This is a genomic window from Rivibacter subsaxonicus (assembly GCF_004217215.1).
Classification (GTDB): Bacteria; Pseudomonadota; Gammaproteobacteria; order Burkholderiales; family Burkholderiaceae_C; genus Rivibacter; species Rivibacter subsaxonicus.
In genome coordinates this window covers 167103-278835 of sequence record NZ_SHKP01000008.1, presented here as the reverse complement: position 1 = coordinate 278835, position 111733 = coordinate 167103, and the positions used below count along the sequence as shown (strand labels likewise).

Genomic DNA, 111733 nt, shown 5'->3' with positions numbered 1-111733 from the left:
CTGCGCCGGCGGCGACATCCGCTTCTTCCACCAGGCTGCACTCGCCGGCGATCCGCGCATCGAGGACTTCTTCAGCGAGGAGTACGCGCTGAACCACCTGATCCATTGCTATCCCAAGCCCTGCATCGCGCTGATGGACGGCATCTGCATGGGCGGTGGCATGGGGATCAGCCAGGGCGCTGCGCTGCGCGTGGTCACCGAGCACAGCAAGCTGGCGATGCCGGAGACGCACATTGGCCTGTTCCCCGACGTCGGCGGCGGCTGGTTCCTCTCGCGCCTGGCCGGATCGATGGGCGAGTACCTCGCGCTGACCGGCGCGGTGCTGAACGCGGCCGAGGCGATCGCGGTCGGCCTGGCCGACGTGCAGATTGCGTCGGCGCAACTGCCGATGTTGGTCGAGGTCCTGGCCGACCAGCCGATCGAATCGGCCGCTGCCGCGCTCGCGGCCGTCAAGGCGCATGCTGTGGCGTCGACCGCGCCGAAGCTGATGGCGCATGTCGCCGCGATCGATCGCCACTTCGCCGCGCCGACGCTGGCGGCGATCATCGAGTCGCTGCGCGCCGACACATCCGATTTCGCGCAGCAGACGCTGGTCACGCTGCAGCAGCGCTCGCCGCTGATGATGGCGGTCACGCTCGAACTGGTGCGGCGCGCCCGCGACCTGACCCTGGCCGAGGACCTGCGGCTCGAACGCGACCTGGTCCGCCATTGCTTTGCGCTGCGACCGGTGGCACGGAGCGAGACGATCGAAGGCATCCGCGCGCTCGCAGTCGACAAGGACCATGCTCCGCGCTGGAATCCGGCCCGGGTCGAGGACATCGATGCCGCTGAACTGGCTGCCTTCTTCGCCAGCCCGTGGCCGGCGCACGCACACCCGCTGCGCGAGCTGAACTAGGGACGGGATCGGGCGCGTTGACGCGCCCCGCTGCCGCTGCTAGAACCATTCCGTCTTCGATGGACGGAGGTTCTCAGTGGCAGAGACATCGCCCGAGATGCGGAAGAAGGAAGAGTTGCGCAGCTTCCTGTTCCTGACCGTCGTGATGGCGCCGGTGCTCAGCGTCATCATCGTTGCCGGCTACGGCTTCGCGGTCTGGATGATCCAGCTCTTCGCCGGGCCACCGATCCGCTGAAGGCCGCGATGCGCTCCACCTCGCACGCGCCGATCGAAGACTTCGGCGAACTCCACATCACGAGCCTGGTGCTGCACGCCTTGCCGCGCCATCTGCAGCGCGTGAGTCGCGCGATCGCCGCGGTGCCGGGCGCCGAACTGCACGCGACGGGACCGACCGGCAAGCTCGTCGTCACGCTCGAGGCGCCGAGCGCCAAGCAGATCATGGCCCGCGTCGCGGAGCTGCAAGGCATCGACGGCGTGATCTCGGCGGTGCTGGTCTACCAGCACGCCGAATCTCTGGCTCGAATGAACGAGGAGATACCCGATGGCGACGACGGCACGACGGATCTTCATTAAGCAATCCGCTGCCGCCACCGCGGCGGCGGTGGCCGGCATCCCGCTGCCGGGCGTGGCGCAGAACATCACCACCGATGCCGGCGCCACCCAGCTCAAGTGGTCGAAGGCGCCATGCCGCTTCTGCGGGACGGGCTGCGGGGTGATGGTGGCGGTCAAGGACGACCGCGTGGTTGCCACCCACGGCGACATGGAGGCCCCGGTCAACAAGGGCCTGAACTGCGTCAAGGGCTACTTCCTCTCCAAGATCATGTACGGCGGCGATCGGCTCACCACGCCGCTGCTGCGCATGAAGAACGGCCAGTACGCCAAGGACGGCGAGTTCGAGCGCGTCAGCTGGGACAAGGCCTTCGACGTGATGGCCGAGCAGTTCAAGCGCGTGCTCAAGGCCAAGGGGCCGACCGCGGTCGGCATGTTCGGCTCCGGCCAGTGGACGATCTGGGAAGGCTATGCCGCGCTCAAGCTGATGAAGGGCGGCTTTCGCACCAACAACCTCGACCCGAACGCGCGCCACTGCATGGCCTCGGCGGTGGCCGGCTTCATGCGCACCTTCGGCGCCGACGAGCCGATGGGCTGCTACGACGACATCGAGGCCGCCGACGCCTTCGTGCTGTGGGGCGCCAACATGGCCGAGATGCACCCGATTCTCTGGACCCGCGTCACCGACCGGCGCCTGGGCACTCCCGGCGTCAAGGTCGCGGTGCTGTCGACCTTCGAGCATCGCTCCTACGACCTGGCCGATCTCAAGCTGACCTTCGAGCCGCAGACCGACCTCGCGATCCTCAACTACATCGCGCACCACATCATCAAGACCGGGCGCGTCAACAAGGCCTTCGTCGACAAGCACACCCAGTTCCAGCGCGGCAACGACGACATCGGCTACGGCCTGCGTCCCGAACACCCGCTGCAGAAGGCGGCCAAGAACGCGGCCAATCCGGGCGGCGCGACGCCGATGAGCTATGCCGAGTTCGCGGCCTTCGTCTCCAAGTACGACCTCGACAGCACGGCCAAGCTCAGCGGCGTGCCCAAGAAGCAGCTCGAGGCGCTGGCCGAGCTCTACGCGAACCCGAAGACCAAGGTGATGTCCTTCTGGACCATGGGTTTCAACCAGCACACGCGCGGCGTCTGGTGCAACAACATGGTCTACAACATCCATCTGCTGACCGGCAAGATCGCCCAGGCCGGCAGCACGCCGTTCTCGCTGACCGGGCAGCCTTCGGCCTGCGGCACGGCGCGCGAGGTCGGTACCTTCTCGCATCGGCTGCCGGCCGACATGGTGGTCGCCAACCCCAAGCACCGGGCCCACACCGAAGAGATCTGGAAGCTGCCCGAGGGCACGATTCCCGCCACGCCCGGCTTCCATGCGGTGCTGCAGAACCGCATGCTCAAGGATGGCAAGCTCAACGCCTACTGGGTCCAGGTCAACAACAACATGCAGGCGGCGGCCAACCTCAACGAGGAAGGCCTGCCCGGCTACCGCAATCCGGAGAACTTCGTCGTCGTCTCCGAGGTCTATCCCACCGTCACCGCGATCTCGGCCGACCTGATCCTGCCTTCGGCGATGTGGGTCGAGAAGGAGGGCGCCTACGGCAACGCCGAGCGGCGCACCCAGTTCTGGCACCAACTGGTGCCGGCGCCGGGCGAGGCGAAATCCGACCTGTGGCAGCTGATGGAGTTCAGCAAGCGCTTCACGACCGACGAGGTCTGGCCGGCCGAGTTGCTGGCCAAGCGGCCCGACCTGAAGGGCAAGACCCTGTTCGAAGTGCTATACCGCAACGGCAAGGTCGACAGCTTCCCGGTCTCGCAGATCCAGGCCGGCTACGCCAACGACGAGTCCAAGGCCTTCGGCTTCTACGTGCAGAAGGGCCTGTTCGAGGAGTACGCCGCCTTCGGTCGCGGCCATGGCCACGACCTGGCGCCCTTCGAGATGTACCACCAGACGCGCGGCCTGCGCTGGCCGGTGGTCAACGGCAAGGAGACCCGGCGTCGCTACATGGAGGGCGAGGACCCGTATGTGAAGACCGGCACCGGCGTGCAGTTCTACGGCCATTCGGATGGCAAGGCGATCATCTTCGCGCTGCCCTACGAGCCGGCGGCCGAGTCGCCCGACAAGGAGTACCCGTACTGGCTCTCCACCGGGCGCGTGCTCGAGCACTGGCACTCCGGATCGATGACGCGGCGCGTGCCCGAACTGCACAAGTCCTTCCCCAACGCGGTCTGCTTCATGCACCCGGACGACGCCAAGGCGCTGGGCGTGCGGCGCGGCGACGCGGTCGACGTGGTCTCGCGGCGCGGCAGCATGCGCACCCGGGTCGAGACCCGTGGCCGCGACAAGCCGCCGCGCGGCCTGGTCTTCGTGCCCTGGTTCGACGCCAGCCAGCTGATCAACAAGGTCACGCTCGACGCCACCGATCCAATCTCGCTGCAGACCGACTTCAAGAAGTGCGCGGTCAAGATCGTGCCGGCGCGCAAGACCGCGTAGGAGGCCGCCATGAGACTCCGCTTTGCATGGATGGTGCTGGCCGCCTGTCTGCTGGGTACGCTGCTGCCGGCGCATGCGGCGCCGCTGGTCGACGCGATGCGCGGGGCCACACCGGTCGGCGAGCCGACCTCGCCGCCGCCGATGCCTCCGGTCGAGAACCGCGACCAGCGGCGCGGTCGCGCCTTCGCGATGCAACCGCCGACGATCCCGCACAAGATCGACGGCTACCAGCTCGACAAGAACTTCAACCGCTGCCTGTTCTGCCACGCCCGCGAGCGCACCGCCGAGACGCAGGCGGTGCCGCTCAGCGTCACCCACTACATGGATCGCTCGGGCAACGTGCTGGCCGAGATCTCGCCGCGCCGCTACTTCTGCCTGCAATGCCACGTCACGCAGGTCGAAGGCAAGGCGCTGGTGGTCAACGACTTCAAGGACGCCACCGCCGTGATGCGTGCCCGTGACGCCGCGCCGGCGCCCAAGAAGAAGTAGCGGGGCGCCACCATGTGGTTGCTGATCAAACGCTACTGGAAGACGATCAATCGTCCGAGCCTGCACTACAGCCTGGGCTTTCTCACGATCGGCGGCTTCGTCGCCGGCATCGTGTTCTGGGGCGCCTTCAACACGGCGATGGAGGCGACCAACACCGAGGCCTTCTGCACCGGCTGCCACGAGATGCGCGACAACGTCTACGCCGACCTCAAGAGCACGATCCACTACAGCAACCGCACCGGCGTGCGCGCGCTGTGCTCCGACTGCCACGTGCCGCATCGCTGGACCAGCAAGATGGCGCGCAAGATGCAGGCCTCCAAGGAGGTCTGGGCCAAGATCTTCGGCACGGTGAACACGCCCGAGAAGTTCGAGGCCCATCGACTCACGCTGGCCCAGCACGAGTGGGCTCGCTTCAGGGCCAACGATTCGCTCGAGTGCCGCAACTGCCACAACTACGAGCACATGGACTTCACGCGCCAGAGCCCGCGCGCGCAGGCCATGCACTCGACCTACCTGGCCGACCGCAGCAAGACCTGCATCGACTGCCACAAGGGCATCGCGCATCGCCTGCCGAATCCGCAGTCGCCGACGGCCGAAGCCGGTGGCGGTCCGGTGGCGGCGGCAGGGAATGCTGCGCCCGGCGCCATGCCGCCTAGTCGCTAGCGCAAACCCCGGCCCGCCGCGTGCGGGCGCCGGCTAGCATGACTCCGCCACTGGAGGCGGGAGACAGCATGGCGAACTTGCCGGTACCACTGAGCGGCCTCGACGCGGCCTTTCTCTACCTCGAGACGCCGCAGATGCCCATGCACGTGGGCGCACTCCATACCTTCGCACTGCCGCCGGGCTACCGCGGCGACTTCGTGGCCGATGTGCGCAAGCACATGATGGCGCGCGCGCACCTGGCGGCGCCGCTCGGGCGCAAGCTGCTGGCGCTGCCGCTGAACCTGGCCACGCCCTCGTGGGTTTCGGCCCGCGTCGATTTCGACAAGCACGTGACCGCGGTCAAGTTGCCGCGGCTGGCACGAGGCAGCAATGGCATGGCCGAGGCCGAGGCACTGGTCTCCAAGCTTCACTCCGTCCTGCTCGAGCGCGACCGGCCACTTTGGCGCTTCTACGTGCTGAGCGGCTTCAAGCCGCTGGCCGATGGCTCGTCGGTGTTCGGCCTGTACACCAAGCTGCACCACGCGGCCGTCGACGGCCAGGCCGCGGTGGCGCTGGCGCAGGCCACCCTCGACCTGCAGGCCACGGGGCGCCAGCTCGATGCACCGATCGTGCTGCCCAGGAGCGCGCGGCAGGGCCTGGCCCAGCAGCTCGGTGGCGCGCTCGCCTACCAGATGCGCCAGGTCGTCGATCTGGCCAAGGCACTGCCCGGCACCGCCAAGGCGGTCGGTGGCGCGCTCGGTCAGAAGGCGGCCAGCAGTGCACTCGACGGCGCCGCCAGCGCGCGCGACGCGATGCTCGAGGCCGCCACCCGCGCGGCGCACAAGTGGATCGAAGGGATCGAGGTCCGCGACGCCAAGGGACGGGCGCTCGCCGGCAGCACGCGCAACCTCACCATCGCGCCGCGCACGCCGTTCAACGCGACCGTCGGCCGCAAGCGCGCCTTCGCGACGGTCAGCCTGCCGCTGGCCGAACTCAAGCTGCTGCGCCAGGCCTTCGACGCCACGCTCAACGACGTGGTGCTCGCGATCTGCAGCGGCGCGCTGCGCAGCTATCTGCAGGCCCATGACGCGCTGCCCAAGGCGCCGCTGATCGCCGCGGTGCCGGTCTCGCTGCGGGCTAAGGGCGACACCAGCGCCAGCAACCAGGCCTCGATGTCGGTGGTCAGTCTCGGTACCCATCTGAGTACGCCGGCCCGTCGCGTGGCTCACATCAAGGAGGCGACCGCGGCCATGAAGACCGCGCTGCTCAACCTCAAGAGCGTGATGCCGACCGATTTCCCGACCCTCGGCGTGCCCTGGCTGCTGACCGGGCTGACCGCACTCTACGGTCGAGGCAGGCTGGCCGACCGCATTCCCCCGCTGGCCAACGTCGTGATCTCCAACGTGCCGGGCCCCTTGGTCCCGCTCTACATGGCCGGCGGCCGCATGCTGACCAATCACCCGAGCTCGATCGTCGTCCACGGCGTGGCGCTCAACATCACGGTCCAGACCTACGCCGGCGCGCTCGACTTCGGGCTGATGGCCTGCGCCAAGGCGATGCCCGACGTCGCCACCTTTGCCGAGGCGATCCACACCAGCCATGCCGAGTTGTTGAAGCTGGCTCAGCGGCAGCTGGCCAAGGGGCAGCCAGCGCCGGTGGCGAGGAAGAGGGCGCAGAAGTCGACGGCGAAATCAGTTGCCGAAGAAGCGCGAACGAAGTCGCGCCGCAAGCCGCGCTCACCATTGGTTGCAGGCGTGGGCCGCTAGCATCCGCTCATGCCACAAACCCTGTCGTCGATGAGCCTGTTCAACCGCTCCGCCCGCACCGTTCCGGCCGAGGTCAAGGCGCCGTCGCCATTGCTGCTGATGATGGAGGCGCGCGCGCCCTGGGAGCTGGCGGCACTGTGGTTGTCGGCACCGTGGCTGCGCCAGTTGGGGCGCGGCGATGGCCACCCGGTGCTGGTCTTCCCCGGCCTCGGCGCCAACGATGTCTCGACGCTGCCGCTGCGCAACCTGCTGCGCCAGCTCGGCTATGCGCCGCAGCCCTGGAACTTCGGCTTCAACTTCGGGCCACGTCAGGGTGTGCTGCGCGGCTGCGTCGAGCATGTGCGCGAACTGCACGAGCGCCATGGCCGCCCGGTCAGCCTGATCGGCTGGAGCCTGGGTGGCGTCTACGCCCGCGAGGTCGCCAAGCTGCTGCCGGCCGAGGTGCGCTGCGTGGTCACGCTTGGCACGCCCTTCGCGGGGCCGCCGCGCGCCAACAACGCCTGGCGCTTCTACGAGCTGGTGAGCCGGCAGAAGCTCGACGACGAGCACGAACTGCGCGCGCAGTTGCACGTGGCGCCGACGGTGCCGACGACCTCGATCTACTCGCGCAGCGACGGCATCGTGTCCTGGCCCTGCAGCCTCAACGAGGCGGCGCCGCACACCGAGAACATCGAGGTCGTCGCGAGCCACACCGGGCTTGGCGTCAATCCGCTCGCGCTCTACGCGATGCTGGACCGGCTGGCGCAGGACCCCAGGCGCTGGCGCCGTTTCGACCGCCCGGCGGCGCTGCGCTGGCTGATGGATCACGGGCCGGCGCGGCCCGAGACCGCCCAGGCAAGCAACGCGGCCTGATCCTCCGATGCAGGTTCAGGCCGGCGGCACCCGCCTCGAGGTGCAGATCGACGGGCCAGCCGACGGCGAGCCCTTGCTGCTGATCATGGGCCTGGGCATGCAGCTCGTCGCCTGGCGCGAGGGCCTGGTCGAGCAGCTGGCGGCGCGCGGCTTCCGGGTGATCCGTTTCGACAACCGCGACATCGGGCTGTCGCAGCGCTTCGATGAACTCGGCACGCCCAACGTGGTGTGGCAGGGCCTGCGCTACGCACTGCGCCTTCCGGTGAGCGCGCCCTACACCTTGCGCGACATGGCCGCCGACGGCGCGGCCCTGCTGACGGCACTCGGCATTTCGAGTGCGCATGTCTGGGGCGCCTCGATGGGCGGCATGGTGGCCCAGCGCCTCGCGGCCGAGCATCCGCAGAAGGTTCGCAGCCTGACGCTGATGATGACCAGTTCCGGCGCGCGCCACTTGCCGCAGGCCAGCGCCAGGGTGCGCGGTGCGTTGCTGTCGCGTCCGGCCTCGGGCAGCGCAGAAGACATCGTCGAGCACTACGTGAAGCTGTTCCGCCTGATCGGCAGCCCGCAATATCCGGCGCCGGAGCCGGAGCTGCGCGCCTTCCTGCATGGCGTGGTGCAACGTGCCGGCCCGCGCTCGGCGGCCGGTGTCGCGCGCCAGCTCACCGCCATTGCCGGCGATGGCGATCGCACGCCGCTGCTGGCACGCATCAAGGTGCCGACCAGCGTGATCCACGGTGCGGCCGACCCGCTGGTGCCACCGGCCAACGGCTCGCAGCTGGCACAGGCGATCGGCGGTGCTCAACTGGACATGATCCCCGGCATGGGCCATGACCTGCCGGCACCGCTGTGGCCGCGTTTCGTCGACCGAATCCACGAGACGGCGCTGCGCGCGGGAGCCTTCGGCGCCGGATAGAGTCGAGGCTCACGACAACGGAGCAGCGTCGATGAAGAAGGTGATCTGTGGCCTGGGCATGTTGCTCGGGCTGGCCGTCCAGGGTGTTGCCGGTGCCGCGACCGACGACCTGAAGCCATTCCCGGCCGCGAAGGCCGGACAGCAGCGCTTCGTCATCCGCCTGCCCGAGGTCGACAAGCCCGACGAGCACCGGCTCGAGCTGATCGTCGGCAAGACCCTGCAGGTCGACTGCAACCGCCACATGATGGGCGGCACCGTCACTACCAAGACGGCGCAGGGCTGGGGCTTCGACTACTTCGTGGTCGGCCCGGTCGGTGGTGGAGCCTCGACGATGATGGCCTGCCCGCCGGACATGCCCAAGCGCGAGGAGTTCGTGCGCGCGAACCTGCGCACCCCGCACGGCAGGGCCGAGGCCGGGCTGCTGCGCTACAACCCGAAGATCCCGGTGGTGGTGTTCGTGCCGGACGGGGTCGAGCTGCGTTACCGGGTCTGGCGCGCCGACAGCGCGATGGCGACGGCCGGGCGCGAGTAGGGTTCGCCGCGCCTTCATTGGCGCGGGCGTGCCGCAACGGCTCGCTCAACGAGGGTCTTCAGCGCTCAGCGTGGCCATGGCAGACGGTGTTTGCGGCCACGGCAGCCGCAGCGCCGCCAGCTTGCCGATGTGACGGCCCGGTTCGGCGCCGGTTGCGTTGACCGTGTGGTTGCGGATGCCGCCGGTGGTGGCCGGCCTCCGACGCTGACGCGAGGGTCACGCCCACGGCGCAGCCCTCGCGCAGCAGCCGGTCCGGGCGACCGAATTACTCGGAGCAGGCGGTCAGCGCGGACGGAGCCGAGCTGAGTTGCCGGATCCAGTCGCTCACCATCGACGTGGCTTCCTTGTGAACCGTCTGGCGCCCGACCACCGGCATGGTTTGGCCGGCCTCTGTATGGGCCATGCGGTACAGCAGGATGGACGATTCGGGGCTGCCCGGGTTGATGTCATAGGTGTAGCCCGGCAGGCCGGTTCCGGCATAGGCCAGCGGCTTCTTGCAGACGCCCCAGAGGTTCGTGGCCGAGGAGCCGATGTCCTCATGGGTCAGCCTAAGTCCCGACTGGGATGCGTTGCCCTTGCCGTTGTGGCAATGCGCGCAGTTCACATCCAGATAGGCCTTGGCACGGTCGCCCAGCGACTTGGCGGTATCGGCCCAGTCGACGTTGACCGGTGCACCCGACAGGCCCGGGAAGCTGGCCAGCAGTTGCAGTTCGTCCAGGTGGACGAGCTGGTTCTGAACGACGCCCTTGGCGTATTCATAGTCCTTGTTCAGATTGCGCACCTTCGGTCCGATCGGCAGCGTCGGACCCGAACCACCCGATTCGGTGGCATGGCACTTCTGACAGGTCTGCGCGTTGGGCACCACATAGGTGAACTTCTCAGGGGCGCCGACCGGCGCGACCAACTCCATCTCCACGTACTTGCCGCTGGTGTTCAGCGACGCGTCCTTCTGGTCAGCGTCCCAGACGTAGGTTGTTCCGGTCCATTGGCCGCTGGCCTCCAGCACCAGGATGCGGGTCTCGATCAGGCGATGCGTGGTCAGGTCGATGGTGCTGCCCTGCGGACTGATGCTCGCCTTGCCGACCGGCAGGTAGTTGGCTGGATCGGTCCCCTGGGCCCTGGGAAAGTAGAAGGTCTTGTAGATCGCGGTGCCTACCGGGAAGTCGAGCGTGCCCGTGGTCGTGTAGTTGATCTTCTTGCCGGCCGGCACGTACAGCCCGCGCATCTTCAGCGCGTAGTCACTGAACAGGGCGGAGGACAGGTCATAGGGGACTACGGCGGTGTGGTGCGACAGCTTGCTGCCGTCGCTGCGCACTGCATTCCATTGCGACAGTTTGGGCGGCGCCTCGGCCGCGCGGAACACGACCGGCAGGGTCGCCGCGGGCGGTGCGGGGGGCGCGCCTGGCGTGTCGCTGTCACCGCCGCCGCAGGCGGCCAGGATCAGGGCACTCAGGGCAGAGCTGAGGCCCCACTGCAGGCTTCGAATCAGCGACTTGGCTGGCATGGGATGACTTTCGGTTCGGCGCAGGGGCCCACCACCGATGGGCCCTGCGCTCGGCTCGGACGTGATGGATCAGGACGGATAGCCGGTCACGGGGGGCAGCGTGATCGTGCAATCCATGCGGGTCGGGTTCGGGAAGTCGAAGCTTGCCGTGCCGGTCAGCATGCCGAACAGGTTCAGGGCGAGGTTCTCGTAGCTCACGCCGACACTGGCGGCAGGCGGTGTCACGCCGTTGCTCTTTGAGCAGATCTTCTGGTTGCCGGTGTAGTCGCCACCGATCGGGTAGCCGGTGGACAGATCGACGCCGGTGCCGGTTGCCGGATCGACGATGCCATCCCACATGACTGCCGGGAAGCTCTTGTAGCCTGCCATGAAGGGGTCGGCGAAGTCCTGCAGCCCGCCTGCGCTCGATGGCTGGGCAAACGCACCGCCTGGGTTGTAGCCGAAGTCCGAGATCGTGTTGTGGTGGACGTAGGCGCCGCGGCCGAAGTTGTCGTACGGCTTGCCCTGGCTGTCCAATGTGCCGCTGGTGTCCTGCTCGCCGGCCGCGTAGGCCGTGATCAGCAGGACGCCCGTGGTCTGGTGGCGGCTGATGATGTTGCCGGTGATCTCGACGTTCTGCGATGCCAGCACCATCACGCCGGTGCCCGGCGGAATGGTCAGCACCAGCCCCGTTGCATTGGCGAACGGCGGCGTGTTGTTGTCGACGATGGTGTTGTTGCGCACCAGGATGTTCTTGGTGTCCTTGAACCGGGGAGGCGCCTTCAACGCAAAGATCAGGATGCCACCGGTGTTGTCGTGCACCAGGTTGTTCTCGACGATCGCGTTGTGCGAGTTCTCGATCTCCACGCCGGCCACGTTGTTGGCCACTTCGTTGCCGGCCACCAGGATGTTGGTCGACTGGCCGACATAGACGCCGGCATCGCGCGTGCCGACCACCTTGCTGTTGACGATCTTGATGTTGTCGCTACTGACCGGATACAGGCCATAGGCCATCCTGGACGTGCCGAAGGGGTTGATCGTCCACTCGGCGCGCAGGGTGTCCATGACGATGTCACGCGACTGGTTGACGAAGATGCCGTTGCCCGATGCGTCCTCGATGGCGAACTTGCGGAACACCGCCGTCTCCAGGCCCGAGGTGTCCATGCCGTTCTGCGTCAACGCCTTGGCGAAGGACAGGATGGTGTTGGACGTCGGGTCCGTGCCGTTGCCGGCACCCAGGATCGTGATGCGCTTCTTGTTGGTGATCTGCAGAGGACCCTTGAAGCTGTACTTGCCGGCCGGCAAGGTGATGGTGTCGCCTTCCTTGGCTGCCTGGAAGATCGCGTTCAGGTCGATGTCGTTCATCTGGGCCGCGGTCACGACCGTTCCCTGAACAACGGGGGCAACCGGCGCTGCGGGCGCTGCCGGCGTGTCGCTGTCACTGCCGCCACAGGCCACCAGAGTCATGGCCACCAGCAAGGCCGAGGGCAGGGTCCGAGCGAAACGCATGCTTGATCTCCGGAGAACGTCGATGAGTGGATGTCGAATGGCCAGCTTGCACAGACCGTCCGCCGGGAACATGGCTCGCCGGCGCCAGTGCGGCATCTGAACAAGGGCAATGGTGCGACACTCGTCACTTGAGCCCTTGACTTCAAAGGACATTTGCTTGACTCTTAAGGACATAAGGGTAAAAGACATCAGGGTAAGAACTCAGCGCGCCTGACACCGGATGACATCGCTCGTTCGCACCACGGTTCTGCATGGCTATGAGAAGTTGGCGCGATCGATCGGCGCCGACCCGGCGCATGAGTTGAAGCGCGTCGGCCTGTCGCTGGAGGCGCTGAAGAACCCGGACAGTTTCATCTCGTTCATTGCGTGCATCCGGGTCCTGGAGCACACGGCGAGCACCGCGAATTGCCCGGACCTGGGCCTCAGGCTCATCCAGGCGCAGCAGTCAGGCGTCCTCGGCCCGCTGACCGCGCTGATGCGCCACGCGCCGACGCTCGAGCAGGCGCTGCTCGCTGGCTCGCGCCATCTTTTCGTCCTGAGCCCCGAGATTCACTTCGCGGTCGCGCCCGTCGCATCGGACCGACATCTGGTCGACCTGACATTCGAGATCGCGGTGCGGCAATTGACGGCCCGCGCGCAGATCGTCGAGCAGTCACTCGGGTTCATCGTCCAGGTGCTGCGCTTGGTGACGCAGGGCCGGGTCCGGCCGTTGCTGGCGTTAGTGCCACACAGCCGCCTCGGTTCGCTGCGGCGCTACGCCGAGGTGCTGGGCTGCGAATGCCAGTTCGACACGCCGGTCGCCGGTATCCGGATCGCGGCCAGCGACCTTGCCATCCCGCTGCCCGAACACAACCCGCTGCTGCAGCAGATGGCACAGACCTACATCGAGGAATGCTTTGGCTCGCCGCAGCAACTGTTCTCCGATCGGGTCCGGCTGCTGATCCGCCGATTCCTGGACAGCCAGTCCGCGACCCTGCCGGTCATTGCCGACGACCTGGCAATTCACCCAAAGACGCTGCAACGCCGCCTGCTGGCCGAAGGCCATCAATTCAAGGATCTCCTGGACGAGGTCCGGCGCGACCGCTTCCTTGAACTGGTGGCGCAATCGGGCGCCTTCAGCCTGACCCAACTGGCCTTGCTGCTGGGCTATTCGGAGCAGGCGGCGCTCACCCGCAGTTGTCGGCGCTGGTTCGGTTGCTCGCCCACCGTCCTACGCCGCCGCTCGCTACCGAACCCCTCAGAGTCGCCACCGGCCATCGCCCGGGCATCGAGTCCGCCTGCTTGAGGCTTGACCCAGTTCCCTGCGTCGACCTGAGCACGCTGGCGTGCCTTGTGGCGGTTCGCGGCAGCTATGCCGAAGCGTCGTCGCGGGCGGCCTCGAAGAATGCAAGGGCGGCACGGGGAGAATGCGAGTTCGCGCTGCCCGCAGTCGAGGGCGCGCTGGCCTCACAGCGCCCCGTTCCCGCCCGACGATCGATCGCGATGACCGACACCACACAGAAGAAGTTTCCCGGCTGGCGCCTCTCGGTCGCGCCGATGATGGAGTGGACTGACCGCAACTGCCGCGTCTTCCATCGCCTGCTGACGCAGCGCACGCTGCTCTACACCGAGATGGTGACGACCGGCGCACTGATCCACGGCGACGTGGCGCGCCATCTCGACTTCCACGATGTGGAGCATCCGGTGGCTCTGCAACTCGGCGGCAGCGAGCCGGCCGACCTGGCACATGCGGCGCGGCTGGGCGCGCAATGGGGCTATGACGAGATCAACCTCAACTGCGGCTGCCCGAGCGAGCGCGTGCAGCGCGGTGCCTTCGGCGCCTGCCTGATGGCCGAGCCGGCGCTGGTGCGCGACTGCGTCAAGGCGATGGTCGATGCGGTGGCGCTGCCGGTGACCGTGAAGCACCGCATCGGCATCGACCAGGGCGAGAGCTACGAGTTCGTGCGCGACTTCGTCGGCACCGTGGCCGAGGGTGGCTGCCGCGTCTTCATCGTCCACGCCCGCAACGCCTGGCTCAAGGGCCTGAGCCCGAAGGAGAACCGCGAGATCCCGCCGCTGCGCTACGAGATGGTCTACCGGCTCAAGCGCGACTTCCCGGACTTCGCGATCGTGCTCAACGGCGGCGTCACGACCGATGTGCAGATTGCCGAGCACCTGCAGCATGTGGACGGCGTGATGCTCGGCCGCCATGCCTATCACGAGCCGTGGGCGCTGGCCGTATGGGATGCGGGCTTCCTCGGCGCCGGGCACGCGCCGGCGACCGCCGCTTCGCGATCGGCTGTCGAGGAGGCCTGGGTTGCACACCTCGACTCGCTGCATCGCGCCGGACAGCCCTGGATGAGCGCGATGCGCCACGCGATGGGTCTGTGGAACGGGGTGCCGGGTGCGCGCCGGTGGCGTCAGGTCTGGTCCGACCACCGGCTGCGTGGGGAGTCGCCGCGCGCCGTGCAGCAGCGCGCGGCCGAGGCGATGCGGCAGGCACTGGCCGAGACCTCGACCGGTTGATCTTCCCGGTGCGCGGGCTAAGTTGAACTGACATGGCCCCGGCCCGGGTGCCGCCCTCGTCCGCACGGCCATGGCACGAGGGGACGATCATGCTTGGTGAACGCATCGGTGAAAGCAAGGGCCAGGTCATTTCGCAGCGGGTGCTGCCCAGCGACGGCGGCCCGAAGATGGAGACCAGCTTCCGCACCCAGGGCACGCTGCTCGGCGTGGGGACCAGCGAGACCGGCACCTACTGGTCCCGGCTGCGCCCCGATGGCACGCTGTACGGCGAGGGCCAGGGCATCGTGATGAGCGCCGAGGGCGACGCCGCCACCTGGGTCGGGCAGGGCGTCGGAACACTGAAGAAGGACGGCTCGGCGAGCTACCGGGGCGCGGTGTACGTGCAGACGGCCTCGCCCAAGTGGGCCGGACTCAACAGCATCGCCTGCGTCTACGAGTACGAACTCGACGCGCAGGGTGCGACGCGTTCGCAGCTCTACGAGTGGAAGTAGCGCCAAGGGCGCGGGCCGGTGCTCAGGGGTGAACCGACGCGGCCGCGCCTGACCGCGTCGCCAGCACCACGCCGGCCAGCGCCAGCGCGAAGGCCGCGCCGTGCAGCCAGCCGGCCGGCTCGCCCAGCACCAGAACGCCGACCGCCGCCGCGCCGACCGGCAGCATCACGGTGAACACCCCGGCCGAGGCCGCCGGCACATGGCGCAGCCCGGTCATCCAGAGCCAGACCGTGACCATGCTGGCGGCAATCGAATAGAACAGCAGCAGCGTCCACAGCGGCGGCGTCACGCCGGCGAAGTCGAAGCTCAGCGCCTGCCACAGGCCGAAGGGCGTGACCAGCGCCAGGCCCCAGAGATTGACGATCGCGCTGATGCGCTTGGGCGAGACGCTGCCGGTCAGCCGCTTGCCGATCACCACGTAGCTGGCCTCGCAGAACACCGCGGCCAGCAGCAGGGCCTGTCCGAGCAGCGAGCCGCCGCCACCGGCAGCGTCGCCGTGACCGGCAAGGGCCAGCAGCGCGATGCCGGCCACCGCGCAGCCGATGCCGGCCAGCTGCGCGCGGCCGATGCGCTCGCGCAGGAAGGCCCAGGACAGCAGCGCGACCGCGGCCGGGATCGCCGCCATCGTGATGCTCGCCGCCAGCGCCGAGGTGAGCTTGACGCCGTAGAGCATGCAGATCGAGAACAGGAAATTGCCGAGGAAACTCTCCCAGAACAGCAGCACGCGGTCATGGCGCGACAGCGGCGCCTCGCCCGGCGCGCGCGGCAGCCAGTGCAGCATCGCCACGGCCGCGATGCCGAAGCGCAGCCAGGCCAGCAGCAGCACCGGGAACACCGCCACCAGCGTGCGCGACAGGCCGACGTAGCTGCCGACCAGCGCCATGCTGGCGGCGAGCGCCGCGTAGGCCCACCAGGGCGGCGGTGCGGCCCGGCCTAGCCGCGACATGCCGGCATGTCAGAACAGCGCGCCATAGCGCGCATGTTCCCAGTCGCTGACGTGGCGGGCGTACTCGATCCACTCGGCGCGCTTGAGGCGCACGAACTCGGCGTGCAACGTGTCGCCGAGCGCGCCGTGCATCACTTCGCTGGCCTCGAGCGCATCGACCGCCTCGCCCAGCGACTGCGGCAGCAGGCCGATGCCCCGGCTGCGGATAGCCGCCAGCGGCAGTGCGAACAGATCGTCTTCGCAGGCCGGCGGCAGCGGCAGTTCGCGGTCGATGCCGTCGAGGCCGGCGGCGATCAGGCCGGCCGTGGCCAGATAGGGGTTGGCCGCGGCGTCGGGCGTGCGCCACTCGAAGCGATCGCCCAGCGTGCGGATCATCGCGGTGCGGTTGTTCGGGCCATGCGCCACGTAGGCCGGCGCCCAGGTCGTGCCCGACAGCGACTCGCCGACCACCAGCCGCTTGTAGCTGTTGACGGTGGGCGCGGCCAGCGCCGACAGCGCCGCGCTGTGTGCCAGCACGCCTGCGATGAAGTGCTCGGCCAGCTTGGAGAGTCGGCCACCCTCGCCGGCAAACAGACCCTGGCCGCCGCGCCACAGCGAGACGTGGAAATGCAGCCCGCTGCCCGGCTGGTTGGCAAAGGGCTTGGGCATCATCGAGAACACCGCGCCCTGCTGCTCGGCCAGCGCATGGGCGGCGAGCTTGAACAGCATCAGGTTGTCGGCGCTGCGCAGCGCCTCGTCGAAGCGGAAGTTCAGCTCGAACTGGCCATGCGCGTCTTCATGGTCGATCTGCTCGACCTCGAGCCCGGCCGCCTCGAGCGCAGCGCGCAGCGCGTGCAGGAAGGGCAGTTGGCGCGGCAGGCTCTTCAGGTCGTAGCTTGGCTTGTCGAGGCGGTCGGCACCGTCGAAGGGCTCGTAGCGGCCGCCTTCGCCCCGCCTGAGCAGGAAGAACTCGGGCTCGATGCCGGTGGAGAGCATCCAGCCACGCTCGGCCAGCCGCGCGGTGGCGCGCCGCAGCACCTGGCGCGGGCAGGCGTCGAAGGGCGCTCGGTCGACGAAGCCGTTGCCGACGATCAGCGCCACGCCCGGCATCCACGGCAGCGCGCGCAGCGTGCGGGTGTCGCCGCGCGCGTAGTACTCGGAGCGCGGCCCGGTGCGCGGCAGCGCGGTGCCCCAGATCGACGGGCCGGCAAAGCCGGCACCGGTCCTGAGCACGGTGCCGATCTGGGCCAGCGGCACGAACTTGCCCTTGGCCGTGCCATGGACGTCGGTGAACTGCACCAGCAGCGTGTGCACGCCCTGCGAGGCGAGCGACTCGCGGGTGGCTTCGAGGTAGCCGGCGTCGATGCGGTGGTGCGGGCCGGCGTCTTGAGGGTCGAGCATCGGTTCAGGTCCGTGCTGCCACCAGGGCAGCCTGCAGGATGGCGAGGGCCTCGTCGAAGATCTCAAGCTCGATCGTCAGCGGGAACAGGAAGCGCAGCACGTTGCCGTTGACGCCGCAGCTGAGCAGGATCAGGCCGCGCGCCAGCGCCTCGGCCTGGACGCGCTTGGTGAAGTCGGCGTCGGGTTCATCGGAGCCGGCGCGGTTGAACTCGACCGCGACCATCGCGCCGAGCCCGCGCACATCGACGATCTGCGGCACCTGCGGGCGCATCGCCTCGAGCGTGGCCTTGAGGCGCAGGCCGAGCTGGGCGCCGCGCTGCGGCAGCTGTTCCTCCTGCATCACCTCGATCACCGCATGCGCGGCGGCAATCGCCAGCGGGTTGCCGGCGTAGGTGCCGCCGAGGCCGCCGGGCGCCGGGGCATCCATGATCTCGGCCTTGCCGGTCACGGCCGACAGCGGCGTGCCGGCCGCCATCGACTTGGCGATCGTCATCAGGTCGGGCACCACGCCGGTCGAGTCGAAGAAGTGCTGCATCGCGAACAGCTTGCCGGTGCGACCGAAGCCGGTCTGCACCTCGTCGGCGATCAGCACGATGCCGTGCTCGTCGCACAACTCGCGCAGCCACTGAACCGCCGCGGTGGTGATCGCGTTGAAGCCGCCTTCGCCCTGCACCGGCTCGAAGATGATCGCGGCGACCCGGGCCGGCTCGATCTCGGTCTTGAAGATGTGCTCGATCGCCTTCTGCACCATCGCCAGGTCGGTACCCTCGGCCGGGAAGGGCGCGTGGTAGATCTCGGGCGGGAAGGGTCCGAAGCCGAGCTTGTAGGGCACGACCTTGCCGGTCAAAGCGACCGCGAACATCGAGCGGCCGTGGAAGGCGCCGCCAAAGGCGATCACGCCCGAGCGCTTGGTGTGGGCACGCGCGATCTTGATCGCGTTCTCGATGGCCTCGGCACCGGTCGAGAAGAAGCAGGTCTTCTTGGCATGCGTGCCCGGCGTGAGCTGGTTGAGCTTCTCGGCCAGCGCGATGTAGCTCTCGTACGGAACGACCTGGTAGCAGGTGTGGCTGAAGCGTTCGAGCTGGGCCTGCACCGCGGCCACCACCTTCGGGTGCCCGTGGCCGACGTTCATCACCGCGATGCCGCCGGCAAAGTCGATGAAGCGGCGGCCTTCGACATCCCACAGCTCGCTGCCCTGCGCACGATCGGCGAAGAAGCTCGCCATCACGCCGATGCCGCGCGGGGTGGCGGCGGCCTTGCGGGCCATCAGTTGTTCGTTCTTCGAGTGGTTCATGGCGTACTCCTCAAGCGCGGCAACAGGCTCAGCCGTTGATGCGCAGCCAGGTGGTCTTCAGCTCGGTGTATTTCTCGAAGGCGTGCAGCGACTTGTCGCGGCCGTTGCCGCTCTGCTTGACGCCGCCGAAGGGCACGGTGATGTCGTCTTCGTCGTACTGGTTCACGTGCACGGTGCCGGCGTGCAGCGCGCGCGCCACGCGGTGGGCGCGGTCGATATGGCTGCTCCAGACGCTGGCCTGCAGGCCGTAGGCCGAGTCGTTGGCCATGCGCACGGCGTCCGCCTCGTCCTTGAAGCGGATCATCGACAGCACCGGGCCGAAGATCTCCTCGCGCGCGATCTTCATGTCGTTGCGCACGCCGTCGAAGATGGTTGGCTCGACGTAGTAGCCACCGGTCTCGCTGCGCGCCTGGCGGCCGCCGGCCAGCACCGACGCGCCCTCGGCGCTGCCGGACTCGATGTAGCCCATCACGGTGCGCAGCTGCGTCTCGTCGACCAGCGCGCCCATCACGGTCTTGGCGTCGAGCGGGTCGGCCGGCTGGTACTTGGGTGCCTCGGCCGCCAGCTTCTTCGCGAAGTCGTCGGCAATGCTCTCGTGCACGAACAGGCGCGAGGGCGCGTTGCAGCTCTCGCCCTGGTTGAAGAAGATTGAGCCGGCCAGCGTCTGCGCGCAGCGGTCGAGATCGTCGAAGTCAGGGAAGACGACGAAGGCGCTCTTGCCACCGAGTTCGTTGAAGACGCGCTTCAAGTTGCTGCGGCTGCTGTACTCGAGCATCTTGCGGCCGACCCGCGTGCTGCCGGTGAAGCCGATCGCGTCGACGCCCGGGTGCAGCGCCAGCGCCTCGCCGGCCTCGTGCCCGAAGCCCGGCACGACGTTGAACACGCCCTCGGGCAGGCCGGCCTCGAGCGCGATCTCGGCCAGCCGCAGCGCGGTCAGCGGGCTCTTCTCGCTCGGCTTGAGCACCACGCTGTTGCCGGTGGCCAGCGCCGGCCCGAGCTTCCACGAGGCCATGATCATCGGGTAGTTCCAGGGCACGATCGCCCCGATGACGCCCATCGGCTCGCGCGTGATCAGCGCCAGCGCATTGCGGCCGGTCGGTGCGATCTCGTCGTAGACCTTGTCGATCGCCTCGGCGTACCACTGGATGCAGCTGGCGGTGGAGGCGACGTCGACGCTCAGCGCGTACCTGATCGGCTTGCCCATGTCGAGGGTCTCGAGCAGCGCGAGTTCTTCCCTGTGGACAAGGATCAGTTCGGCAAAGCGCTGCAGCACGCGCTTGCGCGCGGCTGGCGGCTTGTGGGCCCAGCGGCCATCGCTGAAGGCGACACGCGCGCTGGCCACGGCGGCGTCGATCTCGACGTTGCCGCCGCGCGCGATCGCGCCCAGCACGCGGCCGTCGATCGGCGAGCGCTTCTCGAACTGTTCGGCGGCGTCGACGCGCTTGCCGCCGATCAGGCAGCGGCCATCGATGCGTGCCTCGGTGGCGCGGGCGCGCCAGTCGATGGCGGCCTTGGCGGGGGTGGATGTGCTCATGGACGAGGCTCCTTCAGGCACATGATCGCGCAGCGCCGGTGCGTCGCGCTGCACATGACCCTGGTGCCCATGCAGCGACCGGGGCTCATGATTCGAAAACGCGGCGGGGGCCTCGTGGCCCCCGCTCGCCGTGCGGGCTCCGGACCCTGAGGCCCGGCGCGCGGGTTCGGTCAGAAGAACACGACGACCGAGGCGCCGAGCAGGTTGTTCGAGCGCTTGTAGCTGCCGCTCTTGACATCGAGGAAGACCGCCTCGCTGGCCTGGTCGAAGCGGTACTCGGCCTTGAAGGTGGTGTTCAGGTTGAACAGATAGCTCAGCCCCAGCGTGACCGCGGTGCGGTTGACGCCGCGCTCGGGGTCGGCCTGGAACCAGGTGCCCAGTGTCTCGTCGTAGCTCCAGCCGGGGCCGATGCCGTTGCGGTCGTCGCTGGCGGTGAAGCCGAGCAGGCCGCCGCCGTTCTTGCGGTTGTGCAGGTAGTCGCCGCGCACGATGCCCTCGAGGCGCGGCGTGAACTTGTAGGCCGCCAGCGCCGAGGCGCCGTACCACTCGGCGTCGCGCAACGCGCCGGTCACCGGGTCGGCGGTGATCGATGCGCGGCGCTGGCGACCGAGGCTGAGCTGGCCCTGCACCGTCCAGTCGCCACGGATGAAGTAGGCGTCGAACTCGAACAGGTCCAGGTGCGAGTTGCGCTGCGACACGACCTCGCCGCCCGGATCGAGCACGTCACCGGTGATCGGGTCGATGATCTCCGGGGTCAGCACGTTCTCGCTGAAGTTGGCCGCCTTGCCGTGCACGCCGGCGAAACCGAAGCCCTGGAACTCGCCGCGCGAGTAGTCGACGCGGTAGGCGAACACCGGCGAGCTTTCGCCCTGCGGGTTCTTGCTGGAGTTCATGTTGGCCAGCATGCCCTTGACGAGCCACTTGCCGCGCGTGACCTCGAGGCCGGCGCCGGTGTAGGCGGTCGGCAGCGTGAAGTCGAACAGCAGGTTGTGGGTGATCAGCTTGTTCTGCGTCGCCGGCAGGTACTCGTAGCCCGACCAGTCGGGGATCTGGCCGGCGATCATGCGGGTCTGCAGGTCGGTCAGCGGGATCGAGACGCTGGCCTCGTGCACGATCGAGCTGCCGTCGAACACCGCGCCGGCGCCGCGGTTGGGCGCCAGCGTCAGGCGCCACTTGGTGCCGCTCTCGGTTTCCTTCTGGAAATCGATCATCGCGGTACCGAAATAGGAGTTGTCGTAGTTGTAGCCGTCGTCGCCGACGCTGTTGAGGAACTGGAAGCCGGAGCGGCTCTGGCGCTGGTTGTAGATGTAGGCCGGATCCATGTAGCCGCTGATGGTCAGGCCCTTCAGGCCCCAAGCCTCGAGGTTGTCCTCGGTGGCCTCGGTCTTGACGGCGATGCGGTTGAACTCCTGCACCTGCTCCGGCGTCATGCCCCACTGGGCCGAACCGGCGGCGCCGGCAGCGGCAGCTGCAGCGGCCGCAGCCGCAGGGGCGGTCGCCGCCTTGGTCTCGGCCTCCTTGAGCTTCTGCTCGAGCTGGCCGACCCGCGCCTTGAGCTCGCGCAGTTCCTTCAACAACTCGTCGTTGGTGGTCTGCGCCAGCGCCAGGCCCGGGAACGCGGCCCCCAGTGCCAGCGCCAGTGCGCTCAGTTTCCAGTGCTTCATTCGGCTCGCTCCTCTCTTTGCGGTTGCTTGTATGGATTCAGGATCGGATTCGTGGCCTCAGCCGCCGGCGCGCTGGGCCTGCGCGATCTGGCGCTGGCGTTCGCGCTCGGCGCGGGCGATCAGGTAGCTGGTGGTCAGCACGCCGATGGCGACCACGACGATGATCACGGTGGCCATCGCGTTGACGCTCGGGTTCACGCCGAGGCGGGCACGCGAGAAGATCACCAGCGGCAACGTGGTCGAGCCGGGGCCGGAAAGGAAGGCCGAGAGCACGACGTCGTCGAGCGAGAGCGTGAAGGTCAGCAGCCAGGCCGAGGCCAGCGACTGCGAGATCATCGGCAGCGTGACGAGGTAGAACACCTGCCAGGGACGCGCCCCGAGGTCCTGCGCCGCTTCTTCGAGCGAGGGGTTCAGGTCCTGCAGCCGGGCCTGCACCACCACCGCGGCGTAGGCCATGCCGAGCAGCATATGGCCGAGCCAGATGGTCAGCATGCCGCGTTCGGGGAAGCCGAGCGCGCGCTGCACCGACACCAGGAACAGCAGCAGCGACAGCCCGACGATCACCTCCGGCATCACCAGCGGCGCATTGACCATGCCCGAGAACAGCGTGCGGCCGCGAAAGCGCCGGTACTTGACCAGCGCGAAGGCCGCCAGCGTGCCGAGCACCACCGAGCCGCAGGCGGTGAAGAAAGCGATCTTCAGGCTGAGCCAGAGGCCGGTCAGCATCTCGGTGTCGGTGCGCAGCGCCGCGTACCACTTGAGCGTGAAGCCGTTCCAGACGCTCGGCAACGCCGAGTCGTTGAACGAGAAGATCACCAGCGAGACGATCGGCAGGTACAGGAACAGGAAGCCGGCGCCGAGCCAGAAGCGGCTGAAGCCATGCGCGAAGCGCGCGTCGAACAGCGTCTTGTGGGCGCTCATCGCGGCGCCCTCCGGACGGCCGTGCAAGCGCGTGCGACCGGTGTGTCGGGCACCAACGCCGATCGCGCTGTGTCGATCCCCGCTGGGCGGGGCCCCTCGCCAAGTGCGCTCATCGGCGTGCCTCCTGCGCTTCGGCCTGGTAGCGATTGAAGATCGCCAGCGGCACCAGGATCAGCAGGATCATCACGACCGCCACCGCCGAGGCCATCGGCCAGTCGTTGTTGCTGAAGAACTCGTCCCACAGCACGCGGCCGATCATCAACGTGCGCGGGCCGCCGAGCAGTTCGGGAATGACGAACTCGCCGATGCAGGGAATGAACACCAGCATCGAGCCGGCGATGATGCCGGCCTTGGACAGCGGCACCGTGACCTTCCAGAACGCCGTCGCCGGCGTCGCGCCGAGGTCGGCCGCGGCCTCGAGCAGGCGCAGGTCGAGCTTGGCGAGGTTGGCGTAGAGCGGCAGGATCATGAAGGGCAGGTAGGTGTAGACCATGCCCACCACCAACGAGAACGGCGAGTTCATGAACTTGCCGAGCGAGGGGATCAGGCTGGCGGCAAGCAGCAGGTGATCGATGCGCAGCAGCTCCAGCGCGTTGGCGACCCAGCCGTTCTCGCCGAGCAGGCCCTTCCAGGCGTAGACGCGCAGCAGGAAGGAGGTCCAGAACGGCAGCATCACCGCCATCAGCAGCGCCGGCTGCAGGCTGGGTCGGGCGCGCGCCATGAAGTAGGCGAAGGGATAGCCGATCAGCAGACACAGCAGCGTGGTCACCGCGGCGTACTTCAGGCTCGACAGGTAGGTCGCGAAGTAGAGCTCGTCCTGCAGCAGGAACAGGTAGTTGCTGAACTTGAGCGACAGCGTCACCACGCCGTCCTGGATCGCGATCAGGTTCTTGAAGCTCACGTTCTCCATCTCGGAGACGCTGATCTTCAGCACGATCAGGAACGGCGCCAGGAAGAAGACCAGCAGCCAGAGGTACGGAATGCCGATCACCGCGCTGCGACCGCGCCACCAGGCCGGCGCGCGGCGCGTGCTGGCGGAGCTGGCGGGCAACGGCACCGGGGTCGAGGAGGGCAGGGCGGCCATTGGGGCGTCGGCGTCGGCGTCGCGGAGTGTCTCGGTCCGGCTACTGCGTCAGCACGACCTGCGACTGAGGCGTCCAACTCGCCCAGGCGGTGTCATCCCAGCTGAGCTGGTCCTGCGGATGGCGCTCGACGTTGCTCTGGCTGACCTTGAGGCGACGGCCGCTGGCGGTCTCGAGCTGGTAGACGGTGAAGCTGCCGAAGTAGCTCAGCTCGCGCACCTTGGCCTGCAGGCGGTTGTGCGGCGCGTGGCCGTCGGCCGGCTCGTGGCGCGAGATGCGGATCTTCTCGGGCCGCAGCGCCACCGACACCGGCATGCCCTCGGTGCCGGTGATGCCGTGGCCGACGTAGTGGGTGCAGTCGGCGCACTGAATGACGACACGGTCGGGGTGGTCCTCGACCAGCGTGCCGTCCATCAGGTTGACGTTGCCGATGAAGTCGGCCACGAAGCGGGTGGCCGGCGTCTCGTAGATGTCGCCCGGGGCGCCGACCTGCAGGATGCGGCCCTCGCTCATCACCGCGATGCGCGAGGCCATCGTCATCGCCTCTTCCTGGTCGTGGGTCACCATCACGCAGGTGACGCCGACGTCCTCGATGATGTTGACCAGCTCGATCTGGGTTTCCTCGCGCAGCTTCTTGTCGAGCGCGCCGAGCGGCTCGTCGAGCAGCAGCAGCTGCGGGCTCTTGGCCAGGCTGCGCGCCAGCGCGACCCGTTGCTGCTGGCCGCCGGAGAGCTGGTGCGGCTTGCGCTTGGCGAACTTGCCGAGCTGCACCAGCTTGAGCATCGCCTCGACGCGGGCACCGACCTGGTCGCCGGCCATGCCGTCGCGCCTGAGCCCGAACGCGATGTTGTCCCACACCGAGAGGTGCGGGAACAGCGCGTAGGACTGGAACATCATGTTGATCGGCCGCTCGTAGGGCGGCAGGCCGGCGAGGTCCTGGCCGTTGAGGACGATGCGGCCCGAGCTCGGCGTCTCGAATCCGGCCAGCATGCGCAGCAGCGTGGTCTTGCCGCAGCCGCTGGAGCCGAGCAGCGCGAAGATCTCGCCCTTGGCGATGTCGATGCTGACGTGGTTGACCGCGACGGCACCGCCGCCGAAGTCCTTGACCACGTCGCGAATCTGCAAGTACGCCGGCTGCGTGCTGCTCATGAGGCTTCCCAGGGTTGGCGCCGTGACCCGGTGGTCCCGGCCGTGGAACGCGTTCCGCTCAGAGGCCGGTCTTGAACTGCGTGTAGATGCGCGTCATCGTGCGGCGGATGTCGTTGTTGATCGCATCCGGCGCCTTCATCGTCGCCATCACCGCCGGCGGCGGGAACACCGTCGGGTTGTTGGCGACCTCGGGCTTGATGTGCTTCTTGGAGTCGGCCACCGGGTTGGCATAGAAGACCTTGTTGGTCAGGCCGGCCGCGACCTCGGGACGCATCATGTAGTTGATGAACTTGTGCGCGTTGTCCGGGTGCGGCGCGTCGACCGGCACCACCATCACGTCGAAGAACAGGATGCCGCCGGTCTTGGGGATCAGCGCCTCGATCTTCTGGCCGGTCTTGCCGTCGATCGCGCGCTGGCGCGCGATGTTGATGTCGCCCGACCAGCCCAGTGCCAGGCAGATCGAGCCGTTGGCCATGTCGTTGATGTAGCCCGAGGAGCTGAACAGCGTCACGTAGGGGCGGATGCTCTTGAGCAGCGGCGCGACGCCGGCGTAGTCGGCCGGGTTGCGCGAGTAGGGCGGCTTGCCGAGGTAGTGCAGCGCGGCCGGCACCACTTCGGTGGCCGAGTCGAGGAAGCTCACACCGCAGCCCTGCAGCTTGCTGATGTACTCGGGCTTGAAGACCAGGTCCCAGACGTTGTCGGGCATCGGCATGCTGCCGAGCGCGGCCTTGACCTTGTCGACGTTGATGCCGACCGTGGTGAAACCCCACAGCCAGTTGGACTGGAACTGGTTGCCCGGATCGAGCTTGGCCAGTTGTTCCTGCAGCGCCGGGTCGAGGTTCTTCATGTTGGGCAGCTTCGACTTGTCGAGCTTCTGCAGCAGCCCGCCGTCGGCCTGCAGCTTGGCCCAGTAGGAAGAGGGCACGACGACGTCGTAGCCGGTCTTGCCCGCCACCAGCTTGGCGTGGACGATCTCGTTGTTGTCGAAGTTGTCGTAGCGAACCTTGATGCCGGTTTCCTTCTCGAAGTTCTTCAGCGTGTCCTCGGCGATGTAGTCCGACCAGTTGTAGACGTTGAGAACCTTCTCTTCCTCGGCACGAGCGGGCGCGGTGGCCAGCAGGCCGGCCGCGGCGACCAGGCCCAGGATGCCGGCGGCGCGGCGCAACGACATGTGCTTCATCGAGTCTTCTCCGTGTTTGAAGTTTGCAGGGAACGTCTTCAATTCAATCGTCGCGCCGACGGGCCGGCGATCAGAGCCAACCCTTGGCGCGGACATCTGTCAGCGTCAGGTCGAGCGCACGCCGGATCAGCGCCATCATCTCGTCGACCTGGGCCCGCGTGATCACCAGCGGCGGCGCGATGATCATGCGGTCACCGACCGCACGCATGATCAGCCCGTTGCCGAAGCAGTGGCCGCGGCAGACCATGCCGACCTCGAGCTCTGAAGCAAAGGGCGTGCCCTGGGCCTTGTCCTTGACCAGCAGCAGCGCGCCCATCAGGCCCTTGGTCTGCTGCTCGCCGACCAGCGGGTGGTCCTCGAGCGCCTTGAACTGCGCGGCCAGGTAGGGGCCGGTGTTCTCGCGAACCTGCTCGACCAGCTTGAGTTCGCGAATGAGTTTGATGTTGGCCAGCGCCACCGCGCAGGCCACCGGGTGGCCGCTGTAGGTGTAGCCGTGGTTGAAGTCGCCGCCTTGCTCGATGAGCACCTTGGCGACGCGGTCGCCGACCATCACGCCCCCGAGCGGGATGTAGCCCGAGGTCACGCCCTTGGCGAAGGTCATCAGGTCGGGCCTGAAGCCCATGGTCTCGCAGCCCCACCAGTTGCCGGTGCGGCCGAAGCCGCAGATCACCTCGTCGCTGACGAGCAGGATCCCGTACTTGTCGCAGATGCGCTGGATCTCGGGCCAGTAGGTCTCGGGCGGCACGATCACGCCGCCGGCGCCCTGGATCGGCTCGCCGATGAAGGCGGCCACCTTCTCCGGCCCTACCTCGAGGATCTTCTGCTCGAGCCAGCCGGCGGCCACCTTGCCGAAGTCCTCGCGGCTCAAGCCCTGCGGCCGGCCGTTCTCGTACCAGTAGGGCTGGTCGATGTGCGTGATGTTCGGAATCGGCAGCCCGCCCTGCGCGTGCATGTAGCTCATGCCGCCGAGCGAGGCGCCGGCCATCGTCGAGCCGTGGTAACCGTTCTTGCGGCTGATGATCACCTGGCGCTCGGGCTGGCCGAGGATGTCCCAGTAGCGGCGGACCATGCGCACGATGGTGTCGTTGCCCTCCGAGCCGGAGCCGGCGAAGAACACATGCTGGAACTGCGGCGGCGTGACCTCGGCCAGCAGCTCGGCCAGCTCGATCGCCGGCGGCGTCGCGGTCTGGAAGAAGGCGTTGTAGAACGGCAATTCCTTCAACTGCCGGGTCGCGGCATCGATCAGCGCCTGCTGGCCGTAGCCGACATTGACGCACCACAGGCCGCTCATCGCGTCGAGGATGCGCTGGCCCTCGCTGTCGGTGAGATAGATGTTCTCGGCCTTGGTGATGATGCGCGAGCCCTTCCTGGCAAGCGCGCCGAAGTCGGTGAAGGGGTGCAGGAAATGGCTGGCGTCGGCGGCCTGCCATTGGGCGGTGGTTCTCATTGGATCTCTCTGATGAATGATGAAGGCGGCGCTACACGCCTGCCAATGAACCATGAATGGCGGCTCGGTTCATCGTTCATGCGACGGCGAAGCCGAGCGTCATCGCTCATACGTGCAGCAGCAGGTGCTCGCGCTCCCACGGCGAGATCACCGTCATGAACTCCGAGTACTCGATCTCCTTGACCTCGGTGTAGACGGTGACGAACTCCTCGCCGAGCACCGAGGCGAGTTCCTTGTCGGCGCGCAGCAGGTCGAGTGCCTCGCCCAGGCTGCGCGGCAGCTGGTATTCGCCGAGGTAGGCGTCGCCCTTGCACTCCGCGCTCGGTTCGATCCGGTTCTTGATGCCGAGGTAGCCACAGGCCAGCGTCGCCGCCAGCGCCACGTAGGGGTTGGCATCGGCGCCGATCACGCGGTTCTCGATGCGCCGTGCCTCGGGCCCGGCCACCGGCGAGCGGATGCCGACGGTGCGGTTGTCGGTGCCCCACTGGATGTTGATCGGCGCGGCCGTGTTGCGCGCCAGGCGGCGGTAGCTGTTGACGTAGGGCGCGAAGATCGCCATCGCCGATGGGATGTGCTTCTGCAGCCCGCCGATGTACCAGAAGAACTCCTTGCTCGGCGTGCCGTCCGGGTTGCTGAAGATGTTCTTGCCGGTCAGCTTGCTGACCACGCTCTGGTGCACGTGCATCGCGCTGCCCGGCTCGCCGGCGATCGGCTTGGCCATGAAGGTGGCGAACATGCCGTGGCGCATCGCCGCCTCGCGCAGCGTGCGCTTGAAGAAGAAGACCTCGTCGGCCAGGCCGAGCGGCGCGGCGTGGAAGAAGTTGATCTCCATCTGGCCGGCACCGATCTCGTGGATCAGCGTGTCGACGTTGAGGCCCATCTTCTCGCAGTACTCGTAGACGTCTTCGAACAGCGGGTCGAACTCGTTGACGGCGTCGATCGAGTAAGCCTGGCGCGAGGTCTCGGCGCGGCCGCTGCGGCCGATCGGCGGTTGCAGCGGCTGGTTCGGATCGGTGTTGCGTGCGACCAGGTAGAACTCGAGTTCGGGCGCGACCACCGGGTCCCAGCCCTCGGCATCGAACAGGCCGCAGATGCGGCGCAGCACCGAGCGCGGCGCGAAGGGCACCAGCTTGCCGTTGCGGTCGTAGCAGTCGTGCAGCACCTGCGCGGTCGGGTCGGTCGCCCAGGGCACGATGCGCACCGTCGACGGATCGGCCTGCAGGTGCATGTCCATGTCGTTGGGGCTGATCACGTCGTAGTACGGCCCCTCCTCGGGAAACTCGCCGGTCACGCCCATCGCCACGGTCGCCTCGGGCAGGCGCATGCCGCGGTCCTCCGTGAACTTGACGCGCGGCAGGATCTTGCCGCGCGCCACGCCGGTGAGGTCGGGCACCAGGCACTCGATCTCGGTCACCCGGTTCTCGTTGAGCCAGTTCTCGAGTTCGCTGAATGTGAAGTTGTCGCGGACCACCATAAGTCACCTCTAGTGTTGTCGCCAGCGGCGTCCGAATGCGGACGCGCGCGCTCTGGGATGAGGACGTCGACGACCTAGGGTACGCGCGGTCGTTCACGGACCGACTCGCGGTTGCGCTCGCGAAAGGTGCGGCAGGCGTCGCCGAAGGCTCGCAGAAGCTTGACCGAGATGGGGTTGCTCTGGGCCTGCCATTCGGGGTGCCACTGCACCGCAAGGTTGAAGCCGTTGGCGGCCGGCTGGCTGAAGGCCTCGACCAGGCCGTCGGGTGCGCGTGCCTCGACGCGCAGACCCGGCGCAAGGCGCTTGATGCCCTGTCCGTGCAGGCTGTTGACCGGAAATTCCATGTGCCCGAGCAGCGTCTCGAGCACGCCGCCCGGCTCGACCATGACCGGGTGGACCGGGCCGTACTGCAGGTCGACCGGGTCGCCGTCCCTCGAGCGATGGTCCATCAGCCCGGGCTGTTCCTGCACCGCCTGGTGCAGGGCGCCGCCGAGCGCGACGTTGGCTTCCTGGAAGCCGCGGCAGATCGCGAACAGCGGGATGCCGCGCTCGAGCGCGCGCGGGATCAGCGGCAGGGTCCAGTCGTCGCGCCTTGGATCGAGCGGCAGCGCCGGGTCGTGCACCACCTCGTCGAAGTGGCGCGGATGGACGTTGCTCGGCGAGCCGGTCAGGAACACGCCGTCGGCCAGGTCGAGCAACTCGTCGACCTCGTGTGGCTGTGCTGCCGGCACCACCAGCGGCAGGCAGCCGGCCAGGCGCACCGCGTCGATGTATTTCTGGCCGGCGATGTGGAAGGGATGGGCCCCGACCAAGCGGTTGCAGGCCGGCACCAGCACCAGCGGACGCCGGGTGGTGGAGGGGGAGGGTACTGCTGGGGTCATGATGCTTGCGACGCGAAGCGAGCGGGGGCGCCGTTCGCGCGGGGCAGGTCGAACAGCGTGGCAGCAAGCGGCATGCCACGCGGTCCGAGGTTTGCAGGGGAGAAGCCGGACCTCACAGCGCGTCCTTGAGCCGGTAGTACGCCATGCCGAGCACCAGCGCCGGGGTGCGCAACAACCGGCCGCCGGGAAAGGGGCGATGGCGCAGGCGCGCGAAGGTGTCGAAGCGACTCGCGTCGCCGGCCATCGCCTCGGCCACCAGCTTGCCGGCCAGGCCGGTCAGCGCCAGCCCGTGGCCCGAGAAGCCCTGCAGGTAGTAGACGCTGGAGGCGGCCGATCCCTTCGATGCACCGGCCGCGGGCAGGCGCCCGAAATCGGGCGCGCGGTTCATCGAGATGTCGACGAAGCCGCCCCAGGCATGCTCGATCTTCACGTCCTCGAGCTGCGGGAAGGAGCCGACCATGCGCCGGCGCATGCTGTCGGCGAGGTTCATCGGCGTCACCGACGAGTAGCTGACGCGGCCGCCGTAGAGCAGGCGGTGGTCGCGCGTCGGCCTGAAGTAGTCGAGCACGAAGTTGGTATCGCAGACCGCCGAGCGCGACGGGATCAGCGCATCGCAACGCTCGCGGCCGAGCGGCTCGCTGCAGACGATGTAGGTGCCGACCGGCATGATGCGGGCGCTCAGGCCCGGCGCCAGGGCAGGGCCGAACTCCGGCAGGTAGACGTTGCCGGCCAGCAGCACCTGCTGGGCGCGTACGCTGCCGCCGGCGGTGCGCACCGTGCAGGGCTGGCCGGCGCGGCCCTGCTCGAGCGCGGTGACCGCCGAGCCCTCGTGGATGCGCACGCCGAGCGAGGCCGCGGCGCGGGCCAGGCCGAAGCTGTACTTCAGCGGGTGCAGGTGGCCGGAGCGCGGGTCGTGCACGCCACCCACGTAGCGCGGGCTCGCGATCCAGCGCGGCAGTTCGCCCTGGTCAATCCAGCTCAGCGGATAGCCGTAGATCTGCTGCATGCGATCGCGCCATGCGCGCAACTCGCCGGCCTTGCGCGCATTGACGGCCAGCCCGAGATAGCCGTCCTGCCAGTCGCAGTCGATGCCGAAGCGCGCGATGCGCTGTCGGATCAGGTCGAGTGCCTCGATCGACATGGCCCACACGCGCCTGGCCTCGTCGAGGCCGAGCTGCTGCTCGATCGTGTCCTGGTCGCAGGCCAGGCCGTGGATCGCCTGGCCGCCGTTGCGGCCCGAGGCACCCCAACCGATCTCGCGCGCCTCGAGCAGCGTCACCGAGAAGCCGCGGTCGGCCAGTTCGATCGCCGCCGACAGCCCAGCCAGGCCGCCGCCGACGATCGCCACATCGGTCTCGGTCGCTCCTTCCAGCCTTGCAAAGCTCATCTCGCGCGGCGCGCTGGCAGCGTAATAAGAGGCTCGCGTGAGATCCTGGTCGGCGCGAAGGAGACTCATGAGGTAGGCGCTAGGCGGTCCTTGTGTCGTTGCAGCGCTTGGGGTGGGTCGTCGGTCAGGCCGCGCGCTTGAGCGCCGTCGCGATCGTGCCGACGATCTCGTCGATCTGCGCCTTGCTGACGATCAGCGGCGGCGACAGCGCGATCGTGTCGCCGGTGGTGCGGATCAGCAGGCCCTGTTCCCAGCAGTCGAGGAAGACCGAGAAGGCGCGCTTGGCCGGCTCGCCGGGCAGTGGCGCCAGCTCGATGCCGCCGACCAGGCCGATGTTGCGTACGTCGATCACGTTGGGCAAGCCACGCAGCGCATGCAGCGCGTCGGCGAAGTAGCCCTCGAGCTCGGCGGCGCGTGTCAGCAGCCCTTCGTCGGCGTAGGTGTCGAGGGTGCCGAGCGCGGCCGCGCAGGCCAGCGGGTGGGCCGAGTAGGTGTAGCCGTGGAAGAACTCGATCAGGTGCTCCGGGCCGTTCATGAAGGTGTCGTAGATCGAACCCTTGGCGAACACGGCACCCATCGGCACGCAGCCGTTGCTGATGCCCTTGGCCACCGTCATCAGGTCGGGCGTGACGTTGAAGCGCTGCGCCGCGAAGGGCGTGCCGGTGCGGCCGAAGCCGGTGATGACCTCGTCGAAGATCAGCAGGATGCCGTGCTTGTCGCAGATCTCGCGCAGCCGCTGCAGGTAGCCCTGGGGCGGGATCAGCACGCCGGTCGAGCCGGCCACCGGCTCGACGATCACCGCGGCGATCGTGCTCGGGTCGTGCAGCGCGCACAGGCGCTCGAGGTCGTCGGCGAGTTCGGCGCCATGCGCCGGCTGGCCGACGCTGAAGGCGTTGCGGGCCGGGTCGTGGGTGTGGCGGATATGGTCGACGCCGGCCAGCAGCGATCCGAACATCTTGCGGTTGGCGACCATGCCGCCGACCGAGATGCCGCCGAAGTTGACGCCGTGGTAGCCGCGCTCGCGGCCGATCAGGCGGGTGCGCTGGCCCTCGCCGCGCACGCGGTGGTAGGCCAGCGCCATCTTGAGCGCGGTCTCGACCGACTCGGAACCGGAGTTCGTGTAGAAGACCTTGTCGAGCCCGGCCGGCGTCAGCTGCACGAGCCGCTCGGCCAGCTCGAAGGCCTTGGGATGGCCCATCTGGAACGGCGGCGCGAAGTCCATCTCGGCGGCCTGTTCCTGGATCGCCTGCACGATCTTCGGCCGCGCATGGCCGGCGTTGACGCACCACAGCCCGGCCACGCCGTCGAGGATCTGCCGGCCTTCGGGGGTCCAGTAATGCATGCCCTCGGCTCGGGCCAGCAGGCGCGGCGCTTTCTTGAACTGGCGGTTTGCCGTGAACGGCATCCAGTAGGCGTCAACCGGGTTTTCGTGCGGCTTGTCCATCGCTGGCTTTCCGGCGCGTGTCGTGGTTCACGCCCCGCGTGTGATCAAGGTGACGTCAGTCTAGTCGTCCCGGCGCGCAATGGGATTGCGCAATGCCTCGGGACAGACCCCTGTTTGTCGAATTGGATTCTTTCTATGATCGGAATCATCGAATATTCAACCAATCAACGGGGCTTGTCTGCAATTGAATGCCAATCTGGATCCTACCGACCGCGCCATCCTGCGCGAGCTCCAGCGCGACGGCCGGGTCGCCAACAACGAGCTCGCGGCGCGCGTGCACCTGTCGCCCTCGGCCTGCCTGCGGCGCGTCAAGGCGCTCGAGGAGCGCGGCGTGATCGACCGCTACGTCGCCCTGGTCAACCCCAAGGCCATCGGCCAGCCAGGCACGAGCTACACGATCGTCAATCTCGAGCGCCTGACCGCGGCGGCGATCGAGGCCTTCGAGCGCGCGGTGCGCGATCTGCCGGCGATCCTCGACTGCTTCTACGTCGCCGGCAGCAACGACTACCTGATCCGCTTCACCTACAACGACGCGGAAGACCTGGAGCGCTGGCACAGCGAGGTGCTGATGCGGCTGCCGGGCGTGGTGCGCTCGAACTCGATGCTGGTGCTGCGCACGGTCAAGCGGACGACGGCGCTGGAGGTGTAGGCCGGCGCGGCCTTGGCACGATCGCGGGACCGGCTGTCAACGGCCGCTGCCTGTTCTAGGGCTGCGGTTTTCACGTGTTGTCGCGTGCGCGCTCGCCGTCAATGCTCGACCCCATGCTCAAGGATTGCAGTGGACGCGGGTGCCGATGTCGCGCCATGCGTTGTCGTCCTTGATGTTCAGGTGGCGGCAGAAGATGAATCGCAGCAGCTATCGTGATTCCACTCCCGTGCAGACGTTTGGTCGAGCGCTGGTGGCTGGAGCCGCCATCGCGGCGGCAACGCCCGCGGTCGCCACCGTGCCCGACCCGCGCTACGGCGCCACCGTCGAGATGTTCAACCCCGGGCATCGCGTCTTCGAGGGGCAGGTCGCGGCCAGTGGCCGCATCGGCAGCGGTGTCGGCGGCTCCGCATTGACCGAAGGCGCGGCCATCTTCAATGGCGTGCCGTCGATCCACGTCAACGTTGTAAGCCCCCCAGGCATCGGTGCGACGGCTCATGCCTATCTGTTCGACACCTTCACCTTCTCGGTCGTCGGCGGAGGCTCGACCCTGGTGCCGATCCGCATGACAGGGGACTGGGGCGGACTGGGCGGCAGCGTCCGGGCCACGCTCGGACTCGGGCTCGGCGGCGACCTGCCGATGGCATTTCACGCCGGGGTCGGTTCCGCCGACGAGTCGCCGGGCGAAGCCGATTTCGCTCGCAGCGGCGACGCCGTGAATGGCTATTTCGGCAACTACGCGGTCGACGCGCTGTGGCACGTGGCCGACGGCGAGAGCTACAGCTTCTTTGCCGGCGTCTACGCCCAGAGCGTGGATGGCGGCCGTGTCCGCATCGGCAATCCGATCACGATCAGCTTGCCGCACGCCGTGAGCTTCACGACGGCTTCGGGCAATCGCTATGCCAGCCCGGTGCCTGAGACCCCCGGCTGGCTGATGCTCTGCGTCGGGCTGGCTGCGTTGGCGGGTCGGCACGCGACGCGACGCGCTCCATCCGGTGCCTGAGGCGGCGAGCGAATCCCGTCGATTGCCAATGGCTCCGGTTTGCGGCGATGCTCGGGGCTGCCACACCCGCGCCCCGAGCGCCTTCAACCTGGTCGATGCCGCATGGACCGCGCCCCTGATGCCCTGCTGGCCGATTGGCGAACGCGTGCCCTGGCGCTCGAGCACGCGGTGGCCGGCGCGATCGTCGGCCAGGCGCCGGCGATCCGGCTCATCACGATCGCCGTCTTCGCGCGCGGCCATGCGCTGCTGCAGGGCGATGTAGGCGTCGGCAAGACCACGCTGTTGCGCGCCTTTGCACGCGCGATGGGTGGCTGTTTCGGCCGCATCGAGGGCACGGTCGACCTGATGCCGGGCGACCTGCTGTATCACACCTACATCACGGCCGAGGGCCGACCGGCGGTCGAGCCGGGGCCACTGACCTGCGAGGGCGAGCGGCTGGCGATCTTTTTCTTCAACGAGATCAACCGGGCCCGGCCGCAGGTGCACGCGCTGATGCTGCGGGTGATGGCCGAGAAGAGCGTGATGGCCTTCAACCGCGAATGGCGGCTGCCGCACTTGCAGGTCTTTGCCGATCGCAACCGCCTCGAGCGCGAGGAGACCTTCGAGATCGCCCAGGCCGCGCTCGACCGCTTCATGATGGAGGTCACGATCGAGCCGCCGGCCGACGACGCCGCGCGGCGCGCGCTGGTGTTCGACCCGCGCTTCCACGACACCGACGAGCTGATCGCCGCGCTGCCGACCGATCTCGCGCCGCCCGAGTTGCTGGGCGACGTGGCGGTGGCGATCCAGCGCGGCGTCAGCGCCAGTCCGGCGCTGCAGGACTACGTGCTGAGGCTGTGGCGCGCCACGGCTGAGCCGCAGGCCGCGGGCGTGCAGTTGGCCGAGGCCGACAGCGCCGGCCTGGTGCTCGCGGGCGCGAGTCCGCGCGGCATGAGCCAGCTGCTGCGCGCGGCGCGCGTGGCGGCCTGGATCGACGGCCGCGACCATGTCCGGCCCGAGGACGTGCGTGCGGTGTTTGCCGAGTGCATCGGCCACCGGCTGTGCCTGCAGCCGGTGCACGAGCTGCGCCGCGGCGCGATCGTGCCGGCGCTGGTGACGGCGATCCTGCGGCAGGTCGCAGCACCGTGAGCACACCGGCCGGCACCGCGCCGGGCGAGTTTCACTACCGCGTCGACCGCGCCGCGGCCGGGCTGTTCCCGGGCGCGCACCGCAGCCGCCAGGGCGAGTCGGGCTTCGAGTTCCGCGGCCATGTGCCGTTGCCGCAGGCGCGCGATGCGCGCCGGGTCGACCTGCTGGCCAGCCTGCGCGATCCTTTCGGCCAGTGGCAGGTGCGCGTGCACGCCCAGCGCGGCACTGTGCCGGTCTGGCTGCTGGCCGACCTGTCGGCGTCGATGGGCTTCGAGGGCGTTCGGTCCAAGCTCGAAACGCTGGCCGATCTGGCAGCGGCGGTCGCGCGCTCGGCGCACCGGCATGGCGATGGCTTTGGCTTCATCGGCGCCGATGCCAGCCTGCGCACCGACCTGCTGCGACCCTGCACGCGCCAGCGCGGCATCGGCTACGAGCTGGCGGCAACCTTGCGCGGGCTGAGCTTCGGCACCGGGTCGGCGCGCGACGCCGGCGGCTTGCTCGAGGCGCACCGCTGGCTTGGCCGGCGGCGGGCGCTGGTGTTCGTGGCCTCCGACTTCCACCTGCCGGACCGGCTGGTCCGCGCGTTGTTCGACTCGCTGTCCGGCCACCAGGTGGTGCCGGTCGTGCTGTGGGATGCCGCCGAGTTCAGCCTGCCCGCACCGGCTGCAGCTTGGCTCGGGCAACTGCTGTGGCCCCTGGTCGATCCGGAGACCGGCCGCACGCGCCTGGTCTGGGGCCGCCGTGCCACTCGCGAGCACTGGGCATCGCTGGCACAGCGGCGGCGCGAGGCGCTGCGCGACCTGTGCGCACCGCACCGCCTGCGCCCGGTGTTCCTCGAGCATGGCTTCGATGCCGATGCGCTGAACGCGCACTTCCTCGGCGGCTGAGGCGGGGCCCGCAGATGCGCCCGCTGCACCGCATGGCGATCCGGAGCGCGCTGGCCGCCGGCTTGCTGGCGCTGGCGGCGCTGGCGCGTGCGCAACCGACGCTGGCGGTCGAGGATCCGCGTGCCTTCGGCTGGCAGATCGGCGACAAGCTCGAGCGCCGGCTGGTGCTGCTGGTGCCGCCCGGGTATCGGCTCGATCTCGAGTCGCTGCCGACGCCGGCGCAGGGCAGCGCCATCGAGCTGCGCCGCGTCGAGCGCGATGGCGCGGCCGACGACGCCCGGCAGACGCTGCACCTGCACTACCAGGTGCTGAGGTCGGCGCCGCAACCCGCGTTGTACGAGCTGCCCGCGGTGCGCCTGCGGGTCTTGGCACCCGGCGCCGAGGCACGGGTTATCGACCTGCGCGTCGATGCGATGCCGCTGCTGGTGGAGCCAATGACGCCGATCGAGGCGCCGCAGCGCAGCGGCCTGGGCGAATTGCGGCCCGACGCCGAACCGCAACTGCTGCCGGTGGCGCGCGAGCGCGCATTGCTGCTCGGCTGCGCGGTGGTCGCGGCCTTGCTGCTCGGCTGGCTGTTGCTGTGGCCGCGCATGCAGGCGTGGCTGATGCGTCGGCGCCGGCCTTTCGCTCGCGCCGAACGTGCCGTGCGGCTTGCGCTGCGCGGTGGTCAGGAGCCGGCCCGGATCGAGGCGGCCATGCACGCACTGCACGCCGCCTTCGACGCCCATGCCGGGCGCGTGTTGCTGGCGACCGACGCGGCGGCGCAGGCGCGTGCCAGCGCCTGGCCTGTGCCGCTGGCCGATGACGTGACGCGCTTCTTCGAGGCTTCGAGTCGCCACTTCTTCGGCTCGGTCGGCGATTCGCTCGCGGGCCGCGAGCCCGGCCTCGGTGCGACCGAACTGCGCGATCTGGCACGTCGCCTGAGTGCCGCCGAACGCCAGGCTGCGGGGCGGGCCGGGAGCCTGCCATGACGTCCGCGCCGATCGTCTTCGAGCACCCGTGGCTGCTGGTACTGCTGCCCTTGGCGGTGCTGCCCTGGTGGCGCGGGCTGGCGCCGGCGCGCCGTTTCTCCAGCCTCCTGCTGCTGCCGCCCGATCGCGCGGCCCGCCTGCTGCAACTGGGCCTCGATGCACTCGGCTCGCTCGCGATCGCCGCCCTGGTGCTCGGCCTGGCCGGGCTGCAACGGACCGAGCAGATCGTCGAGCGCCAGGGCAAGGGCGCCGAGATCGTGTTGCTGCTGGATCGCAGCCGCAGCATGGACCAGGGCTTCGTCAGTCGCGACGCGCTCGGCAGCGCCAGTCCGAACTACTACAAGAGCATCGGCGACGAACGCGGGCTCAGCGATGGCCGCGAAACCAAGGCTCAAACGGCGCGCCGGGTGCTGGCCGAGTTTGCCTCGCGCCGCGATGCCGACCGCTTTGGCATGCTGCTGTTCAGCGCACAACCGGTGCGGGTGCTCGACTTCACGCCCAAGCCCGCGGCCGTGCAGGCGGCGATCCTCGCCGGTGACATCGGCCGCGGACTTGCCGATACCGACATCGGCTCGGCGCTGTTCGAAGGGCTGTCGTTCTTCGAGGGTCGCGCCTACACCGGTTCGCGCATCCTGTTGCTGGTGTCGGACGGTGGCGATCACATCGACCCCGACGCGCGCGAGCGCCTGGAGCGCCAGATGCGGCTGCAGCGGGTCTCGCTCTACTGGATCTACATCCGCTCGCTGCGCAGTCCGGCACTGACAGCCGAAGCCGGTGCCACGGCGGCCGAGGCCGACACGGTGCCCGAGGTCTTCCTGCACCGGTTCTTCCGCTCGCTCGGCATTCCCTACCGCGCCTACGAGGCCGAGAACCCGCAGGCGCTGCAGCGCGCGATCGACGACGTGGATCGCCTGGAGAACCTGCCGATCACCTCGATCGACACCGTGCCGCGCCAGTCGCTGGTGCCGCACTGCCTGGCGCTGGCGCTGGTCGCGCTGCTGCTGCTGCTGCTGGCGCGCGCGCTCGAACCGGCGCTGGAGCCGAGTCGATGAGCCGGCAGATTGCAATCGGCCGCCACCGCGCTTGGGTCGCGCTGCTGTTGGTGCTGCTGCTGGCGCTCGGCGGATGGCGCGCGCTGCACCAGAAGCAGGCCTGGAACGACGCGATCCAGGCCACGGCCGCCGCCAGCCCGGCGAGCGCGGCATCGCACCCGCTGCCGGAGGGCGATGCGCCGGCGCACTGGCATTTCGCGCAGGCCGTCGCGCTCGCCGCCGACGGCCAGGAGGAGGCCGCGCTGGCGCGCTATCGCGGCCTGTTCGACGATCCGGCGCTGGCCGCGGCGGCACGCTTCAACAGCGCCAACCTGCTGCTGCGCCAGGGCCTGCGGCTGCGGGAGTCGAGCCAGCCGGGGCAGGCGCTGGCCCTGCTCGAACTCGCGAAGGAGGGCTACCGCGCGCTGCTGCGGGCCGATCCGCAGCACTGGGACGCTCGCTACAACCTCGAGCGCGCGCTGCGCCTGCAGCCCGATGCCGAACCCGACGAGACGGCGCCGCCCAGCCCGCCGCTGGACGCGGAGCGCGCCGCCACCACGGCGCGCGGCTCGGCGCAGGGATTGCCATGAAGCGACTGCTGCGCTGGGCCGGGGCGCGCCGGCACCTGCTGGCACTGGCGCTCGTGGCGCTGCTGACCGCGCTGGCACTCCGGAATCCGGGCGTTGGCGGCACGGCGCCGCGCCACGAGTGGCTGGTGATCGTCGACATCACGCAGAGCATGAACGTGCCGGACCAGCACCTGCCGAAGGCGGCCGGCGCCTCCGTCGAAGCGCTCAGCCGCCTCGCGCTGAGCCGGGCGCTGTTGCGCTCGGCACTGAACGAACTGCCATGCGAAAGCCGGCTCGGCATCGGCATCTTCAGCGAATACCGCAGCCTGCTGCTGATCACGCCGGTCGAGGTCTGTGCCCATCGCAGCGAACTGGCGGGCCTGATCGGGCGCCTGGACAGCCGCATGGCCTGGGCCGGCAACAGTGAGGTGGCCAAGGGTCTCTACAGCGGCATCGGCATCGCCGCCGCGTTGCCCAGCCACCCGGCACTCGTGTTCCTGACTGACGGCCACGAGGCGCCGCCGCTGAGCCCGCGCTTTCGGCCCGTCTTCAACGGCGAGCGCGGCGCAGTGGCCGGCGCGCTGATCGGCGTCGGCGGGTCGGTGCCGCTGCCGATCCCGCGCACCGATCCGCTCGGGCGCCCGATCGGGGTCTGGGGTGCCGACGACGTGCTGCAGACCGACCCGCGCAGCTTCGGCCGCGGCGGCAGCGTCGCCGGCGAGGCGATGGTCGATGGAGGCGAAGATGCAGCTTCGAGCCAGACCGTCCCGCTGCCGGGCGCAACGCCGGGCCGTGAGCACCTGTCGGCGCTGCGCGAGGACTACCTGCGCCTGCTCGCCGGCGAAACCGGCCTGCGCTACGCGCGGCTCGAGACCGTGCCGGGCCTGGTGACTGCGCTGACCGATCCGGGGCTCGCGCGGACGGTGCCGGTGCGCCTGCCGCTGGCGCCATGGTTCGCTGCGGCTGCCCTGGTCGGCCTGCTGCTGCTCTATCTGCGGGAGGATCTGGTCCGTGCGCAGGCGTGGCTGGGCAGGCAGGCTCAGCGGCTGCTTCAGCGCGGACCGCGGGTATCGGCGGCGACCCGGCCGCAGAGATAGGTCCAGACGAAGCTGGCCGCCGCGTAGCTGGTCAGTTCGGCGTGGTCGTAGGGTGGCGCCACTTCCACGCAATCCATGCCGACGAAGGGCAGGTCGGCCAACTCCTCGAGAATCGTCAGGACCTGGTTGGTCGTCATGCCGCCGGGTTCGGGCGTGCCGGTGCCGGGTGCAAAGGCGGGATCGAGGCAGTCGATGTCGAGGCTCAGGTAGAGCGGCGGGTTGCCGTGTGCTGCGAGGCGTTCGCGCACGCGCTGGAGCAGGGGTTGCAACTGGGCTGGCCCATCGAGGCCGCGCAACTGGCGCGCGCTGAAGATCTGGCCGCCCTGGTCGGCGACGTACTCGCGTGCCTCGCGCAGGCCGGCCGAGCGGATGCCGAACTGGGTGAAGCACTCCCGGACGACGAGGCCTTCCTGGATTGCCTCGTAGACCCAGGTGCCGTGGCCGCTCGGCTCGCCGAAGTGATCCTCCCAGGTGTCGCAGTGCGCATCGAAGTGGATCACCGCCAGTGGCCGGCCCAGCCAGGCCTTGTAGGCCCGCAGCAGCGGCAGCGTGATGCTGTGGTCGCCACCGAGCCAGGCCATGTGGTGGGCGCGGACCATGCGGTCGACCAGCGCCCCCATCGCGGCGCGCATGCCTTCGAGGCTGGTGTTGGGCAACACCAGGTCGCCGAGGTCGGTGAGTCGGCCCTCGGGCGTGGCGTCGAAATGCGGATGCACGCCATCGCACAGCATGTGGCTGGCCTCGCGGATCGCGCGCGGGCCGAAGCGCGCCCCGGGACGGTTGGTGACGCAGCCGTCCCAGGCGACGCCGGCCACGGCGTAGGGCATCGCCGCGTCGGCCGGCGCGACCTTCATGAAGGCGTTGTTGGAGAGGAAGGCGAAACTGCTCATGGAGGGTGGGCTCGGCGGCTGTCGGGCTCAGCGGACGACCGAAGGCGAATGAGCGGAGCTCAGCAGGCGACGCGGCGCGCTGCTGCCGCCGATGTTCATCGCCCACAGGTTGGTGGACACGCCGGGTTGCGCGCCGTCGGAGGGAAGGGCGTAGGCGATCTCGTCGTTGCCGAGCCACTCGACCTGGTCGTCGACGCTGTGCGGCTCCGACTTGAGCAAGCGGATCGCGCCGGTGTCGAGTTCGAGCACGCCAATGTGCCATCCGGGGTAGCCGGCCTCGCCCTGTGCCGCGCGGCGCTTGAAGGCCACGTGTCGGTTGTCAGGCGACAGCGAGGGGCATTCGACATCGCGCTGCACCACGCGCATGCGGCGTGTTTGCAGATCGCCCTCGACAAGGAAGGGTGTCCCGCCGCTGGCCAGCGTCGCGTAGAAGCGGTGCCCGTCGCGGGTGAAGCTGATGCCCCAGAAGTTGAAGTCGGTGGCGTGGAACCGCTTGTCGTCGCGCAGCACCTCGAAGCTCTCGAGGTCCTCGACGACCCAGCGGCCGGTGTGCGTGTCGAGGATCGAGGTTCGGGTGGAAAAGCCCGGGCTGGAGTAGGCATGCCCGCTGACGAACACGGTCATCGCGGCGAGACGGCCATCGGGCGACATCCGTGCCCGGCTTGGCGAGCCGGCAAGTTGCTGGCTGTGCAGTACCTTCAGCTCGCGATCAAAGACGTGTGCGCTGTAGCTCGTCAGCACGCCACGCCGTGCCTCGAGGCAGATGCCGCGGTCGACGGCGAAATGGACCCGTTCGCAACGCAGCGTTACCGCCACTTGAGGCGGCTCGTCGAGTGCGTCGAGACGGACCAGGCCGACCAGGCCGTGTCGCTCGTCCAGCGCCGTGCTGCGGAACAACAGATACGGGCGTGCGGCTGTGGCATCGAGCGCTGCCGGCAACGCCGCCAGCCGGGTCGCCGCCGCCGGTTGGACCGGCGTCACCGATGTCTGGCTGCCGCGCCCGGCGGCCCTGAGCGCGTAGCCGACGACACCTGCGATGCACAGCGCGAGCACCAGCGCGAACACCCCCCAGCGCCAGGCGGCCGCGGGCTGGGCAGTGCTGCGCGGGGTGACGGTCGTGGTCATCGCGCGGGGTCGCTTTCCAGGCTCAGCCAGAACATCGAACTTGCCAGCATCACCGCGGTCAGCCCGAGCATGAAAACGCCAATTGCCACCTCGATGCCCCAGCGAGTCCATAGCAGCCCGAAGCATAGCGACGCCGCCACGCGCGCCAGCGCCGTCGCTGTCGTCATCACGGCCAGGCCGGTGGCACGCAACGGCGCCGGTACGAGAGCACTGGCAGCCGCCATCAAGACCCCGTCGGTGCAGGCGTAGTAAGCCCCCAGAAGAAGCAGTGCCGTCGCCGCGGCCGCTGTGCCCGATTGCAGGCCGAACAGCGCTAAGCAAGCTGCCAGCAGGAAGCCGTGGCCGAGGAGGTACACGCGTCCGCGGCCGATCCGGTCGCCGAGCCGTCCGGCCGGCACCGCGAGCAGCAGGTAGCCCAGCGCGGTGGCGGTGTAGAGCAGGGGGAAGAAGTGCAGATCGAGGTCGGTTCGACGCTGGAGTACCAGGTAGAAGAACGCGTCGGGAACCGTGACCAGGCCCAGCGCGAAACCACCCAGCAGACAATTTCGGAAGCGCCCCGGCCTCAGCAGCGAGGCCGCCGCCGACAGCGAAGCGCGCCGCGACGTCGAGGGCGCGTCGCGGTCCGCCACGTTTCGCACGAACAGCACAATGATCGCGAGCCCGATGACGGCGACAAAGAAGCTGGTGGCGAACACCACGTCGAAGGCCTGCGGCAGCAGGGCCAGAATCGCGAAGGCAACCAGCGGGCCGATCAGTGCTCCTGCGGTATCTAGCGCCCGGTGGATGCCGAAGGCAAGGCCGACGTGTCGCGGCTCGCAGCTCAGCGAAACCAGGGCATCGCGAGGACTGGTCCGCACCGCCTTGCCGACGCGGTCGAGCGCCAGCACGGCAGCCAGCGCTATCCACGCCTGGCCTGCAGCGAGCAGGCCGAGCTTGCACACGGCGGAGAGCGCGTAGCCGAACGCGGCCAGTTCGCGATGCCGGCGCCAGCGGTCGGCCAACCAGCCTCCGCCGAGGCGCACCGCCGCGGCCGCGGCGTGAGTCAGGCCGTCGATCAGACCGAGTTGAAGCGGCGTGAGCCCGAGCGCAAAGGCGAGGTAGATCGGCAGCACGGCAGTGACCATCTCCGATGAGATGTCGGTCACCATGCTCGTCATGCCAAGCAGGAAGACGTTGGGGCCGATGCCCGACCAGCGGTGGCGTGCGCGCAGACTCGGCAGGTGCTTCGCTTCGATGGGATACATGAGGGACAGTGACGCCACGGCATGAAGCGACTCCGCGGTCGCCGGCGCGGGGCCGAATGAATCCGCGTCCAGCGGATTAAAGCAGGGGCCTCTCGAAGCAGCCGTCGCGGGAACGCTGCACCGACGCGCGTAGGCAACTGCGAGCCCGTGACTCGGGGACGACCCTTGCTTGACGCGCAGTTGTGGCGAGCCTTGTCTGCGGCCAGATCAGTTTTTTCATCGTTGGAGGAAAGCGTTGCGTAATGCGAAAAGTAGGCTTGCTGCAGCGCGGAAGAATTTCCCATTGTGGTGAACGGGATTCCACAATACGGCAAGTGGCGTCTAAGCTATTGTTTTTTAAAGGATGAAAATTAAGTCTTCTATAAGACATAAGTCTTCCGATAACGCGACTACGGGTCTACGCTAGGGGCCAGCTTTCACCCTTGCCAATCGACTTTCCTACGGAGTGCATCCATGAGCCAACTGACCCGCGAACAACAAGCTGCCGCCCTCGAAAAGGACTGGGCCGAAAACCCGCGTTGGAAGGGCATCAAGCGCGGCTACAGCGCCGCCGACGTCGTGCGCCTGCGCGGCTCGCTGCCCATCGAGCACACGTTGGCCAAGCGCGGCGCCGAGAAGCTGTGGAACCTGATCAACACCGAGCCCTTCGTCAACTCGCTCGGCGCGCTGACCGGCAACCAGGCGATGCAGCAGGTCAAGGCCGGCCTGAAGGCGATCTACCTCTCCGGCTGGCAGGTCGCCGGCGACGCCAACAGCAACGGCGAGATGTACCCCGACCAGTCGCTCTACGCGGTGGACTCGGTGCCCAAGGTCGTCAAGCGCATCAACGCGACCTTCCAGCGCGCCGACCAGATCCAGTGGAGCGAAGGCAAGAACGACACCGACTTCTTCGCGCCGATCGTGGCCGATGCCGAGGCCGGCTTCGGCGGCGTGCTGAACGCCTTCGAACTGATGAAGTCGATGATCGACGCCGGCGCCGCCGGCGTGCACTTCGAGGACCAACTCGCCTCGGTCAAGAAGTGCGGCCACATGGGTGGCAAGGTGCTGGTGCCGACGCGCGAAGCCGTTGCCAAGCTGGTCGCCGCACGCCTGGCGGCCGACGTGATGGGCACGCCGACGATTCTGCTGGCCCGCACCGATGCCGAAGCCGCCGACCTCGTCACGAGCGACGTCGACGACAACGACAAGCCCTTCATGACCGGCGAGCGCACCGTCGAAGGCTTCTTCAAGACTCGCAACGGCCTCGATCAGTCGATCAGCCGCGGCCTGGCCTACGCGCCGTACGCCGACCTGATCTGGTGCGAGACCGGCAAGCCGGACCTGGCTTTCGCCAAGGCCTTTGCCGACGCGATCCACGCCAAGTTCCCGGGCAAGCTGCTGGCCTACAACTGCTCGCCGTCGTTCAACTGGAAGAAGAACCTCGACGACGCGACCATCGCCAAGTTCCAACGCGAGCTGGGCGCGATGGGCTACAAGTTCCAGTTCATCACGCTGGCCGGCTTCCACAGCCTGAACTACTCGATGTTCGACCTGGCCTACGGCTATGCGCGCAACAACATGAGCGCCTTCGTCGAACTGCAGGAGAAGGAATTTGCCGCGGCCGCGCGTGGCTTCACTGCCGTTAAGCACCAGCGCGAGGTCGGCACCGGCTACTTCGACGCGGTGACGACGACGATCGAGGCGCTGTCCTCGACCGCCGCGCTGAAGGGCTCCACCGAAGACGAACAGTTCTTCGACGCCAAGCACGCCTGATCGATGGTGGCGCCGCAAGGCGCCACAGAAAAGCACAAGGCCCGTGCGTCGACAGACGCACGGGCCTTGTTCCTTGGGGCGGGCCTACTGGCTGCGCATCGGAGCGACCAGTTCGCCGACCCGCTGCCGGCTCTTGCAGTCCGCAAGGTCAGTCAGCGGCGCGTCGGTGACGCACAGTTGCATCGAATCGGGCACATCGTAGAGATAGCGCTTCTGGCCGACGGGAATCGCAAACTTCTCGACCACCGCGCCGTTGTCCGCAATCAGGGCGTTGTGGCAGACGCCGGTCGCGCTCTGCGCGCAACTGAAGGTCAGGCGCAGCTTGGCGCTGAGAGGGATGTCGGTCGCGCCGTCGGCGACCCGGTAGCCACCGGCGGCCGCTGCGGCGTTCGCAATGCATGCCGTCGCGGCACATGCAGCGAGCGAGGCGAGCGGGCGTCTGTTCATGCGGAAGTCTCCGTCGGCGTTGATGTCGGACGGTACTCCGACGGCAGGGCAAGCACCAGCGCAGCGGCGTGCCGGAGGTCGCGCTGGTACCATTCGGCTGTAGAAGTGACTGGTTTTCAGCAAGAAACGGGAAAGGCGCGACGGGTTATGACACCGCGAACTACGAGCCCATTCATCGAGGTCTTCCAGACCGCGGTCTGAGCACGTCTGCACGGTTTCGGCCGTCAATCACTCAAAGCGCGGCGAGTCCCGCGCTTTTTTCGTTTCAGCGTTCCCCGAGGTTTTCATGGTTGCGATCACTCTTCCGGATGGTTCACGTCGCGAGTTTCCCGGCCCAGTCACGGTGGCCGAGGTGGCGGCATCCATTGGCACCGGCCTGGCCAAGGCGGCGCTCGGTGGACGCATCGGCAGCGGCGCCGATGCACGCCTGGTCGACACCAGCTACCGGATCGAGGCCGACGAGCGGCTGGCGATCGTCACCGACAAGGACGCTGACGGGCTCGAACTGATCCGCCACTCGACGGCGCACCTGCTGGCCTACGCGGTGAAGGAACTGTTTCCGGAGGCGCAGGTCACGATCGGTCCGGTCATCGACAACGGCTTCTTCTACGACTTCTCGTACAAGCGCCCGTTCACGCCCGAGGACCTGGCGGCGATCGAGGCCAGGATGACCGAGCTTGCCCGCAAGGATGAGAAGGTCGGGCGGCGCGTGTTGCCGCGCGACGAGGCCGCGGCCTACTTCAAGAGCCTGGGCGAGCACTACAAGGCCGAGATCATCGCCAGCATCCCGGCCGGCGAGGACGTGTCGCTGTACCGCGAGGGCGGCTTCGAGGACTTGTGCCGCGGCCCCCACGTGCCGAGTACCGGCAAGCTCAAGCATTTCAAGCTGATGAAGCTGGCCGGCGCCTACTGGCGCGGCGACCACCGCAACGAGATGCTGCAACGCATCTACGGCACCGCCTGGGCCAGCAAGGATGATCTCCAGCAGTACCTGACGCGGCTCGAGGAAGCCGAGAAGCGCGACCACCGCAAGCTCGGGCGCGAACTCGATCTGTTCCACCTCGACGAACACGCCCCCGGGCTGGTGTTCTGGCACCCGAAGGGCTGGACGGTGTGGCAGCAGGTCGAGCAGTACATGCGCGCGATCTACCGCGACAACGGCTACCACGAGGTCAAGGGTCCGCAGATCCTCGACCAGGGCCTGTGGGAGAAGACCGGCCACTGGGACAAGTACCGCGAGAACATGTTCGTCACCGAGAGCGAGAAGCGCGACTACGCGCTCAAGCCGATGAACTGCCCCGGCCACATCCTGATCTACAAGCAGGGCATCAAGAGCTACCGCGACCTGCCGCTACGCTACGGCGAGTTCGGCCAGTGCCACCGCAACGAGCCCACCGGCGGCCTGCACGGCATCATGCGGGTGCGCGGTTTCACGCAGGACGACGGCCACATCTTCTGCACCGAGGACCAGATCCTGCCGGAGTGCGACGCCTACACGGCGCTGCTGAAGCGCGTCTACGCCGACTTCGGCTTCAGCGAGATCCTCTACAAGGTCGCGACGCGCCCCGAGAAGCGCATCGGCGCGGACGAACTCTGGGACAAGGCCGAGGATGCACTGATGCAGAGCCTGCGCAACTCGGGCTGCGAGTTCCAGGTTTCGCCCGGCGATGGCGCCTTCTACGGTCCGAAGATCGAGTACACGCTCAAGGACGCGCTCGGCCGCGAATGGCAGTGCGGCACGATGCAGGTCGACTTCTCGCTGCCCGAGCGCCTGGGCGCCGAGTACGTGGCCGAGGATGGCGCGCGCCATGCGCCGGTGATGCTGCACCGGGCGATCCTCGGCAGCCTCGAGCGTTTCATCGGCATCTTGATCGAGCAGCACGCCGGCGCGCTGCCCACCTGGCTCGCTCCGGTGCAGGCGGTGGTGCTCAACATCACCGATGCGCAGGCTGATTACGCTGCGGAGATTGCGAAAACTCTTTCAAAACAAGGAGTTAGAGCAGTGACCGATTTGCGTAACGAGAAAATCACGTATAAAATCCGCGAGCATTCAATGCAAAAGGCTCCGTTCATCCTGGTCGTCGGCGACAAGGAGCGAGCGTCTGGGGCCGTTGCGGTGCGCGCACGGGGCAATCAGGATCTCGGCGCGATGCCCCTGGAAGCCTTCATTCAGAAGATCACCGGTGACATCGCCAGCAAGGCGTGACATGAGCCATTTGGCTTGCGTCGCGCTCCTTGTCCTTGTGACGCGCGGAAGATGAACATGGAGCCTCGCGGCTCGACGAAAGGACCCTGACCATCGCTAATTTCTTTGAGCGTCGGATGCGCAACGACGAGCGCAAGCACCGTCTGAACCGGGAAATCATGGCCCCGGAGGTGCGCGTGAGCGGACCGGACAACGAGCCCCTGGGCATCATGCCGATCATGGAAGCGCTGCGACTCGCCGGTGAGGCCGATGTCGATCTGGTCGAGATCTCTGCTGCGGCGAACCCGCCAGTCTGTCGTTTGATGGACTACGGCAAGTTCAAGTACCAGGAGCAGAAGAAGGCGGCCGAGCAGAAAGCCAAGCAGCACGTCATCGACATCAAGGAAGTCAAGTTCCGTCCCGGTACCGACGAAGGCGACTACCAGATCAAGATGCGCAATCTGCGCAAGTTCCTGGAAGACGGCGACAAGGGCAAGGTCACGCTGCGCTATCGCGGCCGCGAGATCACCCACCAGGACATCGGCATGCGGTTGCTCGAGCGCATTCGCGACGAGTTGAGCGATGTGTCGGTGGTGGAGAACATGCCCAAGCTCGAAGGGCGCCAGATGATCATGGTGCTCGGGCCGAAGCGAAAGAAGTAAGTGGTTTGAACGCGGGAGCCAAGGCTCCCGCGGCAAGGATGCCCTCGAGGTGGTTGGTCCCGCCCCGAGGTGCGCAGTGCCCGGCAGGCCCCCTAAGTTCACAGCGACCGCTGTGACGCCTGCGGGAACGAAGCAGAAGGAGCAGTCATGCCCAAGATGAAGACCAAGAGCAGCGCGAAGAAGCGATTCCGCGTGCGCCCGGGTGGCACCGTCAAGCGCGGTCAGGCGTTCAAGCGCCACATCCTCACGAAGAAGACCACCAAGAACAAGCGCCAGCTGCGTGGTGCTGTCCAGGTCCACGAGACCAATATGGGCGGCATGAAGCAGATGCTGCCGTTCGCCGGCCTCTGAGCCGCGGTCTGTCAACGTAGAAGGAGTCATCCATGCCTCGCGTCAAACGTGGTGTAACAGCCCGCGCTCGTCACAAGAAGATCCTCGCCCTTGCCAAGGGCTTCCGCGGTCGCCGCAAGAACGTCTATCGCATCGCCAAGCAGGCGGTGATGAAGGCCGGTCAGTACGCGTACCGTGACCGCCGCAACAAGAAGCGCGTGTTCCGTCGTCTGTGGATTGCCCGCATCAACGCGGCCTCCCGCAGCCACGGCGTGACCTACAGCCGCTTCATGGCGGGCCTGAAGAAGGCCGAGATCGCCCTCGACCGCAAGGTCCTGGCCGACATGGCCGTCAACGACCCGGCTGCCTTTGGCAGCATCGTCGACAAGGTGAAGGCCCAGCTCGCTTGAGTGTTGCCTTGCGTGCGATGAAGGCCTGAGCCGGCATTGCTTGCAGCAAGCGTGAAAGGCCTGCACCTTGGTGCAGGCCTTTTTTTTAGCGTCACAGAACAAGACATGAACGACAGCGCCACGTCCCCGAGTCCGGACAACCTCGACGCCCTGGTGCAGGAGGCCAGCCGCGATTTCGCCGCCGCCGCCGCGCCCGCCGAGCTGGAGAACGCGAAGGCGCGCTACCTTGGCAAGGCCGGTCGCATCACCGAGCTGCTCAAGGGTCTGGCGCAGGCCGCGCCGGACCAGAAGAAGGTCATGGGCGCACTGATCAACGAGGCCAAGCAGCGTATCGAGGCCGCGCTCAATGCCCGCCGCCAGGCGCTGGCCGACGCCGAGCTCGAGCAGCAGTTGCGCGCCGAGGCGCTCGACGTGACGCTGCCGGGCCGCGGCCGCGGCGTTGGCGGCCTGCATCCGGTGACGCGGGCGATGGAGCGCATCGAGGCGATCTTCGGCTCGATGGGTTTCGACGTCGCCGACGGTCCCGAGATCGAGAGCGACTGGTTCAACTTCACCGCGCTCAACACGCCGGCCGATCACCCGGCGCGGTCGATGCACGACACCTTCTACGTGGAGGGCGGCCATGTGCTGCGAACGCATACCAGCCCGATGCAGATCCGCTACGCGGTGCAGCACGTCAAGCGCCACCGGCAGCTGATCGACGCCGGGCTGCCGATGCCCGAGATCCGCGTCATCGCGCCCGGCCGCACCTACCGCGTCGACAGCGACGCGACGCACTCGCCGATGTTCCATCAGGTCGAGGGTCTGTGGGTCGGCGAGAACATCAGCTTCAAGGACCTGAAGTCGGTCTACATCGACTTCATCAGCGCCTTCTTCGAGACCACCGACCTGCAGGTGCGCTTCAGGCCGAGCTACTTTCCGTTCACCGAGCCGAGCGCCGAGATCGACATGATGTTCGGCAGCGGCCCGCTGAAGGGGCGCTGGCTCGAGGTCTCGGGCTCGGGCCAGGTCCATCCGCAGGTGATCCGCAACATGGGGCTCGATCCCGAGCGCTACATCGGCTTCGCCTTCGGCTCGGGCATCGACCGGCTGGCGATGCTGCGCTACGGCGTTGGCGACCTGCGCCTGTTCTTCGACGGCGACCTGCGTTTCCTGTCGCAGTTCAAGTGAGCTGAAGCCCGCCGAAGCACCGATCAAGACATTCGAACAAGACCATGCAATTCCCCGAGTCCTGGTTGCGCGAGTTCTGCAACCCGCCGATCGCCACTGCCGAGTTGGCCGAACTGCTCACCATGTCCGGCCTCGAGGTCGAGGAACTGCGGCCGGTCGCGCCGCCGTTCACCGGCATCGTCGTCGCGCAGGTGCTCTCGGTCGAGAAGCATCCCGGTGCGGACCGCCTCAACGTCTGCCGCGTCGATGCCGGCACCGGCGAGATCCTGCAGATCGTCTGCGGCGCCCCCAACGTGCAGGCCGGCATCAAGGTGCCGTGCGCGCTGGTCGGTGCCGAACTGCCGCCGACCGAGGAGGGCGGGGAGCCCTTCCGCATCAAGCTCGGCAAGCTGCGCGGCGTCGAGAGCCAGGGCATGCTGTGCTCGGCGCGCGAGCTCAAGCTTTCCGAAGACCACGGTGGTCTTCTGGTGCTGGCCGCAGACACGCCGATCGGCGTCGACATCCGTGCCCACCTGCAGCTCGACGACACGTTGTTCACGCTCAAGCTGACGCCGAACCTGGCACATGCGCTGAGTGTCTACGGCATCGCGCGCGAGGTGTCGGCGCTGACCGGGGCGCCACTGAAGACGCCGTCCTTCCCGCCCGTCGCTGCGACGATCGACGACCGGCTGCCGGTGCGCGTCGAGGCGCCAGATCTGTGCGGTCGCTTCTCGGGCCGCATCGTGCGCGGCGTGAACCCGCAGGCAGTCACGCCGGCCTGGATGGTCGAGCGCCTGGCGCGCTGCGGCCAGCGCCCGGTGAGCGCGCTGGTCGACATCTCGAACTACGTGATGTTCGAGTTCGGCCGGCCCTCGCACATCTTCGACCTCGACAAGATCCACGGCGGCCTGCAGGTGCGCTGGGGCCGCGCCGGCGAACAGCTCGAACTGCTCAACGGCAACACCATCACGGTCGACGAGCAGGTCGGCGTGATCGCCGACGCGCAGCAGGTCGAATCGTTGGCCGGCATCATGGGCGGCCAGGCCACGGCAGTCGGCGACGAAACCCGCAACGTCTACGTCGAGGCCGCGTTCTGGTGGCCGAAGGCGGTGGCCGGTCGCGCCCGGCGCTACAACTTCAGCACCGACGCGGCGCATCGCTTCGAGCGCGGCGTCGATCCGGCGCAGACGGTCGAGCACATCGAGCGCATCACCGCCCTGGTGCTCGAGATCTGTGGTGGCGCGGCCAGCACGGTCGGTCCGATGGACGATCAGGTGCTGGCGCTGCCGCAGCCCAGGCCGGTGACGCTGCGCGTGGCGCGGGCCACCAAGGTGATTGGCATGCCGGTCACGCAGGCGCAGTGCGCGCAAGTGTTCCAGCGCCTCGGCCTGGCGTTCAGCGAGGGCGAGGGCAGCCTCACCGTCACGCCGCCGAGCTGGCGCTTCGACCTGAACCTCGAAGAAGACCTGATCGAGGAAGTGATCCGCGTGCTCGGCTACCCGACGCTGCCGAACACGCCGCCGCTGGCGCCGGTGACGGCGCGGATGCGCTCCGAGTCGCGCCGTGGCCCGCACCAGTTGCGTCACGCGCTGGCTGCGCTCGACTACCAGGAAACGTTGAACTACAGCTTCGTCGACGCGCGCTGGGAACGCGAGCTGGCCGGCTGCGGCAACCCGATCAAGCTGCTCAACCCGATCACCAGCCACCTCGACGTGATGCGCACCAGCCTGCTCGGCAGCCTGGTGCAGGTGCTGCGCTACAACCTGGCGCGCAAGGCTTCCCGGGTTCGGGTATTCGAGTTGGGACGAGTCTTCCTGCGCGACGCGGGCGTCGTCGAGAGCGATGCGACGGTGGCTGGCATCGCCCAGCCGCTGCGCGTGGCAGGGCTGGCCTACGGCGGTACCCAGCCGTTGCAATGGGGGCAGGCCGAACGGCCGGTCGACTTCTTCGACCTCAAGGGCGACATCGAGGCGCTCCTGGCGCCGCGCCGGCCGCGCTTCGTGGCGGCCGAGCACCCGGCGATGCATCCGGGGCGTTGCGCCCGCATCGAGATCGATGGTGCCGTCATTGGCCACCTGGGCGAGTTGCATCCGCGCTGGCGCCAGGGCTACGAGCTGCCGCTGGCGCCGGTGCTGTTCGAACTGGATGCCGGGCTGGTGATGGACGGCATGCTGCCGACCGTCCAGGCGCTGCCGCGCCAACTGCCGGCGACCCGCGACCTGGCGCTGGTCGCCGGCGACGAGGTGCGGCACGATGCGTTGATCGCCGCCGTCCTGGCTGCGCCGCACGGCGGCCTGGTGCGCGCTGCGCAGCTCTTCGACGTCTACCGGCCCAAGGCCGCCACGGCCGAGATCGCAACCGGCGAGCGTAGCCTGGCGGTACGCATCGAACTGCTCGATGACGACGAGCCACTGACCGACGAGCGCATTGATGGAGCGGTTCGTGCGGTGCTCGGTCATCTGCAGTCGACGCTGGCGGTGCGGCTGCGCGGATAAGGCTCAACTGCAAGCACAAGGGGAGATAACAACATGGACCGTGCAATCCTGCCCAGCCTCGAGACGCCGACGCTGACCAAGGCCGAGTTGGCCGAACTGCTGTTCGACCGCCTCGGCCTCAACAAGCGCGAGTCCAAGGACATGGTCGAGGCCTTCTTCGAGCTGATTCACGGCACGCTGGTCGATGGCGCCGATGTCAAGCTCTCCGGCTACGGCAACTTCCAGATCCGGCGCAAGGCGCCGCGGCCCGGGCGCAACCCGCGCACCGGCGAGGCAATCCCGATCAAGGCACGCAACGTGGTTACGTTTCATGCCAGCCACAAGCTCAAGGGCTTGGTGCAAGGCGAGACACCGGTTGAAGGAGACTTCGAGTAAAGTCTGAGATAAACCCTCCGATCGTGTTGATTCTCAAGGCTTATTTGCAATGGATAGAGCGCTGCCGCTGCCGCCGATCCCTGCCAAGCGCTACTTCACGATTGGCGAGGTGAGCGAACTGTGCGGCGTCAAGCCGTACGTGCTGCGCTACTGGGAGCAGGAGTTCACCCAGCTCAAGCCCATGAAGCGGCGCGGCAACCGGCGCTATTACCAGCACCACGAGGTGCTGCTGATCCGTCGCATTCGCGATCTGCTCTACGACCAGGGCTTCACGATCAGCGGCGCGCGCAACCGACTGGCCGACGCCGGTATTGCCGCGCGCGTGATCGACCCGGCGCTGCTGGCTGACGACGAGGAGTTCGACGTCGAGGCCGACGAGCAGATGTCGGTTGCCTTGCTGAAGAAGGACGCTCCGGTGGCCGTGGCACGTGCAATGCCGCTGTCCGGCAACGATGCCTATGCGCCGATTCGCGAGGAACTGCTGTCGATTCGAAGCCTGTTGTCCCTCTGAGCGGGAGCGATGCGTGATTCGCTGTCTATAATGCGAGGCTCAGTCGGGGCGTAGCGCAGCCTGGTAGCGCACTTGCATGGGGTGCAAGGGGTCGCGAGTTCGAATCCCGCCGTCCCGACCAAAAGAAGATCAGAAGCCCGGTATCGCAAGGTACCGGGCTTCTTGCTTTCGGTAACTGCGCGCCCGACCGGCGCGCAGCGCCGGGTGACGGATACTGGCATGGGCACGCAACGAGCGACGCAGGCGGTGGGCTTGCGCCTCTGCACCTGAAGGAACCGATGCAATGAAACCCCGCCACAAACGCTTGAGTCTCGCCGTCGGCGCGGTGCTGGTAATCGGCGCGGTCGTTGCCTTGGTGCTCAATGCCTTTCGCAGCAACCTCGTCTTCTTCTACTCGCCGTCGCAGATCGCGGCCCATGAGGCGCCGCAGGCCAGGACCTTCCGCCTCGGCGGCATCGTGCAGCCGGGGACAGTCAAGCGCGACGGCCTGCAGGTGAACTTCGTCGTCACCGACACCGCGCAATCGACGCCAGTGCGCTATGAAGGCATCCTGCCGGACCTGTTCCGTGAGGGCAAAGGCGTCGTGGCGCAGGGGCAGTTGCGCGATGGTGTCTTCGTCGCACGCGAGGTGCTGGCCAAGCACGACGAAAACTACATGCCGCCCGAGGCTGCCGAGGCCCTGAAGCAAGCCCAGCAGGGCCGCTCGAAGCTTGGGGAGTCCGTGGTGCAGAAGTCCCAGCCGGAGAAGCAGCCCTGATCGCCGAACTCGGTCATTTCGCACTCTGGCTGGCGCTTGGCGCCGCCTTGGTGCTCGGCACCGTCCCGCTGATGGGCGCCCACCGCGGTCGCAGCGACTGGATGTCGCTGGCGCGGCCGGCGGCAGGGTGGCTATCCGCGCTCGTGCTGCTCGCCTTCGCCTGCCTGGTGGCTTGCTTCGTCACCAACGACTTTTCGGTGCTCAACGTGGCAACCCACTCGAACACGGCGCTGCCGCTGCGGTTCCGCGTTGCCGCCAGTTGGGGCAGCCACGAGGGTTCGATGCTGCTCTGGCTGCTCATGCTTGCGGGCTGGACGCTTGCGGTGGCGCTGTTCAGCCGCCAGTTGCCGCTGCCGGTCCTGGCGCGAATCCTGTCGGTGATGGGCCTGCTCAGCATCGGTTTCCTGCTGTTTGTGCTGCTCACGTCCAACCCCTTCGAGCGCCTGTTTCCGGCGCCCATGGACGGCCGGGACCTGAACCCGCAGTTGCAGGACCCGGGCATGATCTTCCACCCGCCGATGCTCTACATGGGCTACGTCGGCTTCTCGGTCGCGTTTGCCTTTGCCGTGGCGGCGCTGATCGGCGGCGACCTCGACGCACGCTGGGCACGCTGGACCCGGCCATGGACCACCGTGGCCTGGATGTTCCTGACCTTCGGCATCGGGCTCGGCAGTGGCTGGGCCTACTACGAGCTCGGCTGGGGCGGCTGGTGGTTCTGGGATCCGGTCGAGAACGCGTCGTTCATGCCGTGGCTGGTTGGCACGGCGCTGATTCATTCGCTGGCCGTCACCGAGAAGCGCGGCAGCTTCAAGTCGTGGACGGTGCTGTTGGCGATTCTTGCGTTCTCGCTGTCGCTGCTCGGCACCTTCCTGGTCCGCTCCGGCGTGCTGAACTCGGTGCACTCCTTCGCCTCCGACCCGACGCGCGGCCTGTTCATTCTGTGCTTCCTGGCGCTCGCGGTCGGCTCGGCGCTCTCGCTCTACGCCTGGCGCGCGCCGACCATCGGGCTCGGTGCCCGCTTCGCCCTGGTCTCGCGGGAGTCCATGCTGCTGGGCAACAACGTGCTGCTGCTGGTGGCGACGGCTGCGGTGCTGCTGGGCACGCTGTACCCGTTGATCCTCGACGCGCTCGGCCTCGGCAAGATCTCGGTCGGACCGCCGTACTTCGATACGGTGTTCGTACCGCTGATGACGCCATTGGTGTTCCTGATGGGGGTGGGGCCGCTGACGCGCTGGAAGCAGGCCGAACTGCCCGAACTGGGCCGGCGGCTGCGATGGGCGGCGGCGGTGGCCGTGGTCTCGGCCCTGCTCGCTGCCTGGACGGCGGGCACGCTGGCGCCGATGTCGGTGCTCGGGCTGCTGATGACGTTCTGGATCGTCGCCTCGCTGGCGGTCGATGTCTGGGAGCGCGTTCGGCCCGTAGGCGGTGTGCGCACGAACGTGTTTCGCCGCATGCGCCAGTTGCCGCGGGCGATGGTCGGCATGATGGTGGCGCACCTCGGCGTGGCGGCGTTCGTCTTCGGCGTCACCATGGTGCGCAGCTTCGAGGTCGAGCGCGATGTGAAGATGCGCGCCGGTGACAGCACCACCGTCAATGGCTACACCTTCACCTTCAAGGGAACGCAGGCGGGGCAGGGGCCGAACTTCGAGGTAGCGCGCGGCCATGTCGAGGTCACGCGCGGCGAGCGCAAGGTCGCCGACATGTACCCCGAGAAGCGCCTCTACCTCGTCCAGCGCATGCCGATGACCGAGGCGGCGATCCATACGCGCCTCGATCGCGATCTCTACGTGTCGCTCGGCGAGGTGGTCGACGGCGACGCCTGGGTCGTGCGCGTGTACGTGAAGCCCTTCATCGCGTGGATCTGGCTGGGCTGCCTGATCATGGGCCTCGGCGGCTTGCTCGCGATCAGCGACCGGCGCTATCGGGAGCGTTCGCGCAGCAGGGCCGCGATTGGCGCTGACGGCGCCGCCGCAAGCGGGGCCGGCGCCTGACGATGAAGAGCCTGCGCTTCCTGCTGCCGCTGGGGATTCTCGCCGTGCTGCTGGCTTTCCTGGGCGTCGGGCTCGGCTTGAACCCCAGGGAAGTGCCGTCGCCGCTGATCGGCAAGCCGGCGCCAGATTTCAAGCTGCCCCAGCTCGACGACACGTCGCAGGCCATGCGCCGCGACGATCTGCTCGGCAAGCCGTGGGTGCTCAATGTCTGGGCCTCATGGTGCGGTCCCTGCCGCACCGAGCATCCACTCGTTGTAGATCTCGCCCGGCGCAAGCTGGCCCCGGTGATCGGCCTGAACTACAAGGACGACCGCGTCGCCGCGAACAAGTGGCTGGCCAACCTGGGCAACCCCTACCACGCCGTCCTGTTCGATGCCGACGGTCGCACCGGCATCGACTTCGGCGTCTACGGAGTACCCGAGACCTTCGTCATCGACAAGCAAGGCATCGTTCGCATGAAGCACGTGGGGCCGCTCACGCCCGAGGTGATCCATGACCGCATTGAGCCGCTGCTCAGGCAACTCGATGCCCGGGGCTGAGGGGATGTCGATGCGCACCTTGGCTCACGCTCGGGCAGTAGCCTTGCGGATTGTTCTCGGGCTGGTGTTGGCTGCATCGGCCAGCCTGGGTGCCAAGGAGGCGGCGCCGGTGAGCGCGGACCCGGTGCTCGAAGCCAGGGTGGCGCGCATCGCCGCCGAGTTGCGATGCCTCGTTTGCCAGAACCAGACCATCGCGGACTCGAACGCCGAACTCGCCGTCGACCTGCGCCAGCAGGTTCGCGAAATGCTGCAGCGTGGCGACAGTGAAGCGCAGATCCTTGCCTACATGACGCAGCGCTACGGGGACTTCGTGCTCTATCGGCCACCGCTCAAGTCCACCACCGCCTTGCTCTGGTTCGGCCCCGGCGTGCTGCTGGTCGGCGGCGTGGCCGTGTTGCTCATCGTCCTGCGCCGTCGCAACCGGATGGACGCCGATCGATTCGAGGCCGATCCTGACGAGGACGGACCGACGGCGGGCGCGGAGCGCGAGCCGGGGCCGACTGCATGACCCCGACCATCGAGAGCCGGCGCCGAAAGTTGCAGCAGCTCCAGGCCCTGCGCGACGGTGGGGGCATCGACGCCGAGGCCTACGCTCGAGAGCGCAGCCGCCTGGAGGCCGAGTTGGTGGAAGCGGTGATGCGCGGCGATGGGCACGCCGAGAGATCCGAACGCGTGGCCAAGCCAGCCAGCACCGGCGAGCAGTCGACTTCCAGCGCGTCACGCCGCCTGCGGCTTGGCCTGAGCCTGGGCGTATTGGCGCTGGCCGTCGTTGGCTATGCGCTGACCGGCTCGCCTGGCGGGGTGTTCCGCCAGCCGACCGGCGGCAACGCCGAGGCCGCGGCGACGGCCGGCGCGGATGGTGGTTCGGCAGCGAGCGCCGAGGAGATGTCCGTGCTCGTCGACCGTGTCGCCCAGCGCCTCAAGGAGCAGCCAGAGGATTCCACCGGATGGGCGCTGCTGGCGCGAGGCTATGCGGCGCTGGGCCGCTACGCCGAAGCCGAGCCGGCCTTCCGCAAGGCGCTGGCGCTGGCCGGCGAGGACGCCAGCTTGCTGGCCGACTTCGCGGACGTGCTGGCGGCACAGAACAACGGCAAGCTCGATGGCGAGGCCGGTCGGCTGATCGCGCGGGCACTCGAGCTCGAACCCGACAACGTCAAGGCGCTGGCCCTGTCGGGCAGCGCCGCCTTTGATCGGCGCGACTATGCGGGCGCCGTACGCCAATGGGAGCGGGTCGAGCGGATATTGCCGCCGGCGAGTCCGTTCCTCGGTGAGGTGCGAGCGAGCATCGCGCAGGCGCGATCGCTCGGTGGGCTGCCTGCTACCCCGGTTACCGGACCGGCGCCGGCCAAGGCCGAGCCAGGTTCCACCACGGCGGCTGCGGCGAAGCTGGGCGCGGTCAGTGGCACGGTGAGTCTCGATGCCGGTCTGGCTTCGAAGGCGAGCCCGAACGACACCGTCTTCGTGCTGGCGCGCGCTGCCTCAGGACCTCGCATGCCGCTGGCGGTGCTGCGCAAGCAGGTCAAGGACCTTCCTCTGCGATTCACTCTCGACGACAGCATGGCGATGGCGGCCGGCGCGAAACTGTCCGACCACGCGCAGGTCGTGCTCAGCGCCCGCATCAGCAAGAGTGGCGACGCGCTGGCGCGACCAGGCGATCTGGCAGGTCAATCAGCGGTGGTGACACCGGGAGCGAGCGGCGTCGTGATCCGGATTTCCGAGGTGGTTGGTCCGTAGTCATTGCCGACCCGCTCGGCCTGGCTGCGCCGCAGCAGTGCGCGGTGGGCTCGCATACACTCGATTGCCGCACAGGCCGCCATGGGGTGTCGCCGCAGCAGGCGCGCGGAGGACTGAAGCATGACGACGGTTGGATACGTGTGCGGCTTCATCGGTGCCGGGCTCACCTTGCTGAGCTACACGATGAAGAGCATGTTGCCGCTGCGACTGGTCGCGCTGGCAAGCAACTTCTTCTTCGTGATCTATGGCTTCATCGAGTGGGCGATCCCCTCGCTCGTGCTGTACGCGACGCTCATCCCGATCAATGCCAAGAAGGCGTGGGACATTCGCCGGCTGGTGCGAGACATCGAGCGTGCGAAGGAGGATTCGCCGATTGCCGAATGGCTGCTGCCCCATATGAAGCCGCGCCAGGCGAAGGCGGGTGAACTGCTATGGCGCCAGGGTGACCGTGCCACCGAGATGATCTACGTGGAGACCGGCAAGTTGAAGCTGGTCGAGTACGACGAGCTTCTGGGGCCGGGCTCCCTGGTCGGCGAGATCGGCCTGTTCTCGCCAGACAGCCGACGTACCCGCACCATCGTCTGCGAGACGGACTGCGAGCTCTACAGCTTGTCGGCGGACGGAATGGCCCAGCTCTACTACCTGAACCCGAAGCTGGGATTCCACGTCATGAGGCTGGTCGTTGCGCGGCTCATGCGTGATGCCAGCCGCTCTGTCGCGCCCAAGGCGCCCGTTCCGGCCTCTGGAGCGATCGCAAATACGACCGACTGACTGGGCGTCTGCCAGTCAGCCGGCGTGCGGCTCCGTCAGATGAGGGTCGGCGCTGGCCGACGCCGGCGCGCCATGAAGGCGGCCAAACCCAGCCCTGCGAGCATCAGCGCATAGCTTCCCGGCTCCGGCACGGCGGTGAAGGGGCCGCCGTAGCCGCGCTCGCGGCTGACGCCTTCGACGCCGTAGATGTCGAGCCAGACGCATTTCACGCAACCGTCGCTCAGGACACTGAACACACCGCTGCCGGTTGCGATGGTTCCGTCGGCATTGACATCGAAGTCGGCGAACGCCGGACCACTCAACGTCGTCCAGTTCAAGGTGACGTAGTCGAATCGCAGTCCACCCGTCGCTTCGATCACCGTCGAGAAGATGTAGTCACCGGCCAGCAATCCGGTCAGGAACCACCGATCGTGGAACGGCGTGAACGTGCTGACATCTTCGGCCAGAGCGAGGATCGGCCCGCCGCGCAGTGCAGACGCGCCGCTGTCGGTGCGTCCAAAGCCATTCAACTCGAACTTGCCCGGAACTCCGGTGGCGGCGACGAAGGTCGCGGTTCGTTCTGTGACCACCGGCTTTGCAGCGAAACCGCTCGACGCGCAAGCTGCGAGAACCATTGCCACCCAAAGCGACTTGACGTTCATTGCAGTTCCCGGAGTTGAGTTGTGGCGTATGCCAGATCTACATGCCACTTGAGTCTATGAGGCACGCCGCATCGCTCAACCTCCTGATTCGCGGGGGGCCGCCATAGTGCGACGGCTAGCGGGCAGGGTGCCTGCGCGTACGGGAGGCAGGCCGCACAATGAACGGATGACCGAGCACCAGCAGATCGAAGCTGGCATCGCTGCGCTCGAAGCGCAACGAGGCGTGCTCGGCGATGCGCTGGTGGATCTTGCGGTCGCACCGTTGCGCGCCCGGCTGGCAGCCCTGGGCGAGGCTGTGCAGCCACGTCCCGAACAGGCCCTCAAGCAGGTCAGCGTACTGTTCACCGATGTGGTCGGCTCCACCTCGCTGAGCCAGCACCTCGATCCGGAGGACATCCACGCCATCATGGACGGCGCGCTGCAGCGCTTCACCGTCATCGTCCAGGACCGGGGCGGGCGTGTCCTCCAGTACGCCGGCGACAGCGTGCTGGCCGTGTTCGGTGCCGACGAAGCGCAGGAAGACGACGCCGAGCGCGCCGTGCGGGCCGGGCTCGAGGTGCTGGACGAGGGCCGGCGCCAGGGCGAGCAGGTCCTGCAACAGACCGGTCACGCGGGCTTCAACGTGCGGGTCGGGATCGACACCGGACCGGTGCTGCTCGGCGGTGGCGTCGACGCCGAAAGCAGCATCCGTGGCATCACAGTGAACACCGCCGCGCGCATGGAGCAGAGCGCGCCCCCCGGCTGCCTGCGTATCAGCCACGCAACCTACAGGCTCGTGCGCGGCGTGTTCACCGTCGCCGAGCAGCCGCCGCTGCAGGTCAAGGGACGCGACGAGGCGCTCGTCACCTATCTGGTGCAGGGGGTCAAGCCACGCGCGTTTCGCGTCCAGAGCCGGGGCATTGAAGGGGTAGAGACGCGCATGGTTGGGCGCGAGAGCGAACTCGAGCAACTGCAGGAGATCTTCGACTCGCTCTACCAGCAACGCACGCTGGCGGTCGTCACCGTTGTCGGCGACGCCGGTGTCGGCAAGAGCCGTCTGCTCTATGAGTTCGAGAACTGGGCCGAGGCGCACCCCGAAAGCTTCTACTTCTTCCGCGGCCGCGCCCATCCTCAGACCCAGACCCAACCCTATGGCCTGCTGCGTGACGTGCTGGCATGGCGCTTGCAGATTGCCGACGACGATGACGCCGACGAAGCGCGCGCCAAGCTCTGCGCGGGCGTGTCCGGCATGTTCACCGAGGACGGCGAGGCTCAGGCCCATCTGCTGGGGCAACTGATCGGACTGGACTTCTCGGGCAGCCCGCATGTGCGCGGCATCCTCGACGACGCCCGGCAGATCCGTAATCGCGGCTTCCACGCGGCGGCGCAGCTGCTGCGCCTGACCGCCGCGCTCGACGGCTCGCCGGTGATGCTGCTGCTCGAAGACCTTCACTGGGCAGATGACGGTTCGCTCGACTTCATCAACTACCTGATGCAGGTCGACCGCGACGTGCCGATGCTGATGGTCTGCCTGACCCGGCCGGCGCTGTTCGAGCGGCGACCGGGCTGGGCCGAGGTCGGGGGCGCCGGCCACGCGCGCATCGACCTCGAGCCGCTCGACCAGCGCGCCAGTCGCGAGCTGGCCGGCGTATTGCTGCAGCGCCTTGACCGGGTGCCGCCTGTGCTGCGCGAACTCCTCACCGGCGGCGCCGAAGGCAACCCCTTCTACATGGAGGAACTGCTGCGGATGCTGATCGACCACGGCGCGATCCAGACCTCCGGCGAGCGCTGGCAGGTCATGCCGGAGAAGCTGCTGGCGACCCAGGTGCCGCCCTCGCTCACCGGCGTCCTCCAGGCCCGGCTGGACCGCCTGCCGGCCGCCGAACGCCAGGCGCTGCAACTGGCCTCGGTGATCGGCTTCGTGTTCTGGGACCAGGCCCTGGCGGCGCTCGATCCGCTGGCGGCAGACGCGCTCGAGGCGCCGGTTCAGCGCGGGCTGGTCGTGCCACGCGACCAGACCACATTCGACGGCTTGCGCGAGTACAGCTTCAAGCACCAACTGCTGCACCACGTGGCCTACGACAGCGTGCTCAAGCGCGACCGCCGTGAGGGCCATGCACGCGTGGCCCATTGGCTGGCCAGTCTTGGCGGCGACCGCACCGGCGAGATCCTCGGCCAGACGGCCGAGCACTACGAGCGCGCCGCCGACCCCGTCAACGCCTGCCTCTTCTACACCCGGGCCGCCGAGCACGCCGCCGCGCGCTTTGCCAACGAGGCCGTGCTCGACTACGTTGGACGCGCACTCGCGCTGGCGCCGGCCGAGGATCGCGCGATCCGCTGGCGCCTGCTGCTGGTGCGTGAAGGCGTGCTGCTGTTCAAGGGCGACCGCGTCGCGCATGACGCCGATCTGGACGCGTTGCAGTCCCTGGCGGAAGCCCTGGACGATGACGCGCGGCGCTGCGAGGTCGCCCTGCGCCGGGGCCGCGCATTCAACAGTACCAGCGACTACCCAGCGGCCGAACAGGTGGTGCGGCAGGCGCTGGCGATGGGCGGGCCCGACGGTGCCGTCGCAGTGCAGCTGCACAGCACGCTGGTGACCGCGCTGCGCGTGCAGGGTGACTACGCCGGTGCACGCCAGGTGGCCGAGGAAGGCCTGGAGCTTGCCCGCAAGCTCGGCGACCGCTCCGGCGAAAGCAGCCTGATCAACGCCATCGGTGTGATGGCGATGGAGCAGGGCGATCTGACGGTCGCCGCCCAGTCCCTGGAACGCAGCCTCGTGCTCGAGCGCGAAACCGGCAACCGGGCACGTGAAGGGCTGCGTCTCAACAATCTCGGCTCGGTCTATCCGCGCCTGGGCGACTACACCAAGGCCCGCCAACACCTGGCCGATGGCCTCAAGCTCGCGCGTGCCGTCGGCCGGCGCGAGGTCGAAGCCGGCGTGCTGCTCAACACCGCGTCGGTGGCCCACCTGCAGGGCGACGACGCCAGCGCGCTGGCTTACGCCAATGCCGCCTTCGACGCCGCGAAGGCCACCGTCCAGCCCGACCTCGAGGCCTACGCCCGGCTGGTGGCCGGCCATGCCGAGCTCGGCCTGGGCCGCTTCGACGCGGCGCGGGCCGCCTACAGCGACTCGCACGACCGGCTGGGCGCGCTGAAGATTCGCAGCCAGCAGGCGCTCGATCCGCTCTCGGGCCTGGTTCGGGTCGCACTGGCCGAGGGCAAGCCACAGGAAGCGCGCCAACTGGCCGAACCGATCGTGGCTCACCTGACGGCCGGTGGCAGCCTCGACGGCACCGAGGAGCCGCTGCTGATTCCGCTGAGCTGCTACCAGGCGCTGTCAGCGGCTGGCGACCCGCGTGCCGCCGAACTGCTCGCGGCTGCTCATGCCGAGTTGCTGCTCCAGGCCGACCGCATCACCGATCCCGTCGCCCGGCGTGGCTTCCTTCAACTGGTGCCGCATCATCGCGAGATCAGCGCGGCGTGGAGTAGCCTGCAACCGACCTCGGCGACCTGAGCGGTCGGCCGGCGGCCAACGCCGTGGTCAGCGGATTCAGCCCACGTCGAGGCAGTGCAGCTCAAATCGCTCGCGCCTTCGATCGTCGAAGAAGCAGCGCAGCGTCTCGCGCACGGTGCGAAAGGCGAGCAGGTCCCACGGGATCTCGCCTTCGCTGAAAAGGCGCGCCTCCAGCGATTCGGCCCCCGGCAGGAAGTTCGGGTCGAGCAGGCGGGCGCGATAGAAAAGGTGGACCTGGCCGACCCGCGTGACGTTGATCACCGTGTAGAGCCCCTGCAGATCGATGCGCGCGCCGGCCTCTTCGTCGGTTTCGCGCAGTGCTCCCTGCTCGGTGGTCTCGCCGAGCTCGAGAAATCCGGCCGGCAGCGTCCACAGCCCGTAGCGCGGCTCGATGGCGCGCTTGCAGAGCAGCACGCGGTCCTCCCATACCGGCAGCGTGCCGACCACGTTGATCGGGTTCTGGTAGTGGACGGTTGCGCAGGCCGGGCAGACCGCCCGCTCGCGGTTGTCGTCGGCCGGGACCCGGTACTCGACCGCAGTGCCGCAAGCCCGGCAATGCTGGATCGCGCGCGGGTTGAAAAGCATGCGTCCAGTGTAGCGGCCGGGGCCTTTCGTCCCTGCCGCGCGGCAAGCCGCGAACTCATGCTTCGACGCGTGGCATCATCGATCCGTCATCGTTCACGTGCGCGGTCCGAAACGGGCCGTTCGGTCTTCATGAGCTTCGTCCTGCCTGCACCCGTTCCTGCCAGCGTGCCCATCAGCGGCAGTGCCGAGCGCTTCGCGGTTCGCCGCATCTACTGCGTCGGGCGCAACTACGCCGCGCACCAGGTGGAGATGGGGGGTACCGGTCGCGAGGCGCCGTTCTTCTTCGGCAAACCGGCCGACGCACTGCTGCCGGCGGCCGAGGGCGAAGTCGCGCGCATGCCCTATCCGAGCCAGACCGCCGACCTGCATCACGAGGTCGAGCTGGTGGTTGCGATCGGACAGGGCGGCCGCGACATCCCCGTTGCCCGCGCGCTCGAGCATGTCTGGGGCTACGCCGTCGGCCTCGACATGACGCGCCGCGACCGCCAGGCCGAGGCCAAGAAGGAAGGCCGACCGTGGGACGTGGCCAAGGGCTTCGACCATTCGGCGCCGATCGGCGCGCTGAGTCCGGCCTCGGCGGTGCCTGCCATCCAGCGTGCAGCGATCACGCTCACGGTCGATGGCAAGCCGCGCCAGGCCAGCGGCATCGACCGCATGATCTGGAGCGTGCCCGAGATCATCGAACACCTCTCGGCCGCCTTCGCGCTCGCGCCGGGCGACCTCATCTACACCGGCACGCCCGAGGGTGTCGCGGCGGTCGTGGCCGGCAACCGGCTCGAGGCACGCATCGACGGGCTGGCGCCGCTGGTGGTCGACATCATCTGAGCGGGTCCGCGATGGAGCTCTACAGCTACTGGCGCTCGTCGGCCTCGTTCCGGGTGCGCATCGCGCTCGCGCTGAAGGGCCTGGCCTTCGACTACCGCCCGGTCCACCTGGTGAAGAACGAGCAGCTCGGCGCGGCCTTCGGGGCGCTGTCGAAGACCGGTCTGGTGCCACTGCTGATCGATGGCGAGGCCTCGATCGGCCAGTCGCTGGCGATCATCGAGTACCTTGACGAGCAGTACCCCGAACCCAGCCTGCTGCCGGGCGATGCCGCGGACCGGGCCCGGATCCGCTCGCTGGCGCTCGACATCGCCTGCGAGATCCATCCGCTCAACAACCTGCGCGTGCTGCGCTACCTGGTCAAGGAGATCGGCGCCAGCGAGGAGGCCAAGAACGCCTGGTACCGGCATTGGGCCGAGAGCGGCCTGGCTGCGGTCGAACGCCGGCTCGCCGGCGAGTCGCAGACCGGCCGCTTCTGTCACGGCGACACGCCGACGCTGGCCGACTGCACGCTGGTGCCGCAGATCTTCAACGCGCAGCGCTTCGACTGCGAACTCGGCTCGATGCCGACCGTGATGCGCGTTTTCGCCAACTGCATGGCGCTGCCCGCCTTCCAGGCGGCGCAGCCCTCGGCTTGCCCGGATGCGGAGGCCTGATTGGTTGTCCGGCGCAGCAAGATGGCGTTGCCCGGAGCGGCTCATCCGCAGTGGTTGCGCCCCGATTTCGGCATCGCCGGGGTTGGTGCGTTGATGAGCACGCGGGCCGGAGGCGTCAGCCGCGGCGCGCTGGCCGAGCTCAATCTCGGCACCGCGGTCGGCGACGACGCCGACGCGGTTGCGGAGAACCGGCGCCGCTTTGCGCGCGCGCTCGGGGGCGTACCGATCTTCCTGAGCCAGGTGCATGGCACCCGCGTCGTGCGGCTCGGCGCGGCCGAGGCAGAGGCCGCGCGCGAGGGCGCGGCAGCTATCGAGGCCGATGCATGCTTCACCACGGAAGGCGGCATTGCCTGCGTGGTCCAGATCGCCGACTGCCTGCCCGTGCTGCTGGCGGCGCCAGGGCAACGCGGCGTGGCGGCCGCGCACGCCGGCTGGCGTGGCCTGAGCGCCGGCGTGCTGGAAGCCTGCGCCACCGAACTGGCCTCGGCCAGCCGCTGCGAGTTGCGCGAGTTGCAGGCCTGGCTCGGGCCGTGCATCGGGCCGCGCCAGTTCGAGGTCGGTGCCGACGTGCTGGCGGGATTCGGCGTCGATTCGGGACAGGCGCATCCGCGCTTCGTCGCGCGGCCGCAGGAGCCTGGCAAATGGCTGGCCGACCTGGCCGGGCTGGCAGCAGATCGGCTGACGGCACTCGGCCTCACGACGGTGCAGGCCGACGGCAGTTGCACCGTCGAGGACGACTCAAGGTTCTTTTCGTTCCGGCGCGACCGGCCCGGCTTCGGCAACAGCGGCCGCCTCGCCGCCGCGATCTGGATCGACCGCCGGGCCGGTCGGTGAAGCCGCCGCCGCATCCGCCTCGCGCTCGGCGAGCTTGCGCGCCCGCCGCCGCGCAGGCGTGGCGAAGAGGTACATCAGCAGCGCCACCGGCGCCAGGCCGTAGAGCAGGAAGGTGAAGACCGCGCCGAGCAGGCTGCCCTGAACACTGGTGGCCTCGACCACCGCCATCATCAGCGCCACATAGAGCCAGGCAATCGCCACCAGGTACATCGTCGATGCGCGAAGCGCCGGTTGTGATTTCGCAAAGGGTTCGCATGCACTCGATGGTCTGATCGGGCGTTGCGCAGGAAGACGTGAAGCTCGTCACGTTCGGCGCGGATAATGCACCACAGACGCGACCACCGCCGAGTCGCCAAGCCCGAGACAAGCTTATGCCAGACGCGAAATCTCCATGGACGCCGCCCGAGTTCGGCGCCTTGCCACAGATGGCGGCGCAGAGCCTGCCGCAGATGCTGCAGGCCATGACCGGCCTGGGCTTCGCCGGCAGCGGCCTGCTGCAGTTGCAGCAGGACTACCTGCGCGACGCGGCCGCGCTCTGGAACGAGGCCACCCATGCCGCCGACCAGGAGCCGCCGAAGGCGCCCGCCGATCGCCGCTTTGCTGCCGCCGACTGGGCCGGTCATCCGAGTTCGGCCTTCCTGGCCGGCATGTACCTGCTCAACGCTCGTACCCTGCTGGCCATGACCGACGAGGTCCAGGCCGACGAGAAGACGCGCCAGCGGCTGCGCTTCGCCGTGCAGCAGTGGATCGACGCAGCCTCGCCGTCGAACTACCTGGCGCTCAATCCCGAAGCCCAGCGCAAGGCGATCGAGACCAAGGGCCAGAGCATTGCCCAGGGCATGCAGCACCTGCTGCACGACCTGCGCCAGGGCCACATGTCGCAGACCGATGAGAGCCTGTTCGAGGTCGGCCGCAACGTGGCCACGACCGAAGGCTCGGTGGTGTTCGAGAACGAGCTGTTCCAGCTCATCGAATACAAGCCACTGACGGCCAAGGTGCATGCGCGGCCGCTGCTGATCGTGCCGCCCTGCATCAACAAGTTCTACATCCTCGACCTGCAGCCGCAGAACTCGCTGGTGCGCCATGCACTGGAGCAGGGCCAGCGGGTCTTCCTGCTGAGCTGGGTCAATGCCGACGAATCGATCGAGCACAAGACCTGGAACGACTACATCGAGGACGCCGCGATCCGCGCGATCGACGAAGTGCGCGCCATCAGCAAGCAGGAGACGATCAACACGCTGGGCTTCTGCATCGGCGGCACGATCCTCGCCACCGCACTGGCGGTGCAGGCCGCGCGCGGCGAGCGGCCGGCGCAGAGCATGACGCTGCTGACGGCCTTTCTCGACTTCTCGGACACCGGCGTGCTCGACCTCTTCGTCGACGAGCAGATGGTCGCGCTGCGCGAGATGAGCCTCGGCCAGGGCGGCCTGCTCAAGGGCCAGGAACTGGCTTCGACCTTCAGCTTCCTGCGTTCCAACGACCTGGTCTGGAACTACGTGGTCGGCAACTACCTCAAGGGCGAGACGCCGCCGCCCTTCGACCTGCTGTACTGGAACTCCGACTCGACCAACCTGCCGGGGCCGATGTACTGCTGGTACCTGCGCAACACCTATCTCGAGAACAACCTGGTCGAGCCGGGCAAGGTCAAGGTCTGCGGCCAGCCGGTGGACCTTGGCGCGATCGACGTGCCGACTTTCATGTACGCCTCGCGCGAGGACCACATCGTCCCGTGGAAGAGTGCCTACCTGAACACCAAGGTGCTGAGCAACAAGCTCAGCTTCGTGCTCGGGGCCTCGGGCCACATCGCCGGTGTCATCAATCCGCCGGGCGCCAAGAAGCGCAGCCACTGGACCAACGCCAAGCTGCCGGCCACGGCCGACGACTGGTTCAAGGGCGCCACCGAGCATCCCGGCAGCTGGTGGCCGGCCTGGGACAAGTGGCTGGCCGCACAGGCCGGCCCGCTGGTCGCGGCACCCAAGACCGCCGGAGACCGCAACCACAAGCCCATCGAACCCGCCCCCGGTCGCTACGTGAAGCAGCGCGCCTGAATCCTTGAGTCCCTGATCGTTTGAAGCAGAAGGAGCACACCATGAGCACAGACATCGTCATCGTCGCCGCAGCCCGCACCGCGGTCGGCAAGTTCGGCGGCACGCTGGCCAAGACCCCGGCGCCGGAGCTGGGCGCGGCCGTCGTCAAGGCGCTGCTGGAGCGCTCGGGCCTCACCGGCGAGCAGATCGGCGAGGTGATCCTCGGCCAGGTGCTGACCGCGGGCTCGGGCCAGAACCCGGCGCGCCAGACGGTGATCAAGGCCGGCCTGCCGCAGGCGGTGCCGGCGATGACGATCAACAAGGTCTGCGGCTCCGGCCTGAAGGCCGTGATGCTGGCGGCGCAGGCGATCCGCGACGGTGACTCCGAGATCGTGATCGCCGGCGGCCAGGAGAGCATGAGCCTGGCGCCCCACGTGCTGCCGAACTCGCGCGACGGCCAGCGCATGGGCGACTGGAAGCTGGTGGATTCGATGATCGTCGACGGCCTGTGGGACGTGTACAACCAGTTCCACATGGGCATCACCGCCGAGAACGTCGCCAAGAAGTACGGCATCACGCGCGAGCAGCAGGACGCGCTGGCGCTGGCCTCGCAGCAGAAGGCCGCCGCGGCGCAGGAAGGCGGGCGCTTCAAGGACGAGATCGTGCCGTTCTCGATCGCGCAGAAGAAGGGCGATCCGATCGTCTTTGCCGCCGACGAGTTCATCAACCGCAAGACCAGCCTCGAGGCCTTGGCCGGCCTGCGCCCGGCCTTCGACAAGGCCGGCAGCGTGACCGCCGGCAACGCCTCGGGCCTCAACGACGGCGCCGCCGGCGTGGTGGTGATGAGCGCCGCCAGGGCGCAGGCGCTCGGGCTCAAGCCGCTGGCGCGCATCGCCAGCTATGCCTCGGCCGGGCTCGATCCCGCCTTCATGGGCATGGGCCCGGTGCCGGCGGCACGCAAGGCGCTCGAGCGCGCCGGCTGGAAGCCGGCCGACCTCGACCTGCTCGAGATCAACGAGGCCTTCGCCGCGCAGGCCTGCGCCGTGCATCAGGAGATGGGCTGGGACACCAGCAAGGTCAACGTCAACGGCGGCGCGATCGCGATCGGCCACCCGATCGGCGCCTCCGGCTGCCGCATCCTGGTGACGCTGCTGCACGAGATGATCAAGCGCGACGCGAAGAAGGGCATCGCCTCGCTCTGCATCGGCGGCGGCATGGGCGTCGCGCTCACCGTCGAGCGCTGAGACCGGACCAACGACCACAAAGGAGACACGAAATGAGTGCAGGCAACGGAAAGCTGGCCTACGTCACCGGCGGCATGGGCGGCATCGGCACCTCGATGTGCCAGCGGCTGGCCAAGGAGGGCTTCAAGGTCATCGCCGGCTGCGGCCCGAGCCGCGACTTCAAGAAGTGGATCGACGAGCAAAAGGTGCTCGGCTACGAATTCCACGTCTCGGTCGGCAACGTGGCCGACTGGGACTCGACGGTCGAGGCCTTTGCCAAGGTCAAGGCCGAGCATGGCGTGGTCGACGTGCTGGTCAACAACGCCGGCATCACCCGCGACGGCCAGTTCCGCAAGATGAGCAAGGCCGACTGGCAGGCCGTGATGTCGACCAACCTCGACAGCATGTTCAACGTGACCAAGCAGGTCATCGACGGCATGCTCGACAAGGGCTGGGGCCGCGTCATCAACATCAGCTCGGTCAACGGCGAGAAGGGCCAGTTCGGCCAGACCAACTACTCGGCGGCCAAGGCCGGCATGCACGGCTTCACGATGGCGCTGGCGCAGGAAGTCGCGGCCAAGGGCGTGACGGTCAACACCATCAGCCCTGGCTACATCGCCACCGACATGGTCAAGGCGGTGCGCCAGGACGTGCTCGACAAGATCATCGCCGGCATCCCGGTCAAGCGCCTCGGCGAGCCGGAAGAGATCGCGTCGATCGTGGCCTGGCTGGCGAGCACCGAGTCCGGCTTCACGACCGGCGCCGACTTCTCGTGCAACGGCGGGCTGCACATGGGGTGAGGTGCCGAAGCGTCCGGGCGAGGGACCCCGCCGCTCTGCGGCGGGGATCGACCAGCGCAGGGACCGGGCGAGCGAACGGGGCCTTTCGGCCCCGTTTGCGAGAGGTGGAGTGTCAGCGAGCCGTGTCCACCAACCGACCGACTATCGCCCCGCCTCCGCCCTCGCCATGATCTCCAGCACCGCACACACCTGCGCCGGGCTGCCGCAGATCACCGCCCGCCGCCGATCCACCGGATCGACCCGCACATAGCTGCGCCGCGGCGCAGCCGGTCGTTGCGCCAACGCCGGCACCTTGAACGGCGTCACCGCGGCCCGGGCAGTTCGCGCCACCGCCGACCCCGGTCGCACGCCCGGCTGCCATCGCACGCCAGCACCGATCGGCGCCACCGCCGGCCCTTGGCCGAGCAACGCGGTCCGCATCCAGCGCTGCATCTGATTCACCATCAAGCTCATGCCCATTTCCGAATCTCCGTTGAAGCTTCGGCAGGATTGATCGTCGTCACGACGCCGGCCGCTGCGCAGGATGCGGCGTCGAAGGCTCGACGCCGATGCCCGCCACCCGCGGCGACCGGCATGTGGATTCAGCCGCTGCCGCTCATCGGGTGCGCCCTTGGCGCTGCGCGCCGTCCCTCCGAGAGGGAGTTCGCCCCTTCGGGCGGCCGGGCGGGGCTCATGCGCGTCTCGGCATCGGGCACCTGCCCGAAGGTCTGCTTGCGTCGCGCCGTGTAGGCCCACCAGGGCCTGGCCTCGGCGCCGTTCATGAAGTCGGTGGCGGCCATGAAGGTATCGAGCACGCAGGGATCCTGGCGCTGACCGCTGGCACAGCACAGATCGCAATAGAGCCCGAAGGCATCACAGCCGCGCAGTTGCGCCGGCTCGTGCACGCCGATCAGCCGCAGGTCAGCCGCGAGCGAGGCGCCGATGTTGGGAATCTGCTCGAGCACGGAGCAGTCCTCGGCGCGGGAAGCCTTGCGCAGCGCCACAGCCACCTCACATCAGCATCGTGTTGCGGATCAGGCCGACAGCGAGTCCTTCGAGTTCGAAGGGCTCGCTGTCGGCGGTGACGTGGATGGTCTGGAAGTCGGGGTTCTCGGGGATCAGCTCGATGCCGGCCTTGGTGCGACGGAAGCGCTTGACGGTGACCTCGTCGCCGATGCGCGCCACGACGATCTGCCCGTTCTTGGCCTCGCGCGCACTCTGCACCGCGAGCAGGTCGCCGTCGAGGATGCCGGCGTCGCGCATGCTCATGCCGCGCACCTTGAGCAGGAAGTCGGGCTTGCGCGGAAACATGCTGGCCTCGACCACGTAGCTCTGGTCGATGTGCTCCTGGGCCAGGATCGGACTGCCGGCAGCGACCCGGCCGACCAGCGGCAGCGTGAGCTGCGCCAGGCTCGGCAACGGCAGCGTGAACTGACGGCCGAGGCCGCTCAGGCGCGAAGCATTGAGCGCTCGAAGCGTGTCGCCGCGCAACCGGATGCCGCGCGAGGTGCCGCCAATCAGCTCGATCACGCCCTTGCGCGCCAGCGCCTGCAGATGCTCCTCGGCCGCGTTGGGAGAGCGGAAACCCAGTTCGGCCGCGATCTCGGCGCGGGTCGGCGGGGCGCCGCTGCGCTCGATGGCACTCTGGATCAGATCGAGGATCTGCTGCTGGCGGGCGGTGAGTTTCGGGCTATCTTCCACGGGGTCTCCAGTGGCCGGTTCGGCGCGCCCAATCAGGCAACGTTGAACTGAGCTTTTATCCAGTACCTGTATTTTCATCCAGTTCCATGACTTTGCCAAGTGCTGATTCAAGTCGACCGCAACAACTGGTCGTGCTGGGAACCGGGGGCACCATTGCCGGCAATGCCGCATCCGCCACCGACGCCACCGGCTATCGCGCGGCCGAGCGCGGCATTGAGGAGCTGATCGCCGCCTTGCCGGCGCTGGAGGGCCTGCGCATCGAGACCGAGCAGGTCGCCCAGATCGACAGCAAGAACATGTCGATCGCGATCTGGCAGCGGCTGGCGCGGGTCCTGGCCATGCATCTGGCCCGCCCCGAAGTAGGCGGCATCGTCGTCACCCATGGCAGCGACACGCTGGAGGAGACCGCGTACCTGCTGCAGCGCGTGCTGGCGCCGTCGAAGCCGGTGGTGCTGACCGCGGCGATGCGCCCGGCCACCTCGCTGCAGGCCGACGGTCCGCAGAACCTGCTCGACGCGATCATCGTCGCCGCCACGGCGGGCACGAGCGGCGTGCTGGCAGTGGTGGCCGGCCGCATCTGGAGCGGACTTGAACTGCGCAAGGTGCACGTGCTGCAACTCGACGCCTTCGACGCCGGCGATGCCGGCCCGATCGGCGCGGTCGAGGACGGCCGGATCCGGCTCTGGCGGCCGATGCCGGCCGGTGCACCGCTGGGCTTGGCGCGCATCGAGCGCGAGTCTTCGGGCTGGCCGCGGGTCGAGATCATCGCCAGCCACGCCGGCAGCGACGGCGCGATCGTCGACGCCGTGCTCGCCAAGCCGCAGCCGACGCCGCTGGCCGGGCTGGTCGTGGCCGGCACCGGCAACGCTACGCTGCACGCCGAACTCGAGGCCGCGCTCTGGCGCGCCCAGGCCGCCGGCGTTCGCGTCTGGCGTTGCAGTCGCACCGGCGCCGGGCCGGTGATCGTGCATGACGAGCGCATTCCGGCCGTCTCGCTGACGCCCTGGCAGGCGCGCGTGGCGCTGCAACTCGAACTGCTGGAGGGTGAAACATGAATATCTGCCGACGCACATTCCTGACCGGCTCGCTGGCGCTGCTGGCGCCCGGCCTCAGCCGCGCCCACCATGGCTGGAGTGGCTTCGATACCGCCAAGCCGCTCTACCTGGAGGGTCGCATCGCAGTCGTGAACTGGGCCAATCCGCACGCCACGCTCGAGGTCGAACCACGTCCGGGCCTGGTGCTGCCGGCCGACCTGGCGGCGCGTCCCCTTCCGGCACAGCAGTCGGCGGTCGACGGGGCGGCGATCCTGGGCAAGGCCAGGCTGCCCGCCAAGTCGGCGCCGCGCTGGACCATCGAGCTGGCGCCGTTGTCGCGCCTGGACGCGTGGCAGGTCAAGGCGCCCAAGGTGGGCGACGCGGTGTCGCTGGTCGGCTACGCGGCGCCCGGCGAGCAAGGGGCGCCAGTCATACGAGTCGAGTTCCTGTTCCTCGACGGCAAGGCCTACGGCTTGCGCTCGTCGCCGGCCTGAAGCAGCAGTTGCTCGCGCCGCTCGCCAGCGGCCTGGCCGGGATGCGCGTGGCTGCGCTCGACGACGGCGACGCGCAGTCCGCCGCCGGCGATGCGTTCGGCGATCAGCAGCGTCGAGCAACGGGTGCCGTAGCGGCCGTCCGGCGAGCGGATGAAGGCGGCCGAGAGCCAGCGCTCCACGTCCAGCGGCACGCCGGTCGTTGGCAGCTCGGCGTCGGTGGCCAGGCTCCGATCGGCCAGGGCCTCGAACAGCTCCGCCTCGAGTCGCTCGACGCCGTCGGCGCCGGCTGCGGCCTGTGCAAGGCGCGCTTTCAGCATTTCGACCTTGGGCCACGGTGCATCGAGCGCGGCGTTCGACAGCCCGTGGATGCCGGGCGCCAGCGATCGCGGCCGAGCCAGGTCGCTCGCCATCCAGCTGAACTCGTCGCGCGGAAGATCGGCGCAGATCAGGTTGAAACCGTTGAAGCGATCCGGCTGCAGCCGCGCCCAGAACGCGTCGGCCCCAGCGTCGTTGGCGAGCCAGTGCGGCACGATCGCACCGCGTGACTCGGCATCGGTGCGCTGCGCACCGGGTCGGCGGATGTTGGTCACCAGCGCGAGCCGTCCGCTGGCGTTGAGGCCAAGCCAGGTGCCGCCGCCGAGCAGGTCGCGCCCGGCCAGCAGCGGCCCCGCCTCGGGCCGCGGCGACCACCAGGCCAGCGGTAGCGCCGGGCGTTCGAAGAACTCGTCGCGGTTGGACGCCAGCACCAGCGGAAAGCGCTCGCTGGCGCCCAGGGCCAGCGCTACGAGGCACATGCGATGAAGTGCTCGCGCTGACGCGGGCCGATCGGCACGCCTGCGAAGGCGCTGGCTGCCGCGGCCTCGATCCGCGATTCGAGCATGGCGTCGATGCCGCCGACGCGGGTGTGGATCTCCATCCAGGTGTGCTCGCCCGCGCGCGGCTCGGGCCGGCGCAGCAGGCGCGAGTCCAGTCCCGGCGCGCTGTCTCGCAGCGCCTGCCACAGCCGGCCGAAGCCGGCCTGCACCGCCGCTGCCTCGGCCACTGGCGCGCGGTAGTAGAGGTAGAGCTCGACGGCGGGTGCCGTGCTCACGCCGCCGCGCCTTCCGCCTGTGGCAACGCATAGGGCAGGGCGCGCAGTTCCAGCTGCGGGCCATCGGCGGCGCGCAGGTGCAGCGTGCCGCCTTCGAGCGCCGCCAGCTTGAGCTCGACGATCGCGCTGAAGCCGTTGCCATCGGGCCGTGGCGCGGCGCAGGCCACCAGTCCGCTCGGTTGCAGCGGATCGGCGGACCAGAAGACCTCGTCACCGGCCTTCATCTCGGCCGCGCCGTCGAGCCGCTGCGCGCGGCGCTTGAGGGTGCCGCGGTACTGGCTGCGAGCGACGATCTCCTGGCCCGGATAGCAGCCCTTCTGGAAGTTCACGCCGCCGACCAGCTCGTAGTTCAGCATCTGCGGCACGAAGGCCTCGGCAGTGGCCGCCATCACCGGCGCCACGCCGCTGGCGACTTCGAGCCAGGCCCAGTTCTGAGCTGACAGCGCGGGCAAAGCGGCGAGCAGCGCCTCGGCCTGCGTCGGCGGGCCGATCCACAGCGCGCGCGGCTGGCCGGCACCATCGGGCAGGCGCACGACGCTGGCCTCGCCCAGATCCCGCTTGCCCCAGGCCGGCAAGGCCTGGGCCTCGACCACCGCCAGCGCCGAGCCGGCCAAGCCCAGCGTGACCAGCGTGCTGCCGGCGTCCTCGAGCTTCGCCTTGGCGCGCAGCACAAACATCGACAGGCGCTTGAGCGTGCTCGCGAGCAGGTCGGCGCGCAGGCTCAGCCAGAGTTCCTCGGGCCCGCGCTTGAAGCCGACCAGGCTGGCCAGCATGCGGCCCTTGACGTTGCAGTACGCCGCGAGCCGGGCGCGTTGCAGCTCGAGCAGCGTGAAGTCGTTGCTGAGCTGGCCGTGCAGGAAGGCGGCACCGTCGGCGCCGCGCACCGTGATCACGCCAAGCGCGTCGAGTTTCAGGGCGCCCGAAAGCGTTGCGGCGAGCGTTTGGTCAAGGTCGTGCTGGCTTGGGTTCATCCGCAAATTATGATCAGCCCATGCAAGGACCAAGAACAGCAGGGCGATCCCACCGATGCGAAGACTGAACCGACCGCGTGCGGCCGGTGGTGTGCGGACGCTGCTGCTGATCCTGCTGGCGCTGGCCGCCGGGCTGGTTGCGGCCGGCGCCTGGTGGCTGCAGCGCCCGCTCGACCTGGCTGCCGACAGTGTCGAGCTCTCGATCGCCCCCGGCACCGCGCCGCGCGAGATCGCCCGCGGCTGGGTCGCTGCCGGCGTGCAGACATCGCCCGAGTTGCTGTACCAGTGGTTCCGCTGGTCGGGGCAGGCGCGCCAGATCCGCGCCGGCAGCTACGAGATCGGTCGCGGCACGACGCCGCGCCAGTTGCTGCAGAAGATGGTGCGCGGCGACGAGACCATGGCCACGGTGCGCCTGATCGAGGGCTGGAACTTTCGCCAGTTCCGTGCCGAACTGGCCAAGGCCGAGGCATTGAAGGCCAGCACCGCGGCGATGAGCGAGGCCGAGTTGATGGCCGCGATCGGCGCACCCGGCCAGTCGCCCGAGGGCCGCTTCTTTCCCGACACCTATGCCTACAGCAAGGGCACGAGCGACCTCGCGGTGCTCAAGCGCGCGCACCGCGCGATGCAGCAACGGCTCGATGCCGCCTGGGCCCAGCGCGCACCCGACACGCCGCTGAAGAGCCCGGACGAGGCGCTGATCCTGGCCTCGATCGTCGAGAAGGAAACCGGGGCCGCGGCCGACCGCGGCAAGGTGGCCGGCGTGTTCGCCAACCGGCTGCGCATCGGCATGCCGCTGCAGACCGACCCGACGGTGATCTACGGCCTCGGCGAGGGCTTCGACGGCAACCTGCGCAAGCGCGACCTGCTCGCCGATGGCCCCTACAACACCTACACCCGCGGCGGGCTGCCGCCGACGCCGATCTCGATGCCGGGCGAGGCCTCGCTGAAGGCCGCGCTGAAGCCGGATCCGACCCGGGCCCTGTACTTCGTGGCGCGCGGCGACGGCAGCAGCGAATTCAGCGAGTCGCTCGAGCAGCACAATCGCGCCGTCAACCGCTATCAGCGAGGGCAGGGCAAGTGAGTGGCAGGCAAGCAGAGGCGGGCGGCGGGCGTTTCCTGAGCTTCGAGGGTATCGACGGCGCCGGCAAGTCCAGCCACATCGAAACGGTGGCCGAACGCTGGCGCGCACAAGGCCTGGAGGTGCTGTGCACCCGCGAACCGGGCGGCACCGGACTGGCCGAGACGCTGCGCGAACTGGTGCTGCACCAGCCGATGGACGCGCTGACCGAGGCGCTGCTGGTCTTTGCCGCCCGGCGCGACCACCTGCAGCGCCAGGTCGAGCCGGCGCTGGCACGCGGCGCGGCGGTGCTGTGCGACCGCTTCACCGACGCCACCTTTGCCTATCAGGGCGCGGGGCGCGGCTTCGACCCCGCCGTGCTGGCCGTCCTCGAGCGCTGGGTCCAGCAGGACGCCCAGGGCCGGCTGCGCGAGCCGCAGCTGACGCTGTGGTTCGACATCGATCCCGCGCTGGCCGCGCAGCGGCTGGCGGCGGCGCGCGTTCCCGATCGCTTCGAGCGGCTCGACGGCGCCTTCTTCGAGCGCGTGCGCGGCGGCTATGCCGAGCGCGCTGCGGCCGCGCCGCAGCGCTTCGTGCGGATCGACGCCGCGCAGCCGCGCGACGCGGTGGCGGCCCAGGTGCAGCAGGCGCTGGCGGCGCGTGGCTGGTGAGCCCGGACCGGCGATGAGCGAGACGACCGAAAGCCCCTCCCTGCTGCCCTGGCTGGCGGCGCCCTTCGCGCGCGCGCTGGCGCTGGAACGCGCATCGGCACTGCTGGTGCATGGTCCGGCCGGCGTCGGCCAGTTCGAGCTGGCGCTGGCGCTGGCCGCTGCCTGGCTGTGCGAGACGCCGCTTGCCGAGCGTGCCGAGGCGCCGCCCGGGCTGGCCTGCGGCCATTGCGCGAGTTGCCGGCTGATCGCCTCTCGCACGCACCCGGACCTGCTGGTGCTGGTGCCCGAGGTGCTGCAGCAGGCGCTGGGCTGGACCGGCGACGAGGCAGAGACGGCGGGCGAGGGCGGCAGCGCCAAGAGCGCCAAGCCGAGCAAGGAGATCAAGGTCGAGGCGCTGCGCCGGGTGGTTGCCTTCTCGCAGCAGACACCGGCGCGCGGCGGGCTCGATCGCCGCACCAAGGTGGTCGTGATCCACCCGGCCGAACGCATGAACGGCATCACCGCCAACACGCTGCTGAAGACGCTCGAGGAGCCGCCCGGCGGGCTGCGCTTCGTGCTGTCGAGCGCGGCGCCGGCGCGCCTGTTGCCGACCGTGCGCAGCCGCTGCCATGCGCTGCCGCTGACGGTGCCGCCGGGCGATCAGGCCGCGGCCTGGCTGGGCGGGCAGGGCATCGATGCTCCGGCGGTGCTGCTGGCCGCGGCCGGCGGCCAACCGCTGGAGGCGCTCGATCGCCACGCGATTGGCGTCAGCACCGCGGCCTGGCGTGCGCTGCCGGGCGAGATCCGCGCCGGCCGGGCCGGCGCCGCGGCCGACTGGCCGCTGCCGGTGCTGATCGACGCGCTCGCCAAGCTCTGCGACGACGCGCTGCGGGTCGCGGTCGGCGCCGCCCCGCGCTTCTTCGAGGCCGAACTGCTGCCGCCCGGCGGCGATCTGGACCGGCTCAACGCCTGGGCCACGGCGCTGCGCGAGGCTGCCCGGCGCGCCGAACACCCATGGCACGCGGGCCTGGCGACCGAGGCGCTCGTGTTGCAGGCGCGACATGCGCTGTACGGTGATTCGACATCACAGGGCGGTCCGCGCAGGCGCTTGGCTACACTTGACCCATGAGCCTTCATTCGTCTGCCCGGCCATGAGCGAACTCAATGTGCGTGCCGCCGCTTCCGGCTCGGCCGCCGCTGCGCGGCCGAGCGTGATCCAGCTCGTGTTCCGCGAGAAGGGTGCGCTCTACGCCGCCTACATCCCGCTGTTCGCCGACGGCGGGCTGTTCGTGCCGACCACCCGCGAGTACCGGCTCGGCGACGACATCTACTTGCTGCTGTCGCTGCCCGAAGACCCCCAGCGTTACCCGGTGGCCGGCAAGGTCGGCTGGATCACCCCGGCCAATGCCTCCGGCGGCCGCACCCAGGGCGTCGGCGTGCGGTTCCCGAACGACGAGAAGACGCGCATCCTGAAGCTGAAGATCGAAGAGATCCTCGGTACCTCGATTTCCTCGTCGAAGCCGACCCAGACCATCTGAGTTCGGCTCCGCGGGCACCCGCAGAGACGGCGCCCGCCCGGCCCGATCCGCAGCCCGCCCCGCGATGTACGTCGACTCCCACTGCCACCTCACGTTCGCCGAACTGCAAGCCGATCTGCCTGCGGTGCTGGCCGCGATGCACGCTGCGCGCGTCGACACCGCGCTGACGATCTGCACCACGCTCGAAGAGGCCGACCAGGTCCAGGCGCTGGCCGCCGTGCACCCTCGGCTCTGGGCCACTGCCGGCGTTCATCCCGACAACGAGGGCGTGCAGGAACCCTCGCTCGACGATCTGCTGCGGCTGGCGGCGCGCCCGAAGGTGGTCGGCATCGGCGAGACCGGGCTCGACTACTACCGGCTCAACGGCCGTTCGGTGGCCGAGATGGAATGGCAGCGCGAGCGATTTCGCGTCCACATCCGCGCCGCCCGCCAGACCGGGTTGCCGCTGGTGATCCACACCCGCAGCGCCTCGGACGACACGCTGGCGATCCTGCGCGAGGAGGGCGGCGGGGCGGTGAGCGGCGTCTTCCACTGCTTCACCGAGACGCGCGAAGTGGCCCGCGCCGCGCTCGAACTCGGCTTCATGATCTCCTTCTCCGGCATCCTGACCTTCAAGAACGCGCTCGAGTTGCATGAAGTCGCCCGCGAAGTGCCGCTCGATCGCTGCCTGATCGAGACCGACAGCCCGTACCTGGCGCCGGTGCCGTATCGCGGCAAGAGCAACCAGCCGGCTTACGTGACCCATGTGGCGTCTCGGCTGGCGGCACTGAAGAACCTGAGCGTGGAAGAGGTCGCCACCGCGACGACGGACAACTTCCACCGGCTGTTTCGGGTGCCGCCGAGCGTGTAGTGATTCTCCACGGCCGCTTGGGCAGGCGACGGACTTGTAGCAATGCTCCACAACTGAAAGCGAAGCATGCGATTAGTGCTCTATCTGGTTGTCGCTCTAGCGTCTTTTTCGGCAGCGGCTGGTTCCTACGAGGATTTCTTTCGGGCCCTGATCCGCAACGACGGGCCGGCGGCGATCAAACTGATCGACCGCGGTTTCGATGCCAACGCACGCTACGAGGATGGCCAGCCGGGACTGATCGTGGCGCTGCGGGCCGAGTCCGACGATGCGGCGCTCGCGTTGGCGCGTGACGCGCGCGTCGACCCCAACGTGCGCAACCGGGCCGGCGAGACGCCGGTGCTGTGGGCAGCGCTGCGCAATCAGTTGTCCGTGCTACAGGCGCTCGTGGCACGCGGCGGCGTGTTGCAGCCGGAGGGCTGGACACCACTGCATTACGCGGCCTCCGGCAATGCGCCGGAAGCGACGCGTTGGCTCTTGAGCCAGCGCGTGGCGGTCGATCCGCGCGCGCCCAACGGCCGCACGCCGCTGATGCAGGCGACACGCTTCGCCGACGAACAGATCGTCGACGAGTTGCTGGCGGCGGGAGCGGACCTGAAACTCGTTGACCAAGCTGGCAGCAGCGCCATCGATGGCGCGCGATCGGTCGGTCGCGACAACCTGGCCGATCGACTCGAGGCAAGAGCGAAGAAGCGCTGAGGCTTCGGGTGGGAGCCTTCTTGCTGGATCATGACCCATTTAATACCGCGCTAATGTATATTATGTTAACTAAATAATGCAGAAGAGAGCGAGAACGCATTGAAGGCGTCGGGGTAGCCACCCTCCCTCTGCAGAGTGCTCCCACTGGTCGAGGGCGGGCGGCCCATCCAGAACGCTGCAGGGGCCTCAAATCAGCATTGAGATGGAACGCGGATCAGGAGAAGGCGAGAAAGTACCTTCTGAAGATCGAGTAAGTCACTGTCAGTAAACAGGTAAGTTCTCCTGGAACCACAAGAGACTGCTTCCAGGGAAGAAGGTCGATTTGACTGGCGTACTGGATATAAATACAGTACTACTCCGGTCCACCCATGGACGCGGCACCAGCGAGTCCATGTCGTCCTCCCTTGCGCTCCTCGATCATCACGGCCCGCCGACCATGGCGCCGCTGTGGCGTGCCGATCGGATGGTGATGAACGCCCCGCCCGGCCTGCCCAGCGGTCACGCCGCGCTCGATGCGCAACTGCCCGGAGGCGGCTGGCCAGCCACCGGATTGAGCGAGTTGCTGGGCGAAGCCGGCCTCGGTGAACTGCGCCTGTTGAGGCCGTTGATGCAAAAGCTGGCCGCGCAGCAGCAGCGCGAACTGCTCTGGATCGCGCCGCCCGGTTTGCTGCCCAGCGCTGCGGCCTTCGAGGCGCTCGGTCTGCCCCTGGCCTCGCTGCTGTGGGTCGAGCCGCGTTCGAGTGCCGACGCCGCCTGGGCCGTCGAACAGGCCCTGCGTGGCGGTGCGGCGGCGCTCGTGCTGTGGTGGTGCCAGGTAGCCACCACCGCCACGCTGCGACGCCTGCACCTGGCCGCCCAGGACGTACCGCTGTTCCTGCTCGGGCCACCTGCCTGGCGCGAGCGCAGCAGCCCGGCGCCGTTGCGCATCGCCTGCCGGGCCGAGGCCGACGGACGGCTCGCGCTCGACATCTTCAAGCGCCGCGGGCCGCCGCTGGGCAAGCCGCTGTCCCTCGACCTGCCTTGGCCGGTCGGTGCCAAGCGGCCGGCGGCGCTGCCGCCGCGCATCCATCCCACCGTTCTTCCGGTTGCTTCCCATGCTGTGGCTGGCCGTCGATCTGCCACTGTTGCCGCTGCAAGCCCTGCCCTGGCCGTCGCAACCGGGGCTTGAGGCGGCGGCGACCTTGCCGCTGGCGGTGGTCGAGCACAGGCGCGTGCTCGCGGCCAACCGCTGCGCGCACGGACTCGGGGTGAGTCCTGGCGCGAACCTGGCGGCCGCGCTGGCACTGGCGCCGACGCTGCAGGTGCGGGAACGCAGTCCGCAACAGGAGTCGGCCTGTGTCGAGCGCCTGGCGCTGGCCCTGGGCGCCCTGAGTCCGCGGCTTTACCTGCAGGCGAGCGGCGTGCTGGTCGAGGTGCAGGGCTCGCTGCGCCTGTTCGGCGGCATCCGGCGCCTGCTGTGGCGGGCGCAGGAACTGGTCGAAAGCTGCGGCTTGCATCCCGTGATGGCGCTGGCGCCCACCGCCGGCGCAGCTTGGCTGCTGGCTGGACAGGGCGCCGGACGTCGCCGCAGCCTCCACGCCAGCAGCATGGTGCGCCTGCTCGACGCATTGCCGGCGCAGCGACTGGCGCGTCTGCTCGAACTGACGCCGCAGCAGCAGGATCTGCTGCAGATGCTCGGCTGCGACCGTCTGGGCGAATTGCGCGCCCTGCCGCGCGCCGGCCTGCGCAAGCGGATCGGCGCGCCGCTGGTCGATGCCCTGGCCCGGGCCTATGGCGAGGCGCCCGATCCACGGACCTGGTTCGAGCCGCCCGAACGCTTTTCGCTCGAGGTCGAACTGCCGCATCGGGCCGACGATGCACACGCGCTCGAGGCGGCGCTGGCGCCGTTGCTGCAGGCTCTGGTCGGCTGGTTGCATCTGCGTTGGCAGGCGGCAAGCGTCCTGCGGCTGCGCCTGGTGCACGACGGCGGCCGCCACGCCCGGCCCGATACCGAACTGCGGCTGCAACTGGGTGCCCCGGTGCGCGATGCGGCGCACCTGGCGCTGCTGTGGCGCGAGCGGCTGCAGCGCCAGGCGCTGGCGGCGCCGGTCTACCGGCTCGGCCTGGCGCTCGACGAATCGGTGCAGCATGCGGGCGTGGCGGGCGAGTTGCTGCCTTCGGTGACGCAGGATGCGCAAGCGCGCTCGGCGCTGCTCGACCGGCTGCGTGCGCGCCTGGGTGCCGAGCGCGTGCGACGCCTGGAGCCGCTGGCCGATCACCGGCCCGAGCGGGCGCAGCGCTGGGTCGAGGCCACGCTGGCCGCAGTGCCGGCGCGGACATCGACCGGCACCACCGCCCCGCCCCGCCCGCTGTGGCTGCTCGACCCGCCGCAACCGCTGGCGCTGGACGCGCAGGAGCGGCCGCTGCTCGACGGCGGCGCCCTGCACCTGCTCTCGCGTGCCGAGCGCATCGAGGCCGGCTGGTTCGACGGTGCGCCGGTGCGGCGCGACTACCACGTGGCGTTCACCGCGCGGCATCGGCTGTGCTGGGTCTACCGCGAGAGGCGCGACGTGGTCGCGTCAGCGCGCAACGGCGGCTGGTTCCTGCACGGCTGGTTTGCCTGATTTCGCCAAAGCCGACATGCCGCAACCCGCCCATCCCAAGGAGCCGCGCCCGGTCGCGCCGGTACTGCCGCCGGTGGCCACCGTGCCGTCCGGCCTGCCGGCCTACGCCGAGTTGCATTGCCGCTCCAACTTCAGCTTTCTCACCGGCGCCTCGCATCCGGAGGAACTGGTCGCGCGTGCGGCCCAACTCGGCTATGCGGCGCTGGCGATCACCGACGAATGCTCGCTGGCCGGCGTGGTGCGTGCGCACGAGGAGGTCAAGCAGCAGCGCGCGGCGACCATCGCGGAGGGCGAAGCAGACCCCGCCCTGCAACTGATCATCGGCAGCGAATTCCGCCTCGCGGGCCATGGCGAATCACCCGGCTGTCGCCTGGTGCTGCTGGCGATGAATCGCGAGGGCTACGCCCAGCTCGGCGCGCTGATCACGCTCGGCCGTTGCCGCAGCGAGAAGGGCAGCTACCGGCTGTCGCTGGCCGACATCGACACCAGCCCCCTGCCCGACTGTCTGGCGCTGCTGATCCCGCGCCGTGAGGATGATGCGAGCACCCTGATCGCCCAGGCACGCTGGCTGGCTGCCCGCTTTGGCCTTGAGCGGGCCGCGATTGCCGTCGAGTTGCTGCTGCGGGCCGACGACGGGCCGCTGCTCGAGCGGCTGCAAGCGGCCAGCCAGGTCACTGCCCTGCCCCTGGCTGCCGCCGGCGACGTGCTGATGCACCTGCGCTCGCGAAAGGCATTGCAAGACACGCTGACGGCGATCCGCCTGAAAACGCCACTGGTCGACTGTGGTCTGGCGCTGATGCCCAACGCCGAGCAGCACCTGCGCCCGCTGCTCACGCTGGCGCGGCTCTACCGACCCGAATGGCTGCAGACCAGCGTGGACTTCGCGCGGCGCTGCAACTTCTCGCTCGCCGAGCTGCGCTACGAATACCCGCAGGAGATCGTGCCGGCCGGCGCCACGCCCACCAGCTACCTGCGTGCGCAAACACTGGCCGGCGCGCAGTGGCGCTATCCGCAGGGTCTGCCGGACAAGGTGCGGGCGCAGATCGAGCAAGAGCTGGCGCTGGTGGCCGAACTGGGCTACGAGGCCTTCTTTCTCACCGTCCACGACATCGTCAACTTCGCGCGCGGCGAGGGCATCCTGTGCCAGGGCCGCGGCTCGGCCGCCAACTCGGTGGTCTGCTACTGCCTGGGCATCACCGAGGTCGATCCCGAACAGTCCCACCCGCTGCTCGCGCGCTTCCTGAGCCGCGAGCGCCGTGAGCCGCCGGACATCGACGTCGATTTCGAGCACGAGCGGCGCGAGGAGGTCATCCAGTACATCTACCGCAAGTACGGTGCGAGCCGTACCGCGCTGGCCGCGGCACTCGCCACCTACCGGGTGCGCAGCGCGGTGCGCGACGTCGGCAAGGCGCTCGGCATGGACGAGCAGCGCATCGACCGCCTCGCACGCAGCCACCAGTGGTTCGACAGCCGCGAGCAGCTCAACGAACGCCTGGCCGAGGCCGGCTTCGACATCGATTCGCCGGTCACGCGCCTGTGGCTCGCACTCACCACGCAGTTGCTCGGCTTTCCGCGCCATCTCTCGCAGCACGTGGGCGGCTTCGTGATCGCGCGCGACGCGCTCTCGCGGATGGTGCCGATCGAGAACGCGAGCATGCCGAACCGAAAGGTCATCCAGTGGGACAAGGACGGCCTCGAATCGCTCGGCCTGCTCAAGGTCGACGTGCTGGCGCTGGGCATGCTGAGCGCGCTGCGGCGCTCGCTCGACCTGATCAACACCTGGCGCGGTCGCCGCTGGACGCTGCAGGACATCCCTCGTGACGACAAGGCCACCTACGCGATGATCTGCAAGGCCGACACCGCCGGCGTGTTCCAGATCGAGAGCCGGGCCCAGCAGAGCATGCTGCCGCGGCTGCGCCCCGAGAAGTTCTACGACCTCGTGGTCGAGGTCGCGATCGTGCGGCCGGGCCCGATCAAGGGCGGCATGGTGCATCCCTACCTGAAGCGTCGGCAGAAGCTGGAGCCCTCGAAATCACCCAAGCCTGAACTCGACCCGGCCCTCGAGCGCACGCTCGGCGTGCCGATCTTCCAGGAACAGGTGATGCAGGTCTGCATGATCGCCGCCGGCTTCAGCGGCGACGAGGCGGATGCACTGCGCCGCTCGATGGCGGCCTGGCAGCGCAAAGGCGGCGTGCACCACTTCCAGGACCGGGTGATCGGCGGCATGGTTCGCAACGGCTACGAGTTGGCCTTTGCCGAGCAGATCTTCAAGCAGATAACGGGCTTCGGCGATTACGGCTTTCCGGAAAGTCATGCCTACGGTTTTGCGCTGCTGGCCTACCTCAGCGCCTGGCTCAAGTGCCACGAGCCGGCGATCTTCTGCTGCGCGCTGCTCAACTCGCAGCCGATGGGCTTCTACTCGCCCTCGCAACTGGTGCAGGACGCCCGTCGCCATGGCATCGAGGTGCGGCCGATGGACGTGGCGGCCAGCGACTGGGATTGCACGCTCGAGGCACCCGACGACAGCGGGACTCAGCCTGCGGTCCGCCTTGGCCTGCGCCTGGTCAGCGGCCTTTCGCGGACGGTGGCCGAGCGCATCGTGCAGGCACGCGAGGCTGGATCCTTTGCCTCGCTGCCCGAACTGGCGCAGCGTGCCGGTCTCGAGCCAGCCGAGCTACAGACGCTGGCCCGCGCCGATGCGCTGAAGTCGCTGGCCGGCCATCGCCGCCAGCAGGTCTGGGGTGCGGCCGGCGAGCAGCGCTCGACGCGCCTGCTGAAGGAGGCGCCAGCGCCGGAGGCCGTGCTCGAGCTGCCGGCGGCGCCCGAGGGCAAGGAGATCACGCTCGACTACGCCGCCACGGGGCTCACGCTGCGCCGCCACCCACTGGCGCTGCTGAGGCCACGGCTGGCACGCCGTCGCTGGCGCAGCGCCGATGAACTGATCGGCCTGCACGATGGTGCCTTTGCCTGGGCCTGCGGCATCGTCGTGACGCGCCAGCAGCCCGAGACCGCCAACGGCACCATCTTCGTGACGCTCGAGGACGAGACCGGCAGCGTCAACGTGATCGTCTGGAAACGGGTGCGCGAGACGCAGCGCCAGGCGCTGCTGGCCTCGCGACTGCTGGCGGTGGCCGGGCAGTGGCAGACCACGGACGGCGTGAGCCATCTGGTCGCGCGGCGGCTGGTCGATGTGACGGCGTGGCTGGGGCCGCTGGGCACCAGCTCACGCGACTTTCACTAGACCATGCCACTCGCGGAGCTCGGGTCCTTCACCCCGTCCAGGTCCGAACTCTCGGGCTTGGAGCCGCGGGGCTCAGTACTCTCCGCCGCCGCTGCCCGGCGCCAGGTTGTCGAACTTGGTCAGCGGCTTGAGGAAGGTCAGCCGCAAGGTGCCGGTGGGGCCGTTACGCTGCTTGCCGATGATGATCTCGGCCACGCCCGGCTCCTTCGACTCCTTGTTGTAGTAGTCGTCGCGGTAGATGAACATGATGACGTCGGCGTCCTGCTCGATCGCGCCCGACTCGCGCAGGTCGCTCATCATCGGCCGCTTGTCGGGGCGCGTTTCCACCGAACGATTGAGCTGCGACAGCGCGATCACCGGGCATTGCAGTTCCTTGGCCAGCGCCTTCAGGCCGCGCGAGATCTCGCCCAGCACGGTGGCCCGGTTCTCCTCGTTGGAACTGCTGCCGCTCATCAGCTGCAGATAGTCGACCACGATCAGGCCGAGCTTGCCGCACTGGCGCGCCTGGCGCCGCGCGCGGGCGCGCAGTTCGGCCGGGTTCAGGCCCGGCGTCTCGTCGATGAACAGGCTGACGCTGCGCAGCTTCTCGACCGCATCGCTGAGCCGGCCCCACTCGTCGTCGCGCAGACGCCCGGTGCGCAGCCCGCTCTGGTCGATGCGACCGAGCGAGCCGACGACCCGCAGCGCCAGCTGCGAAGCGCCCATTTCCATCGAGAACACGACGACCGGCAGGCCTTCCTGGGCCGCCACGTGTTCGGCGATGTTGAGCGCGAACGCGGTCTTGCCCATCGACGGCCGCGCGGCCAGCACGATCAGGTCGCCCGGCTGCAGGCCGGCGGTCATGCGGTCGAGATCGTAGAAGCCGGTGCGCACGCCGGTCACGTCCTCGGCGCCGTTCTCGGCCAGCTCCTGCACGCGGTCGAGCAGCGCCACCACCAGCTGGTCCATGCTCTGGAAGCCCTGCTTGGTGCGCGAGCCCTCCTCGCCGATCTTGAAGATCTTGCCCTCGGCCTCGTCGAGGATCTGCGAGACCGCCCTGCCCTGCGGGTTGAAGGCGGCGGTGGCGATCTCGTCGCTGGCCGCGACCAGCTTGCGCAGCACCGCGCGCTCGCGAACGATCTCGGCGTAGCGGCGCAGGTTGGCCGCACTCGGCACGCTCTGCGCCAGTGCGTTGAGGTAGGCCAGGCCACCGACCTCGTCGGCCTTGCCGAGGTTGGTGAGTTGCTCGTGCACCGTGATCACGTCGGCCGGCCGGGTCTGGCTGACCAGCGCGCCGATCGCGGCGTAGATCAGCCGGTGCTCGTAGCGGTAGAAGTCGCTGTCGCTGAGCAGGTCGCCGGCGCGGTCCCAGGCCGTGTTGTCGATCAGCAGGCCACCGAGCACGCTCTGCTCGGCCTCGATCGAGTGCGGCGGGATGCGCAGGCGGGCGACTTCGTCGTCGACGCGGGGATCGGGGCGTGCGGCCTGGTCGGAGCCGGGAAGGAGTGCGGACATGATCGCCAATCTTAGGCGGCGCGGCGACTGGCGCCTGTGGACAGAGCTGTGGAAATGCTGGGGGCGCGCTGGGAATATCGCCGCCGCAATGAAAAAGACCGGCATCTGCCGGTCTTCGTGAGGGCCGGCATGAAGCCGGCCTTCGAGGTCCAGGCCCTGCGGCCTGGTCGCCGATCAGTCGGCCTCGGGCACCACTGCAACGGTGATGTCGACCACGACGTCGGTGTGCGGCGCCACGCTCACGGCGTGCTCGCCGACGACCTTCAGCGGGCCGTTGGGCATGCGCACCTGCGACTTCGCGATCTCGAAGCCCTGGGCCTTGAGCGCGTCGGCGATGTCGGCGTTGGTGACCGAACCGAACAGGCGGCCGTCGACGCCGGCCTTCTGCGCGATGCGAATCGTCTTGCCGGCCAGCTTCTCGCCGAGCGCGCTGGCGCCGGCGAGCTTGTCGGCGGCAACCTTCTCGAGTTCGGCGCGCTTGGCTTCGAACTGCTCGATGGCGGCGGCGGTCGCACGGCGCGCGGCGCCGGTCGGGATCAGGAAGTTGCGCGCGTAGCCGTCCTTGACCTTGACGACCTCACCGAGGTTGCCGAGGTTCGCGACTTTTTCCAGAAGGATGATCTGCATGTGAGGCTCCTTCTCAGACGCGGTGCTGGTCGCTGAACGGCAGCATCGCGAGGAAGCGCGCGCGCTTGATCGCGGTGGTCAGCTGGCGCTGGTAGATCGCGCGGGTGCCGGTCAGGCGCGCCGGAACGATCTTGCCGTTCTCGCCGATGAAGTCACGCAGCGTGTCCACATCCTTGTAGTCGATCTCCTCGACACCGGCGACGGTGAAGCGGCAGAAACGCTTGCGGCGGAACAGCAGCGATTGGGTATTGCGCTTGGGGCGCTTGTTGTCTTTGCCGAAACGGCCTTTACCACGGGGCGGGGGCATATTGAATCTCCTGAAACTTGAATCCGGATCAAGGCTCGCGAACAGTTGCCGCGGGCTCTGGGGCTTGGGGGTCGATGCTCTGAAGCTCGGTGATGTGCAGCACCACGCTCTTGCCGCGGGCAATGGGTCCGAGGAATCCGGCGATCCGGGCGGTGTCTCCCACCGCAATCCGGTTCAGCCGCTCGGCCATCGCTCCGATACCGACCGCGCGCATCTCGAAAGACACCTTGCGGCTGGCTCCGGCCTCCTGCACCACCGAATCGTGCGCAACGCGCAGATCGAGGGCCGGCAGTCCGGCGGGTGTGTAGCGCAATGCCTGTCGCTCGACGATCTGCGCGGTGAGTACCACGCGGTTCATGCAAGCGACCGCAGCATCAATGAACTCAGGCCGCGACCTCCTGCTGCGGTGCCGACGACTTGCGGGCCTCTTCGCGCTCGACCGACTTCATCATGATCGACGGAGTCGTCTCGGCCTTGCTCTTGGCCACGGTCAGGTGGCGCAGCACGGCGTCGTTGAACTTGAAGCCAGTCTCGAGTTCGACCAGCGTCTCCTTGCTGCACTCGATGTTGATGCAGAGGTAGTGGGCCTTCGCGAGCTTCTGGATCTGGTAGGCCAGCTGGCGGCGGCCCCAGTCTTCCAGACGGTGCACCTTGCCGCCGGAGGCGGTGATGGTGCCCTTGTAGCGCTCCAGCATGGCCGGAACCTGCTCGCTTTGATCCGGGTGGATCAGCAGAATGATTTCATAGTGACGCATTGATGCTCCTTGTGGGTTCCGCCGGTGCCTCGATTGCTCAAAGCTTCAAGCGGGTAAGCCGCCCCGCAGCGTCAGGTTGCGAGTGCAGCAAGGGGGAAAGCCGGCGATTATAGCCCGACAAAGAAAAACGGCCCCTGCCAAGGCAGAGGCCGTCTCAAGGGAGCCGCCTCGGGGCAGCGCCCCGAGGGAGCCGCTCAGGGCTCAGGTACCCAGTGAACGCACGGTGTCGCCGCGCAGGTTCGGGTAGCGCACATGCTCGATCAGCTCCTGCACCTTCTTGCTCGGTGCCGGGGTGAACAGGCTGACGATGATGATCACCGCGAAGCCCAGCGGCACGCCGAACACGCCGGCCGAGATCGGCAGGATGCCGAACCACAGGTCGACTGGCTGAGTAACGCCGAACACGCCACGCAGCCATACATGGTTCATCGCCATGTAGTAGACCGTGATGCCCAGGCCCGAGATCATGCCCAGCACCGCGCCGATGCTGGAAGCACGCTTCCAGAACACGCCGAGCACGAGAGCCGGGAAGAACGATGCCGCTGCGAACGAGAACGCCGCCGAGACCAGGAACAGGATGTCCGCCGGCTTCTGCGCCGCAACGTAGGCCGCGCACAGCGCCACCACCAGCAGCAGGATCTTCGAGATCGTCACCCGGCGCGCGGTCGACGCGTTGGGATCGATCATCTTGTAGTACAGGTCATGGCTGAGCGCGTTGGCGATCGTCAGCAGCAGGCCGTCGGCGGTCGACAGCGCCGCCGCCAGGCCGCCCGCGGCCACCATGCCCGAGATCACGTACGGCAGGCCGCCGATCTCAGGCGTGGCCAGCACGATGATGTCGCCACCGATCTTCATCTCGCCGAGCTGGAAGATGCCGTCCTTGTTGACGTCGGCCACCGACAGCAGACCCGGGTCGACCTTGGCCCAGGCGCCGATCCAGGCCGGCAACTGATCGAAGGGCGTGCCCACCAGCACGTTGAAGATCTCGTACTTCACCAGCACCGCCAGGGCCGGCGCCGTGAAGTAGAGCAGGAAGATGAAGAACAGCGACCAGCTCACCGACTCCCGCGCTTCCTTGACCGACGGCGTCGTGTAGTAGCGCATCAGGATGTGCGGCAACGCGGCCGTACCCACCATCAGGCAGAACACCAGCGCCAGGAAGTTGCGACGCGAATCGTTGAAGGTCTTCTGTGCCTTCTCGTCGCCGTTCGGGTCGCCGGCGAAGGCCGTGCCATGGGCCGGCATGCCGGCCAGCGGCTTGGCCCGGTCCGCGTTGGCGTTGCGCGCCTTGGTGTACGCGTCCTTGGCCTCGGCCTCGGTCTTGGGCAGGCTGGCCAGCGCCTTTTCGGCAGCTTGCACGTCGGCCACCGGCGCATCGGACTTGGCCCTCAGGTCGGCCACCTTCTGCTCGGCCGCGGCACGGTCGGCCGCCATCGCGGCCGGCACGTCCTTGAGCTTGGCCTCGGCCGCTTCGGCGCGCTGCTTGAAGACAGCGATGACCTCGAGCTCCTTCGGGTCGGCCCGGAGCAGCTTCTCCTTGGCCGTGACCTTGTCGAGCTGGAAGCCGTAGATCGCCTGCGGCACCGGGAAGCTGGTCTGCTTCACCGACAGCCAGACCACCGGCACCATGTACGCAATGATCAGGATGATGTACTGCGCGACCTGGGTCCAGGTCACCGCACGCATGCCACCCAGGAACGAGCAGACCAGGATGCCGCCCAGGCCGACGAAGATGCCGACGAGGAAGTCGAGCCCGGTCAGGCGGGCGGTGATCAGGCCGACGCCGTAGATCTGCGCCACCACGTAGGTGAACGAGCACAGGATGGCGGCGAAGATGCCGACGAAGCGCGCCGCGTGGCCGCCGTAGCGCTCACCGAGGAAGTCCGGAATCGTGAACTGGCCGAACTTGCGCAGGTAGGGCGCGAGGAACAGTGCCACCAGCACGTAGCCGCCCGTCCAGCCGAGGATGAAGGCATTGCCTCCGAAACCGGTCAGGTAGAGCGTACCAGCCATGCCGATGAACGAGGCGGCGCTCATCCAGTCGGCGCCGGTCGCCATGCCGTTGTAGAGCGCCGGCACGCGGCGCCCGGCCACGTAGTACTCGGAGGCGTCGGTCGTGCGGCTCATGATGCCGATGCCGGCATACAGGCCGACCGTGGCCAGCAGGAAGGTGAAGCCGATCCAGGCCTTCGGCATCCCCATTTGCTCCAGCACGGCGAGCGCGAGGATGAAGATGATGAAGCCGCCGGTGTACCAGCTGTAGGCTTTGGTGAGTTGCTGCTTGAACGCGGCGTTGGCGGCCGCGCCGGAGCTCGGGGCTGTGTTCAGGTTTGCCATTTTTATTCGTCCTCGGCGACGCCGTGTTCCTGGTCGAGGCGGTTCATGTACCGCGCGTAGAACCAGATGATGAGCACATAGACGACCAGCGCGCCCTGGGCCGCGACCCAGAAGCTGAACGGCCAGCCGAAGAACGTGAAGCTGAGCTCACGCGCAAAAAACGTGGCTACGAAGGTCACCACAAACCAGATCGCCAACAGGATCGCGGTGATCCTGAGGTTTCTCTGCCAGTAGTGACGCTGGGTCTCGGTCAGTTGCATCTTCTGTCTCCTGTCAATGTCTCATCGACCCGGTGCGGGCCCCACCAACACCTTCTTGCGCCTACAACAAAGTACCAACCACGGCACGGTTCCTCCGGGCCTCGGACTGGTCGGGCTCAAGCCTGAGCCGAAGCCGACACAAGGCCCGTCTCCCGCTCCAACTGGGCAGCGACCTTTGGCTCGAAGCCCTTGAGGTGATCGATGATCTTTTTCGCCTCTTCGGGCTGCTGGCGATCGACATGAACCCGTGCCAGCTGATACCAGCCGAACGGGCTCATCGGTTGCAATTCGGTGTTGCGCTTGAGGGCTGCCACGGCATCGTCGAATCGATGCTGGCGGATCAGACAGAGGCCAAGGCCGTACCAGGCCTTGTCGAGCCGCTCGTCGAGTGCGATGGCGCGGCGAAAGACGGTTTCCGCCTCATCGATCGCGCCCTCCTGCTCGAGCAGGAATCCGAGGTTGAACCACGCTTCCGCCCGGTCGGGAGAGGCGATCGTGACCGCGCGGAAATCGGCGATCGCGCCCGGACGGTCGCCCAGCTGCGCCTTCATGTGGCCGCGGCTGGCCAGCGTGTAGGCGTCACCCGGCGCCAGCAGCAGCAGCTCGTCGAAGAGTGCGGTGGCCTGCTGGTTGCGGCCGAACAGCAAGGCCGCACGGACGCACAGCTTGAGCCAGTGATAACGAACGCGAGTCATCGGCACCCCACCATCTCGAGCGAGACGCACAGACTCATCTTCTCGAGGGTCACGACCGCGTAGATCAACAGCAGCAGGAAGAAGGTGACGATCGGCACCTGGCGATCGGCCACCTTGGCCGGCGTGAGCTTGCGCACCACGACCGTGAACGGCTTGGACACCATCTGCAGCAGTTGGTAGAACAGGTTCTGGTCGCGCTTGGCGCCCGCGAGTACGTAAAGCGCGCCTTGCCCCAGCAACGCCAACAGGGCGATGTAGAGCACGAGCTGGGCGATGTTGAGCGCGTTGAGCATGAGACGGCAAACGAGTTGCCGTGATCATTGCCGGCCGGCTTACTCGATTCTGACAATCGATGCCCGCATGCTCGCTGTTCCCATCAGGGACTACCCGCCATTGCCGGCGGAACGTGACGGACTCAACACACCGGGGCCCGGGTTCCTACGGTTGGAGCCGCCACTCGCCCTGCGCGTCGCGGCAGAAACTGTAGACACCTTCGGCCCGCACATTGCGGTGCCAGGTCGAGATGCTGGCACTGCGGCACTTGCGGCCGTCGCGCTCGAAGCTCTGCTGGGGCGTGACCGTGCCGCCGCTGCGGGTACGTTCGTTGGCCCAGTCGACGGCCACGCCATCTGCACTTGAATCCATGGCCTGCGTGAACGCGACCTGCATCAGCGCCAGGTCCTTGCTGTTGAAGCGCGAGACCGGGCTGGTGCGCAGGAAGTTCATGTTCAGCGCGAAGGCCGCGCCAGCCTGGCCGGCCAGCGCAAGTACCAGCAGCGCAGTTCGAAGACGCCGGTGGCGCATCGGGACCCCTGAGAATGGTTGTGGTTTCATCATGCCATGGCGGCCGTGGCGCCCAATGGCCCGAATCCTGCAAAGCTCCCACCCGCCATGAACCCTCCGTCACCGATGCCGCACTCCCAGCCGTCGCCGCCCCTTCCGCGCTTCGGCGCCATGTCGACAAGGGCCTGAGCATCATGGGACTGCTCGGCATCCTTCTCGGCCTGGCCCTCCTGATCGGCCTGGCCTACCGCGGCTGGAGCGTGCTGCTGCTGGCGCCGGCCGCCGCGATGGTGGCCGCGCTGCTGTCGCGTGAGCCGCTGCTGGCGCACTGGACCCAGACCTTCATGGTCGCGGCCGGCGGCTTCGTCGCGCAGTTCTTCCCGCTGTTCCTGCTCGGCGCGCTGTTCGGCAAGCTGATGGAGGACAGCGGCTCGGTCGCTGCGATCGCGCGCTGGTTCACCGAGCGGCTCGGCGTGCGGCGTGCGGTGCTCGCGGTGGTGCTGGCCGGTGCGCTGGTGACCTACGGCGGCGTCAGCCTGTTCGTCGCGATCTTCGTCATCGTGCCGATGGGCCAGGCGCTGTTCGCCAGCGCCGGCATCCCGAATCGGCTGCTGCCGGCCGCGGTGGCGCTCGGCAGCATGACCTTCACGATGTCGGCGATGCCCGGCACGCCGGCGATCCAGAACGCGATCCCGATGCCCTTCTTCGGCACCACCGCCTTCGCAGCACCGGGGCTCGGCCTGATCGCCTCGGCCATCATGCTCGGCTTTGGCCTGTGGTGGCTGGCGCGCGCCGAGCGCGCGGCGCGCAGCGCCGGCGAGACGGCGCTCGCGGCACCGCTTCAGACCCCGGCCCTGGACCAGGGCCTGGTGCGCGAGCGCAGCGTGGCTTCGCGCGAGTTCGACCCGGCCGAGACCGGCCGCGGCCATCGCCACGATCGGCAGCCGCCGCTGGCGGTGGCCGTCGCGCCGCTGGCGGTGGTCGTGCTGGTGAACCTGACGATGTCGCTGCTGGTCCTGCCGCGCCTGGACACCGCCTTCCTGGCCGAGCCGCGCTGGGGTGGCGTCACGCTGGCCGCGGTGGCGGGCGTGTGGTCGGTGATCGTCGCGCTGCTGGCGGCGATCGTCACGCTGCTGCTGCTCAACCGCGGCCGCCTGCCCGATCTGCGCGCCACGATGGACGCCGGTGCCAACGCCTCGGTGCTGCCGATACTGAGCGTTGCCAGCCTGGTCGGCTTTGGTGCCGTGGTGGCGGCGCTGCCGGCCTTCGCGGTGGTGCGCGACGCGGTGCTCGGCGTCGGCAACAACCCGCTGGTCACGCTGGCGATCGCCACCAACACGCTGGCGGCGCTCACCGGCTCGGCCTCGGGCGGACTGACGATCGCCCTCGACGCGCTCGGCGCCGACCTGCTGAAAATGGCCGCCACCGAGGGCATCGACCCGGCGCTGATGCACCGGGTCGCGGTGATCGGCGCCGGCACCCTCGACAGCCTGCCGCACAACGGCGCGGTGGTCACGCTGCTGGCGCTGTGCGGCGCCACGCACCGCGAGAGCTATCGCGACATCGTGGTGGCCTGCATCGTCGGCCCGATCATCGCCCTGGTGGTCGTGATCGGGCTCGGCACCCGCTTCGGCTCGTTCTGAACCCTACTTGGCAAGCAGGCGCCAGGTATCGATCACCGTATCGGGGTTCAGCGAGATCGAGGCGATGCCCTCGTCGGCCAGCCACTGCGCGAAGTCCGGGTGGTCGCTGGGACCCTGGCCGCAGATGCCGATGTACTTGCCCTGCGCGCGGCAGGCGGCGATGGCCTTGCTGACCAGCGCCTTGACGGCCGGGTCGCGCTCGTCGAAGTCGGCCGCCAGCAACTCGAGGCCGGAGTCGCGATCGAGGCCCAGCGTCAACTGGGTCAGGTCGTTCGAGCCGATCGACATGCCGTCGAAATGCTCGAGGAACTGCTCGGCCAGGATCGCGTTGCTCGGCACCTCGCACATCATGATCAGGCGCAACCCGTCCTGGCCGCGCTTGAGGCCACGCGCCGCCAGCAACTCGCCCACCTTGGCCGCCTGGCCGAGCGTGCGAACGAAGGGCACCATGATCTCGATGTTGGTCAGGCCGGTTTCGTTGCGCACCCGCTTGAGCGCCTCGCATTCCATTGCGAAGGCCTCGCCGAATTCGGCGCTGATGTAGCGCGAGGCACCGCGGAAGCCCAGCATCGGGTTCTCTTCCTCGGGCTCGTAGCGGCTGCCGCCGATCAGCTTCTTGTATTCGTTGCTCTTGAAGTCCGAGAGCCGCACGATCACCGGCTTGGGCCAGAAGGCAGCGCCGATGGTCGCGATGCCCTCGGCCAGCTTGTCGACATAGAAGGCGCGCGGGCTGGCATGGCCGCGCGCCACGCTCTCGACCGCCTTCTTCAGGTCGGCATCGACGTTCGGATAGTCGAGGATCGCCTTCGGGTGGATGCCGATGTTGTTGTTGATGATGAACTCGAGCCGCGCCAGGCCGACGCCGGCGTTGGGCATCTGGCAGAAGTCGAAGGCCAGCTGCGGATTGCCGACGTTCATCATGATCTTGACGCGGCTCTCGGGCAGCACGCCGCGCTGGACCTCGGTGATCTCGGTCTCGAGCAGCCCGTCGTAGATGTAGCCGGTGTCGCCCTCGGAGCAGGCCACCGTGACCAGCGCGCCGTCCTTGAGGATCTCGGTCGCGTCGCCGCAGCCGACCACCGCCGGGATGCCGAGCTCGCGCGCGATGATCGCCGCGTGGCAGGTGCGTCCGCCGCGGTTGGTGACGATCGCGCTGGCGCGCTTCATCACCGGCTCCCAGTTCGGGTCGGTCATGTCGGTGACCAGCACGTCGCCGGGCTGCACCTTGTCCATCTCGGCGATGCTGCTGACCAGCCGCACCGGGCCGGTGCCGATCTTCTGGCCGATCGCGCGGCCCTCGGCCAGCACCGTGCTCTTGGACTTGTCGCCCTTGAGCTTGAAGCGCAGTTCGGCCTTGCCCTCGGCCTGGCTCTTCACCGTCTCGGGCCGTGCCTGAAGGATGTAGAGCTTGCCGTCGCCACCGTCGCGGCCCCACTCGATGTCCATCGCGCGGCCGTAGTGCTTCTCGATGATCAGCGCGTAGTGCGCGAGTTCGCCGACCTCGGCATCGCTCAGCGAGTAGCGGTTGCGCTGCTCGGCCGGCACGTCGACCGTCTTGACCAGCTTGCCCGAAGCCGCCTTTTCCTCGGGCGAGGCGAAGATCATCTTGATCAGCTTGCTGCCCAGGTTGCGGCGGATCACCGCCTGCTTGCCGGCGGTGAGCATCGGCTTGTGGACGTAGAACTCGTCGGGGTTCACGGCGCCCTGCACCACCGTCTCGCCGAGGCCGTAGCTGGAGGTGACGAACACCACATCCTTGAAGCCGCTCTCGGTGTCCATCGTGAACATCACGCCGGCCGCGCCGAGGTCGCTGCGCACCATGCGCTGCACCCCGGCCGACAACGCCACCTCGGAGTGGGCGAAGCCCTGGTGCACGCGGTAGCTGATCGCGCGGTCGTTGTAGAGCGAGGCAAAGACCTCCTTGACCTTGTGCAGCACGGTCTCGATGCCGACCACGTTGAGGAAGCTTTCCTGCTGGCCGGCGAAGCTGGCGTCGGGCAGGTCTTCGGCAGTGGCCGAGGAACGCACCGCGAACGAGGCGCCGGTGTTGTCACCGGCGAGCGTGGCGAAGGCGCCGCGGATCGCGGCCTCGAGGTCGGCCGGGAATGGCGCGTTCTCGACCCAGCCACGGATCTCGGCGCCGGCCGCGGCCAGCACGCGCACGTCCTCGGTGTCGAGCGCGCTCAGGCGGGCGTTGATCTTCTCGGTCAGACCACCGTGATGCAGGAACTCGCGGAAGGCGTGCGCGGTGGTCGCAAAGCCGGTCGGCACCCGCACGCCGGTGGCGGCGAGCTGGCTGATCATTTCGCCCAGGCTCGCGTTCTTGCCGCCGACCGACTCGACGTCGCTCATTCGCAATTGCTCGAAGGGCACGACCAGCGCGGTCGCATCAAAGAGGGCCATGGGAAGACTCCAGGAAGTGAAAAAACCGGCGCTCGCAGCGGGCACCCGCGGGTCGTGGTGCGTGCTCTTGTTGTTCTTGTTCACGCACCCCGGCCGCGGAACGGCGAGGAAATTGCTTTAGATTGTACGGATCGCCCCTGCCCCGCAGGGCCCTCGCCTCAGCGCCTTGCAGCACCATGCCCAACCGTTCCGTGTTCTACGTCTCCGACGGCACCGGCATCACCGCCGAGACCTTCGGCAACTCGATCCTGGCCCAGTTCGCCGCCAAGCCGCGCCACGTGCGGCGGCCCTTCATCGACACCCCCGACAAGGCCTTCCAGGTGGTGCGCGAGATCAACGAGACCGCACTGCGCGAGGGCAAGCGGCCGATCGTCTTCGTCACCCTGGTCAATACCGAGATCCGCGACATCGTGGTCAACGCGAACGCGATGGTGATGGACATGTTCCGCACCTTCGTCGAGCCGCTCGAGGCCGAGCTCGGCATCAAGAGCAACCACCGCATCGGCCGCTTCTCCGACGCCTCCAAGAGCCAGGAGTACGACGACCGCATCGAGGCGATCAACTTCTCGCTGATGCACGACGACGGCCAGTCCTCGAAGAACCTGGCCGACGCCGAGGTGATCCTGGTCGGCGTCAGCCGCTCCGGCAAGACGCCGACCTCGCTCTACCTGGCGATGCAGCACGGCATCAAGGCCGCCAACTACCCGCTGATTCCGGAAGACTTCGACCGTGGCGCCCTGCCTTCGGGGCTGGCGCCACACCGCAAGAAATGCTTCGGTCTGACCATCGCGCCCGAGCGGCTCGCCCAGATCCGCCACGAGCGGCGCCCGAACAGCAAGTACTCGGCGATCGAGAACTGCCGCTTCGAGGTGGCGGCGGCCGAGCAGATGATGCGCCGCGAGGGCATCGCCTGGTTGTCGTCGACCACCAAGTCGATCGAGGAGATCGCGACGACGATCCTGCGCGACATCCGGCCCGATCGGCTGGTCTACTGAGCGCTGGCGACCCGGGCCCGCAAGGCCGGCAGGCGCTCTCGTGCGGTGGCCTCGCCCGCGGCGCGCGACTCGATGAAGTAGCTCCTTCGCGGTCCGGCCCAGTAGGGCAGATCCGGGTGAATCAGGAAGTCGGCGCGCGCCACCTCAGGCTCGATCCGTGCTCGCCGCCGCTGATCGCGCAGGCGCATCGACGCCGGCGCATCGGCTGGCGTGCTGCCGGCGCGCGCCGACACGTCCACCGCGATGACGAAGCCGGCCCCGGCCGAGCGCGCGACCGACACCGCTACCGGCAACGACTCGTCGGCGTCTTCGTACTCGACGCCGTCGATGCCGACCGGCGAGATGATGCCGGGCATCGCGCCCGACGCGCGCACCGCCACGCCGGGGTTGCCGTTGGCAAAGAATCGGGGCTGCTTGTCGTCGCGCCGGGTCGCCACGACGATCACGCGGCGAGGCAGATCCTCCAGGCGCCGACCGCCCAGGCTGTCATTCACGTAGTCCTGCAGCTTCTGGCCGCGAATCCAGCCGCGATCGGCAAACGGGTTGGGGTCGAACAGCGTCAGAGGCCCGCCCTGCATCGACCGTTCGTCGATCTGCTCGGCATCGAGGCCGCTGGCCCAGAACACGCCGATCAGCGCTCCGACGCTGCTGCCGACCACCAGATCCGGCTCGATGCCTGCTTCCTCGAGCACCCGCAGCACCCCGATATGGGCGTAGCCGCGCGGGCCGCCGCTGCCGAGGACCAGCGCGACCTGGGGCTTCGGCTGCATGGGCTGCAGTTGCGTCAGAGCTCCGGGGGCATCGGGCTCGCGGTAGTCGAACGCTGCACATCCCGAAAGCAAGGCGGTCAGGCCGGCCAGGCTCAGCAGGCGGCGGCGCGACTCGTCGATGTCGATCGGACGCGGCATAAGCCATCCTTTTGGTTGACAGTGTCTACCTGATGTCCGAGGATGCCATTCGTCGCCACCGGCGTCAATCGCATCGCAACGAATACCACGACTGACCATGCCAGGAACCAAACAGGGGCCAAAGGAGGCGATCGATCTCAAGGAAGCCTGTGTGCGGGCCGCGCACGAAGTCATCGCCGAGCGTGGCGTCGAGCAACTCAGCCTGCGCGACGTTGCGCGCCGGCTCAAGGTCTCGCACCAGGCGCCCTACAAGCACTATCCGAGCCGGGAGCATCTGCTGGCCGAGGTGGTACGGCGCTGCTTCGAGAGCTTTGCGCATTACCTTGACGGACGCGCACATGCCGAGGACCCTCAGCTCGAGTTGCGCGCGCTGGGTGAGCGCTATCTCGAGTACGCCGCCACTCACCCGCTGGAGTACCGACTGATGTTCGGCACGCCCTGGCCGGGCCCGGCAGTCGAGACGGGCCTGGTCAGGGACGCGGTCCACGCCTTCGACATCCTGCGTGGCGTGTTGCGCCGGGTGCATGGCAGCGTTGCCGCCCAGCGCGCGAGGGTGGATCTGGACGCGATGTTCATCTGGGTCAACATGCACGGCCTGGCCAGCATCGGTCAATCCGGCGTGATGGCGCACCTCGGTCTGGCGCCGACGGTCGGCAGCAAGGCCCCCGCCCACGTCATGGCGATGATGTCCGCTGCGCTGTCGGCGACTCACCGACCACCCGGCTAGGCGCCGGTACTGCCCAGTCGTCTTGCCGGCCACGCGCCCGCGCCGACCATCGCGCCCATCGCCCAGAACAGCGCCGCCACGCCGAGCGCGCTGCCGACCAGGCCGAAGGCCAGCGGCATCACGGTGCTCGAGAAGTTGATCGTCATCGAGCGCAGCGCGATCGCCTCGCCCTGGCGCGGCTCGGGCGTGATCTGGTGCAGCGTGCTCATGATCATCGGCTGCACCGCGCCGAGCGCGATGCCGAGCATCGCCGCGCAGGCACCCATTGCCCAGGCGTTGCCCAGCAAGGGATAGAGGCCAAAGGCGAGCGCGGTCAGCACCATCGTGCCGCTGAGCACCGTGCCCTCGTGCAGACGGTGCGCCAGCCACGGGATCACCAGCCGCACGCCGGCCACGGCGGTCGCGAAGACGCCGAGGATCAGGCCGATCGCCGAGGCGCTGAAGCCGAGGCTGTGGCCGAGCACCGGTACCGCGAAGCTGTGCACGTCCCAACTGCTCGACACCAGCCAGTTGACCAGCAGCAGCCGACGCATCGCCGGCGCCGCGAGCAGGTCCCAGGCGGCGCCGCGCTTGGGACTCGCGCCGCTCGGCGCCGCGGCTTCGGCCGGTACCCGCCGTGCCCACCAGGCGGTGGCCAGCGGCAGCAGCGCCAGCACGCCGAAGGCGACGCCGAAGCCGGCCGCGTCGATCAGCAGCCCGGCCAGGACCGGGCCGAGCATGTTCGACATTGCCGGCGCCAGGCCCAGCCAGCTGAAGACCTGCTTGAGCTCGGTTGGATCGCGCGCCATCCGGCCGGCGCTGCGCTGGATCGCGATCAGGCCGAAATTGGCGCCGGCGCCGGCCAGCGTGGCACCGAGCGCGATCGGCGCGATGGCCCAGCCGACCCCACTGTCGAGCAGCGCGCCGAGCGCGGCGACGCTGCAGCCGGCGACGACCAGCACCACCGCCAGCCGCACCGGCCGGTGATAGCCATGACGGTCGGCCATGCGGCCGGCACGCAGCGCCAGCAGGATCGGCGCCGCGGCAAACAGCGCCATCAGCAGGCCGGCGACCCAGGGCGCGTGGCCGCTCTGCAGCGCCCACAGTGGGGCACCGAGACGCAGGCCGGCCATCGCCGCATGCAGGAAGAGCTGGCCGCCGACCAGCGGCACCAGCACCGCGGCGAGCGGCCCGCGCGAAGACTCGGCAGTGGCGACGGGCGTGCTCAGGCCGATGCCTCGTCGTCGAGTTCGGTCAGTTCGGCGCCCGGCAGCAGCGCCTGCGCCTGCGCCTCGGGCATCGACTCGACGCCACGCAGCGCGCGGGTCATCGCGCGGGTGCGGGTATCGGCGGCGTCGAGGGTCTTGATCACCGACTGGGTCTGGTCGCGGATCTTGCCGAGCACGGTGCCGAATTTCCCGAACTCGGTCTTGACCGCGCCCAGCACCTGCCAGACCTCGGCGCTGCGCTTCTCGAGCGCCAGCGTGCGAAAGCCCATCTGCAACGTGTTGAGCATCGCCAGCAGCGTGGTCGGGCCGGCCAGCGTGACCTTGTGTTCGCGCTGCAGCAGCTCGACCAGGCCGGGCCGGCGCAGCAGTTCGGCGTAGAGGCCCTCGGTCGGCACGAACAGCAGCGCGAAGTCGGTGGTGAACGGCGGCGAGACGTACTTGGCGGCGATGGTCTTTGCCTCGTCGCGGATGCGCTGCTCGAGCGCCTTGCCGGCGGCTTCGGCCTCGGCGCGGTCGGCGCGGTCCTGGGCGTCGAGCAGGCGCTCGTAGTCCTCGCGCGGGAACTTGGCGTCGATCGGCAGCCACAGCACCTGGGCCGGATCGTCGCTGCGGCCCGGCATGCGCAGCGCGAACTCGACCCGTTCGTTGCTGCCCGGCACGGTGGCGATGTTGGTGGCGTACTGCTCGGGCGTGAAGACCTGCTCGAGCAGCAGCGCCAGCTGCACCTCGCCGAACACGCCGCGGCTCTTGACGTTGCTCAGCACCCGCTTGAGGTCGCCGACGCCGGTGGCCAGCGTCTGCATCTCGCCCAGGCCTCGGTGCACCTGCTCGAGCCGCTCGGCGACCTGCTTGAAGCTCTCGCCCAGGCGCGTCTCGAGCGTGGTCTGCAGCTTCTCGTCGACCGTCTGGCGCATCTGCTCCAGCTTGGTCTCGTTGTCGGTGGCGAGCTTGGTGAGGCGCTCCTCGACCGTGTTGCGGACCTCGCCGAGGCGCTTCTCGTTGGCCTCGGACATCGCGCGCAGCTGCTCGGTCAGGCCGGCGCCGAAGCGCTGCAGCGCGGCGTCCTGGGCCTCGCGGGCGCCCTGCTGCGACTGGGTCAAGGTCCCGGTACTGCTGCGCAGCGTGTCGGCGATCGCCTGCTGCATCGCGGCGAGCTGGGTGCGGAAGCTGTCGATCTGCTCGTTCTGGGTGCGCGCCACGTCGCCACTCTGCGCCAGCAGCGTCTGCTGGAACAGGCTGATCGAGGCGCTGAGTTCCTGGCGCGTGCCGCGGCCACTGTCAGCGAGGTCGGCGCGCAGGGTGCGCTCGACGCGGTCGAGGCCGGCACCGAGTTCACGCGTTGCGGCGTCGTCGCGGCGTCGCAGCGCGAGCCAGAGCAGTAGAAGGAGGTTGAGCGCGGCGAGTGCCGCGAGCAGTGGAAGCAGCCAGTCTGTCATCGTGCGGGGATTGTCTCAGCCCGTTGGCCGGCCACCGCGCCGAGGCGACGCCGCAGCAGTCCGAAGCCGCCCTGCACCAGCACGGCCAGCGCCGCCGCCGGCACCGCGCCGGAGAGCAGCACCGCGGTGTCGTTCAGCGCGAGCCCGGAGACGATGCGCTCGCCGTAGCCACCGGCACCGACGAAGGCCGCCATCGTCGCGGTGCCGACGTTGATGACCGCCGCGGTCTGAACGCCGGCAAGCAGCACCGGCAGCGCCAGCGGCAGTTCCACATGGCGCAGGCGCTGCGCCGGCCTCAGGCCCAGCGCCGTGGCGGCGTCGCGGAGGCCACGGCCGACGCCGGCCAGACCGGCGTGCGTGTTGGCGACGATCGGCAGCAGCGCGTAGAGGAACAAGGCCGCCAGCGCCGGCCAGAAGCCGATGGTGCCGATCAGCGCGATCAGGAAGGCCAGCAGCGCGAGCGAGGGGATGGTCTGGATCAGGCCGACCGCCCCCAGCAGTGGCTGCGCCAGCACCGGCCGTTGCCAGGCCAGCACGCCCAGCGGCACGCCGACCGCCACCGCCAGCGCGAGCGAGCCGAACACCAGCAGCAGGTGCTGGCGGGTGAGTCGCCAGAAGTCCTCGCCGAACAGGCGGGCCATGAAGCCCGGCCGCGTGGCGGCGGCGCCTGCACTGCCGTCCAGCCCGGCGACGAACTCGCGCGCGACCTCGGCGTAGGTGCGCCCGTCGAGTTCGACCGCGGCGTTGAGCGCGATCATCCTGGCCTCGTCGAGGCGGCCTGCGAGTTGGCGCAGCGGAGCCTCGTCCAGACCGGCGCGCATCAGCAGCACCGCGTCGTAGCGCGGGAAGAAGCCGCGATCGTCGCGCAGCACGCGGATGCCGGCGCGCGCGATCTTGGCGTCGGTGGTGTAGATGTCGATCAGATCGACCTGGCCCTGCTCGAGCGCCGCGTAGGCCAGGCCATGGTCGAGGCCGAGCGGCTTGTCGAAGGGCAGCCCGTAGGCCCGCTTCAACGCCGGCCAGCCGTCGGCGCGGCCGAGGAACTCGTGCGACAGCCCCAGGCGCAGGCCGCCGGCCTTGGCCGCACCGAGCTCGGAGAGCGTGTCCAGCCCGAGCCGCTGCGCGTCGGCCTCGCGCAGCGCCAGCGCGTAGCTGTTGTTGAAGCCGAGCGGCACCGCCGCCTTGAGCCCGCGCGGCGCGAGCCAGCGGTTGAGTTCGTCGAGCGTGGGCGTGGGCTTGCCCTCGCGCTTGAGCAGCTCGCGCACGATGGTGCCGGTGTACTCGGGGTAGACGTCGATGGCGCCGCTGGCCAACGCCTGTTCCAGCACCGCGGTGTTGCCCAGGCCGGGCCGGTGTTCGGCCGCGATGCCCTGCTGCGCCAGCGTCTCGGCGACGATCTGGCCGAGCACGTAGGACTCGGTGAAGCGCTTGGAGCCCACCTGGACCGGCGCGGCCTGCGCGGCAGTCCAGGCCAGCGCACCCAGCAGCAACAGTGCCAGCGTGCGCTTCATCGTGCCTTTCAGCCCGGTACCGGCGTCGGCGGGCGGCCGGCGTTGGGACCGCAGCCAAGCGAGGCGATCAGGTTGTCGACCGCCAGGCTTGCCATCGCGCGACGGGTCGCGATCGAGGCGCTGGCGATATGCGGTGTCAGCACCACGTTGGGCACCGCCAGCAGGCCCGGATGGACCTTGGGCTCGCCCTCGAAGACATCGAGCCCGGCGGCGGCGATGCGGCCTTGCTTCAGGGCTTCGGCCAGCGCAGCATCGTCGACCACGCCGCCGCGCGCGATGTTGGTCAGCGTCGCCGTCGGCTTCATCTGCGCCAGTTCGGCGGCGCCGATCGTGTGGTGCGAGGCCGCGCTGTAGGGCACCACGAGCACCAGGTGGTCGGCCTCGCGCAGCAGCGTGGGCTTGTCGACATAGCGGGCGCCCAGCGCCTGCTCGATGGCCGGTTCGAGCCGCGAGCGGTTGTGATAGATCACCGGCATGCCAAAGCCGAGCGCGCCACGACGCGCGATGGCCTGGCCGATGCGGCCCATGCCGAGGATGCCGAGCGTGGCGCCGTGGACGTCGGGGCCGGTGAACTGGTCGAAGCTCCACTTGGTCCACTCGCCGCGGCGCAGCGAGTGCTCCGACTCGGCGATTCGCCGGGCCGCCGCCATCATCAGCGCGAAGCCGAAGTCGGCGGTGGTCTCGGTCAGCACGTCGGGCGTGTTCGTGACGACGATGCCGCGTGCGTGGCAGGCCGCCACGTCGATGTTGTTGTAGCCGACCGCCATGTTGCAGACCGCGCGCAGCTGCGGGCAGGCGGCCAGCACTTCGGCGTCGATGCGCTCGCTGCCGGTGGCGAAGATGCCGGCCTTGCCCTGCAGGCGGGCGATCAACTCGGCCTTGGACAGCACGCGGTCCTCGGGGTTGTCGTCGACCTCGAAGTGCGCGCGCAGGCGGTCGACGATGTCGGAAAAGGCGGCGCGGGCGACGAGCACGGCTTGCATGGCGAGTCTCCTAACGGAACCAGATCAGCGTCATCAGGCCGAACAGCGGCAGCAGCACCACCGTGCTCCAGGCCATGTAGCCAAAGAAGCTGGGCATGCGCACGCCGCGCTCGTCGGCGATCGACTTGACCATCAGGTTGGGCGCATTGCCGATGTAGCTGTTGGCGCCCATGAACACGCTGCCGGCGGAGATCGCGACCAGCACCGGAGCCAGCGTCGTCATCAGCACCTGGGCATCGCCACCGGCGAGGTTGAAGAACACCAGGTAGGTCGGCGCGTTGTCCAAGAAGCTCGACAGCAGGCCCGAGGCCCAGAAGTAGGCGGCCGGAATCGGCTCGCCGCCAGGACCCGTGACCAGCGCAACGACCGGCGCGAAGGCACCCTCGCTTCCGGCCTTGAGCATCGCAAGCACCGGCGCGATCGTCAGGAAGATGCCGGCGAAGAGCTTGGCGACTTCCGCCATCGGTGCCCAACTGAACTGGTTGGCGCGATGCGCCGCCGCCGGCGTGAGCCACAGCGACAGGGCGATGACGACCAGCAGCGCGCCGTCGCGCACCAGTTGCGGCAGGCCGACCTCGGTGCCGAACACGTCGAACGCCACCCCCGGTCGCCAGGTGCCGCTGAACAGAACCAGACCGACGACCACCAGCAGCAGCGCGAAGTTGGCGCGGCCCTCGATCGTGAATCCGGGGGTATCGGGAGTCGGGTCCACGCGCAGCACACCCTCCTTGCGATAGCAATGGCGGTCGACGAGCCAGAAGATGACCAGTAGCGAGCCCACCAGGAACAGGGTCTGCGGCCACAGGTGGCTCAGCGTCCAGAAGAAGTCAACGCCCTTGAGGAAGCCCAGGAACAGCGGCGGATCGCCGAGCGGCGTCAGCGAACCTCCGGCGTTGCTGACGATGAAGATGAAGAAGATCACCACGTGCGCGTTGTGGCGCCGGTTGTCGTTGGCGCGAATCAGCGGCCGGATCAGCAGCATCGAGGCTCCGGTGGTGCCCATGAAGCTGGCCAGCACCGCGCCGATCGCCATCAGCCCGCAGTTGAAAGCTGGGCTGCCGTGGAAGTTGCCGCGGATGTGGATGCCACCCGCCACCGTGAAAAGCGCTGTCAGCAGGATCACGAACGGCAGGTACTCGGCGAGCGCCGCATGTACCAGGGCAGCCCCGGCGAGCGATGGCCCGAATACCGCCGCGGCCGGCAGCAGGAAGGCCAGCGCCCATGCGGCCGTGATCTTTCCGTAGTGGTGGTGCCAGAGACGCGTGGCCAGCAGCGGCATCAGCGCGATGGACAGCAACAACCCGGCAAAGGGCAGGCCCCACCAGGCGCCCAATCCGCGACCATCGAGTTCGGCCGCATGACCGCTCAGGGGCGCGACTGCCAGCGTCAGTGCGAGTGCGAGCCGCAAGACGCGCTCAGCCCGCATCGACGATCAGCACATGGACCCGGTAAGGGCCATGCGCGCCAAGCACGATGGTCTGCTCGATGTCGCCGGTGCGCGAGGGGCCGCTGACGGTGTTGAAGCCGCGCGGGATCTGGCCCAGTTCCCGCCGCATCAGATCGAAGGCGTCTTCCTGGTGGGCGACGACGCGTTGCGCGCCGACCAGCACCACGTGGGTTTCGGGCAGCAGGTGGCTCGAGGCCGGCGTCGCGCGGCCGGAGGCAAAGACGAGCGAGCCGGTCTCGGCGATCGCGCAGAAGCAGCCGGTCACGCCGAGCAGGTCTTCGTCGCGCGGCGGGCGCGCCTCGAGCGCGATGCCGGCGCCGGCCCAGTCGAGTGGCAGCAGTTCGTCGTAGCAGACACCGCGGCGCGACAGGCCGCTGGCATCGAGGTAGCGCGCCAGCGCCGCCGGCGCCTCGGCCGCCGAGCCGATGCGCTCGACGGTGCTGCTGAGCTCCTTGGCGCGGCGGGTGAAGTGCGCGACGCGATCGGCGTCGACTGCCGGCAGCGGCCCGCGCGGATGGCTTCGCAGCCACTCCTGCGCGGCGAGTTCCTCGGCCGGCTTGAACTGCGCCGGGCGCCGCTGGCGGCTGCGGATGCGCTCGAGGATGCGGAGGCGGGCTTCGGCGGTGTCGGGCGGCGAACTCATGCGCGGCATTCTAGGGAGGCCATCGCGACATGTGCCGCCGCAAGGTCCCAGGCCGCCTGGCCGACCGTCTTGACCACCACACCGTGCGGCGAGCGCGCCACCCCGCCATCGAGCCAGTCGGCCAGTTCGCTGACACGCTGCCAGTCGACGCCGGCCTGCAGCAGGTCGCCGGCCTCGTGGCGCGCGCCGTCGAGGTCGTCGACCACGATCGTGCGCATGGCCAGCAGCCCCGGAGAGATTTCGGCCATCTGCGGCTTGAAGGCGCCGGCGCCGATGACGAGGGTCGCGGCCGGCAACTGCTCGGGCAGCACCGGGGCGGTGGCGGTGGTCAGGCAGATCACGGCCTCGCAGCCGGCCAGCGCGCCGGAAACGCTGGCGTGAACCACGCACTCGGCCGGTTGGCCCTCGTCGCGCAAGGTTTGTGCAAGCCGCTGCGCCGACCCCGGCTGGCGCGCCACGAGATGCAGGCGGCCGGCCCAGCCGAGTTCGGCCAGCATCCGCGCATGCTCCAGCGCCTGCGGACCGGCACCGATCAGCGTTACCTGGTTGCCGACACCCGGCGTGCCGAACAGCCGCAGGGCGAGCAGGCTGACGGCCGCGGTGCGGCGCGCGGTGACGGTCGGGCCGTCGAGCAGCGCCAGTGGCACGCCATTGGCGGCATCGCTGACCAGCACCTGGCCGTGAATCGTCGGCAGTCCGCGCGCCGGGTTGTCGGGGTGCACGCTGACCAGCTTGCAGATCGCCAGCCGCGCATCGGCGGCCGGCATCGCCAGATAGCTGCCCTGCCCGCCCGCCAACGGCAGCACCAGGCGTGGCGGCGCCTGCAGCGTGCCGGCGCGGCGCGCGCGCATCGCCGCCGCCACCGCATCGACCAGCGCCGCCGCCGGCAGCAGCTCGCGGGTGGCGGTGGCGTCGTGCAGCGCGAAGGCGGCCGCCACGCTCAGGCGTCGTGGAATTGCACGAAGCCAGCCACCGGCTCGCGCTCGGTGACGAGCCGGTTGGCCAGCGCATCGGGGTCGGCATGGCCGAGCGCCATGCCGCAGACCACCATCTCGTTGGCGGGCAGCCCGAGCTCGCGCTCGATCACGCGGTGGAAGGGCGTGAATGCCGCCTGGGGACAGGTGTCGAGCCCGTGACCGCGAGCGGCGACCATGATGTTCTGCAGGAACATGCCGTAGTCGAGCCAGCTGCCCTGCTCGAGGATGCGGTCGATCGTGAAGATCAGCCCGACTGGCGCGTCGAAGAACACGTAGTTGCGGCCGTGTTGCTCGTGCATGCGCTCCTTGTCGGCCTTGCCGATGCCGAGCAGGCCGTAGAGGTCCCAGCCGATCTTGCGGCGCCGGTCGATGTAGGGCGATTTCCACTCGCGCGGGTAGTAGGCGTATTCCTCGCGGTGGGTCTCGGCCTCGGCCGGGTCGTCGTAGGCGGCCATGATGGCCTCGCTCAGCCGCGCCAGCGCGGCACCGGTCAGCACATGGACCTTCCACGGCTGGGTGTTGGTGCCGGAGGGCGCGCGCGCGGCGACCTCGAGCAGTTTCTCGACCTGCTCGCGCGGCACCGGTGTCGGCAGGAAGGCGCGGATCGAGCGGCGCGAGGTGATCGCGGCATCGACGATGTCGGCGTTGCTCATGGTGGCGTTCCCCTGGTTGGCAAGTGCTTTACAGCAGCTCGGACAGTACCGCGTGCAGCGGCGCCGGCAGCGGCGCCGGCCGGCGCGAGGCGCGGTCGACATAGACGTGGATGAAATGGCCGTGGGCGGCGCTCAGCGGCGCGCCCTGCGCGAACAGCCCGATCTCGTAGCGCACGCTCGAGTTGCCCAGCCGCGCCACCCGCAGTCCGGCCTCGACGGTCTGCGGAAAGGCCAGCGGCGCGAAGTAGCGGCACTGGGTCTCGACAACGAGGCCGATCACCGGGCTGCGCTCGATGTCGAGCGCCCCGCGCTCGACCAGGTGCGCGTTGACCACGGTGTCGAACCAGGCGTAGTAGACGACGTTGTTGATGTGGCCGTAGGCATCGTTGTCGGCCCAGCGGGTCGGGATCGTGCGGAAGACGCGGAAGTCGCCGCGCGGGCGCGGTTGCGGACGGTCGGTGGCGGTGTCGCTGCTCATGGCGCCGATTATGCGAAGGCGCCGGCACCGGCCTTGTCGCCACCGCGCCAGTCGCGCCAGCAGCGGCGGGCTTCGCGCCAGGTCTGCAATTGCACCGCCACCGTGTCCTCGATCCGGTGCCCGTAGCCGCCGCCCATGGCCAGCGCGACCGGAATGCCGCGCTCGCGACAGGCGCTGAAGACCCGCCGATCGCGCTCGGCGAGACCGGCCGCCGTCAGGCGCAGTCGGCCGAGCCGGTCGCCCTCGTGTGGGTCGGCGCCGGCGAGATAGAAGACCAGGCCCGGCAACGCCGCCTCGTGCACCGCCCAGAGCCGGTGGAGCGCGCCGTCCAGCGCCGCGAGATAGGCCTCGTCGCCCGTGCCGTCGGGCAGGTCGACATCGAGGTCGCTCGCCTCCTTGCGGAACGGAAAGTTCCTGGCGCCGTGCAGCGAGAGCGTGAACACCGTCGGATCGTCGCGCAGGATCGCGGCGGTGCCGTTGCCCTGATGCACGTCGAGATCGATCACCGCCACGCGCAGCAACCGGCGCTGGCGCCGGTGCCACTCGGCCTGCATCAGCCGGGCAGCGACCGCGATGTCATTGAAGACGCAGTAGCCGGAACCCTTGTCAGCGTAGGCATGGTGGGTGCCGCCGGCCAGGTTGCCGGCCACGCCCTCGGCCAGCGCGGCGCGGGCGGCGGCGATGGTGGCGCCGACCGAGCGGCGCGCGCGCTCGGCCATCGCCGGCGACCAGGGGAAGCCGATTTCGCGTTGCTGCGCTGCGGAAAGCCGACCCTCGATCACGTCGCCGACGTAGGACGGTCCATGGGCCAGCGCGAGCTCGCCCTCGCTCGCCAGCGGCGCCTGCGTCAAGCGCACGTCATGCAGTTCGGCCAGGATCGCATCGCGCAGCAGACGGTACTTGGCCATGGGGAAACGATGGCCGGCCGGCAAGGGCAGGACGAACTGATCGCTGTAGAAGCCCTGCATGCCGGCCTTGTCTAGAGTCGCCACTCGAATCGTTTGCTGCGGCGCAACAAACGCTTGATCCCGCGCGGATCATCCGTATACTTCGTCACATGCTGCAGTGCAACAACACGGTGGCACAGACGACGAACCCGCTTCATCCCTTGCCCCAACTTTCCTCAGGAGACGCACCATGCTGACCGCCGACCAGATCATCGCCGCCCAGAAAACCAACCTCGAATCCTTCTTCGGCCTGACCAACAAGGCTTTCGAAGGCGTGGAAAAGCTCGTCGAGCTCAACCTCCAAGTCGCCAAGGCCAGCCTGACCGAAGCCACCGAGCATGCCAAGGCCACGCTGTCGGTCAAGGATGCCCAGGAACTGCTGGCCCTGCAGGCCAGCCTGCTGCAGCCGAGCGCCGAAAAGGCCGCCGCCTACAGCCGCCACGTGTACGAGATCGCCTCCGCCACCGGCGCCGAGGTGAGCCAGGTCGCCGAAGCGCAGTTCGCCGAGTCGCAGAAGAAGTTCGCGGCCTTCGTCGACACCGCCGTCAAGAACGCGCCGGCCGGCACCGAGAACGCCGCCGCCCTCGTCAAGTCGGCTGTGGCTGCCGCCAACAACGCGCTCGAGAGCGTGCACAAGGCCGCCAAGCAGGCTGCCGACGTGGCCGAAGCCAACTTCCAGGCGATCAACACCAGCGCGGTGAAGGCGACCCAGGCCGCCACCAAGGCCTCGCGCCGCGGCTGATCGCCGCACGGGTACCGAGCCGGCGCCGGCCCTTCTAGGGTCGGCCCCCTTGAACTTCTGCAGGCGGTAGCCATCTACCGTGTGTGCCGGGCGACCGGCATACCTCCTGCAAAGGTTGTCTCCTCGGTACCTCGCGCGCCGCAAGGTCCAGGTACCTTCGGCCCGAGCCTCACGGCTC

At 68.7% G+C, this 111733-nt stretch carries 110 protein-coding genes and 1 tRNA gene (1 of these 111 running past the window's edge); 60 read left to right on the top strand and 51 right to left on the bottom strand.

The window, feature by feature from the left end:
• The 10 genes from EV670_RS17000 to eco form a co-directional block, all read left to right on the top strand.
• On the top strand, positions 1-895 hold the 3' portion of the coding sequence (locus EV670_RS17000) for an enoyl-CoA hydratase/isomerase family protein (RefSeq protein WP_130434350.1). The gene continues 227 nt to the left of window position 1, outside the view; the window shows 895 of its 1122 coding nt (coding positions 228-1122); the start codon falls outside the window, past its left edge; the stop codon is at positions 893-895.
• A 76-nt stretch (positions 896-971) separates the two neighbouring features.
• A complete protein-coding gene (gene napE, locus EV670_RS16995) occupies positions 972-1130 on the top strand; it encodes a periplasmic nitrate reductase, NapE protein (protein ID WP_278044432.1) in 159 nt (52 codons plus the stop codon).
• A gap of 8 nt (positions 1131-1138) precedes the next feature.
• Positions 1139-1468: a chaperone NapD gene (locus EV670_RS16990; RefSeq protein ID WP_130434348.1), complete on the top strand. Its 330-nt coding sequence runs from the start codon at positions 1139-1141 to the stop codon at positions 1466-1468.
• Complete coding sequence (gene napA / locus EV670_RS16985; RefSeq protein WP_130434347.1) at positions 1437-3947, top strand: periplasmic nitrate reductase subunit alpha; 2511 nt, start codon at positions 1437-1439, stop codon at positions 3945-3947. Before EV670_RS16990 ends, napA begins: the two co-directional genes overlap by 32 nt.
• 9 nt (positions 3948-3956) lie before the next feature.
• Positions 3957-4436: a nitrate reductase cytochrome c-type subunit gene (locus tag EV670_RS16980; protein ID WP_130434346.1), complete on the top strand. Its 480-nt coding sequence runs from the start codon at positions 3957-3959 to the stop codon at positions 4434-4436.
• 12 nt (positions 4437-4448) lie between these two features.
• Entirely contained in the window at positions 4449-5099 is a 651-nt protein-coding gene (locus tag EV670_RS16975; protein WP_130434345.1) for a NapC/NirT family cytochrome c, read from the top strand.
• Positions 5100-5167: 68 nt separating this feature from the next.
• Positions 5168-6844, top strand: a complete 1677-nt coding sequence (locus EV670_RS16970) for a wax ester/triacylglycerol synthase family O-acyltransferase (protein WP_165393354.1) — start codon at positions 5168-5170, stop codon at positions 6842-6844.
• Between the two features lie 9 nt (positions 6845-6853).
• Positions 6854-7696 carry an alpha/beta fold hydrolase gene (locus EV670_RS16965; RefSeq protein ID WP_242617023.1) on the top strand — a complete coding sequence of 281 codons (843 nt, stop codon included), beginning with the start codon at positions 6854-6856 and terminating at the stop codon, positions 7694-7696.
• A 7-nt stretch (positions 7697-7703) separates the two neighbouring features.
• Entirely contained in the window at positions 7704-8609 is a 906-nt protein-coding gene (locus EV670_RS16960) for an alpha/beta fold hydrolase (protein WP_130434343.1), read from the top strand.
• Between the two features lie 31 nt (positions 8610-8640).
• Positions 8641-9141 carry a serine protease inhibitor ecotin gene (eco, locus tag EV670_RS16955; protein WP_165393353.1) on the top strand — a complete coding sequence of 167 codons (501 nt, stop codon included), beginning with the start codon at positions 8641-8643 and terminating at the stop codon, positions 9139-9141.
• A gap of 265 nt (positions 9142-9406) precedes the next feature.
• Here eco and EV670_RS16950 read toward each other — a convergent pair whose 3' ends face one another.
• Positions 9407-10645, bottom strand: coding sequence for an SO2930 family diheme c-type cytochrome (locus tag EV670_RS16950; RefSeq protein ID WP_130434339.1), 1239 nt, complete (start codon positions 10643-10645; stop codon positions 9407-9409).
• A 69-nt stretch (positions 10646-10714) separates the two neighbouring features.
• Complete coding sequence (locus EV670_RS16945; protein WP_165393352.1) at positions 10715-12133, bottom strand: parallel beta-helix domain-containing protein; 1419 nt, start codon at positions 12131-12133, stop codon at positions 10715-10717.
• A 220-nt stretch (positions 12134-12353) separates the two neighbouring features.
• Between EV670_RS16945 and EV670_RS16940 the strand changes: the two genes are divergently transcribed.
• The 3 genes from EV670_RS16940 (at position 12354) to EV670_RS16930 (ending at position 15129) form a co-directional block, all read left to right on the top strand.
• The gene (locus tag EV670_RS16940; RefSeq protein WP_130434335.1) at positions 12354-13418 is read left to right on the top strand and encodes an AraC family transcriptional regulator; all 1065 of its coding nucleotides are present in this window, start codon (positions 12354-12356) and stop codon (positions 13416-13418) included.
• Positions 13419-13615: 197 nt separating this feature from the next.
• Positions 13616-14638: a tRNA dihydrouridine(20/20a) synthase DusA gene (gene dusA, locus EV670_RS16935; RefSeq protein WP_130434333.1), complete on the top strand. Its 1023-nt coding sequence runs from the start codon at positions 13616-13618 to the stop codon at positions 14636-14638.
• Positions 14639-14727: 89 nt separating this feature from the next.
• Positions 14728-15129, top strand: coding sequence for a hypothetical protein (locus EV670_RS16930; RefSeq protein WP_130434331.1), 402 nt, complete (start codon positions 14728-14730; stop codon positions 15127-15129).
• 22 nt (positions 15130-15151) lie between these two features.
• Here EV670_RS16930 and EV670_RS16925 read toward each other — a convergent pair whose 3' ends face one another.
• From EV670_RS16925 to aptA, 14 genes are all read right to left on the bottom strand, one after another.
• Complete coding sequence (locus EV670_RS16925; RefSeq protein ID WP_130434329.1) at positions 15152-16075, bottom strand: DMT family transporter; 924 nt, start codon at positions 16073-16075, stop codon at positions 15152-15154.
• A gap of 9 nt (positions 16076-16084) precedes the next feature.
• A complete protein-coding gene (gene glnT, locus EV670_RS16920; protein WP_130434327.1) occupies positions 16085-17455 on the bottom strand; it encodes a type III glutamate--ammonia ligase in 1371 nt (456 codons plus the stop codon).
• 4 nt (positions 17456-17459) lie between these two features.
• Complete coding sequence (gene gabT / locus EV670_RS16915) at positions 17460-18749, bottom strand: 4-aminobutyrate--2-oxoglutarate transaminase (RefSeq protein ID WP_130434325.1); 1290 nt, start codon at positions 18747-18749, stop codon at positions 17460-17462.
• Between the two features lie 28 nt (positions 18750-18777).
• Positions 18778-20283 (bottom strand): aldehyde dehydrogenase, encoded by a 1506-nt coding sequence (locus tag EV670_RS16910; protein ID WP_130434323.1) that lies wholly within the window; start codon positions 20281-20283, stop codon positions 18778-18780.
• Between the two features lie 170 nt (positions 20284-20453).
• Complete coding sequence (locus EV670_RS16905; protein WP_130434321.1) at positions 20454-21947, bottom strand: DUF3138 family protein; 1494 nt, start codon at positions 21945-21947, stop codon at positions 20454-20456.
• Positions 21948-22004: 57 nt separating this feature from the next.
• Positions 22005-22868: an ABC transporter permease gene (locus EV670_RS16900; protein WP_130434319.1), complete on the bottom strand. Its 864-nt coding sequence runs from the start codon at positions 22866-22868 to the stop codon at positions 22005-22007.
• Between the two features lie 109 nt (positions 22869-22977).
• On the bottom strand, positions 22978-23952 hold the full coding sequence (locus EV670_RS16895) for an ABC transporter permease (RefSeq protein WP_130434317.1): 975 nt from the start codon (positions 23950-23952) through the stop codon (positions 22978-22980).
• A gap of 40 nt (positions 23953-23992) precedes the next feature.
• Complete coding sequence (locus EV670_RS16890; protein WP_130434315.1) at positions 23993-25099, bottom strand: ABC transporter ATP-binding protein; 1107 nt, start codon at positions 25097-25099, stop codon at positions 23993-23995.
• 58 nt (positions 25100-25157) lie between these two features.
• Positions 25158-26279, bottom strand: a complete 1122-nt coding sequence (locus EV670_RS16885; RefSeq protein ID WP_130434313.1) for a polyamine ABC transporter substrate-binding protein — start codon at positions 26277-26279, stop codon at positions 25158-25160.
• Between the two features lie 70 nt (positions 26280-26349).
• Positions 26350-27726: an aspartate aminotransferase family protein gene (locus EV670_RS16880; RefSeq protein WP_130434311.1), complete on the bottom strand. Its 1377-nt coding sequence runs from the start codon at positions 27724-27726 to the stop codon at positions 26350-26352.
• Between the two features lie 106 nt (positions 27727-27832).
• Positions 27833-29200, bottom strand: a complete 1368-nt coding sequence (locus EV670_RS16875; protein ID WP_130434309.1) for a glutamine synthetase family protein — start codon at positions 29198-29200, stop codon at positions 27833-27835.
• Positions 29201-29274: 74 nt separating this feature from the next.
• Positions 29275-30081, bottom strand: coding sequence for a gamma-glutamyl-gamma-aminobutyrate hydrolase family protein (locus EV670_RS16870; RefSeq protein ID WP_130434307.1), 807 nt, complete (start codon positions 30079-30081; stop codon positions 29275-29277).
• 112 nt (positions 30082-30193) lie between these two features.
• On the bottom strand, positions 30194-31537 hold the full coding sequence (locus EV670_RS16865) for an NAD(P)/FAD-dependent oxidoreductase (protein ID WP_130434305.1): 1344 nt from the start codon (positions 31535-31537) through the stop codon (positions 30194-30196).
• Positions 31538-31592: 55 nt separating this feature from the next.
• Positions 31593-32912 (bottom strand): omega-aminotransferase AptA, encoded by a 1320-nt coding sequence (gene aptA / locus EV670_RS16860; protein ID WP_130434303.1) that lies wholly within the window; start codon positions 32910-32912, stop codon positions 31593-31595.
• A 184-nt stretch (positions 32913-33096) separates the two neighbouring features.
• On the opposite strand from aptA, the gene EV670_RS16855 reads away from it, so the two are divergent.
• The 8 genes from EV670_RS16855 (at position 33097) to EV670_RS16820 (ending at position 40244) form a co-directional block, all read left to right on the top strand.
• A complete protein-coding gene (locus EV670_RS16855) occupies positions 33097-33561 on the top strand; it encodes an Lrp/AsnC family transcriptional regulator (RefSeq protein ID WP_242617022.1) in 465 nt (154 codons plus the stop codon).
• Positions 33562-33754: 193 nt separating this feature from the next.
• Positions 33755-34561 carry a hypothetical protein gene (locus EV670_RS16850; RefSeq protein ID WP_130434299.1) on the top strand — a complete coding sequence of 269 codons (807 nt, stop codon included), beginning with the start codon at positions 33755-33757 and terminating at the stop codon, positions 34559-34561.
• Positions 34562-34663: 102 nt separating this feature from the next.
• A complete protein-coding gene (locus tag EV670_RS16845) occupies positions 34664-35689 on the top strand; it encodes an AAA family ATPase (RefSeq protein ID WP_130434297.1) in 1026 nt (341 codons plus the stop codon).
• The gene (locus EV670_RS16840; protein ID WP_165393351.1) at positions 35686-36576 is read left to right on the top strand and encodes a DUF58 domain-containing protein; all 891 of its coding nucleotides are present in this window, start codon (positions 35686-35688) and stop codon (positions 36574-36576) included. The genes EV670_RS16845 and EV670_RS16840 overlap by 4 nt, the downstream gene beginning before the upstream one ends.
• A gap of 14 nt (positions 36577-36590) precedes the next feature.
• Entirely contained in the window at positions 36591-37547 is a 957-nt protein-coding gene (locus tag EV670_RS16835; RefSeq protein ID WP_130434293.1) for a hypothetical protein, read from the top strand.
• Positions 37544-38599: a vWA domain-containing protein gene (locus EV670_RS16830; RefSeq protein WP_130434291.1), complete on the top strand. Its 1056-nt coding sequence runs from the start codon at positions 37544-37546 to the stop codon at positions 38597-38599. The genes EV670_RS16835 and EV670_RS16830 overlap by 4 nt, the downstream gene beginning before the upstream one ends.
• On the top strand, positions 38596-39168 hold the full coding sequence (locus EV670_RS16825) for an MxaK protein (RefSeq protein WP_130434289.1): 573 nt from the start codon (positions 38596-38598) through the stop codon (positions 39166-39168). The genes EV670_RS16830 and EV670_RS16825 overlap by 4 nt, the downstream gene beginning before the upstream one ends.
• Positions 39165-40244, top strand: coding sequence for an MxaL protein (locus tag EV670_RS16820; protein WP_130434287.1), 1080 nt, complete (start codon positions 39165-39167; stop codon positions 40242-40244). Before EV670_RS16825 ends, EV670_RS16820 begins: the two co-directional genes overlap by 4 nt.
• Here EV670_RS16820 and speB read toward each other — a convergent pair.
• Genes speB through EV670_RS16805 form a run of 3 tightly spaced genes read right to left on the bottom strand, consistent with a single transcriptional unit; the run spans position 40199 to position 43503 of the window.
• Positions 40199-41134 (bottom strand): agmatinase, encoded by a 936-nt coding sequence (speB, locus tag EV670_RS16815; RefSeq protein ID WP_130434285.1) that lies wholly within the window; start codon positions 41132-41134, stop codon positions 40199-40201. The two genes, EV670_RS16820 and speB, sit on opposite strands and share 46 nt — an antisense overlap.
• 27 nt (positions 41135-41161) lie before the next feature.
• A complete protein-coding gene (locus tag EV670_RS16810) occupies positions 41162-42259 on the bottom strand; it encodes a TolB-like translocation protein (RefSeq protein ID WP_207225095.1) in 1098 nt (365 codons plus the stop codon).
• A complete protein-coding gene (locus tag EV670_RS16805) occupies positions 42256-43503 on the bottom strand; it encodes an MFS transporter (RefSeq protein WP_130434281.1) in 1248 nt (415 codons plus the stop codon). Before EV670_RS16805 ends, EV670_RS16810 begins: the two co-directional genes overlap by 4 nt.
• Positions 43504-43956: 453 nt before the next feature.
• Here EV670_RS16805 and aceA point away from each other — a divergent pair, with 453 nt between their 5' ends.
• Positions 43957-45255 (top strand): isocitrate lyase, encoded by a 1299-nt coding sequence (gene aceA / locus EV670_RS16800; protein ID WP_130434279.1) that lies wholly within the window; start codon positions 43957-43959, stop codon positions 45253-45255.
• Positions 45256-45339: 84 nt separating this feature from the next.
• Here aceA and EV670_RS16795 read toward each other — a convergent pair whose 3' ends face one another.
• A complete protein-coding gene (locus tag EV670_RS16795; RefSeq protein WP_130434277.1) occupies positions 45340-45702 on the bottom strand; it encodes a hypothetical protein in 363 nt (120 codons plus the stop codon).
• Positions 45703-45988: 286 nt separating this feature from the next.
• Between EV670_RS16795 and thrS the strand changes: the two genes are divergently transcribed.
• The 15 genes from thrS to EV670_RS16720 all read left to right on the top strand — a co-directional run bounded on the left by thrS (position 45989) and on the right by EV670_RS16720 (position 59611).
• Positions 45989-47908, top strand: a complete 1920-nt coding sequence (thrS, locus tag EV670_RS16790; protein WP_130434275.1) for a threonine--tRNA ligase — start codon at positions 45989-45991, stop codon at positions 47906-47908.
• Positions 47909-48024: 116 nt separating this feature from the next.
• The gene (infC, locus tag EV670_RS16785; protein WP_130434273.1) at positions 48025-48549 is read left to right on the top strand and encodes a translation initiation factor IF-3; all 525 of its coding nucleotides are present in this window, start codon (positions 48025-48027) and stop codon (positions 48547-48549) included.
• A gap of 147 nt (positions 48550-48696) precedes the next feature.
• Complete coding sequence (gene rpmI / locus EV670_RS16780; protein ID WP_130434271.1) at positions 48697-48900, top strand: 50S ribosomal protein L35; 204 nt, start codon at positions 48697-48699, stop codon at positions 48898-48900.
• A gap of 32 nt (positions 48901-48932) precedes the next feature.
• Positions 48933-49289 carry a 50S ribosomal protein L20 gene (gene rplT, locus EV670_RS16775; RefSeq protein WP_130434269.1) on the top strand — a complete coding sequence of 119 codons (357 nt, stop codon included), beginning with the start codon at positions 48933-48935 and terminating at the stop codon, positions 49287-49289.
• A gap of 105 nt (positions 49290-49394) precedes the next feature.
• Positions 49395-50459, top strand: a complete 1065-nt coding sequence (locus EV670_RS16770; RefSeq protein WP_130434267.1) for a phenylalanine--tRNA ligase subunit alpha — start codon at positions 49395-49397, stop codon at positions 50457-50459.
• A gap of 44 nt (positions 50460-50503) precedes the next feature.
• Positions 50504-52933 carry a phenylalanine--tRNA ligase subunit beta gene (gene pheT / locus EV670_RS16765; protein ID WP_130434265.1) on the top strand — a complete coding sequence of 810 codons (2430 nt, stop codon included), beginning with the start codon at positions 50504-50506 and terminating at the stop codon, positions 52931-52933.
• 33 nt (positions 52934-52966) lie between these two features.
• A complete protein-coding gene (locus EV670_RS16760; RefSeq protein ID WP_130434263.1) occupies positions 52967-53308 on the top strand; it encodes an integration host factor subunit alpha in 342 nt (113 codons plus the stop codon).
• A gap of 49 nt (positions 53309-53357) precedes the next feature.
• The gene (locus EV670_RS16755) at positions 53358-53819 is read left to right on the top strand and encodes a MerR family transcriptional regulator (RefSeq protein WP_130434261.1); all 462 of its coding nucleotides are present in this window, start codon (positions 53358-53360) and stop codon (positions 53817-53819) included.
• 44 nt (positions 53820-53863) lie between these two features.
• Positions 53864-53940 (top strand) — tRNA-Pro (locus EV670_RS16750).
• Positions 53941-54102: 162 nt separating this feature from the next.
• Complete coding sequence (ccmE, locus tag EV670_RS16745) at positions 54103-54576, top strand: cytochrome c maturation protein CcmE (RefSeq protein ID WP_130434259.1); 474 nt, start codon at positions 54103-54105, stop codon at positions 54574-54576.
• Complete coding sequence (locus EV670_RS16740; RefSeq protein WP_130434257.1) at positions 54573-56567, top strand: heme lyase CcmF/NrfE family subunit; 1995 nt, start codon at positions 54573-54575, stop codon at positions 56565-56567. The genes ccmE and EV670_RS16740 overlap by 4 nt, the downstream gene beginning before the upstream one ends.
• 2 nt (positions 56568-56569) lie before the next feature.
• Positions 56570-57106 carry a DsbE family thiol:disulfide interchange protein gene (locus EV670_RS16735; RefSeq protein WP_130434255.1) on the top strand — a complete coding sequence of 179 codons (537 nt, stop codon included), beginning with the start codon at positions 56570-56572 and terminating at the stop codon, positions 57104-57106.
• Entirely contained in the window at positions 57060-57614 is a 555-nt protein-coding gene (locus EV670_RS16730; RefSeq protein WP_423213591.1) for a cytochrome c-type biogenesis protein, read from the top strand. Before EV670_RS16735 ends, EV670_RS16730 begins: the two co-directional genes overlap by 47 nt.
• The gene (locus EV670_RS16725; RefSeq protein ID WP_130434251.1) at positions 57611-58840 is read left to right on the top strand and encodes a tetratricopeptide repeat protein; all 1230 of its coding nucleotides are present in this window, start codon (positions 57611-57613) and stop codon (positions 58838-58840) included. Before EV670_RS16730 ends, EV670_RS16725 begins: the two co-directional genes overlap by 4 nt.
• A 120-nt stretch (positions 58841-58960) precedes the next feature.
• Positions 58961-59611 carry a Crp/Fnr family transcriptional regulator gene (locus tag EV670_RS16720; RefSeq protein ID WP_130434249.1) on the top strand — a complete coding sequence of 217 codons (651 nt, stop codon included), beginning with the start codon at positions 58961-58963 and terminating at the stop codon, positions 59609-59611.
• A 35-nt stretch (positions 59612-59646) separates the two neighbouring features.
• Here the strand turns inward: EV670_RS16720 and EV670_RS18770 are convergent, their stop codons facing one another.
• Positions 59647-60252, bottom strand: coding sequence for a PEP-CTERM sorting domain-containing protein (locus EV670_RS18770; protein ID WP_207225094.1), 606 nt, complete (start codon positions 60250-60252; stop codon positions 59647-59649).
• 166 nt (positions 60253-60418) lie between these two features.
• Between EV670_RS18770 and EV670_RS16710 the strand changes: the two genes are divergently transcribed.
• On the top strand, positions 60419-63745 hold the full coding sequence (locus EV670_RS16710; protein WP_130434247.1) for an ATP-binding protein: 3327 nt from the start codon (positions 60419-60421) through the stop codon (positions 63743-63745).
• Between the two features lie 36 nt (positions 63746-63781).
• On the opposite strand, the gene EV670_RS16705 is transcribed toward EV670_RS16710, so the two are convergent.
• Entirely contained in the window at positions 63782-64330 is a 549-nt protein-coding gene (locus EV670_RS16705; RefSeq protein WP_130434245.1) for an NUDIX hydrolase, read from the bottom strand.
• A gap of 129 nt (positions 64331-64459) precedes the next feature.
• On the opposite strand from EV670_RS16705, the gene EV670_RS16700 reads away from it, so the two are divergent.
• From EV670_RS16700 to pgeF, 3 genes are all read left to right on the top strand, one after another.
• The gene (locus EV670_RS16700; protein ID WP_130434243.1) at positions 64460-65155 is read left to right on the top strand and encodes a fumarylacetoacetate hydrolase family protein; all 696 of its coding nucleotides are present in this window, start codon (positions 64460-64462) and stop codon (positions 65153-65155) included.
• An 11-nt stretch (positions 65156-65166) separates the two neighbouring features.
• Positions 65167-65808 carry a maleylacetoacetate isomerase gene (gene maiA, locus EV670_RS16695; RefSeq protein ID WP_130434241.1) on the top strand — a complete coding sequence of 214 codons (642 nt, stop codon included), beginning with the start codon at positions 65167-65169 and terminating at the stop codon, positions 65806-65808.
• A gap of 93 nt (positions 65809-65901) precedes the next feature.
• A complete protein-coding gene (gene pgeF, locus EV670_RS16690) occupies positions 65902-66642 on the top strand; it encodes a peptidoglycan editing factor PgeF (RefSeq protein ID WP_130434239.1) in 741 nt (246 codons plus the stop codon).
• On the opposite strand, the gene EV670_RS16685 is transcribed toward pgeF, so the two are convergent.
• Positions 66547-66852 (bottom strand): hypothetical protein, encoded by a 306-nt coding sequence (locus EV670_RS16685; protein ID WP_130434237.1) that lies wholly within the window; start codon positions 66850-66852, stop codon positions 66547-66549. The genes pgeF and EV670_RS16685 overlap by 96 nt on opposite strands.
• Before the next feature lie 161 nt (positions 66853-67013).
• Here EV670_RS16685 and EV670_RS16680 point away from each other — a divergent pair, with 161 nt between their 5' ends.
• From EV670_RS16680 to phbB, 3 genes are read left to right on the top strand one after another with little or no spacing between them, the layout of a single operon-like run.
• Positions 67014-68690, top strand: a complete 1677-nt coding sequence (locus EV670_RS16680; protein WP_130434235.1) for a PHA/PHB synthase family protein — start codon at positions 67014-67016, stop codon at positions 68688-68690.
• Between the two features lie 41 nt (positions 68691-68731).
• Positions 68732-69913 (top strand): acetyl-CoA C-acetyltransferase, encoded by a 1182-nt coding sequence (locus tag EV670_RS16675; RefSeq protein WP_130434233.1) that lies wholly within the window; start codon positions 68732-68734, stop codon positions 69911-69913.
• 32 nt (positions 69914-69945) lie between these two features.
• Positions 69946-70692, top strand: a complete 747-nt coding sequence (gene phbB, locus EV670_RS16670; protein ID WP_130434231.1) for an acetoacetyl-CoA reductase — start codon at positions 69946-69948, stop codon at positions 70690-70692.
• Between the two features lie 141 nt (positions 70693-70833).
• On the opposite strand, the gene EV670_RS16665 is transcribed toward phbB, so the two are convergent.
• The 3 genes from EV670_RS16665 to lexA form a co-directional block, all read right to left on the bottom strand.
• The gene (locus tag EV670_RS16665; protein ID WP_130434230.1) at positions 70834-71151 is read right to left on the bottom strand and encodes a hypothetical protein; all 318 of its coding nucleotides are present in this window, start codon (positions 71149-71151) and stop codon (positions 70834-70836) included.
• 122 nt (positions 71152-71273) lie between these two features.
• A complete protein-coding gene (locus tag EV670_RS16660; protein WP_242617021.1) occupies positions 71274-71636 on the bottom strand; it encodes a helix-hairpin-helix domain-containing protein in 363 nt (120 codons plus the stop codon).
• Between the two features lie 46 nt (positions 71637-71682).
• On the bottom strand, positions 71683-72372 hold the full coding sequence (gene lexA / locus EV670_RS16655; protein ID WP_130434229.1) for a transcriptional repressor LexA: 690 nt from the start codon (positions 72370-72372) through the stop codon (positions 71683-71685).
• 131 nt (positions 72373-72503) lie between these two features.
• Here lexA and EV670_RS16650 point away from each other — a divergent pair, with 131 nt between their 5' ends.
• On the top strand, positions 72504-73427 hold the full coding sequence (locus EV670_RS16650) for an asparaginase (RefSeq protein WP_341274612.1): 924 nt from the start codon (positions 72504-72506) through the stop codon (positions 73425-73427).
• Positions 73424-73900 (top strand): DUF6152 family protein, encoded by a 477-nt coding sequence (locus EV670_RS16645; RefSeq protein ID WP_130434225.1) that lies wholly within the window; start codon positions 73424-73426, stop codon positions 73898-73900. The genes EV670_RS16650 and EV670_RS16645 overlap by 4 nt, the downstream gene beginning before the upstream one ends.
• Here the strand turns inward: EV670_RS16645 and EV670_RS16640 are convergent.
• The 3 genes from EV670_RS16640 to ygfZ are packed head-to-tail and all read right to left on the bottom strand — an operon-like array spanning position 73873 to position 75961.
• Positions 73873-74694, bottom strand: coding sequence for an NRDE family protein (locus EV670_RS16640; protein ID WP_130434223.1), 822 nt, complete (start codon positions 74692-74694; stop codon positions 73873-73875). The genes EV670_RS16645 and EV670_RS16640 overlap by 28 nt on opposite strands.
• Positions 74682-74990, bottom strand: a complete 309-nt coding sequence (locus tag EV670_RS16635) for a DUF4936 family protein (protein ID WP_130434221.1) — start codon at positions 74988-74990, stop codon at positions 74682-74684. The genes EV670_RS16640 and EV670_RS16635 overlap by 13 nt, the downstream gene beginning before the upstream one ends.
• Entirely contained in the window at positions 74987-75961 is a 975-nt protein-coding gene (gene ygfZ / locus EV670_RS16630; RefSeq protein ID WP_130434219.1) for a CAF17-like 4Fe-4S cluster assembly/insertion protein YgfZ, read from the bottom strand. The genes EV670_RS16635 and ygfZ overlap by 4 nt, the downstream gene beginning before the upstream one ends.
• Positions 75962-76016: 55 nt before the next feature.
• Here ygfZ and mltG point away from each other — a divergent pair, with 55 nt between their 5' ends.
• The 9 genes from mltG (at position 76017) to EV670_RS16585 (ending at position 86596) form a co-directional block, all read left to right on the top strand.
• Positions 76017-77042, top strand: coding sequence for an endolytic transglycosylase MltG (mltG, locus tag EV670_RS16625; RefSeq protein WP_130434217.1), 1026 nt, complete (start codon positions 76017-76019; stop codon positions 77040-77042).
• Positions 77039-77689: a dTMP kinase gene (gene tmk, locus EV670_RS16620; RefSeq protein WP_130434215.1), complete on the top strand. Its 651-nt coding sequence runs from the start codon at positions 77039-77041 to the stop codon at positions 77687-77689. Before mltG ends, tmk begins: the two co-directional genes overlap by 4 nt.
• Before the next feature lie 13 nt (positions 77690-77702).
• The gene (locus EV670_RS16615; RefSeq protein ID WP_130434213.1) at positions 77703-78797 is read left to right on the top strand and encodes a DNA polymerase III subunit delta'; all 1095 of its coding nucleotides are present in this window, start codon (positions 77703-77705) and stop codon (positions 78795-78797) included.
• Positions 78798-78819: 22 nt separating this feature from the next.
• Entirely contained in the window at positions 78820-79206 is a 387-nt protein-coding gene (locus EV670_RS16610; protein ID WP_130434212.1) for a PilZ domain-containing protein, read from the top strand.
• Positions 79207-79270: 64 nt separating this feature from the next.
• Positions 79271-80056, top strand: a complete 786-nt coding sequence (locus tag EV670_RS16605; protein WP_130434210.1) for a TatD family hydrolase — start codon at positions 79271-79273, stop codon at positions 80054-80056.
• Positions 80057-80122: 66 nt separating this feature from the next.
• Complete coding sequence (locus EV670_RS16600; RefSeq protein WP_130434208.1) at positions 80123-80752, top strand: ankyrin repeat domain-containing protein; 630 nt, start codon at positions 80123-80125, stop codon at positions 80750-80752.
• A 391-nt stretch (positions 80753-81143) separates the two neighbouring features.
• Complete coding sequence (gene imuA, locus EV670_RS16595; protein WP_130434206.1) at positions 81144-81920, top strand: translesion DNA synthesis-associated protein ImuA; 777 nt, start codon at positions 81144-81146, stop codon at positions 81918-81920.
• Positions 81847-83355: a Y-family DNA polymerase gene (locus EV670_RS16590; protein ID WP_130434204.1), complete on the top strand. Its 1509-nt coding sequence runs from the start codon at positions 81847-81849 to the stop codon at positions 83353-83355. Before imuA ends, EV670_RS16590 begins: the two co-directional genes overlap by 74 nt.
• Before the next feature lie 16 nt (positions 83356-83371).
• On the top strand, positions 83372-86596 hold the full coding sequence (locus tag EV670_RS16585) for an error-prone DNA polymerase (protein ID WP_130434202.1): 3225 nt from the start codon (positions 83372-83374) through the stop codon (positions 86594-86596).
• A 72-nt stretch (positions 86597-86668) separates the two neighbouring features.
• On the opposite strand, the gene dnaB is transcribed toward EV670_RS16585, so the two are convergent.
• Positions 86669-88090: a replicative DNA helicase gene (gene dnaB / locus EV670_RS16580; RefSeq protein ID WP_130434200.1), complete on the bottom strand. Its 1422-nt coding sequence runs from the start codon at positions 88088-88090 to the stop codon at positions 86669-86671.
• Here dnaB and EV670_RS18945 point away from each other — a divergent pair.
• The gene (locus EV670_RS18945) at positions 88089-88211 is read left to right on the top strand and encodes a hypothetical protein (protein WP_278044431.1); all 123 of its coding nucleotides are present in this window, start codon (positions 88089-88091) and stop codon (positions 88209-88211) included. The two genes, dnaB and EV670_RS18945, sit on opposite strands and share 2 nt — an antisense overlap.
• Positions 88212-88264: 53 nt before the next feature.
• On the opposite strand, the gene rplI is transcribed toward EV670_RS18945, so the two are convergent.
• From rplI to EV670_RS16535, 9 genes are all read right to left on the bottom strand, one after another.
• A complete protein-coding gene (gene rplI, locus EV670_RS16575; RefSeq protein WP_130434198.1) occupies positions 88265-88717 on the bottom strand; it encodes a 50S ribosomal protein L9 in 453 nt (150 codons plus the stop codon).
• A gap of 13 nt (positions 88718-88730) precedes the next feature.
• A complete protein-coding gene (rpsR, locus tag EV670_RS16570) occupies positions 88731-89024 on the bottom strand; it encodes a 30S ribosomal protein S18 (RefSeq protein ID WP_130434196.1) in 294 nt (97 codons plus the stop codon).
• Between the two features lie 28 nt (positions 89025-89052).
• The gene (gene priB, locus EV670_RS16565) at positions 89053-89382 is read right to left on the bottom strand and encodes a primosomal replication protein N (protein WP_130434194.1); all 330 of its coding nucleotides are present in this window, start codon (positions 89380-89382) and stop codon (positions 89053-89055) included.
• Positions 89383-89407: 25 nt separating this feature from the next.
• Positions 89408-89779, bottom strand: a complete 372-nt coding sequence (gene rpsF, locus EV670_RS16560) for a 30S ribosomal protein S6 (protein WP_130434192.1) — start codon at positions 89777-89779, stop codon at positions 89408-89410.
• Between the two features lie 201 nt (positions 89780-89980).
• Complete coding sequence (locus EV670_RS16555; RefSeq protein WP_130434190.1) at positions 89981-92116, bottom strand: VC_2705 family sodium/solute symporter; 2136 nt, start codon at positions 92114-92116, stop codon at positions 89981-89983.
• Between the two features lie 2 nt (positions 92117-92118).
• Complete coding sequence (locus EV670_RS16550) at positions 92119-92376, bottom strand: DUF4212 domain-containing protein (protein WP_130434188.1); 258 nt, start codon at positions 92374-92376, stop codon at positions 92119-92121.
• A 116-nt stretch (positions 92377-92492) separates the two neighbouring features.
• On the bottom strand, positions 92493-93071 hold the full coding sequence (locus EV670_RS16545) for a tetratricopeptide repeat protein (protein WP_130434186.1): 579 nt from the start codon (positions 93069-93071) through the stop codon (positions 92493-92495).
• Positions 93068-93364: a hypothetical protein gene (locus EV670_RS16540; RefSeq protein ID WP_130434184.1), complete on the bottom strand. Its 297-nt coding sequence runs from the start codon at positions 93362-93364 to the stop codon at positions 93068-93070. The genes EV670_RS16545 and EV670_RS16540 overlap by 4 nt, the downstream gene beginning before the upstream one ends.
• A 145-nt stretch (positions 93365-93509) precedes the next feature.
• Positions 93510-93875 carry an RT0821/Lpp0805 family surface protein gene (locus EV670_RS16535; RefSeq protein ID WP_165393349.1) on the bottom strand — a complete coding sequence of 122 codons (366 nt, stop codon included), beginning with the start codon at positions 93873-93875 and terminating at the stop codon, positions 93510-93512.
• A 173-nt stretch (positions 93876-94048) separates the two neighbouring features.
• On the opposite strand from EV670_RS16535, the gene EV670_RS16530 reads away from it, so the two are divergent.
• Positions 94049-95497: a GntP family permease gene (locus tag EV670_RS16530; RefSeq protein WP_130434180.1), complete on the top strand. Its 1449-nt coding sequence runs from the start codon at positions 94049-94051 to the stop codon at positions 95495-95497.
• Between the two features lie 3 nt (positions 95498-95500).
• Here the strand turns inward: EV670_RS16530 and ppsA are convergent, their stop codons facing one another.
• Positions 95501-97900 carry a phosphoenolpyruvate synthase gene (ppsA, locus tag EV670_RS16525; protein ID WP_130434178.1) on the bottom strand — a complete coding sequence of 800 codons (2400 nt, stop codon included), beginning with the start codon at positions 97898-97900 and terminating at the stop codon, positions 95501-95503.
• Between the two features lie 176 nt (positions 97901-98076).
• Here ppsA and ppsR point away from each other — a divergent pair, with 176 nt between their 5' ends.
• Positions 98077-98895, top strand: coding sequence for a posphoenolpyruvate synthetase regulatory kinase/phosphorylase PpsR (gene ppsR / locus EV670_RS16520; protein ID WP_130434176.1), 819 nt, complete (start codon positions 98077-98079; stop codon positions 98893-98895).
• On the opposite strand, the gene EV670_RS16515 is transcribed toward ppsR, so the two are convergent.
• Entirely contained in the window at positions 98889-99803 is a 915-nt protein-coding gene (locus tag EV670_RS16515; RefSeq protein WP_165393348.1) for a patatin-like phospholipase family protein, read from the bottom strand. The genes ppsR and EV670_RS16515 overlap by 7 nt on opposite strands.
• Before the next feature lie 97 nt (positions 99804-99900).
• On the opposite strand from EV670_RS16515, the gene EV670_RS16510 reads away from it, so the two are divergent.
• A complete protein-coding gene (locus tag EV670_RS16510; RefSeq protein ID WP_130434172.1) occupies positions 99901-100530 on the top strand; it encodes a TetR/AcrR family transcriptional regulator in 630 nt (209 codons plus the stop codon).
• Here the strand turns inward: EV670_RS16510 and EV670_RS16505 are convergent.
• From EV670_RS16505 to EV670_RS16460, 10 genes are read right to left on the bottom strand one after another with little or no spacing between them, the layout of a single operon-like run.
• Positions 100527-101687: an MFS transporter gene (locus tag EV670_RS16505; protein ID WP_242617020.1), complete on the bottom strand. Its 1161-nt coding sequence runs from the start codon at positions 101685-101687 to the stop codon at positions 100527-100529. The genes EV670_RS16510 and EV670_RS16505 overlap by 4 nt on opposite strands.
• 47 nt (positions 101688-101734) lie before the next feature.
• A complete protein-coding gene (locus EV670_RS16500; protein WP_130434170.1) occupies positions 101735-103174 on the bottom strand; it encodes a DNA recombination protein RmuC in 1440 nt (479 codons plus the stop codon).
• Entirely contained in the window at positions 103171-104685 is a 1515-nt protein-coding gene (locus EV670_RS16495; protein ID WP_130434169.1) for an ABC transporter permease/substrate-binding protein, read from the bottom strand. Before EV670_RS16495 ends, EV670_RS16500 begins: the two co-directional genes overlap by 4 nt.
• An 8-nt stretch (positions 104686-104693) precedes the next feature.
• Entirely contained in the window at positions 104694-105668 is a 975-nt protein-coding gene (locus tag EV670_RS16490) for a 2-hydroxyacid dehydrogenase (protein WP_130434167.1), read from the bottom strand.
• A 10-nt stretch (positions 105669-105678) separates the two neighbouring features.
• Positions 105679-107094 (bottom strand): sodium:proton antiporter, encoded by a 1416-nt coding sequence (locus tag EV670_RS16485; protein WP_130434165.1) that lies wholly within the window; start codon positions 107092-107094, stop codon positions 105679-105681.
• Positions 107084-107758 carry a LutC/YkgG family protein gene (locus EV670_RS16480; protein WP_130434163.1) on the bottom strand — a complete coding sequence of 225 codons (675 nt, stop codon included), beginning with the start codon at positions 107756-107758 and terminating at the stop codon, positions 107084-107086. The genes EV670_RS16485 and EV670_RS16480 overlap by 11 nt, the downstream gene beginning before the upstream one ends.
• Entirely contained in the window at positions 107755-108696 is a 942-nt protein-coding gene (locus EV670_RS16475; RefSeq protein WP_165393347.1) for a delta(1)-pyrroline-2-carboxylate reductase family protein, read from the bottom strand. Before EV670_RS16475 ends, EV670_RS16480 begins: the two co-directional genes overlap by 4 nt.
• Before the next feature lie 2 nt (positions 108697-108698).
• Positions 108699-109388 carry a nitroreductase gene (locus EV670_RS16470; RefSeq protein ID WP_130434159.1) on the bottom strand — a complete coding sequence of 230 codons (690 nt, stop codon included), beginning with the start codon at positions 109386-109388 and terminating at the stop codon, positions 108699-108701.
• A 28-nt stretch (positions 109389-109416) separates the two neighbouring features.
• Positions 109417-109866: an acyl-CoA thioesterase gene (locus EV670_RS16465; RefSeq protein ID WP_130434157.1), complete on the bottom strand. Its 450-nt coding sequence runs from the start codon at positions 109864-109866 to the stop codon at positions 109417-109419.
• A gap of 8 nt (positions 109867-109874) precedes the next feature.
• Positions 109875-110834: a histone deacetylase family protein gene (locus EV670_RS16460; protein ID WP_130434459.1), complete on the bottom strand. Its 960-nt coding sequence runs from the start codon at positions 110832-110834 to the stop codon at positions 109875-109877.
• A 169-nt stretch (positions 110835-111003) separates the two neighbouring features.
• Here EV670_RS16460 and phaP point away from each other — a divergent pair, with 169 nt between their 5' ends.
• Positions 111004-111555: a TIGR01841 family phasin gene (gene phaP, locus EV670_RS16455; RefSeq protein ID WP_130434155.1), complete on the top strand. Its 552-nt coding sequence runs from the start codon at positions 111004-111006 to the stop codon at positions 111553-111555.
• Positions 111556-111733 lie beyond the last annotated feature (178 nt).

Bases quoted from the DNA above. Each gene is read 5' to 3' on its own strand.
- EV670_RS16990 (WP_130434348.1), top strand. From the start codon at position 1,139: ATGCGCTCCACCTCGCACGCGCCGATCGAAGACTTCGGCGAACTCCAC.
- napA (WP_130434347.1), top strand. From the start codon at position 1,437: ATGGCGACGACGGCACGACGGATCTTCATTAAGCAATCCGCTGCCGCC.
- EV670_RS16980 (WP_130434346.1), top strand. From the start codon at position 3,957: ATGAGACTCCGCTTTGCATGGATGGTGCTGGCCGCCTGTCTGCTGGGT.
- EV670_RS16975 (WP_130434345.1), top strand. From the start codon at position 4,449: ATGTGGTTGCTGATCAAACGCTACTGGAAGACGATCAATCGTCCGAGC.
- EV670_RS16970 (WP_165393354.1), top strand. From the start codon at position 5,168: ATGGCGAACTTGCCGGTACCACTGAGCGGCCTCGACGCGGCCTTTCTC.
- EV670_RS16965 (WP_242617023.1), top strand. From the start codon at position 6,854: ATGCCACAAACCCTGTCGTCGATGAGCCTGTTCAACCGCTCCGCCCGC.
- EV670_RS16960 (WP_130434343.1), top strand. From the start codon at position 7,704: ATGCAGGTTCAGGCCGGCGGCACCCGCCTCGAGGTGCAGATCGACGGG.
- eco (WP_165393353.1), top strand. From the start codon at position 8,641: ATGAAGAAGGTGATCTGTGGCCTGGGCATGTTGCTCGGGCTGGCCGTC.
- EV670_RS16950 (WP_130434339.1), bottom strand. From the start codon at position 10,645: ATGCCAGCCAAGTCGCTGATTCGAAGCCTGCAGTGGGGCCTCAGCTCT.
- EV670_RS16945 (WP_165393352.1), bottom strand. From the start codon at position 12,133: ATGCGTTTCGCTCGGACCCTGCCCTCGGCCTTGCTGGTGGCCATGACT.
- EV670_RS16940 (WP_130434335.1), top strand. From the start codon at position 12,354: ATGACATCGCTCGTTCGCACCACGGTTCTGCATGGCTATGAGAAGTTG.
- dusA (WP_130434333.1), top strand. From the start codon at position 13,616: ATGACCGACACCACACAGAAGAAGTTTCCCGGCTGGCGCCTCTCGGTC.
- EV670_RS16930 (WP_130434331.1), top strand. From the start codon at position 14,728: ATGCTTGGTGAACGCATCGGTGAAAGCAAGGGCCAGGTCATTTCGCAG.
- EV670_RS16925 (WP_130434329.1), bottom strand. From the start codon at position 16,075: ATGTCGCGGCTAGGCCGGGCCGCACCGCCGCCCTGGTGGGCCTACGCG.
- glnT (WP_130434327.1), bottom strand. From the start codon at position 17,455: ATGCTCGACCCTCAAGACGCCGGCCCGCACCACCGCATCGACGCCGGC.
- gabT (WP_130434325.1), bottom strand. From the start codon at position 18,749: ATGAACCACTCGAAGAACGAACAACTGATGGCCCGCAAGGCCGCCGCC.
- EV670_RS16910 (WP_130434323.1), bottom strand. From the start codon at position 20,283: ATGAGCACATCCACCCCCGCCAAGGCCGCCATCGACTGGCGCGCCCGC.
- EV670_RS16905 (WP_130434321.1), bottom strand. From the start codon at position 21,947: ATGAAGCACTGGAAACTGAGCGCACTGGCGCTGGCACTGGGGGCCGCG.
- EV670_RS16900 (WP_130434319.1), bottom strand. From the start codon at position 22,868: ATGAGCGCCCACAAGACGCTGTTCGACGCGCGCTTCGCGCATGGCTTC.
- EV670_RS16895 (WP_130434317.1), bottom strand. From the start codon at position 23,952: ATGGCCGCCCTGCCCTCCTCGACCCCGGTGCCGTTGCCCGCCAGCTCC.
- EV670_RS16890 (WP_130434315.1), bottom strand. From the start codon at position 25,099: ATGAGCAGCACGCAGCCGGCGTACTTGCAGATTCGCGACGTGGTCAAG.
- EV670_RS16885 (WP_130434313.1), bottom strand. From the start codon at position 26,279: ATGAAGCACATGTCGTTGCGCCGCGCCGCCGGCATCCTGGGCCTGGTC.
- EV670_RS16880 (WP_130434311.1), bottom strand. From the start codon at position 27,726: ATGAGAACCACCGCCCAATGGCAGGCCGCCGACGCCAGCCATTTCCTG.
- EV670_RS16875 (WP_130434309.1), bottom strand. From the start codon at position 29,200: ATGGTGGTCCGCGACAACTTCACATTCAGCGAACTCGAGAACTGGCTC.
- EV670_RS16870 (WP_130434307.1), bottom strand. From the start codon at position 30,081: ATGACCCCAGCAGTACCCTCCCCCTCCACCACCCGGCGTCCGCTGGTG.
- EV670_RS16865 (WP_130434305.1), bottom strand. From the start codon at position 31,537: ATGAGTCTCCTTCGCGCCGACCAGGATCTCACGCGAGCCTCTTATTAC.
- aptA (WP_130434303.1), bottom strand. From the start codon at position 32,912: ATGGACAAGCCGCACGAAAACCCGGTTGACGCCTACTGGATGCCGTTC.
- EV670_RS16850 (WP_130434299.1), top strand. From the start codon at position 33,755: ATGAATCGCAGCAGCTATCGTGATTCCACTCCCGTGCAGACGTTTGGT.
- EV670_RS16845 (WP_130434297.1), top strand. From the start codon at position 34,664: ATGGACCGCGCCCCTGATGCCCTGCTGGCCGATTGGCGAACGCGTGCC.
- EV670_RS16835 (WP_130434293.1), top strand. From the start codon at position 36,591: ATGCGCCCGCTGCACCGCATGGCGATCCGGAGCGCGCTGGCCGCCGGC.
- EV670_RS16830 (WP_130434291.1), top strand. From the start codon at position 37,544: ATGACGTCCGCGCCGATCGTCTTCGAGCACCCGTGGCTGCTGGTACTG.
- EV670_RS16825 (WP_130434289.1), top strand. From the start codon at position 38,596: ATGAGCCGGCAGATTGCAATCGGCCGCCACCGCGCTTGGGTCGCGCTG.
- EV670_RS16820 (WP_130434287.1), top strand. From the start codon at position 39,165: ATGAAGCGACTGCTGCGCTGGGCCGGGGCGCGCCGGCACCTGCTGGCA.
- speB (WP_130434285.1), bottom strand. From the start codon at position 41,134: ATGAGCAGTTTCGCCTTCCTCTCCAACAACGCCTTCATGAAGGTCGCG.
- EV670_RS16810 (WP_207225095.1), bottom strand. From the start codon at position 42,259: ATGACCACGACCGTCACCCCGCGCAGCACTGCCCAGCCCGCGGCCGCC.
- EV670_RS16805 (WP_130434281.1), bottom strand. From the start codon at position 43,503: ATGTATCCCATCGAAGCGAAGCACCTGCCGAGTCTGCGCGCACGCCAC.
- aceA (WP_130434279.1), top strand. From the start codon at position 43,957: ATGAGCCAACTGACCCGCGAACAACAAGCTGCCGCCCTCGAAAAGGAC.
- EV670_RS16795 (WP_130434277.1), bottom strand. From the start codon at position 45,702: ATGAACAGACGCCCGCTCGCCTCGCTCGCTGCATGTGCCGCGACGGCA.
- thrS (WP_130434275.1), top strand. From the start codon at position 45,989: ATGGTTGCGATCACTCTTCCGGATGGTTCACGTCGCGAGTTTCCCGGC.
- infC (WP_130434273.1), top strand. From the start codon at position 48,025: ATGCGCAACGACGAGCGCAAGCACCGTCTGAACCGGGAAATCATGGCC.
- rpmI (WP_130434271.1), top strand. From the start codon at position 48,697: ATGCCCAAGATGAAGACCAAGAGCAGCGCGAAGAAGCGATTCCGCGTG.
- rplT (WP_130434269.1), top strand. From the start codon at position 48,933: ATGCCTCGCGTCAAACGTGGTGTAACAGCCCGCGCTCGTCACAAGAAG.
- EV670_RS16770 (WP_130434267.1), top strand. From the start codon at position 49,395: ATGAACGACAGCGCCACGTCCCCGAGTCCGGACAACCTCGACGCCCTG.
- pheT (WP_130434265.1), top strand. From the start codon at position 50,504: ATGCAATTCCCCGAGTCCTGGTTGCGCGAGTTCTGCAACCCGCCGATC.
- EV670_RS16760 (WP_130434263.1), top strand. From the start codon at position 52,967: ATGGACCGTGCAATCCTGCCCAGCCTCGAGACGCCGACGCTGACCAAG.
- EV670_RS16755 (WP_130434261.1), top strand. From the start codon at position 53,358: ATGGATAGAGCGCTGCCGCTGCCGCCGATCCCTGCCAAGCGCTACTTC.
- ccmE (WP_130434259.1), top strand. From the start codon at position 54,103: ATGAAACCCCGCCACAAACGCTTGAGTCTCGCCGTCGGCGCGGTGCTG.
- EV670_RS16735 (WP_130434255.1), top strand. From the start codon at position 56,570: ATGAAGAGCCTGCGCTTCCTGCTGCCGCTGGGGATTCTCGCCGTGCTG.
- EV670_RS16730 (WP_423213591.1), top strand. From the start codon at position 57,060: ATGACCGCATTGAGCCGCTGCTCAGGCAACTCGATGCCCGGGGCTGAG.
- EV670_RS16725 (WP_130434251.1), top strand. From the start codon at position 57,611: ATGACCCCGACCATCGAGAGCCGGCGCCGAAAGTTGCAGCAGCTCCAG.
- EV670_RS16720 (WP_130434249.1), top strand. From the start codon at position 58,961: ATGACGACGGTTGGATACGTGTGCGGCTTCATCGGTGCCGGGCTCACC.
- EV670_RS18770 (WP_207225094.1), bottom strand. From the start codon at position 60,252: ATGAACGTCAAGTCGCTTTGGGTGGCAATGGTTCTCGCAGCTTGCGCG.
- EV670_RS16710 (WP_130434247.1), top strand. From the start codon at position 60,419: ATGACCGAGCACCAGCAGATCGAAGCTGGCATCGCTGCGCTCGAAGCG.
- EV670_RS16705 (WP_130434245.1), bottom strand. From the start codon at position 64,330: ATGCTTTTCAACCCGCGCGCGATCCAGCATTGCCGGGCTTGCGGCACT.
- EV670_RS16700 (WP_130434243.1), top strand. From the start codon at position 64,460: ATGAGCTTCGTCCTGCCTGCACCCGTTCCTGCCAGCGTGCCCATCAGC.
- maiA (WP_130434241.1), top strand. From the start codon at position 65,167: ATGGAGCTCTACAGCTACTGGCGCTCGTCGGCCTCGTTCCGGGTGCGC.
- pgeF (WP_130434239.1), top strand. From the start codon at position 65,902: ATGAGCACGCGGGCCGGAGGCGTCAGCCGCGGCGCGCTGGCCGAGCTC.
- EV670_RS16685 (WP_130434237.1), bottom strand. From the start codon at position 66,852: ATGTACCTGGTGGCGATTGCCTGGCTCTATGTGGCGCTGATGATGGCG.
- EV670_RS16680 (WP_130434235.1), top strand. From the start codon at position 67,014: ATGCCAGACGCGAAATCTCCATGGACGCCGCCCGAGTTCGGCGCCTTG.
- EV670_RS16675 (WP_130434233.1), top strand. From the start codon at position 68,732: ATGAGCACAGACATCGTCATCGTCGCCGCAGCCCGCACCGCGGTCGGC.
- phbB (WP_130434231.1), top strand. From the start codon at position 69,946: ATGAGTGCAGGCAACGGAAAGCTGGCCTACGTCACCGGCGGCATGGGC.
- EV670_RS16665 (WP_130434230.1), bottom strand. From the start codon at position 71,151: ATGGGCATGAGCTTGATGGTGAATCAGATGCAGCGCTGGATGCGGACC.
- EV670_RS16645 (WP_130434225.1), top strand. From the start codon at position 73,424: ATGAATATCTGCCGACGCACATTCCTGACCGGCTCGCTGGCGCTGCTG.
- EV670_RS16640 (WP_130434223.1), bottom strand. From the start codon at position 74,694: ATGTGCCTCGTAGCGCTGGCCCTGGGCGCCAGCGAGCGCTTTCCGCTG.
- ygfZ (WP_130434219.1), bottom strand. From the start codon at position 75,961: ATGAACCCAAGCCAGCACGACCTTGACCAAACGCTCGCCGCAACGCTT.
- mltG (WP_130434217.1), top strand. From the start codon at position 76,017: ATGCGAAGACTGAACCGACCGCGTGCGGCCGGTGGTGTGCGGACGCTG.
- EV670_RS16615 (WP_130434213.1), top strand. From the start codon at position 77,703: ATGAGCGAGACGACCGAAAGCCCCTCCCTGCTGCCCTGGCTGGCGGCG.
- EV670_RS16610 (WP_130434212.1), top strand. From the start codon at position 78,820: ATGAGCGAACTCAATGTGCGTGCCGCCGCTTCCGGCTCGGCCGCCGCT.
- EV670_RS16605 (WP_130434210.1), top strand. From the start codon at position 79,271: ATGTACGTCGACTCCCACTGCCACCTCACGTTCGCCGAACTGCAAGCC.
- EV670_RS16600 (WP_130434208.1), top strand. From the start codon at position 80,123: ATGCGATTAGTGCTCTATCTGGTTGTCGCTCTAGCGTCTTTTTCGGCA.
- imuA (WP_130434206.1), top strand. From the start codon at position 81,144: ATGTCGTCCTCCCTTGCGCTCCTCGATCATCACGGCCCGCCGACCATG.
- EV670_RS16590 (WP_130434204.1), top strand. From the start codon at position 81,847: ATGCTGTGGCTGGCCGTCGATCTGCCACTGTTGCCGCTGCAAGCCCTG.
- EV670_RS16585 (WP_130434202.1), top strand. From the start codon at position 83,372: ATGCCGCAACCCGCCCATCCCAAGGAGCCGCGCCCGGTCGCGCCGGTA.
- EV670_RS18945 (WP_278044431.1), top strand. From the start codon at position 88,089: ATGATCGCCAATCTTAGGCGGCGCGGCGACTGGCGCCTGTGGACAGAG.
- dnaB (WP_130434200.1), bottom strand. From the start codon at position 88,090: ATGTCCGCACTCCTTCCCGGCTCCGACCAGGCCGCACGCCCCGATCCC.
- rplI (WP_130434198.1), bottom strand. From the start codon at position 88,717: ATGCAGATCATCCTTCTGGAAAAAGTCGCGAACCTCGGCAACCTCGGT.
- rpsR (WP_130434196.1), bottom strand. From the start codon at position 89,024: ATGCCCCCGCCCCGTGGTAAAGGCCGTTTCGGCAAAGACAACAAGCGC.
- priB (WP_130434194.1), bottom strand. From the start codon at position 89,382: ATGAACCGCGTGGTACTCACCGCGCAGATCGTCGAGCGACAGGCATTG.
- rpsF (WP_130434192.1), bottom strand. From the start codon at position 89,779: ATGCGTCACTATGAAATCATTCTGCTGATCCACCCGGATCAAAGCGAG.
- EV670_RS16555 (WP_130434190.1), bottom strand. From the start codon at position 92,116: ATGGCAAACCTGAACACAGCCCCGAGCTCCGGCGCGGCCGCCAACGCC.
- EV670_RS16550 (WP_130434188.1), bottom strand. From the start codon at position 92,376: ATGCAACTGACCGAGACCCAGCGTCACTACTGGCAGAGAAACCTCAGG.
- EV670_RS16545 (WP_130434186.1), bottom strand. From the start codon at position 93,071: ATGACTCGCGTTCGTTATCACTGGCTCAAGCTGTGCGTCCGTGCGGCC.
- EV670_RS16540 (WP_130434184.1), bottom strand. From the start codon at position 93,364: ATGCTCAACGCGCTCAACATCGCCCAGCTCGTGCTCTACATCGCCCTG.
- EV670_RS16535 (WP_165393349.1), bottom strand. From the start codon at position 93,875: ATGCGCCACCGGCGTCTTCGAACTGCGCTGCTGGTACTTGCGCTGGCC.
- EV670_RS16530 (WP_130434180.1), top strand. From the start codon at position 94,049: ATGGGACTGCTCGGCATCCTTCTCGGCCTGGCCCTCCTGATCGGCCTG.
- ppsA (WP_130434178.1), bottom strand. From the start codon at position 97,900: ATGGCCCTCTTTGATGCGACCGCGCTGGTCGTGCCCTTCGAGCAATTG.
- ppsR (WP_130434176.1), top strand. From the start codon at position 98,077: ATGCCCAACCGTTCCGTGTTCTACGTCTCCGACGGCACCGGCATCACC.
- EV670_RS16515 (WP_165393348.1), bottom strand. From the start codon at position 99,803: ATGCCGCGTCCGATCGACATCGACGAGTCGCGCCGCCGCCTGCTGAGC.
- EV670_RS16510 (WP_130434172.1), top strand. From the start codon at position 99,901: ATGCCAGGAACCAAACAGGGGCCAAAGGAGGCGATCGATCTCAAGGAA.
- EV670_RS16500 (WP_130434170.1), bottom strand. From the start codon at position 103,174: ATGACAGACTGGCTGCTTCCACTGCTCGCGGCACTCGCCGCGCTCAAC.
- EV670_RS16495 (WP_130434169.1), bottom strand. From the start codon at position 104,685: ATGAAGCGCACGCTGGCACTGTTGCTGCTGGGTGCGCTGGCCTGGACT.
- EV670_RS16490 (WP_130434167.1), bottom strand. From the start codon at position 105,668: ATGCAAGCCGTGCTCGTCGCCCGCGCCGCCTTTTCCGACATCGTCGAC.
- EV670_RS16485 (WP_130434165.1), bottom strand. From the start codon at position 107,094: ATGCGGGCTGAGCGCGTCTTGCGGCTCGCACTCGCACTGACGCTGGCA.
- EV670_RS16480 (WP_130434163.1), bottom strand. From the start codon at position 107,758: ATGAGTTCGCCGCCCGACACCGCCGAAGCCCGCCTCCGCATCCTCGAG.
- EV670_RS16470 (WP_130434159.1), bottom strand. From the start codon at position 109,388: ATGAGCAACGCCGACATCGTCGATGCCGCGATCACCTCGCGCCGCTCG.
- EV670_RS16465 (WP_130434157.1), bottom strand. From the start codon at position 109,866: ATGAGCAGCGACACCGCCACCGACCGTCCGCAACCGCGCCCGCGCGGC.
- EV670_RS16460 (WP_130434459.1), bottom strand. From the start codon at position 110,834: ATGCAGGGCTTCTACAGCGATCAGTTCGTCCTGCCCTTGCCGGCCGGC.
- phaP (WP_130434155.1), top strand. From the start codon at position 111,004: ATGCTGACCGCCGACCAGATCATCGCCGCCCAGAAAACCAACCTCGAA.